Raw genomic sequence first — 97476 nt, forward strand, 5'->3', positions numbered from 1 at the left:
GACTTGCTAGGTTGGCAGCCGGCGTATAACGGTTTGGAAGGATTTAGGCGCGGACTGGAAGAGACCATTGAATGGTTTAAAAAACCCGAGAATTTAAAAGGGTATAAGGCAGAGGTGTACAATGTCTAAAAGGGCGATTATTTTAGCGGGAGGCAAGGGAACTCGATTGCGTCCCTATACTACCGTACTTCCTAAACCGCTTATGCCCATCGGGGAATATCCAATTCTCGAAGTTATCGTGAAACAGTTAGTAAATTCCGGCTTTACGCATATTACGATGGCGGTGAATCACCAAGCTCAGTTGATCCAAGCTTTTTTTCAGGATGGAAGTAAATGGAATACGAAGATTGATTATTCATTGGAAGATAAACCTCTCGGTACGATGGGTCCTTTAAAACTGATTTCGGATTTGCCGAATGATTTTTTGGTGATGAACGGCGATGTGCTTACGGATATAAATTTTTCCTTATTTCATAAGACACATGTTGAATCGAAATCTATCTTTACGATCTCTTCCAAAAAAAGAAAACAGTTAATCGATTATGGAGTTTTGCAAACCGATTATCAAGGTTTTTTAACGGGATTTCACGAGAAGCCTGCTCAAGATTACGAAGTGAGCATGGGTGTATATATGGTAAATCACGCGGCCTTGGATTATATTCCCAAAGACAGCGTCTTCGGTTTTGACAATCTGATGCTTAAACTAATCGAAATCAATAAACCGATTTCGGTATTACCCCACGGTGGTTATTGGTTGGATATTGGGCGCCCGGATGATTACGAAAGAGCGATCGATGAATTTGAAATCATGAAAGATACCTTATTTCATGATTGACGTATTGATTTCCGGGAGTTCCGGATTTATCGGCAAACCTTTGGTCGAAAAATTTCGTAATCAAGGATTATCTGTTTTCGGTTTGGATAGAAAGGAAGGGGACGTTGCCGATCCGTTGACTTGGTCGAAGTTGCCCGAAGCGAAATCAGTTATACATTTGGCAGGTCAAACATACGTTCCCGATAGTTGGAAAGACAGCCGCTCTTTTCTTAACTCCAATGTAATGGGGACCCAAAATGCTCTTGATTACGCATCAAAGTGTAATGCGCAGTTCGTATTTATTAGCGCTTATCTGTATGGTAGGCCTGAAACACTTCCCATTTCTGAGACGCATCCGGTCACACCGAATAATCCGTATGCTTTGTCCAAACATTTAGCAGAACAGCTTTGCGAATTCTACTCTAAGTTTAAGAAAACGGACATTAAAGTTTTAAGATTATTTAATGTTTATGGCCCAGGTCAGAGAGAGGATTTTTTGATTCCTACGATTCTGAAACAAATCAAAATAAAGAAAGAGATTCATGTGTTGGATTTGTTTCCCAAAAGGGATTTCGTCTATTTAGAAGACGTATTAAATTCGATCTCTTCAGCCCTTTCTCCTATGGGAGGATTTCATACATTTAATATCGGTTCCGGAATTTCTTATTCAGTAGAAGAGGTTATATCGATTGCTCAAGAAATCGCCTGCACAAATTTACCCGTCGTATCTGCCGCGAAGGAAAGGAAGGAAGAAATTTCGAACGTAGTTGCTGATATTTCCAAAGCAAAAGCGATGTTAGGTTGGGAACCTGTTTGGTCGTTTCGAAACGGTTTGGCTGAAATATTAAAGGCCTTATGATTTTTTAGCGACGTAGCTGAGATTAAATTAGCTGAATAAGGAAATTTGAATCATATCATGTTGTCACAGAAAAAAATATTGGTTTTAGGCGCCTCAGGTATGTTAGGAAACGCCGCATTTCGCATTTTATCGGAAAATTCGGAGTTTCAGGTTCGGGGAACTATTCGAAGTGGTGAATATCTTCGATTCTTTACAAAGACTGAATCAGAAAGAATCATATCCAACGTAGACGTTTTGAATGACGATGAATTGATTCGTCTATTTTCGAACGTAAGGCCGGACGTGGTAGTTAATTGTGTGGGGATTATTAAGCAACAAAAGTTAGCAAAAGATCCGCTTGCGGTTCTACCCATCAATTCTCTTCTACCTCATAGGCTTTCCAATCTGTGCAAATTGATCGGTGCCAGGTTGATCTTAACCAGTACTGATTGTGTGTTTGACGGCAAAAAGGGAAATTATACGGAAACAGATATTCCTGATGCGGATGATTTATACGGAAGATCCAAGTTGATTGGAGAGATCGGAGACCAGTCCCATGTATTTACGATACGGACATCAATCATTGGTCACGAGCTGAATTCAAATTACTCCTTGGTCGACTGGTTTTTATCACAGGAAGGAGAGGTAAAAGGATACAAGAAAGCTATTTTTTCCGGATTTCCTTCGATTGAAATTGCGGAAATCATAAAAAATGTGATTATCCCCAATTCGAAACTCCATGGACTTTATCATATATCTTCCAATCCTATTTCTAAATTCGATCTTTTAGCTTTAGTTGGAGAAATTTACGGAAGAAACAATAAAATCTCGGAGAGTGAAGAAGTAATAGTGAACCGTTCGCTCGACTCGACGAAATTTAAGAAAGAGACTTCCTATGAACCTCTGCCTTGGCGAGAATTAATACTTTTGATGAAAAAATACAAAGAACAATATTTGGACAGCGCACATGTTTGATGATAAAATATTAATGATTACCGGTGGTACGGGGTCCTTCGGAAATACCGTTTTAAAACGTTTTTTAGGTACGAACGTAAAAGAGATACGTATCTTTAGTAGAGACGAAAAGAAACAAGAAGATATGCGGATATCCTTATCCAACGAAAAAGTGAAGTTCTACATTGGTGATGTTAGGGATTACGATAGTATATTTCAGGCGACCATTGGAGTAGATTATATCTTTCATGCTGCTGCTTTAAAACAAGTTCCGTCCTGCGAATTTTATCCAATGGAAGCGATTAAAACGAACGTGATTGGTACGGAGAATGTCCTTAATGCGGCGATCGCGAATCGAGTCCAAAAAGTCGTCTTGTTGAGCACTGATAAAGCGGTTTATCCTATCAATGCAATGGGAATATCCAAAGCGATGGCGGAAAAATTATTAGTCGCGAAATCTCGGACTGTACCGGAAGGGGGAACCGTGCTTTGCGCTACTCGCTACGGGAACGTTATGGCCTCCCGTGGTTCTGTGATTCCTCTTTTTATAGAGCAGCTTAAAAAGAATCTTTCTTTGACCGTAACGGATCCAAATATGACGCGATTTTTAATGTCCTTGGAGGATTCAGTAGATTTAGTGCTACACGCTTTCAATCATGGACAACAAGGCGATATATTTATACAGAAATCTCCTGCTTCTACCGTACAGGATTTGGCGGAAGCATTAATAGAAATATTCAAAAAAGATAATAAAATATCTGTTATCGGCACAAGGCACGGTGAAAAACTTTACGAGTCTTTGGTTTCCAGAGAAGAGATGGCTAAGGCGGACGATATGGGGCGTTATTATCGAATTCCTGCGGATAATCGGGATTTAAACTATAATAAGTATTTTGTAGAAGGGGAACAAAAGGTCTCCCAATTGGACGATTATACTTCGCACAATACGAAACGATTGAATGTTTCGGAAATTAAGGAGCTATTGCTAAAATTAGACTACATTCAGGAGAATTTGAGTGCTTAAGGTAATGACAATCGTAGGCACTCGACCCGAACTTATCAAAATGAGCAGGGTAATCGCCGAGCTGGATCGAAATTTTGATCATGTTTTGGTTCATTCGGGTCAAAACTACGATTACGAACTTAACCAAGTTTTCTTTGAGGATCTTGAAATCCGTAAGCCGGATTATTTTTTAAACGCAGCCGTTGGATCGGCGGCAGCTACTATTGCACAGATACTATTGAAAGCGGACGAGGTATTTGAAATTGAAAAACCTGATGCCCTGCTTTTATACGGAGATACGAACACTTGTCTTGCGGTTATTCCTGCCAAAAGGAGGAAGATTCCGATTTTTCACATGGAGGCGGGGAATCGTTGTTTCGATCAGCGAGTACCTGAGGAATTAAATCGTAAGGTTGTGGACCACTTGAGCGATATTAATATGGTGCTAACCGAACATGCGAGGCGTTATCTTTTAGCGGAAGGAATTAAAGCGGAGACGATCATAAAAACCGGTTCGCACATGGATGAGGTGCTCGAATATTATAAAGAAAATATAGAGAAATCGCAAATACTCAATGAACTCTCTTTAGAAAAAAATAAATTCTTCATAGTGAGTTCTCATAGAGAAGAGAATGTTGATACTAACGAGAATCTATTAAATTTATTGGAATCTTTGAATGCAATCTGCGAACAATATGGATTTCCCGTAATCGTTTCCACACATCCGAGAACCCGAAAGAAACTTGAGGACTTAAAGGAAGTTAAGATGAATCCGCTCATTACGTTTTTGAAACCATTCGGTTTTTTGGATTATGTAAAGTTGCAGATGTCAGCATTCTGCATTCTTTCTGATAGCGGCACTATCACGGAAGAGGCATCTCTATTGAATCTTACGGCAATTACGATTCGCAACACACACGAGCGACCGGAAGGGATGGATGTCGGTACTTTGATTATGAGCGGTCTTTCCAAAGAAAGGGTTCTTGAATCTATTCGAATCGTAGTTAATCAACGTCAAAACGGAATTCGGAATACTAGAGTTGTCGACGATTATTCCGTAGGGCAGGTTTCAAAAAAAATCGTTTCAATTGTTCAAAGTTATACAGATTATATCAATCGAACCGTTTGGCATAAAAGTTAGAACCCAAAAATGAGAATTTGTATTGTAGTAGATGATTATCTTCCGGAAAGTATGAAAGTCGCTGCAAAAATGATGCATGAGCTCGCAGTAGGTTTAAAATCTGTGGGGCATGAAGTGACAGTGATAACGCCAGGAATCGGGGTATCCTTTTCTTTCAAAGTAGACGAATTCGATGGGTTGAAAGTGCTTCGGTTTTATTCTGGCCCTATTAAAAATATTTCCAAAGTCAGAAGATTGATTAACGAGATTCTTCTGTCCTGGCGTTCTTGGAAAACTTTGAAAGGTTATCTTGTTTCCAATCCGCATGATTTCATAATTTACTATTCACCTTCGATTTTTTGGTTTGGATTAATCAGAAAGTTAAAGCAAATTTGGAATGCTCCAGCTTACTTAATTCTCAGAGACTTATTTCCTCAATGGGTTGTCGATGCCGGATTGATTAAGGAAAATGGTATTATCACCGCCTTTTTAAGATATTGCGAGAAGAAGAATTATAAAGTTGCGGATAGAATCGGTGTTCAATCTCCGGCCAACGAAAGATGGTTTTTAGAAAAGCACGGAGAGTTTAAGAATGTGCAAGTCCTGTACAATTGGGCCTCCTCTTTACGTTTTCAAAATTCTCAAATCCAATTTAGAGAGAAATTGAAATTGCAGAATAAGATTGTATTCTTTTACGGCGGAAACCTCGGACAAGCTCAGGACATGATGGCCATTTTGCGTTTGGCAAAACGAATGAGTTCGCATAATGAAGCGCATTTTCTATTGGTCGGGGCCGGCGATGAATTCGAGTTAGTTGAAAGGAAAATTGCAACCGAAAATATTTCCAATGTAACATTGATGAGTGCTGTTCCGCAGGAAGAATATAAAAAGATGCTTTCGGAGTTTGACATTGGCCTATTTACTCTGAATGGAAAACATAGAACGCATAATTTTCCGGGAAAAATTTTAGAATATATGGCACAGGGAAAACCGATTCTCGGTTCCATCAATCCTGGTAATGATTTACAAGAAGTCATACAAAGCGGGAAAGCAGGTTTCGTTTCCGTTTCTGGCGAAGATGATCTTTTCTACCGGAATGCATTGCAGCTTTTGGACAAGAATATTCGTGAGAAATGCGGTAAGAATTCTGAAATCTTACTAAGATCAAAGTTTTCTGTTGATTCCGCGATTTCAGCTATTTTAAGAACTTCCGAAAATCAGCTTAACTAAAAACCAAATTTTATATGTACGTAAGACGGCATTCTCGGATACACGAACAAATCTTATTGAGTAATACTTTCCAGCTGATAGTTGGAGGTATGCTCATCGTCGTAATCACCGTGATTCCAAAGTGGGGTATTTCATTTTGGAAAACGATCGATTCGAATAGTATAAATACATTGATCGGTGTCTTGATAGCATTTGCCATTTTGACAAGTTCTCTAAGAAAATTATTCAAATATCCGGGTGCGCAATCATCGGCGTATATTCTGCCATATACGGCAATCATCTACAGTATGATGTTGGTGATTTATCTTTTGATTCGTATTGAGTATTCTGTTCAAGGTCTGCTTTTAGGGGTTATAGTCAATCTTGCCTGGTGTTACGTAGGTTATTTCCTCGGTCATCGATATAGAAAACAGAGATTTGCACTGATTCCTGTAGGAGAAGCCCTTGAGTTTCAAGATGTACATGGAACCGAATTCGTTTTTTTGAAAAAACCGGATCTTGAAAAGCAGCGGTTCGATGGCGTTGTTGCTGACTTAAGATCAAGGGATCTTTCTCCAGATTGGGAAAAATTTTTGGCAAGGTGTACTCTTTCGCGAATTCCAGTTTATCACACGAAACAAATTATTGAATCTTTGACTGGACGAGTTAAAATTGATCATTTATCGGAAAACGAATTTGGCACGTTGCTTCCATCAAGATTTTATGAAAGATTGAAGCGTTTAATCGATTTCGTAGCTGCGATCATTTTAATTCCAATATTGACCCCTGTCTTCATTGCTACTTCAATTTTGATCCGTTTAGAAAGTCGAGGTTCAGCTTTCTTTTTGCAGCGAAGAATGGGATTCAGGGGAAGACCTTTTACCGTGATAAAATTCAGAACTATGTCTTTGGATATTAAAGGAAAAGGTTTTACCGAAGGGGAAGACGATCCTCGTATTACTAAGTTAGGTAAATTGTTGCGAAAATATCGGATCGACGAGCTTCCCCAGGTATTCAACGTTCTCAAAGGTGAAATGAGTTTTATCGGTCCTAGGCCCGAATCGATGGAACTTTCAGATTGGTATGAAAAGGATGTTCCTTTTTTCGCATATAGACACGTTGTGCGACCGGGGATTTCCGGATGGGCGCAGGTGGAACAAGGTTATGCAGCGGAAGTGGACGGAATGAAATTGAAACTCGAATACGATTTTTATTATATTCAAAGATTTTCACTTTGGCTTGATATTTTGATTTTTTTTAAGACTTTAAAAACAATTTTTACCGGTTTTGGATCTCGTTGAAGATCGTTGTTAGATAAAAATGAAGAATTAAATGGCTGTAAGGTAGAAGAATGTCGATTATAATCGCAATAACAGGACTATTGAATATAATGTTTTTGTATTTATTTGCGAGAAAAACAAGTCCTGTCTTGATTTTAATGCAGATTTACTGGTTTTTTTGGATGTTCTTATCTTCGTTTTCACTTACCGGATTACAGATTCCAACAGGTAAAACTTATTTTCTATACATATTGATGCTAACATCCGTTACGCTCGGCTCCGGATTGTTTTCTCTGCATACATTTATATCGAAAAGGAAAATTAAGCCGAAGTTTATTTCGATCCTTAAGATCGCAAATAAAAGGAAAGAAAAATATTATTTTATTTTTTTATGTCTTTTTATTTCTCCGATTGTGACGTTTTTCTTTTTGAAGTCATTGTATATTCAATTTTTAACCAATGAATCGATGCCTTCCGATTATCGAAGTATGGCTTTTGGTCTTTTTGGGGAATCGATTTTATTCGGGAAAAATATATATTTATATTATTACGCTTCTATAATTCAGCCATTGTTGTACGCTTCGCTTTTTTTAGGCGTAGCCTTCTTGCTTAGATATAAGAAAAAACGAATTCTTCTTTTTGCTTTCTTTTTAGTCGCTATGGATACGTTGATGTTGTTGGGTAGATTCGGGTTTTATTATATTTTAATAATTCTTGTGTTGATTCTGGTTATAGTAATTTTTAGAAACCCGAAAGCAATTTTCGGGTCTGTAGCGGTAAAAGCAACTTTAGTTTCCATTCTTTTGATTGTGCTTTTTGTGTTTACTCTGGGATATATGAGAAGCGCAAAGAGGACATTTAATTTTTCGGAATTTGTGAATGTTTACATAATTGACTATCATACAGAATCATTTTCGATGTTTGACCATGAGTTAAAGGAAGAAAGTTCTACTTTGCATCAAAGAACGTATGGAAGAACCTCTTTGGGGGGTATTGAAAGAATGGTAACTTTTGCCCTAAATAGAGTATTTAAAACGAGCATTCCGGCCGAAAGTAATTTGTTAGGCGAGAATTTGCATAAATCGAGGTTGCTTGGATACACATTCGATGGAAAAGAGAAATACTACAATGCCTTTGGATCGGTGCTTTTCAATCTGTATAAGGACGGTGGAATCGTATTTATAATTTTTATGGGAATTCTTTTTGGGTATTTGGTATCGAAATACTCGGCTTCATTTATTTCTTTAAACGCGTATTCTTTGTCTATGCTTGCGGCATTGTTCTTTATAGGTATTTTCGGGATATTTAAGCCGATTTTGAGTGAATCACTGCAAATGACTATTTTGTTTCTGATTGTCTTTTGGCGCTTATAGGACTCCTTCAAGATTCAATAATGTGAATCGAAGTATTTGCGATCTTCCTTTCATTTTCGTTTTTGAAAGTTGAGTAGATGTATAAAAATATGGATTTACATTTTGAAGGAAACGAGACTGCTTAATAGCCCTTGAAGTTGGAACAAATTAAGGGTTATTGATTTGTGCTGGCAGTTTAGCTGCATCTTACCTTTAAGCATATTGTAATATGTTGAGTTTATAATAAATTATTCTATTTTTAATCGTTTGGAAATTATACAGAAAATATATAAACGTTATCCAAATCTTCCGAAAATTCTGCACAACAGCGGTTGGCTTTTCTTTGATAAGATATTTCGTATGGGAATGGGGATGTTCCTTGGTGTTTGGATCGCTAAATATTTGGGTCCGGATAATTACGGTAAGCTGAATTATGTGGTGGCATTCGTTGCGTTGGTCGGTAGTTTTACCAACCTGGGCTTAGATGGAATTGCAGTTCGAGAACTGATCAGGGACAAAACGGTTAAGGACGAAATCATATCGACTTCGTTTGTTTTACAATCAGGTGCGGGGCTTCTGGCGTATATAATAGCGATTTTGCTCGTTACGGTTCTAAGGCCCGCAGAATCCGATATCTTTTGGATGACTTTGATTGTCGGCTTTACATTAAGCTTTCGGGCGATTGGGGTAGTGAAATATTGGTATGAATCGCAAGTTTTATCAAAGTATCTTGTTTGGCTCGATAACGGTCTGTTTCTTCTATTTTCCGTGATTAGAATTTTTTTGATATTGAAAGGTTTTACTGTTATCGCTTTCGTATGGGCAGGATTCGTGGAATCCACGATTAGTTTGTTCGGCTACTATTTAATGTACAAATATCACAAGGGCGCGTTATCGATTCGACATGCCAATTGGCAACGAGCTCGTTCATTGATACATGATAGCTGGATGCTTTTATTATCGGGCCTTGCAATTATTGTCTACATGCGTATTGATCAAGTAATGATCGGTCAAATATTGGGAGACGAAGCTGTCGGTGTTTATACTGCGGCTGTAAAGATCAGTGAAGTTTGGTATTTCATTCCGACTGTAATCGCTTCTTCCGTTTTACCGTCACTGTTGAAAGCGAAAGAATTTAATCAAAAGGTTTATCTTGAACGTATCGCTCTGCTTCATTCTCTTATGTTTATAATATCGTTGCTTATCGCTATTCCGATGACCTTCCTGTCTGGCCCGATTATTGATTTTCTTTTTGGCGATGACTTTTCCGAGGCGGGACTCATACTGGCGATTCATATTTGGGCCGGAATTTTTGTTTTTTTAGGGATTGCAAGTAGTCGATATTTTCTTACTGAAAATTTACAAAGGGTAGATTTATATAAAAGTATTGTAGGTTGTTCGTCGAATATAGTTTTGAATTTTATTTTGATTCCTATGTATGGAGTGAAAGGAGCCGCAATCGCTACCGTAATTTCGCAATTTGCTGCAAGTGTACTTTTCAACGTTTTCTTGAAAAGAACCCGTGAAATATTTTTCATTCAGATGAAATCGATTCTTTTTTGGAACCTATTTCGAAAATGGAAACATTTACGAAAATCACTTGGATGACATTAAGTTAGTTTCAATCAGACTTTTTTGGATTATAAAAACGGAACGATCGAAAACGCAGTCTAAAAGATTGATCTTGACGATTCTTTTGAGAATTTTTTCTTTTCAATGTTACCATACAAAAAGAAATTCAAGGTTGGTGGTATTTCCTCAGTGGACTTAACAAAGGAAAAGGTTTGAGTATTCATGAAATTAGCACCGATTGCACTTTTCGTTTATAACCGGCCACAGCATACAAAGATTACCATTGAAGCTCTATTAAAGAACGGTTATGCAGATAAATCGGAGCTTTTCGTTTTCTGCGACGGACCAAAAAACGATAGCCAATTGAATAAAATCAATGAAGTCAGAGCTGTTGCCAAAAATGTTGTTGGCTTTAAAAGCGTTACGATCATTGAAAAAGAACAAAACAACGGTTTGGCCAATTCGATTATTTCCGGAGTTTCTGAATTAATCGAAAAATACGGGAAGGTAATCGTTTTAGAAGATGATATGACTACGTCTCCTTTTTTCTTGACATACATGAATCAGGCTTTGGAAAAATATGAAAGTGAAGATCGAGTGATTTCTATTCATGGATATCGTCTCCCTATCCATGGAAATACTCCTGAAACTTTCTTTCTTAGAGGCGCTGATTGCTGGGGGTGGGGGACTTGGAAAAGAGGTTGGGATTTATTCGAAAGGGATGGGCAGAGACTTTTGAATGAACTATATTCGAAAAAGATAACGTATGATTTCGATATGAAAGGGGCATACCCTTATACTCAGATGCTTACTGACCAAGTTTCAGGTAAAAATGATTCCTGGGCGATTCGTTGGCATGCTTCCGCCTTTTTAAGGGATAAATTAACGTTATATCCCGCGAGATCCTTAATACTAAATATCGGATTGGATACTTCCGGAACTCATTGCGAGGCAACGGATGAATTTGATGTGGAATTGAGTCGGGTTCCGATTCGATTGGAAACGATAAAAATCGAAGAGAATTTGTTTGCTAAAAACTTATTCCGAGATTATTACAGAAATCGTAAAAGACGATTAATTTCAGAAAAAATTACGAAATTGTTTCATCGTTATTTACATTATCTCACCAAACCTTTCGATCTATTAAAGGTTAAGTAAATTTTTGGAATTAACTGCTTCAAGAAGCGCTTGTCGAAATTAGTATGATGAAGAAACGAAGATTTCCCTGAAGCCGATGAATTTTGGGATAGCACGCCATTTGTTTTGATCGCTGGGTGATATTATGTTTATTCAATATTTAAAAAAAATAATTATATACCTTTTTCCTCCTGTCGTATTGGATTTCATCAAATTCTTTCTAAGAACTTTCAAACAACTGACGGCGAAATTTGGAATTATCGATAAAGTAAATATTCTCCAATATGGATTTAATGGAATATTTCATACTTGGGAAGAGGCAGCGAATCTATGCGGTTCCTATGATTCTAAGGTAATTCTTGAAAAATGTAAAAATTCCCTTTTGAAAGTCAAGCGTGGCGCTGCAGTGTATGAAAGGGATTCTGTTATCTTCGATGAGATTCAATATTCCTGGCCTTTACTGGCAAGCTTGATGTATGTTGCCGCTAAATCCGACGGTGAGCTGAAGATATTAGACTTTGGGGGATCTTTAGGAAGTAGCTACTATCAGAATCGACTTTTTCTGAAGGGGATCAAGAATGTATCTTGGAATATTGTCGAACAAGAAGAATTCGTTAAAGAGGGAAAATTAAATTTTCAAGATGAGAATTTGTTTTTTTATGAAAGTATAGATTCTTGCATTCAAGAACGCAATATTAACGTTTTTCTTGCGTCAAGTTCGCTGCCTTATATTAAGGATCCTTTTAGTCTTATAAAAACTATCATTAAATATGATTTTCCTTATATTCTTATAGATCGAACCTATTTTATAGATTTGCCCAAATCGATTGTGTCCGCTCAGAGAGTTCCTTCTGAAATTTATGAAGCGTCTTACCCTGCTTGGTTTTTTAATTTTAGTGAATTCGTAAACGCTTTTTCGGGTAAATATAAAATGATCACCACTTTCGACAGCTATTTGCAAGCCTCAAGTCGTTTGAATTCAGTCACGACGAGAGAAATGGGAATGTTTTTCGAAATTAAGAAGTAAGAAGCGAATGAAATACCTTTGTACATTATTTGATTCTAATTATTTGCCGCTCGGATTATCTTTATACGATTCGATTAAACGTCATTTCGGTAATTTTCATCTTTGGATTCTTGCTATGGATGATAAGTCATATTCCTTTTTAAAGGAGCTTTCTTTGACGAACGTTACAGTCCTTGCTTTAAGCGATGTCGAAGCAGAAGATGTGTTAACCGCAAAAAACAATCGGACTTGGCAAGAATACTGTTGGACTTTGAGTCCGGTTTTGCCTTCCTTTATTTTAAATCGTAACTCGGACATTGACCATATAACATATCTTGATTCCGATATTTATTTTTACTCGGATCCCAAGCCGATATATGATGAAATCGGTGAAAATTCAGTTATGATTATTCCGCATCGTTTCCCGGATCGTTTGAAGCACCTGGAAACAAACGGAATTTATAATGTCCAAATGGTATATTTCAAGCGCGATGAGATCGGAATGAAATGTTTGAATCGATGGCGGGAGCAATGTATTGAATGGTGTTATTCAAGACTGGAGACAAATCGTTTCGGAGATCAAAAATATTTAGATGTATGGCCTCAAACTTATGAAAGAGTTTGTGTTTTAAAAAACGAGCAATCGGGGGTTGCGCTCTGGAACATTGAGAGATACGATGTCAAGCTAAGAAACGAGGCGATTTTAATTGATGGGCTTCCTTTAATATTTTATCATTTTCACATGTTTAAGTTCTATTCAGGCAGTATATATAGCACAGGTGTTACCGCTTACAATTTGAATTTTATCAATATGGAATCCATCTATATGACTTATGTGGATCAAGTCGTGGACGTCGTAATTAGATACAAGCTAAAATTGAAAAAGTTAAATGTATTCGAGATTTTTGCGCTGATTGATCGCAGAAATTTTTATGCGACTTCTTATTTTACTAAATTGTTTTGGGAAACTTTTCTTTTTGGTTTCGTAAGAGTAAAAAGGTTTGTTGCATGTATTTATACTCTTTTGAGAAAAGTTTATTTGAATGCTTAGCTCGAACACGTAGTTAGAGTATTTTAGATATATGATATCATGAGTTTGTAAAAAGTGTTTTATTGAAATGCACGATTGAGGTGCTCTTATGAATAAAGTTTCGGGAATGGATGAGATTATAGTAAAACATTCTGGATATATCAGCTTAAAGAAGGTCCATGATGATAGGGACGGTAACTTAATTATTATGGAGGCTCTTCGTGACGTTCCATTTGAAATTAGACGAGCATATTACATTAATAATTTGGAAAATTCGGTGAGTGTAAGAGGATTGCATGCACACAAAAACACTGAACAAGTAATATTTTGCATTAGCGGCAGCTTCACGCTCGGGCTTGATGACGGAAAAGCGAAACAAAAAATTCTTATGAATAAAGACAATATAGGAGTTCTTCTCGGCAGAATGCTTTGGCATTCGATGGAAGACTTTTCATCTGGATGCGTTCTTTTGGTGGTAGCATCCGATTATTATAAAGAAGAGGATTATATAAGAAATTACTCGGAATTTATCCGGTTAGTGAATGAAGATGTTCTATGATTGAATATGAAAATTTACATTTGTCCAATGCACCGTACGTCGCCGAGTATAAAAGGAAAATTTCGGAAGTTCTTGATAGCGGATGGTTTATTTTAGGAAAAGAGGTTTCTAATTTTGAAGATCAATTCGCCCAATACAATGGCAACCGACACTGTGTTGGGGTCGGAAATGGATTGGATGCATTGATTCTCTCATTAAAAGCTCTAAATTTAGAAAAAGATTCGGAAATCATTGTTCCTTCAAATACGTATATAGCTTCGATTTTAGCGATTTTGCATGCAGGTTTTAAGCCAGTTTTAGTAGAGCCGGATTTGGAAACTTACAATATCGACCCTAAAAAGATAGAAGAGAAAATTAGCCATAGAACAAAAGGAGTATTGGTTGTTCATTTATATGGTAAACCTTGCGAAATGGATTCGATACTGCACATTAAGGAAAAGTATAACCTTTTTTTAATAGAAGACTGTGCTCAAGCGCATGGATCTTTATATAAAGGAAAAAAAACGGGTACCTTTGGCGAAATAAGTGGATTTAGTTTTTACCCGACTAAAAATTTGGGTGCGATCGGAGACGGTGGTGCAGTCGTAACAGACAATTTGGAATATTTTGAAATTATTCGGAAATTAAGAAATTACGGTTCTTCAGTTAAATATAGAAACGAATTATTAGGATTTAATTCTCGTCTGGATGAAATCCAGGCTGCTATATTAAGTATAAAACTCAAATACCTGGATATAAATAATCGATATAAACGAAGCTTAGCCAAGATTTATTTGGAAAATTTGAAAAGTGATTTTGTAAAACCTTCGGTTTCTTCGGAAACCTACGATGTTTATCATATCTTTAATATACGTCATGAAAAAAGGGATGAACTCCGTGAATTCCTTCTAAAAAATGAAATCAGAACTGAAATTCACTATCCTATTCCTCCGCATAAACAATTGGCAATGCGTGAAGTTTTTGAATCTACGGATGGCGATTTCCCGATATCGGAGGAAATTCACAACACAACGTTAAGTCTCCCTATTTCTACGTTTCACACTGCGGACGATATCTATAACATCGTAAATGTTATGAATACATTTTAAAACGTTTGAGAAATTAAGGATGTTCGTTCTTGAATTCAATTAAACTTACTGTCGTCACGATTAATTTAAACAATGTTTCCGGATTAAAGGCGACCGTAGGAAGTGTTCTATCCCAGACCCTCAAAAATTTTGAATATTTTGTGGCGGATGGAATGTCAACGGACGGCGGAAAAGAATATTTAGAATCGTTAACGGACCCAAGGCTTAACTTCGTTTGCGAGAAAGATCAAGGTATTTATTTCGCTCAGAATAAAGGTATAAAAATGACGAACGGAGAATATATCCTTTTCCTAAACTCTGGAGATGTTTTAGCAAAGGATACTACTCTTGAAGAGATACTTTCATCTCAACTTTCATCGGATTTAATTTACGGAGATATGTTTATAGAATCTGTCACAGGCTTTAGAAAATTAGGAAAACAACCTTCCAAAATATCTTTGACTCACTTGTTGTTGGATACAATTTGGCACCCAGCATGCCTAATCAAGAGAGATCTTTTTGATAAATTTGGTCTGTATAATACTGAATTTAAAATTGTTGCAGATTACGAATTTTGGCTGAGAATATTTTCCTCTAAAAGCGTTTCGATTAAATATATTCCTGTAGTTTTTTCCAAATTTAATTTAGAAGGACTTAGTTCCGCCCCTGAAAATCGCACTCGGTTGATTCGCGAAAGAGAGATTGCTCAATCTTTATACTACGATAGATCAACTCTATTTTTATTTCGGGATATACCCAGCCTTGTAAGATCGTTTTTCTTTGTTTGTCGATCGTTTTTGAAAAAGTTCCTTATAACAATTAATTTGATAAGGAGATAGAATTCGATTTTTTATACAAAGAGTGTAATAAATCTGGATAATTCAGTCATATCATAATGGTTCATAATAAAGCGGAAATTTTAGTCTCTGTAATCATTCCTTGCTACAATTACGGCGAATATATAGATCAAGCTGTTCAGAGTGTATTGGATCAGACTTATAAAAATTGCGAAATTGTGATTGTCAACGATGGTTCAGATGATGAACGGACGCTAGCAAGTTTTGAAAAATACAAAGAAAGAGAAGGATTCATAGTAAAGTCGATTTCTAGATCTGGCCCTTCAGTAGCGAGGAATATCGGTATTGGTTTAGCAAACGGAGAATTCATTCTTCCATTAGATTCTGATGATAAGATACATAAGGATTATATTTCGGATGCGTTGGCAGTATTTGCGAAAAAGCCTTCTCTCGGAATAGTATATTGTGAAGCAGAGTTTTTTGGAGCGATGCATGGAAAATGGAATCTTCCCAATTATAGATTTCCCGATATTCTTTTAGATAATTGTATTTTCGTATCGGCCCTCTTTAGGAAATCCGATTGGGAGGAAGTGGGAGGGTTTAATGAGAATATGAAGAATGAATGGGAAGATTACGACTTTTGGCTCAAGCTTATCGAGCGAGGTCGAGACGTTTATAGGATTCCGAAAGTGTTGTTCTATTATAGAAGGGGGCACGTTTCCCGATCAAGTCGATCCATTGAAATGTTTTTGCCTTTGTATCTTCAAATATTCGAGAATCATAAACAATTATATCTAGATAATATTCAAACTTTATTTATGAGACATTTACAGGTAAAGGAACTGGAAGAAGAATTCTTAATCTTAAGTAAAATCCCGATTGTTTACAGATTTCTTAAGGTTTTTGCACGTTTCATAAAATTTCTCGTTTTCGTTAAAAAGGATCTTTTTCATATTTGATCCTTTATTTAGATTTTTCCTTTTATTTAATTCGCCTTCCTGCTTAGCGTCAAAATTTTGTATTTAAAGCAGACTCCGTTTTTATATATAGAAGTCCCATGCAATTTAAACGATTTCCGATCGACGGTCCCGTTCTGATCGAACCGAAAGTGTTCGGCGACGAGCGGGGATTCTTTTTTGAATCCTTCAAAGATTCCGCTTTCAAGCAAGAAAACATTCCCACCGATTTTTTTCAGGACAATCATTCCCGATCCGCACGCGGCGTCTTAAGAGGGATGCACATGCAGATTCCTCCTTACGAACAAGGAAAACTGGTTCGAGTGGTGCGTGGAAGGGTGATCGATGTCGTCGTCGATATTCGAGTCGGTTCGCCCACCTTTGCACAGTGGGTTTCGGTCGAGTTATCGGAAGAGAACAAAAATATCTTCTGGGTTCCTCCCGGTTTCGCGCACGGCTTTATTACTTTAGAAGACAAAACGGATTTCTTATATAAGGTGACGCAGGAATACAATCCCAAGAACGAGGTCGGAATCCGATGGAACGATCCCGCGCTTGGTATTCCTTGGAAAACCTGGTTGCCTGATTCCGATTTTATCGTCTCTCAGAGAGATCAAGAAACCCCGCTCCTGGCGGATTTTAAAAGTCCATTCGTATATTAGAATATGATTTATTATACCGGCAAAAACGGTCAGCTCGGCTGGGAATTGTCCAATCGCTTGAATGCAATCGGATTGGAATCGATCGGTTTCGGAAGAGAGGATTGGGATCTGACAAATCCGGAAGCTGCCGAAACCATCCTTGCAAAAAATCCGAAGGTATTGATTCACTGCGGCGCTTATACCGCCGTTGATAAGGCCGAATCCGATCGCGAGACCGCTTATAAGGTTAATTCCGAGTCCGTAAAAGGAATCGCGGAAGAATGTTACAAAAGAAACATTCGATTGATCTACGTTTCCACCGATTTCGTTTTTGATGCGGGTTCCGATACGATCGAAGACGTGATTCGATTTTGGAAACCGAATTCTCCTTTATCTCCTAAGGGTGTTTACGGCCTTTCGAAAGCGGAAGGGGAGAATTGGATACGAAAGACATTCGGAAACTCCGGAGGCGCGAACATCGTTCGCACTAGCTGGGTTTATTCTTCTAATGGAAATAACTTTCCTAAAACGGTTCTTCGTCTTTTGGCCGACGAGAATCGACCGGAATTGAAAGTGATCGAAGATCAACTCGGTCGTCCCACTTGGGCCGGAAGACTTGCCGATTTTATAATATTCTTAGTTCAAGGAATTCTAAAGGGAGAATCCTATCCGCAGACGTTGCATTTTTCGAATTCTGGAACCGCAAGCTGGTTCGATTTTGCAGTTGCCGTTCGCGACGAAGCGTATTCTGCCTCGTTAATCCGAAGTTCAAAACCGATTCTGCCGATTCCGACGGAGAGTTACCCGACGCCGGCGCCTAGACCTCGCTATTCTATTTTAGATTTGGAAGAAACCAGAAAGATATTCGGACCGATTCCTCATTGGAGAGAAGACTTAAAACTTTGTCTTGAAGAGATCGCTTCGATATCCGGAAAAAAAGTATGAAGAAAATTTTAGTAACCGGAGGGGCCGGTTTTATCGGTTCCAATTTCGTTCATCTTCTTTTGGAAGATACTCGCGAATATCAAGTAATCGTTTTAGATAAACTTACGTATGCGGGAAATTTGAAAAGTCTGGATCGTTGGAAAAACGATTCCCGTTTTATTTTCGTCAAAGCGGATATCGCCGATAAGGATCAAGTCGGCGACGTTTTTCAAAAACACGAATTCGATTTTGTTGCTCATTTTGCTGCTGAAAGTCACGTCGACCGATCGATTACGGGACCGGAAGAATTCGTTCGGACGAACGTCCTCGGAACGTTTTATCTTTTGGATGCTGCGCGTTTGCAATGGAAGAATTCTTTTGATGGAAAAAAATTCCTTCACGTCTCGACGGACGAGGTGTTTGGAACGTTAGGCGACACCGGATTCTTTACCGAAGAAACTCCGTATGCTCCGAATTCTCCGTATTCGGCGTCCAAGGCAGGTTCGGATCATCTGGTGCGTTCTTACTTTCATACCTATCACATGCCTGTCGTTACGACGAATTGTTCCAATAACTACGGGCCGTATCATTTTCCGGAAAAGCTGATTCCGTTGATGATCCTGAATTGTCTTCACGGAAAACCGCTTCCCGTTTACGGAGACGGAAAGAATATTCGAGATTGGTTATATGTTAAGGATCATTGCGAGGCGATTCGTGTCGCTCTATTTCAAGGAAAGCCGGGCGAAACATACAACATCGGCACCCGAAACGAAAAAAGAAACATCGATATCGTAAATTCGATTTGTTCGATTATGGACGAACTTCATCCGGCCGGGGCGCCGCATTCGAAGTTGATCCAATACGTAAAGGACAGACCGGGACACGACTTCCGTTATGCGATCGATCCTTCTAAGATTGAAAAAGAACTCGGATGGAAGCCTAAATTCAGTTTCGAGACCGCTCTTCGGGAAACGATTCAGTGGTATTTGGAAAACGAATCCTGGTGGAAGGAAATTCTTTCCGGTCAATACAAAGAATATTATGAAAGTCAGTATGAGAAACGTTAGATGAAATCAAGAAAGGGAATTATTCTCGCGGGCGGTTCGGGCACCAGACTTTATCCGGTGACCCATGTGATCTCCAAACAACTTCTTCCGGTTTACGATAAGCCGATGATCTATTATCCGCTAACGACGCTTATGTTAGCGGGGATTCAAGATATTCTCATCATCTCCACGCCGCAAGCGACTCCGATGTATAAGGAGCTTTTAGGGGACGGAAAACAATGGGGAATCAACATTGAATATGCGATTCAACCGGATCCGGGCGGACTCGCACAAGCATACTTGATCGGAGAGAAGTTCGTAAACGGACATCCTTCCGTTTTGATCTTGGGCGATAATATTTATTTCGGACATGATCTTTCCGCGCTTTTATCGGGCGCTTACGAGAGGACTTCCGGTTCGACCGTTTTTGCGTATCCGGTTCATGATCCGGAGCGATACGGAGTGGTGGAATTCGATTCGAATCGGCGAGCGATTTCGATCGAAGAAAAACCCGTTCAACCGAAATCGAATTACGCAGTTACAGGGCTTTATTTTTATGACGAGGACGTAGTGAACATCGCGAAATCCATCAAACCTTCTCCAAGGGGAGAATTGGAAATCACCGATGTGAATAAGGTCTATCTCGAACGGGGCACTTTGAACGTGCAGGTGATGGGACGCGGCTACGCTTGGCTTGATACGGGAACGCACGAATCGCTTTTGGAAGCTTCGGTCTTTATCGAAACGATCGAAAAAAGACAGGGTCTGAAGGTGGCTTGTCCCGAAGAGATCGCGTTTCGAAAAGGTTTTATCAACGCGGCCGACCTTGAAAAATTGATCGAGCCTTTGAAAAAGAACGGATACGGACAATATCTCTCCAAGGTTCTTCACGAGAAAATCTTTTAATTGTGTAACTGGCTATGATATTTTTTAAATTTCTTGGGACGATGTTCTTGTTTAAAATAAATATTCGCCAACTCGAGCTGCTTTCCCCGTTTCGTAAAAAATAAAATCGATGCCAAAAAAATTTTCTCCGTTAGCCGTAATCGTTACGTACAATCCGGAATTTTCGAAAACGTTCCGGAACATCCTGAATTTAAACGAGAACAAGGTTCCCGTTCTGGTCGTAGACAATCATTCCAAGAATACGGAAGCGATCCGCTCTCAAATCAAAAAACCGAATCTTCTTTTGGAGAATTCGAAAAACCTCGGATTGGGATTCGCTCTTAACAGAGGAATCGCATACGCAAAGAAGAACGGATATTCTCACGTTTGGCTGTTTGATCAGGATAGTTTATTGGAGTCAACGGCTGCTCGAGTCTTTTTGGAGAAGGTGAAGACGTTCGAGCAAGAAGCATCGCTCGGACAAAGCAAAGTTGCTTCGTTCGGCCCGAATATTTTCGATTCCGTTAAGAATCGAAACATATACGGCTTGAACGAAACTTCGGATGCTATCTTGGACGCTTCCTTTTTGATTACGTCCGGCAGTTATTATCCATTGCATGTCTTCGACGAAGTCGGACCGATCCAAGAGGATTTTTTTATCGATTATCTCGATTACGAATGGTGTTTTCGCGCGAATCACAAGGGTTATGTTCATAAGATCATCGCCACTGCGAAGATGAATCATTCGATCGGAAATCGTTCCAAAAACATATTCGGAATCTTTAAAATAGCGATTCATTCTCCCTTTCGTTGGTATTTCTTGTTTCGAAACGGGATTTGGATGTGTAAACTTCCGCATGTGCCCTTTCGATTTAAATTGGAACTATTCATAAAGTCTTCTCTTCGATTGGTTCTCCTTCCGTTGTTCGGCGATTCGATTGTTCAAACCTTTCGTCATATTCTTCACGGAATTCGAGACGGGTTTGCAGGCGGACAGTCTTCGTTTTATAAAAATCTGATCGGTGCTGACTCGGATTCTATCTCTCATTGAACCGTTTCCCTTTTTGTGCGGAAGAATTTCTTGAAACAAGATTTTTTCTACGTGCAGACTTTCATCGCCGCTGATCGGCTTTTTCGAAAATAAATACAAATCAGGTGACAGTTTGAATTTCGGCGTTACAGTTTCGATCGTATTATATAAACCGAATCTTTTGATTTTAAAGGAATCTTTGGAATCGCTTTTAGCCTCCGTCGCTTATCAAATTTCTAAGAATGATTCGAAAACGCGGTTTCAAATCGATGTCGTTGATAATTCGCCTTTGTTCTCGCAAGAGGTTCAAAGTTTTCTGAACGATTGCGCCAAAAAGCGGGAGTTTAAGAAACAAGTCGCATTTCGCTACATACACATGCCGGAAAATCCGGGTTACGGAGCCGCAAACAATCGTTCCATTTTAGAGTCGAAAACGAAATACCATCTCGTTCTCAATCCGGATATTAAAATGATTCCGCAGACGTTGGATGCATGCGCGCGTTATTTGGAACAACATTCTTCGTGCGACGCTGTGGTTCCTTCCGTTTGGGATTGGGACAGCGACGGTAAAAACGTTTCTACGATGCAGTTTTTGGTGAAGTCGTATCCGACCGTTTTCGTTTTGTTTTTGCGGTCCTTTGCTCCGAAATTTTTGAAATCGTTTTTTCAAAAGAACATAGACGAATACGATTTAAGAGAAAAGGACTGGAGCCAAACCCAGGAATCGGTTCCTCTCGTAAGCGGCTGTTTTATCTTCGCGAAAACGGAATCGTTGCAGAAGATCGGAGGCTTTGATGAAAATTTCTTTTTGTATTTCGAGGATTTCGATTTATCGATGCGCTTAAAACGAAAAGACTACTTGCCTAAGGTGAAAATCTTTCACAAGGGCGGTAATTCTTCCAAAAAAGGTTTTTTGCATATTCGACTTTTTGTAACTTCCGCATTTCGTTTTTTTATGAAATTCGGTTGGAAGCTGATTTAAACCATTCAACATATACCGGTCTTTACGACCGTACTAAAACACGATGCGTAATCTGATTTCGATTCTAAGTATCTTATCCGTAATATTCGTTTTATTTTTTATACAGATTCAGTTTGCGATTCCTCTCGGAGTCGCGATTATGATCTGCATATTTTGTTTGGCCGCCACGTTTTGGGTTTTAGAACCGATTCCGGGTTATGCGACTTCGATTCTGATTCTTTTTCTGGAGATTTTGTTTTTTGCGAATCCTGCCGGAATCGAAGCTTTGAAATTTCAGCAGGGCAAAAATCCGGCGGTTTCGGTATTTTTGTCATCGATCGCGGATTCTTCCATTATTCTTTTTTTAGGCGGTTTCGTTTTAGCAAAGGCTTGTGTGAAAACGGGACTGGACCGTTTTCTTGCAAACCGGATCATCCGCAAATTCGGGACCAAGAGTCATCAAGTTCTACTCGGTTTTATGTTCACCACGGGTTTTATCTCGATGTGGATGAGCAATACCGCGACGACTTCGATGATGATCGCTCTTTCGTTTCCCTTGTTTCAGATTCTTCCGGAAAAAGAACCGTTTCGAAAAGCGCTTCTTTTGGGGATTCCGTTCGCAGCGAATATCGGAGGAGTGGGGACTCCGATCGGTTCTCCGCCGAATATCATCGCAATGGGTATTTTAAAACAACAAGGCGTTGTAGTTTCGTTCGGAACTTGGATGCTCTTTGCGGTTCCTCTTGTGGTCGTTTTGATTTTGTTCGCGTGGTTTCTTCTTTTGAAATTGTTTCCGGAAAACGGTTCTTTGGATTTGATCGTTGAATTTCCCGAACCGGAAGGCGGAACGAAATCTTTCTCGTTTCGAACGACATCCGTGATTTTTTTAGGAACGGTCGCGCTTTGGTTTACGGAGAATCTGCACGGAATTCCCGCGGGAGTGATCGCGTTATTGCCTTTGATCCTTTTTCCTACGTTCGGAATTTTGAATGAAAAAGACATCAACTCTTTGGAATGGTCCGTTCTGCTTTTGATCGCCGGTGGGATCGCGATCGGCGTGGGACTTCAACAGAGCGGAATGAGCCTTTGGTTTTCGGAAATCCTCAAACCTATTACAAAACCGGAATATGCGGTAAGTGTGTTGTTCCTTCTCTGCATTTTGAGCCTTTTGCTCAGTACGTTCATGTCGAATACGGCCGCTACGAATCTTTTGGTTCCGTTTGCGTTTCCTTTGTCCGCGATTATTTTACCCGGATCGGAAGCGTATCTTTTGGAGATTTGTCTCGGCATCGCTCTTTCCGCTTCCTTAGCGATGTCGCTTCCCGTAAGCACTCCGCCGAATGCGATCGCGTATGCGGTGGGCGGTTTTGAAATCAAGGATATGATCAAGGCCGGTTTACCGGTCGGAATTTTCGGTTTGATTTTGACGCTGGCGGCCTATTTTACATTTTTATAATGTTGTTTCGAAGGTATTCGGTTCCATTTCTCTTGATTCTTCTCTAATCTTTTCCCGCCTACGATTCAGATTTCCCTTTCCATTTAGTTTCCTCCCTTCCCAATCTGCCTTAACTTCCAATTTCAATTCTTTTCGTCCTTCCGCGTTTTCTGTTTCCTTTTGATCCGTATTGTTTCTCCTTCCTTTGTCCGCGTTTTGTTTGAATCGTGAATTAAAAAAATAGAGGAATCGGAAAAAAAAATGGGAAAAATACTTGAAGAGAACCATATTTATGGAACCGTAAAAGGGTGAAAACGACTTTAGAAATACCGGATACATTGTTTAAAAAAGCGAAAATAAAAGCGGCAGAGAGAGGAATTTCTATGAAAGCCTTGGTCATAGAGTCGTTGGCACATACTTTAGAAATGGAGGAAGCCGTAAGAAAAAAGGACGCCGAGAAGGGTTTCGCCGCCAATCATCACGGATGGCCCGTTCTTTCCAAAAAGAAAGGCGTAAAAGTTACGGAAACGATCATCAATAATATCAAGGAGGAAATCGGCTAAAATGGGTTATCTTTTAGACGCAAATGTTTTGATCGCGCTCAGCGATTCCAATCATACGTTCCACCAAGCGGCTTGGCGGTGGTTTGATCGGAAGACGAAGGCCGGTTGGTCCACTTGTCCGATTACGCAAAACGCTCTTGTCCGGATTCTAAGCCATCCATCGTATCCCGGAAGTCCGGGCGGTGTGGAGGTCGCCTCGGAAATTTTACATTCTCTTCTGAAAGTGAAAGGACATCGGTTTATACCCGACAATATTTCCCTCGATTCTTCTTCATTATCTTTTGATTCTACTTCGATTCATTCCAAACAACTGACGGATATTTATCTTCTTGCCTTAAGCGTTCATCACAAAGTCAAGTTTGCGACGTTCGATTCTAAGATTCCATACAAGGCGGTGGATTACGGAAAAGAACATCTCGAAGTGATCGCCGCTTGAGTTTATCTTAGAAACATCTCAAAAGGAACGTTTCGTCCTTTCCCGCTTATGAAAGAAATTTTTAACGATTGTCCGGTTTTATTTTTTAAGAATCGGAAAGAATGGGCGGCTTGGTTGAAAGCGAATCACCGATCCGATTCCGCGATTTGGATCAAACTCGCCAAAAAGGAATCCTCGATTCCTTCGATCACGTATGCCGAAGCGCTGGAAGTGGCCCTTTGTTACGGTTGGATCGACAGTCAAAAACAGAAATACGATGCTTCGCATTGGCTTCAAAGATTTTCGATTCGAGGTTCTAAAAGTATTTGGTCCAAGATCAATCGAGAGAAGGCGGAACAGTTGATCGCTTCCAAAGGAATGAAAGCTCCGGGACTTGCGGCCGTCGAAGCGGCTAAGAAAGACGGAAGATGGGATAAGGCTTACGCATCGCAAAGTAAGATGGAAGTTCCGGAGGAATTTCAAAAACTTTTGGATAAGAATTCCTCCGCCAAAAAGTTCTTTGAAACTCTGAATTCCGCGAATCGTTACGCGATTCTTTTTCGGATTCACAATGCAAAGAAGGAGGAAACCAAAATCAAACGGATGAAAGAGTTCGTGGAGATGTTAAAAAGAAAGGAAACTCTTCATTAAACCGCTTTTTCAACGGGAAGGGCGTATTTACCCGCATGGTTCTCTCCGAAAATTCCCGAAAAAAATCTTTCCAATCTCGGATGAAATGGAGAACTTACCCACAGTGCTTTTTTCTTCCCTTCAGATGTCTTATTCACTTTTATCTAAAATTTATTTCCAATTGAAATCTCGATTCGTTCTTCGTTTTGCAACGGCCGCTTTTTTTATTCCCCTTTTCTTTCTTTCCTGTATTCCCGGTTTTTTAAAAGATTCTTCTTCGGAAGCGAACGAATCGAATTCTCCCTCCGCTCTGGAGATCATCCAAGACAAGATCGACGCGGTTCTGCATCCCGAACACAACCGCGATCCCGAACTGCTCAAGGTTTTGGCGGGCGGGGACGTTATGTTCAATTGGGGAATCCGCGACACGATTCAGAAACACGGAGAAATCGCGCCCGTGGAAGGTTTGAAATCCTTGTTCGGAGAAGCGGACTTCCGCATGGTCAATCTGGAAACTCCGGTCGTCGCTTCCAAAACGGAAGAATCCAAAAAGGCTTATATCTTTACCGCACACGAAAAGGATCTTGATTCCCTGAAATTTTTGGGGATCGACATGGTCTTTCTCGGAAACAATCATTCCTTCGATCACGGTCCGAACGGAATGGTCGAGACGTTAAACATATTAAATAAGAATAATATTCTAAATATCGGCGCGGGTAAGAAGCTTCCGGACGTATTCGATCCGTTGCATCTCAGCCTGAAAGGTTCGGACCTGAGAATTCATTCCGTTACGGCGATCGCCGAACAATCGCATTACGCGACTCCTACGAAATCGGGCGTTGCTCCGTTTGTTCTCCCTTCCTTGCAGGCGGCTTTTTTCGAACGCCGTCCCGTTCGCCGGGGAAACCCTCCACCGGTGCGGATCGTTTCCCTGCACTGGGGAGTCGAATATTCTCCCTTTCCGACTCCCGATCAAAGAAAGGTCGCGCGCGCATTGATCGATTCCGGCGTTAAAATCGTGATCGGTCATCATCCGCATATTCCGCAAGGAGTGGAATTGTATCGGGGTGGGGTGATTTTGTATTCGCTCGGGAATCTGATTTTCGGAAGTAGGAACTCCTACCTCAATCACAATCTAATCGCCATTCTTCATATCCGCAAGAATGTCTTGGAAACCGTGGAACTCGTTCCGATCTTCGGTAAGTTCCAAAAAGAGGACCACAAAATCCGTCCGGTTCAAGGCAAAGAAGCGCAGGAGTTCCTACAAGAGATCGCGGTTCTTTCGAGCGAACTCGGAACCAAGCTTCGAGTCGAGGAAGAAAGGGCATTTCTGGACCTAAAGGTCAATTCTCCCTTGACCCCGGGCTCTAAACGCAAAAAATAGGTTAAATTATCGGTTCTTCTGCTCGCCGCGAACCGCAGGCGGGCTATAACCATAGGGGAAACTTTTGAGAAACTACGAACTCACCACCATCACACGTGTGAGCGCGCGGGAAGCTGCAAAGTCCGAAATTCAGGATACTTTGAAGAAATTCTCCGTGAGCATCACCTCCGACGAAGATTGGGGCCAAAGAAAACTCTGGCATCCGATCAAACACGAAGAGCAGGGCATTTTCCATCACTACAAATGCAGCGCGGATCCAGGCGCCATTGAAAAAGTGGAAAAGGAATTCTTAATCAACCAGAACATCCTTCGTTCTATGGTTGTGCGCCTCAATGGCTAATGATATCAACAGAGTGACTCTGGTCGGCCGCTTAACGCGGGACCCCGAGTTCAAATCGATCAACGGGACTTCTCTCGTTAACTTCTCCTTGGCCAACGGCCGGACCTACGTGTCTAACGGAGAAAAAAGAGAAGAGTCTCACTTCTTCGATTGTGAAGTCTGGGGAAAACCGGCTGATATCATTCAACAATACTGCAAAAAAGGAAAGCAGATTGCCATTGAAGGAAGACTGAAGCAGGACACTTGGGAAACCCCCGAAGGAAAGAAGGCTTCGCGGATCCGAATCGTAGTTGAGAACTTTCAACTCCTCGGTTCCAGAGACGATTCTTCTTCCTCTTCATCGGGCGGCTCCTCTTCCTCCGGAGGAAATTCTTATCCATCCTCTCCGGAATACTACAGCCCTGCACCGGATGGTGACGACGACATACCGTTTTAATGAGGTACACTTATGAGTGAAAACGAAATCAAAGAAGAACGTTCCGAAAGACCGGAACAAGGCGACGCTTCCGCTGAAATGGAAGGCAAGCCGCAGAGAAAACAGAACAAATACAAGAAGAAGGTTTGCCGTTTTACAGCAGATCCCGAACTTGCAAAACAAATCAATTATAAGAACATCGAGCTTCTGGAAAGATTCATCACCAACCGCGGTAAAATCATTCCAAGAAGAATTACGGGAACCAGCGCTCGTTATCAAAGAGTTCTCGCTCGTGAAATCCGCAAAGCAAGAAGCATCGGTCTTCTTCCTTACAAGGTGAACTGAGGTACGAACATGAGAGTGATCTTACAAAAAGACGTTATCAATCTCGGAGACGCCGGAGATACGAAAGAAGTTGCCGACGGTTACGCAAGAAACTTCTTATTTCCAAAACGACTCGCAGTTCGTGCAAACGAAGGAAACACCAAAGCGGCTCTTCACCAGAAGAAGTTGGGCGAACTCAAACGTGAAAAACGTAAAAAAGCGATGGAAGGAGTTTCCGCAAGTCTGAACGGGAAAGAATACGATATTCTCGTGAAAACGGGCGGCGGAGATAAACTTTTCGGAGCCGTTACTCCGATCGACGTCGCTGCCATTCTGAAAAAGAATGGGGTCGAACTCGATAAGAGAAAAATCGAAATCGCTGAGCCAATCCGCAACCTGGGATCTTACAAGATCAAAATCCGTCTCGCCGACGGAGTCCAGCCCGTGATTACGCTCAACGTAAAAAAAGAAGAAGAATAATCCTTCTTTAGGGGACCATGCAGTCCGACTCCTTATACGAACCGGAATCCGAAAGGGCCTTTTTAGGATTCCTGCTTCTCAAAGGGGCGGACAACCTCATCGATGTTCCCGTCGTTCCCGAAGACTTTTATGTGGATCTCCACAGAAGGGTCTATCGGGCGATCGCCGACTTAGTGGACAAACGGATCACGATCGATCCGGTTTCCGTTCTCAACTTCCTCAAAGAAAATTCTCTTCTCAAAGACGAAGAAAAAGAATTCAATTATATCTATTCTCTTTACAGAGATACGGTCGTTACGCAGCCGCTTGCATACTACGCGACGCGGATCAAACGTTTCTCCGAACGGAGAATGTATGCGAAAATTCTCCAGGATTCTCTCGAACTCATCCGCAAGGAACCGGGAGACAACGAATCCGTATTCAACACGGTCGAAAAGAATCTCACCGAAATTTCCAGAAGCATAGACGCAAAAGGTCTGCTTCCCGTCTCGACGGACAAGGTCGCTCTCTCCGATTACATCATGGAGATCATGAAGAATCGGGGACAGATCACCGGTCTTCGAACCAACTTCACCAAACTCGACGAAGCGACTTCCGGTTTGAAGGAACACGAGCTGATGATTCTCGCGGCCCGTCCCGGTAACGGTAAAACCACGTTCGCACTCAACATAGCGTCTAACGTGGCGCTCATCTACAATCAACCGGTCGTCATCTTCTCTTTGGAGATGAGCCGGATCGAACTTCTTCTCAAGATGGTCTGTTCCGATTCCCAAGTGGAATCGATGAAACTCAAAAAATCCGAACTTACCCGTTCGGACGCTCCGAAACTTTTGGAATCGATCGTGCGAGTAACCTCGGCTCCGATTTACATCGACGATTCCGGCGGTTTGACGATAGACGACTTCAAAGGTCGCGTGCGTAAACTTCTTACCACGGAAAAGATCGGCCTGATCGTCGTGGATTATCTCCAGCTGATGAGCGATCCGAAGAACAAGGACGGAGGGCGTCAACAAGAGGTCGCGTCCATCTCCCGTTCCCTCAAACAGATGGCAAAGGAAGCGAAATGTCCGATCATCGCGCTTTCTCAGATGTCCCGGGCCGTGGAACAAAGATCCAAGGATCAGAAACCGCAGCTTTCCGACCTTCGGGAATCGGGCGCGATCGAGCAGGATGCGGATATCGTGTCCTTTATCTATCGGGAAGAGAAGGTAAAGGGAGAAGAGGAGATCAGCCCGGAGATGCGCGGTAAGGCGGAGATCATCATCGCGAAAAACCGTTCGGGCCCTATCGGTTCTTTTCATCTTGCCTTTAGGCCCGAGCTTAGCAGATTTGATAATATAGATTAATTTATAGACCGATTTACGGTCTCACATAGGAAACAGAAATCATTGGAACAGTGGATTCAGGAAAGTTATAAAAAGCGCTCTTGGGCGGGAGAATTGAGCGAGTCCCAAGAAGGTCAAAAAGTCGTTCTCTACGGTTGGTCGTTTCGTTTTCGCGATCAAGGCGGAGTGATCTTCATCGATCTCCGCGACAGAACCGGAATCATCCAAGTAGTCGCGCGCAAGGAACTTTTGGGAGACGCTTTCGTTCTCGCCGAAAAAGTCCGTTCCGAATACGTTCTCGCGGTTGCGGGAACTCTCAAAAAAAGAGACGCTGAATCCATCAATCCGAGAATGCAAACCGGAACGATCGAAGTCGTTCTGGATCAATTAGAAATCTTGAATGCTGCAAAAACTCCTCCGTTCTCCTTGGACGAGTTCGACGAAGTTTCCGAAGAACTCAGACTGAAATACCGTTATCTGGATTTCAGAAGAGAAGAATTAAAAAACAGAATGCTCAAACGGCACGAGTTTATATTCGCAATCCGTAATTATCTCAACAAACGCAAGTTCGTCGAAATCGAAACTCCGATTTTGAACAAATCCACTCCCGAAGGCGCGAGAGATTTTCTCGTTCCTTCCCGTCTGAATCCGAACGAGTTTTACGCTCTTCCCCAATCTCCGCAGATCTTCAAACAGATTCTGATGGTCGGCGGAATGGAACGTTACTTCCAAATCGTAAAGTGTTTCCGCGACGAGGATCTGCGCGCGGACAGACAACCCGAGTTCACGCAGCTCGATATGGAATTCTCCTTTGTCAGTCAGGAGGAAATTCTCGCGGAGATCGAGGGCCTCGTTGCTGAAATCTATAAGGAAGTTTTCAATATTCAGCTTACCGTTCCTTTCCCGAGAATGACCTACAAAACCGCGATGGAAGAATACGGTTCCGACAAACCGGATCTTCGTTTCGGTATGAAACTCGTGGACGTTTCCGAAATCGTAAAGGATTGCGATTTCAACGTGTTCTCCGGAGCCGTAAAAGGCGGAGGAACCGTTAAGGTCGTTTGCGTTCCGGGCGGTTCGATCATTTCTAGAAAGGAAATCGAAGATTATACCGCGTGGCTGAACCGAGACTACAAAGCGAAAGGTCTCGCATATATGAAACACGGAAGCGAAGGTCTCGAATCCACGATCACGAAACGTTTTAAAAAAGAGGAATTGGACGCTATCTCCAAAGCCTGCGGTTCGAAAGAAGGGGATATGCTCTTTTTCGGAGCGGACGAAAAAGAAATCGTCAATCACTCGTTAGGCGCTCTTCGTCTCAAACTTTCTGAACGTTTTGAAACTCCGAAAGAAGGGGAGAACAACATCACTTGGATCGTCGACTTTCCGATGTTCGAGTGGAATAAGGACCACAAACGTTGGGACGCTCTGCATCACCCGTTCACTTCTCCATCGGATGAAAGTATTCCGTATTTTGAATCTATGGAAACGCTCCAGAAGAACGCGGGCAACGCGACCGCAAAAGCGTACGACCTCGTGATGAACGGAGTCGAGATCGGAGGCGGTTCGATTAGAATTCATTCCCGCGACGTTCAGAACCAAGTGTTCAAGGTTCTCGGAATCGAAGAGGAAGAAGCAAAGGAAAAATTCGGATTCTTACTCGAAGCGCTCGAATACGGAGCGCCGCCTCACGGCGGTTTGGCGTTCGGAATCGATAGAATGCTGATGCTTCTCACAGGGGGAAAATCGATCCGCGACGTGATCGCTTTCCCGAAAACACAAAAGGGTCTTTGTCTGATGAGCGAATGTCCTTCTCCGGTGGAGGAAAAACAGCTTCAAGAACTCAAGATCAAACTCGTAAAGGTATAAACCCATTTCCACGCGCAAAGAACAGTTCAATTTCGAGAATCAGGATCTTTATCGCAAGATCTGCGGGATCAACGACGAAGGCGTAAAAATTCTCGAAAAACAACTCGAGATGGACATCATCCCGCGGGGGAACGGATTCCAACTCGAAGGCGAGTCGGCGAAGGTCGATTTCGCTTTGGATTTTTTTAAAAAACTCGAAGCGAACTATCAGGAAAGACCGGACCGGGATTTTACAGATTCATTCGATTTTGCTTATATTCTAAAAGACGCAGGTAAGGAACTCCGCAAAAAGAAGGTATGGGAAACCGAAACCGATCGGGCCATGCCTTGGAAGCCGAGCGAGAAAATTCTCACCACATACCGCGGAAAACATATCTTCCCGCGAACTCGAAATCAGGAAAATTATTTCCGATCCTTTCAGGACAATCTCATCACCTTTGCGCTCGGTCCGGCGGGAACGGGAAAGACGTTCTTATCCGTCGCGACCGCTTGTAGATTTCTGCAGGCCGGAACCGTCGATAAGATCATACTTACAAGACCCGCGGTCGAAGCGGGGGAAAATCTCGGATTTTTACCGGGCGACTTGAACCAAAAAGTGGATCCGTATCTTCGTCCGGTCTACGACGCTCTCAACGAATGTATCGGCGCGGAAAAAACGCAGGAATACATCGCTCTTACAAAAATCGAAATCGCGCCCGTCGCGTTTATGCGGGGAAGAACTCTTTCGAATGCGTTTATCATTTTGGACGAGGCCCAGAACTGTACTCTGGCGCAGCTCAAGATGATTATGACTCGTTTGGGAAGGTCTTCGCGCATGTGTATTTCCGGGGATTCGACTCAGATCGACCTGGAGCACGGCCGCTCGGGACTCGAAAAAGTGGTGACTTTATTCAAAAACACGGATCAAATCGGAATGGTGTTTTTTGGGAAAGAAGATATTACCAGACACCCTCTCGTGGAAGTAATCGTTCGCAAGTTCGAGGAGTTGTAATCGTATGCCCAATCCGGGAGAACAAGTAGAATCCGCAATGGCGTGGATTACGGACACTTTGACCCGTGTCCGTCCGATTCTATTCGTTCGAAGATTTCAAGTCGGCTTAGTGGTCATCACTTTGCTCATGGTGACTTGGATGCTTGCGATCCCGTTCTTCGGTCAGGATAAGATGGATCTTTCCCCGGACGGATTGTATTCGGAAGGAAAGACCGCTCCCGAAAAGATCGTATCCGCAAAAGAAATCGTCTACGAAGACGAGGACAAGACCAAGGCCAAAAAACTCGCCGCCTATCAATCCGCGCCTTTCGTTTTCGACCGAGACTACGCGGCTCTTCAAGATCAGATCAACAACGCCATCCAAGAGGATATGGAGAATTTTCGCTCCTTCAAGCCCAGCGCGGAAGGACGGGCGTATCCCGAACTTTTGGGCGTGGTTCCCCGTTGGAAAAACCGTTCCAAGGAAGAGATCGAACTCTTATACAAAACTCCGGGCAAGGGAAAACTCAAAGATCTCGTTCAACAATACTCTAATTTAGTATTTTCTTCTTTTTGCATATTGCGGGATCTGCCTCCGGATTATGCGAACTTGAAGGCTTCGGGCGCCCGCGTTCGGAATCAAGGAATCAAAGAACAGATCTCGAACTTGGAAGGCGCTTATATCGTTCCGAGATCCTATCTCTATCGCGATCCCGATACGGTGAACATCCTCAATCGGATGGCGCAGGAAAAACTTTCGAGGATCGATCCCGCGGTTCTTCCGATCGTCCAAAAAATTTCGCTGAGTTACATCTATTCCAATCCTTCTTGTTCGTTTAACAACGAAGAGACTTTGTCCGCAAAACAATTCGCCTCCGACCGCGCCGAACCGGTCAACTCCAGAATTCTCGCGGGAGAAGTGATCGTAAAATCCGGGGAAGTGATTACGCCGGAAATATTCAAAAAACTGCAGATTGTTAACACGTATGCGACCCGAGCCAACATCGCTTCGATCGCGTCGATTCTTTTGATCCAGACGGTTTTCGTCGTGATCATCTATTTCTTTTTGAAGAAATACAATCCGAAACGGATGAACGACGTTTCGAGTAACGTGATCGTGTTTTCTTTGATCTGGTTTTTGGTTTTAAGCTGCACGATCGCATCGAGAATTTTCTTTAACTTCGAGACGAAATACGATACGATCTTTTACTTTGCGCTCTTCGTTCCCGTGGGAATGGTCTGTCTCATCATCAGCTTTATCTACGACGAACAACTTTCGATCGCGATCGGATTTTATCTTTCCTTCTTCGTGTTTATGGCTTCGCATTACAATCCGACCTCGTTTATGCTCGGGTTCGTTTCCTGCATCGTTTCGGCGAGCTACGGAAGAAATCTAAAGAAACGGATCGATTTCATCAAGGCGGGTTTGTATATCGCCGGAGTCCAGATCATCATCGCTTCCAGCGGATATCTATTCGATTCCAGAAACTATTGGGTGGCGATTCCGAGCGGTTCTTGGCTCAAGGATTTGATCGAATCCAATATCTTCAAGTTATACGTTCTTTGTCTGATCAACGGGTTTGCCTGCTCGACGGCGGCTCAATTCCTGCTTCCGATCTACGAATATCTTTTCAACGTTCCCACTCGTTTTAAACTGATGGAACTCGCGGATACGGGACATCCTTTGCTGCAGGATCTTTTGACTAAGGCTCCGTCCACATACACGCATACGTTTTTGGTCGCGGCTCTTTCCGAACGCGCGTGTCAGAATCTCGGACTCGATTGGCTTTTGACCCGGGTGGGAGTTTACTTTCACGATATCGGAAAAATTCCGAACGCAGGATTTTTTGTGGAGAATCAGCACTTGATTCCCAAAAAGGAAAACATCGATAAGAACAATCCGGCGCTTGCGGCAAAGATCGTCATCGATCACGTGTTAGACGGAATCGAAATGGCGAAGAAGGCCAGACTTCCGAGAGAGGTGATCGACTTTATTCCCGAACACCACGGAACTTCGACGATGGCCTTCTTTTATCACAAGGCTTTGTCCGAACTTTCTCCCACGCAAAAGAAGAAGTTAAAAAAACAGGACTTTCAATATCCGGGTCCGAAACCGCAGAGAAAAGAAACCGCGATCGTGATGATCGCCGATTCTCTGGAGGCGGCGTCGCGTTCATTGGAGGAAATCACTCCCGAGTCTTTGGACAATCTGATCACGAAGATCATCGGAATCAAACTCGCCGAAAATCAATTGGACGAATGCGGACTGACCCTAGGAGATCTCGAAATCATCAAGGCTTCGTTTAAGGAAGTGTTGTTGTCCAGTCTTCATTCCAGACCGAAATATCCGAGCATGGAAGCCACGAAAGCATTAGAAAAAAAGAATGCTCTCAACGCCGCGAACGGCCATAAGAACTCGAAAACCGCGACGGGGAAAGGCAACTGACCGCGGATTCGATTTCCATTTCGAACGACTACGGAGTCATTTCCTGGTGGAACGAAGAGGAAGTCCTTTCCAACTGCGGAATTCTTTTTCGAAAGGAACTGGCCGATTCTCCCTGCGACTTAAGTCTGCTTTTGATAAGCGACATCGATATGCGAGAAATCAATCTTCTTCGTCGAGGCAAGGATAAGACGACCGACGTCCTTTCGTTTCCTCTCGAATTCGACGCGGCGCCTTTAAGCGCGGTTCTAACCGAAAGAAAAAACTCCGATCCGTCTTCGTTTCCCCCGATCGCGTTAGGCGAAATTGTGATCTCCGTCGATACTCTCCGCAGACAAGCCGCGGAAATCGGTCATTCCGAAAAGGATGAATTCTATCGTCTGCTCGTTCACGGTTTTTTACATCTTCTCGGATACGATCACGAACGGGGAGAGGAAGAGGAACGAATCATGAAAGAGAAGGAAGACGAATGTCTGGAAGCGCTTCTGGATCTTTAAAAAAGACGCGTGGGATCGTTTTGGAATCGAGGACGATCCTAGAAGGGGACGCGATCATCCGGCTTCTTCCCGAAGAAGGACAAGTGGAGAATTTCCGCATCCGCGGAATCCGAAAAAGCAAAACGAGACCGATCGCTTCGGTGGAACCCGGCTCGTTTTCGAGCGTGGATTATTACAACGCAAAGAATCGAGAAGTTCACAACGTGAAGGAGATTTCCCTCTTGAATCGTTTCGATCGAGCCAAGTCGGGTTATATCGGAATGGTCCTCGTTTCTTATCTTGTCGAACTTGCCTCCGCGTTTACACCGGACGGCGCCGAACATCCGGGGGAGTTTCGTCTTCTTTCCGGGGCTCTGGAAGAGTTGGAGGAGAACGGTCCCTCCGCGCTCATTCTCCCTTTTTTCAAACTGCGTCTGCTCGTTTCGGGAGGCTTTCTTTCCAAGGAACTTCTTTGTCATTCTTGCGGGACGGAGTTGAAGGAAATGACTTCGGTCACTCTTCAGACTTCTCCCTTGGAACTCGTCTGCGGGAATTGTCTGCATTCGGATCAGAACGATCTCGGTTTCGTGCAATGGATTCAGACTTTTCTGATGCTTCGTTTTAGGGATCTGAAGGAGAGAAAAATATCCGTTGAAACTCTTCTGGACCTCGACAGAATTTGCAATCGAATGCTCGAACCGATCCTGCATAAAAAACTGAAATCATCGACGACGCTTTACGAGGCGTTAGGGGAGAATCTTGGAAAACTTTCTTAAATCCATCCTCTTTTTGTTCTACTTTTTGATCCTTTTGTTTCTCGTGATTTTGGATATCCGCTGGGACCAAAAAACTCCGGTGCAAATTCCGGTCCGCGCGGAAAGAGAGGAAAGGGGAAAACGATCAATACTTGTTTCCATGATGGACTTCAAAAAAATGGTCTTTGAGGAATTGGAAATCAGTTGGGAAGTCTCCCGGAAGAAGAACGTATTCTACAGCTCCGAAAAAAAATAAGTTTTCCTTGAAAGGGAAATTGGGGGCTGCAAGGTTCCGGTGATTTTGCTGAATGTCCGGAAGGAAAGGATACGGCGATTTGCTTTTTACGGAATACTCGTCAGGTTCTTATGAAAGAAAATGAATGTAGCGGGTCGTTTCTAGTATGATCCAATGAATTGGTAAAATGTTTAGACAGGAATTAAAGTTTAAGAGAAGAGTCGTGTTGGAGTTCTTACATTTTGCCAAAAAATTTTCGGCTTTCAAAAATTCAATTTCTCTGATAGGGAGATTGAGCCGAGGTTTTCCCGCCACCTCTCCTCCACCACCCAAACCCGGGTGGGGCCGAACTTTTACAAAAAAATTGTCGTATCTCCTACAAATTCTATTCTTGAGATCAGAAAGGACTCGTTCCACTCGTATCGTTCTCGATGAATCTTCGGTAAATTTTAATGAAAGAAAATGAAACTCTAAAACAGATCGTATTAAAAGCCCTCGAGGACGGGGTTCGTGAATTGTCCAATTCGTTTCCGGACGTGGATTGGAATTCCCTTAAAATCAAGATCGAATATTCGCGAGAGGAAAAATTCGGGGATTACTCGACTTCGTTCGCATTAGAAAATTCTAAAATTCTAAAAAAGAATCCGGTGCAGGTTTCGGGAGATCTCGTCTCGATCCTTCAAAAAAGAACCGATCTTTTTGAGACGGTGGATTTTACTCCCCCCGGCTTCGTGAATTTCAGAATCGCTCCGTCGTTTTTGCTTCATTTTATCGAAACGTCCGTATTGTCCGGAAACTTTTTTCCGAAGGTCTTCGATCCTCTGAAAATCAATCTTGAATTCGTTTCGGCAAATCCTACCGGTCCGCTCAATATCGTTTCGGCAAGAGCGGCGGCCAACGGAGATGCGATGGCTTCCTTGTTGAAAGCGATCGGTCACAAGGTCGACAAGGAATTCTACATCAACGATTACGGGAATCAGGTTTTTCTTCTCGGAGTTTCGACTCTGGTTAGGATTCGCGAAATCAAGGGTGAAACCTCTTCGATTCAGGAACCCGAGGATCAGACTTCGATCGAAACGATTCTGGAAAAGAACATTCTTCCGTCCGAAGGATACAGGGGAGAATATATTAAGGATATTGCAAGTTCTCTTCTACAGGATTCGGAAAAGTCTCCTAAGATAGAAACCCTCCTCAAGGAAAAGAAATACCGCGAACTCGCGGAGCTTTGTTCCGCTTGGACCGTCGAAAGCAATCTGATCTGGCAAAGAAAGGATCTGGATGCGTTCGGAGTGGAATTCGACAATTACTTCAGCGAGAAAACGCTTCACGACGCAAACAAGGTTTTGTCCGTGATGAAGGATCTCGAAACATCCGGAAAAATCTTCGAAGAGGATGGTAAGAAGATTTTTCGATCCACCGAATACGGAGACGACAAGGATCGGGTCGTAGTAAGAGACGACGGAAGACCCACGTATCTTCTCGCTGACATCGCCTATCATAAAAATAAGATCGAAAGGGGATACGATCGTATCTTCGATATCTGGGGACCGGACCACCACGGTTATATTGCGAGACTCGCAGGTGCGGTTCAATCCCTCGGATACAAAAAGGAAAACTTCAAGGTCATCATCGCGCAACAGGTCAATCTTCTCGAATCGGGACAAAAAGTGAAGATGAGCAAACGCGCGGGTTCGTTCCAGACGATGAGCGATCTCATCGGATTTCTCGGTAAGAACGGAAGGGACGTCGGACGTTACTTTTTCGTAATGCGTTCCCTCGACGCTCCTCTCGATTTCGATCTCGATCTTGCAAAGGACGAATCGGATAAGAATCCCGTTTTTTATCTGCAATACGCGCACGCGAGAATCTGTTCGATCTTTCGCGAAGTCGGAAACGAAACTTCGAAAGAAGACGCTGCTTTATTAGAAATGTCTGATGAACGGAAGAGGCTTCTATTCTGGATCGCGCGGTTTCCGGAGGAAATTTTCGACGCAGCCAACGCGATGGAACCGCATCGGGTAACGAACTATCTACAGAGTTTCGCGAAAACCTTCACGAGTTTTTATTTAGGAAAGAACAATCGACTCAAAGAGGCTTCTCCGTCCGTTCGTCTGGGGCTTGCAAGAATCTGTCTCGCGGCTAAGAACGTTCTTTCCGAAGGACTGGCCTTGATCGGAGTTTCTGCTCCGGAACGGATGGACAAGGAAAGCTGATGAAGGCGCCGAAAATCGTCGTATTGTCCACCGGCTCAGAACTGACTTCGGGAAGAAGTCAGGATACGAATTCTTCCTGGATCGCGAACGAACTTTTCGGTTTGGGATTTACGGTTTCTAAGTTCCTCGTTTTGCCGGACGATCCGATTGCGTTGCAAGAGGAGATTTCCAAGCTCGCAAATGAATCCGCAAAGGATCAGCCCGTTTTGTTGGTGATGACCGGCGGTCTCGGCCCGACCGAAGACGATTACACGTTGGAAGTCGCCTGCAAACTCAATGGTGTAACTCCCGTTGAAAGCACGGTCGCCAAACAACGATTAGAGGCATTTTACAGACTGCGCGGAAGAAACTTTCAAGAAGCGATGCAAACCGCGCTCCGTCAGGTTTCGGTTCCCGAAGGCTCCGTCATTCTAAACAATACCGTGGGAATCGCCCCCGGCTTCATCATCGCGTTAGGAGAAAACGCAAAACTTTGTTGTATGCCCGGAGTTCCCGGAGAAATGACGGAAATGTTCCGCGACGAACTTGCTCCTTGGATCGCGAAAACTTTTTCCGCACAGGAACTTCATTCCGGATTTCGTTTTATTTGGTGGATGAGCGAATCCCTTTTTCAGAAAGAATTCATTTCCAAAGAAGAGACCGTGACGAGCGGAAAAGTCGTCTGGGGAGTCGCCGCAAAACGGGGATATATCCGAGTGAGTTTCCAATCCTCGGACCGCAATCTTGTCGAATCCTTACTTCAAAAGATCGATCAAGTATACGGAGCCAAATCGACTCCGGACGTTTTTGAAGAGCTGCCGAAAATTCTACTCGAGAAAAAGCTCACGGTCGGAACGGCGGAAAGCTGCACGGGCGGACTTATGGCGAAAACTCTCACGGACCGCGCCGGTTCTTCCGCATATTTTTACGGAAGCGTAGTCTCGTATGACAACAGCGTAAAGGCGGGCGTGCTCGGAGTCAAACAGGAGACGTTAGACGCCTTTGGGGCAGTGAGCCGAGAAACCGCGTTGGAAATGGCGGAAGGAGCTTTGAAACGTCTGAACACAGATCTTACCGTAAGTATTACGGGCATCGCCGGACCGGGCGGCGGAACCCCTCAGAAAAAAGTGGGTTTGGTGTATTTCGGAGTCGCCCGTAAAAACGGAACGACCCAGGTTCACGAACACTACTTTCCGTTTCCACGGGCCTCGTTTCGCGAATACGCGGCGTTTACCGGAATTTATCTTTTATACAATCTTCTCAAGGAGAAACCATGAGACTTCTCACCGTAGCGGGATTCAGCGTAGTATTTACGATATTATTCTTTTATGTATTAGGAAATCCTTATCCATCAGCTTCGGGAATCCAGAAGGTCTGGGCGTTTTCCAAATCCGCGCACGCCGGAATGGTCCCCGACGGACGTTTCGCTTGGAACCCGGACGAGGCTTTAAACGGTTATAAGTTCGAAAATTCCTATTTTACGATGCAGGCTTCCAACGGAATCGCGACCGACGATTCGAAACGAATCGAATATCCGTTCAATGCGAAAGGTTATCTCGAATACAAAAAGATCGGCGCCGAAGTGAATTTCTATTCTCCTTCGAGCGAGATTTTATGGACGAAGGAATTTCGGAGTTATCCGAGAATTTCCCCGTCCGGCAACATCGTTCTACTGATCGCGGGAGATCACAATCAGGTGATTCTTTCGGATATCAACGGGAACGGAACCGGAGCGGGCAAACTGGACGGAAGATTTTTGACGGACTATTCCTTTGCCAGCGATTCCCAGATCACGGGCGTACTCTTTTCCGGCGGAGAGTTGTTCGTCTTGGATGCGAAAGGCGGGATTAAAATCAAAAAGGATCTCGGTTCGGAAAAGAATCCGGTGTTCGCAAAAAGTCTTTCCGTTTCTCCGGACGGAACGAAAACGGCAATCCATCTGTTGAATGCGAACAAGGATAAAATTCTTTTGTTAAACGAAAAGGGAGAAGAGATCGAATCCTTCGAACTCGACGCGATCTATCCTCATAAACTTTATCTTGCCGTTTCCAACACGGGCGAGGTTTTGATTTCCGCGCCCGACAAACTCGCGTTTTACGACGGGGACGGTAAAAAGCTTCTGGATCAAAAACGAAATTCCGGAAACGGAGTCTATCAAACCGCGTTTCACAACGGGGATTGGTTTATCGCGGAAGTGAATCAGGAAATCGTATTCTTGGACGAAAAAGGAAAAATCCTGAAAAAGGAAAGAATCAAAGGTTCCGATCTTCCCGCGAGAGCGTTTCCATCCGGTAAGAAAGGATCGGTCGTTTTGGAAACGGGCAAGGAACTGTTTTTATATCGGAATCTTTAGACTTCGTAGATCGATAAAGACTTGTAGCTCTTATTGCCTTGTTTGTCGAGCAAGGCGATGATCTCGGTTCTTTTTTCCTTTTCGATGTTGAAGATCAACTGATCCGAAATCTCCCGGCAAATATACAAACCTCTCCCGTGGGAATCCGCAAGCCCCGGAGGAAAACCGGTCGCTTCGTCCACGGTGATATGGCGATCGAGTCTCTTTAAAATCTCCTTCTTATCCAAAGAACCGAAGTGATCCCGAATCACGATGATAAACGTGTTCTCGGCGATCCCGTATCCGATTTCAAAAAAGTCCGATTCCGCGAGTTGGATGTTTTCCAACGGAATGACGAGATCGCGGGAGGGAAGTTCGTACTGATACTTGTAATTTCCTTTCGAATCGCGGGGCGCCCGTATCATCGCGTTGGAAGTGAGTTCTTCCAGAATCTGATTGATCGCGTTAGGCGCTCCTTTCTCCACGAGAAACTTCGCGATCCGATTGCAGAGAAAGTTTCTTTGTTCGTCAGAATAAATCCTTTTGTAGACGATGCTGTCCGGCGCGGGAACGGAAAAGTCCCTGTCTTCGGCTCCCGATTCCTGGATCGTAAACTCGGGTCCGAAATATTTTTCAACGCCGAAGATTTCTTTGGTGAGAAGTTTATGAACCATCACCGAGATCAGTTTGATGTCGAGAAAGGAATACTTGGGAATGATGTTCCAGATCCCGTGTTTATAAGCGAAGTTGATGTAGTCGTTGATGTTATACGCAGTCATCAGCGCGTAAAGAACGTGCGGAAATTCGTGTTGGATCGTTTTGATCAAATCGAGACCGGTTTTACCGGGCATACGAATATCCGTGATTACGAGATGAACTTCTTCGCTTCTTAAAATTTTGATGGCTTCGTCGTAATTTTCGGCGTCGAAAATCCGGTATTTGCCGGAGAGTAAGTCTTTGATCGCTTCTCGAATAGAATGAATGTCTTCAACGATTAGAATATTGTACATCAGGAAGAATACCCATGGTTTTGTGTGAAGGGTAGGGAAACTCGAAACCTAGTTTTTCTTTCGAAGGATTTTACGGACAATTCTCCGCTGTGTTCGCGTACGATGGAATGGCAGATGGAAAGACCGAGCCCGGTTCCGATTCCGGTTTTATTCTTCGTAAAGAAAGGGGAGAATATCTTGTCGATCAGATTGTCCGGAATTCCTCCTGCGTTGTCTTCGACGATGATATGCACCATATTTCTGGTCTTACGAACTTCCACGCGGATCTTTCCTTCTCCGTAATCGAAGGCCTGCAGAGAATTCTTAAATAGATTGATAAAAAGACGTTCCATCTTGACCGGATTGAATTGAAAGGTCGTTCCCGGTTCGCAGAGAATTTCCCACGTGATGTTTTTGGAAAGAACGGGATAAACCCAGACCACGTTCTCTTTCGCTTTTTGAATCGTTTCGTAGATGTCGGCCGCGGTGGTTACGAGGCGGTCCGGTTTTGCGAAACTGATGATGTCGGAAACGATCATCGCCGCGCGGGTCAGGTCTTCCTTCATCATATCCAGACGTTTACGGAAGAACTCGGGGTCCATCGAAGTCAGGTTGTTCAGAAGGCTTTGCAACGTTAGACTCATCCCGGTCAGAGGGTTGTTGAGTTCGTGCGCCACTCCGGAAATAAAGATCCCGAGAGAAGCGAGGTTGCGGATGCGTAGATTCTCCTCTTCCTTTTCCTTGATGCGAGTGATGTTGCTTACCTTTTCCAGAACGGAGCCGATGACCCCGTCCTTTTCGATCGGATAAAAATCCAAGTAGAGAGTTTCTTTTTGTCCTTTGACGGAGTGGAAGATTTCGCGGTTCACGTCGGAGCGGGGAACTTCGAAGTATTGATTGAAGTTCTCTTCGCCGGGCTGCATTTCCTTCATAGGACAATACGGACAAACGTCCCCCCGGTTGTAGAGAACCTCGTAGCATTTCTTCCCTATAATGGAGGAAAAGGACGGTTGACCGGAAAATTCTAGCGTGGATCGATTTACTCTCCGGATACGAAACCCCGGATCGATCAATACCAATGGCTCGGTAATCCCATCCAAGATGGATTGTAATTCACCGGCCCTTTCTAAGAGATTTTCCTGCAACGAGGACATGAAGATTCAATATTGTAGAGAATCTTTAAAAGTTTGCAGTAACTTTTTTTTATTTTTTGCGGATTCTTGACTTTGCATTTCCTGAAGTCTCAAGATCTGAACGAGAAAATCCTCGAGAAGCTTTAGATAAAATTCCTGTTTGAAGTTGGATCGTTCGCGGTTGATTCCTTCGTCCGGAAGAAGTTGAATCGGATAACGGACTTCCTTTCCGTTGCGGTTCGCATGAACCAGAATGTCATCCACGTCTTGATCGAGAGGAGTGTCGTCCGTTAGACGAATGAGCGTCGTATCCGATCCGTCCGCGTTCTCCGATTTCACTTCGGTGATCACCTTGGAAAGTGTGGTTCCGGTGAATTCTAAAAGTATGGATTTGCTTTCGGCTTTTTCGATTCCGTTCTTTCCTTCTTGGATGGAATGTTTTACGACCTTGATGCCTTTGCGGTTCGGATAATTTCCAAGAAATGTAACGTACGTTCCATTCGGTACCGATTCCATTCTTTCCAATTTGAGAAGTTCCCTTGCAGCTCCTAGATCCTCATAGACTCTGAGAATTCTTCGGTTTAACAGGGAAGCCGTGTCCGAAGGTTTATTTTTGTGAGCTTCGTCTTCTTTGTTTTGAGAATACGAAGAGGAAGTAAAAAGAAATGCGAATGCTAAGGAAAGAATCCAAAGGGAGAATCGAGTCTGCCTTGCATTCGAAGAAGAACCTCCTTGTTTCGGTAATTCTTCTTCGAGGGAGATAGACTTATTGAGGATTGCTTGGTTGAGCGGGAGTTGCCGGAGCAGCGGGAGTCGTAGTAGGTGTGTTGGTTTCACTTTTGGTCTCCTCGGGTGGCGCTGTCAAAGCGGGAGCCGTTTCGGGCATCAGCTTATCTTCTTTTTTTGCGAAGAGAAAGGAAAGAAGAAGCGAAAGAATGATAAATAGAATCGCTGTGACTCGGGTCGCCTTTGTAAGAACGTCCGCTGTGGAAGAACCGAAAACGGATTGGCTGGAGCCTCCTCCTAAAAGTCCTCCTCCCTTGCCGGTCTGAATCATCACGAGCAGCACCAGAAAAAGAGAAACAAAAACAAAAAGGGTTAGAATGACTCCGTTTAACATGATCAGTTCCTGAAAAATATTGAATCCTTTGCCAGATTATGAAGCCGTCGAGAGGTGGCAATGAAAATACGGATCTGCAACCCCTCGAAACCGCGTTTCAGGTCGTTTTAAAACAATCCCGCGTAGGAATCGATCTTCTGGCTTGCGCCGCCCACGAGGCCGCCGTCGATGTCCTTTTCCTTTAACAAATCCTTGATATTGTCCGGCTTTACCGATCCCCCGTAGAGGATGGAAAGGGATTCCGCGACGTCGGCGGCTCCCACGAAAAGACCCGCGACTTCCTTGCGGATAAACGCGTGCACTTCTTGAGCTTGCGCGGGTGTTGCCACCTTTCCGGTTCCGATCGCCCAAACGGGTTCGTAAGCGAGGATCAAATTGGAGAACGCGTTACTCTCGATTCCTTTGAGTCCATCGCGGATCTGCGCGCCGATGACTTCGAAGGTTTTACCGGCTTCTCTTTCGGCCAGGGTTTCTCCCACGCAATACAGTGCAGTGAATCCGTTCTTTAAAAGAAAGCGGATCTTTTCGTTACAGAAGGAACTGGATTCTCCCAAGAATTGTCTTCTTTCGGAATGTCCGATCATCACGACCTTGACGCCGATTTCGCGGAGTTGATCGGGAGAAGTTTCTCCCGTAAAAGCGGCAAGTCCCGAATGATAGGCGTTTTGCGCTCCTACGATCACGCCGCTTCCTTCGAGAATTCTCGCGACGCCGGCGAGATGCAGCGTGGAAGGGAAGACCATCGAGATTCTATCTTTAGCGACGGATGGAATTTTTTCTTTGATGGATTGTGCGAGGGAAATCGCCTCCTTTTCGGAGAGATTCATTTTCCAGTTTCCGGCGATCACAGTCTTGCGCATGCGTTCCTCTTGATGAATAATTTCGTTAAAACTGGGAAGAGTTTGTAGGAAAGGGGAAAGGCTTCAAGGACTTTTTCATCGAATGGAAAGAATGGATGGAAGCGGCTTTCGAAAGCATGACGGAAACGAATTAAGACAAAGCTTGCGATCCTTCTTCCAGAATCATGGAAACTCCGTCGCGGCCTAAAAAGAAAAAACCGAATCCATCCTTTACGGAGTGAATTCGGTTTTATTCCGAAGGTATAACAGTTTTTTCGAATGTTATTCTTCGGCTTTTTTCAGAAGCGCTTCGACGCCCGGAAGTTTTCTTCCTTCCATGAATTCGAGAGAAGCTCCTCCGCCGGTGGAGATGTGCGTGATCTTGTCCGCTACGCCGGCCTTGTTGATCGCCGCGATGGAATCTCCTCCGCCTACGACCGTTTTAGCCTTGGACTTAGCGATCGCTTTCGCGATTGCCATCGTTCCGTTTGCGAACTTGTCCATTTCGAAAACGCCCATCGGTCCGTTCCAAAAAATCGTTCCCGCGTTTTTGATGATCTTTTCGTAGTTGGAAACGGTCTTGGAACCGATGTCCATTCCCATCCAACCTTCTAAGATTCCCATCTTATCCACGGACTTGGTCTTTGCTTTTTCGCTGAACTGATCCGCGATGACGTGATCCACGGGAAGTTGAAGATCGACTCCGGCAACTCCGGCTTTTTCGATCAACTGGAAGGCCTGTACTTCGAAATCTTTTTCCACGAGAGAATTTCCGACGGGGATCGCTCTGGATTTCAAAAAGGTATAAGCCATTCCTCCTCCGATCAAAATGTGATTCACTTTGTCGAAGAGATTGTTGAGAACCTTGATCTTCGTGGAAACCTTGGAGCCTCCGATGATCGCAACGAACGGACGAGCCGGTTTTGAGAGAAGGGCGGAAAGTTCCACGATCTCTTTGTGCATCAAAAGACCCGCGTAGGAAGGGAGAAGATGCGCGATTCCTTCGGTGGAAGCGTGCGCTCTGTGAGCCGCTCCGAACGCGTCGTTGACGTAAACGTCGGCGAGAGCCGCGAGTTTTTTGGAAAAGCCCGCTTCGTTCTCTTCTTCTTCCTTATGGAAACGGACGTTTTCAATCACGAGGATTTCTCCGTCCTTGAGTTCCTTGGAAAGTTTTACCGCGTCGTCTCCGATCACGGTTTTGGAGAAGTGAACGTTCGCCTTTACGAGACCCTTGAAGACTTCGACGACCGGAGCCATGGAGAACTCCGGATTCACTTGGCCTTTCGGTCTTCCGAGGTGACTCGCGATGATGACTCTCGCTCCTTTTTTAAGGAGAAGTTCGATTGTCGGAAGAGTTTTTTCGATTCTGGTTTTGTCGGTGACTTTTCCGTTCTCGATCGGAACGTTAAAGTCCACTCTCAGGAAAACGCGTTTTCCCGAGAGGTCGACGTTTTCGAGTCTAGGCAATTCCATGAATTAACCTTTCTTCGCCATATAGCGGATGAGATCGAGAACCCGGTTGGAGTATCCCATCTCGTTGTCATACCAGGAAACGAGTTTGAAGAATCTGGAGTTCAGTTCGATACAAGCGTCCATGTCGAAGATGGAAGAAAGAGTGGAGCTTACGAAGTCGTTGGAAACGACCATATCTTCCGTGTAACCGAGGATTCCTTTCATGGAACCTTCGGAAGCTTCCTTCATCTTTGCGGAAATTTCTTTCAGAGAAGTTTCTTTCGTGGTTCTAACGGTTAAGTCCACAACGGAAACGTCCGGAGTAGGAACGCGGAAAGACATACCTGTCAGTTTTCCGTTTACTTCGGGAATACAAAGTCCCACCGCTTTCGCCGCACCGGTTGCCGCAGGAATGATGTTTTGCATCGCTCCTCTTCCACCGCGGAAATCCTTTTTAGAAGGTCCGTCTACGGTAGGTTGGGTTGCGGTTGCAGCGTGGATCGTGGTCATCAGACCTTCTTCGATACCGAAGTTGTCAAGAACGACCTTTGTGATCGGAGCCAAGCAGTTTGTAGTGCAAGATGCATTGGAAACGATGTGATCGGTTGCAGCGTTGTATTTCTCGTTGTTGACTCCCATTACGAAAGTAGGGATGTCCTTGTCTTTTGCAGGAGCGGAGATTACGACTTTTTTCGCACCGGCTTTCAGGTGTTTTTCGGCTCCCGCTCTGTCGGTGAAAAGTCCTGTGGATTCGATTACGTAATCCACTTTCAGATCTTTCCAGGGAAGTTTTTCAGGATCTCTTTCGGAAACGCAGAGAACTTTTTTTCCGTCAACGATGAGTTCTTTATCGGTGTGTTCTACGGTTCCTTGAAATCTTCCGTGTGTGGAATCGTATTTGAGTAAGTAGGCCAGGTTGTCAGGAGTAACTAAATCATTGATTGCGACAAATTCCAGATTGGGGTCTTTGATTCCTGCACGGAAAACGAGTCTTCCGATTCTTCCAAATCCGTTGATGGCTATTCTGGTCATTTTCTTCCCTTTGTTGTTAAGATTTATCCAAGATCTCCCCGTTTAGAACGAACGTTCCAGAGGAGAATTTTTTAAGATTTGATTACAGTATTTTCACGGAACATTCTCTTGAAAATCCGTTTTTTCCGGAGAATTCGAGGCGAATTTTAAAAAAGCGGGCGTTCCTCCGCGCGAAGTGAATCCGGGAATCGAAAATTCATTTCGAAGGATCGCGCGGAGTCGCGTGTCTTCGGGCTCGCGGAGTCCCGCTCGTTCTCTGCGAGAACGCTTCGCGCCCTTCGACCCGCTAACGCGGAAGAAAAATCGTCTTTGATTCGATCGGATTTTCCGTTCCAACGAGAAAATTGTGGGAACTCCTTCTAATTTGCGTTGGAACAAAAAGATTTCGTAGAACAGCAAGGTGTGGGAACTCCCACAAGATTTCATTTGGTAGTCGATGATTTTTGTGAAAGGTGTGGGAACTCCCACAATGGATTTCACTTGCCAATCGATGATTTTCGTGATACGGATTTTTTTGTAAGTTTTCCCGCCACCTCTCCCCTCCACCCAAACTGGGCGGGGCCGCAAAGGTTTTTACGGATGATTTGTGGGAACTCCCACAAAAATCCGCAACTCACGAACATCTCTTCCTTCTTCCGAATTAAAAATGATCCTTCAAAATTTCCTGAAGCATGGATTCGGTGAGAGGTTTTGTCTTAAAACCGGAAAGGATTCCGAATCGTTTCGCTTTTTCCCTGTCGTCCGCGTTATCCGACGTCGTAAGCATCACGACGATCATTTTGCCTTGGGATTCGGGCGGAAGCGCATTGTATTCCTCCAAAAATTCCCAGCCGTTCATACCGGGCATATTGATATCCAAAAAAATCAGATCCGGTTGTTGTTCGGAGGAATCGTTTCGATTTTTCAGAAACGCAAGGGCGTCTTCCCCCGATTGTTTTGTGACAATGCGGTCCGCGTAATTTCCTTTGCGGATCACTCTCTCGTGAAAGTAGTTATCGTCCTTGTTGTCGTCGATGAGAAGAATGCAGTTCAGTTTTTGTATCATAGATTTAAGTTAGGAATCGTAAACGAAAACGTACTTCCCACCCCCGGCGTAGAATCGATCCAGATTTTTCCTCCGTGCAATTCTACGATTTTTTTGCAATTTGCCAATCCGATTCCGTAACCTTCGTATTCGTTTTCGAGATGCAGTTTTTGAAAGATGAAAAAAATTCTTTCGAAATGTTTGGAATCGATTCCGATTCCGTTATCCCGAACCGAAAATAACCAAAACTCTCCTTGACGGACGCAGCGGATGTCGACGTGAGCCGGAACGTTCTTCTTGCGAAATTTGATCGCGTTGGAAATCAGATTCTGAAAGAGCTGACGAAATTCCACTTCATACACGTTCAACGTGGGAAGATCGTCCAGGACGGAAATGATCGCTCCCGCTTGTTTGATTAAATTTTCCAAATCGGCGGAAACCTCGGAAAGAAGGGATTGGCAATTCGTCTCGACCAGCTTTCGGTCCCTTCCGATCCGCGAATACAAAAGAAGCGCCTTCACGAGAGCGCTCATTCGTTTGGTCGCCGAGTCGATCGTTTTCAGATGTTTGGTACCTTGATCGTCGAGTTGTTTTCCGTAATCTTCTTCCAAAATTTGAATGTAGTTCGAGACGGTGCGCAGAGGTTCCTGCAAATCGTGAGAAGCGAGATAGGCGAATTGTTCCAGTTCCTTATTCTTCGCTTCGAGTTCGTTCTTGCGGATCAGAGTGATCTCCTGAATCTTCCGTTCGGTGATGTCGATGATCGAAGCGAGAACCATCGGTCCTTCGTCCGTGTCGATCGGATTCAAACCGATTTCCACTTGGATTTCGTTTCCGTCTTTTTTTAAAGCGAAAAGATCTCTTCCCGCGCCCATGGAACGCACGGAAGGAGAAGCGAAGAAGTGATTTCTATGCGTCGGGTGATTGGAGCGGAAACGCTCGGGTAGAAGAAGCTCCAATTTATTACCGACCAATTCTTCTCGTGCGTATCCGAACAATTTTTCCGTTTGGTTGTTTACGAGAGAAATGATTCCTTCGTGATTCACCAAAACCATCGCGTTCGGAGCGGATTCGACGACCAATCGAAACCGTTCGAGGGCTTTTTTCCGTTCGGTGATATCGATGATGGAAGCGAGAACCAGCGTTCCGTCCGCGGTCACGACCGGATTCAAACCGATTTCGATCGGAAATTCGGTTCCGTTTTTTGTAAGGCCGAATAAATCTCTTCCCGCGCCCATCGGACGGACCTGCGGAGATTGAAAAAAAGAATTTCGAAAGTGCGGATGATTCTCCCGATACCGATCGGGGATCAGCTGTTCGACCATTTGGCCGATGAGTTCGCTACGATTGTATCCGAATAATTTTTCGGTTTGGCCGTTGATATATACGATCTTTCCGTCCTTATTGACGAGAAGAATCGCGTTCGGAACGGATTCTACCATGAGTTGAAATGTAAGTTCCGAAAGTTTCATGATCGATCAAGTGAGTGAAAATACGACGGAGGAAAAAAATAACATAATTTTTTTCCAAAGTCAAATACTAAAATCGATCGGCGATAAATTAAGAATTTCTATATTAGAATATTGATTTTCCCTAATAATTAAAGGGCTTTCCCGAGAATGTTCTCGATCGGAACGGGGCCGAAGTCCCTGGAATCGGAGCAGGAATCGCGGTTATCGCAAAGAAGAAAATAATCCCTGTCCTTCAGGATGATCGGTTCTCCGTTGTCTCGTCCCGAAAAACTTGCGGGAAACGGTCCGCGTTTGTCTTCGAACTGAAGAATAAAACCGTTTCCGGAACCGGAAACGTCTTCCGGGTTGTTATTCCGAAATAAAACCTTGTTCTTCATCTGAACCGTATCGCCCGGTTTACCGGAGATTCTCGAGAAAACGACCTTTCCTTCCTGAGTCGGATGTTTGACCAAAACCAAATCCCCGAGATACAAATTGGAACGATCCACGAAACGGGAGAAATAAATTCTTTTACCCGGAGCGTAGGAGGGGAGCATTTCGTTCGTATCCAACGTAAACGGAAAAAAAAGAAAGACTCTTAAAATCACCGCAATCGTTAAACCGATCAAAAGACCGATTCCCGCTTGTTTGAGGAGAGATTTGATCTTTTCCTTTTTTTCTTTTTCCTGGTTGGAGGAACTTCTACTCATGCGTGCATTCTTTTCCCGGGAAGAATGCGGTCAAAAGAAAATCTTTTTTTTAGACTTGTTTTGAAGACTCCGAGGGGACGATTTGGAAGAAGAAACGAAAGAGGAAGAATCGATGAAGTCAAATTATCAAATTCTGGAATACATGGGAAAAAAACCGCAGATCCACGAATCCGTTTTTTTAGCGCCCGGTTCGCAGGTGGTCGGGGACGTCGTGATCGGAAAAAATTCTTCCATTTGGTTTCAGACTTTGGTTCGGGGCGACGTGAATTACATTCGGATCGGTGAAAACGTAAACATCCAGGATCTGACGGTCATTCACGTTGCGAGAGACGTCTATCCCGTTGAGATCGGAAATAACGTGTCGATCGGTCATCGCGCTACGATACACGGATGCAAACTCAAAGACAATGCGTTCGTGGGAATGTGCGCGACCTTGATGGACGACGTGGAAGTGGGAGAATTCGCATTTATCGGAGCGGGCGCGCTCGTAACGCCCGGAAAAAAAATTCCGCCCGGAGTTTTGGTGATGGGATCACCCGGAAAGATCGTTCGGGACATCACAGATAAAGAGCGTGAGATCATCACGCGAACCACGGGCAACTATGTGAAATACAAAGAGAATTATCTAAACGATCCGTTTTACGCGCGAGGTTAGGATTTGAAAATTGTCATTCAAGATGATTTCGTAGTTCCGACGATCTTCCGTGAAACCGTCCGGCCCCGCCCCGTATTTGGGTGGGGTGTGAGGCGGTGGGACGAAAACTGCAAATCTCCCTATATCAGAAAATCATTGTATTTGCAATCACGAATTCGCGCCGAAATATTTGTTGTACCTACGACAAGGTTTCCGTTTCAACGGCAACGCTCTGCTGCTCGTCGCTGTCTCGCTCTCTATGAATCGCTCGACAGGAATTCCCTATGACGACACAAGCACTTCCCGGGGTTTACGTTCGAGGAACCGGCGTGATCGGCTGGCCCTTGGCTTCTCTTCTGCTGATCCTACAGGGAAAGCTCGGAAAATTTCAGGTTTACGTCGAACCGTATCGACTCAAAAAATCCGAAATTCCCGCGATTCTTTCCTTGGTGGAAAAAGGGGCGATCGTAGTCGATACGGGCGACAACGGAGTTAAAGATTTTTTCCCGGAGTTTGTCTCAAAGCGACAAGCGCTGGAGAATTCCTCCGTTCTCTGCGATTGTTCCCCGCCCGGGATCGCCGATTCGCGCATCAACGAATACAATACATCCGAATATTCTAAAATACGAATGTTTATCGCGCAAGGAAGCGAGCACAAATTCGGATCTCAGTTCTTATATCCCGATGCGAGAACGTTTTTGGAAAAGGAACTTCCGAAATTTCTGCACGTCGCTACTTGCAACACGCATACGCTTGCCGGTTCTCTTCGATTGCTGATCGACGAATCTCCCCTCGAGTTGGAATCCGTATTGGAAGAAGCGGACTTTCTCGTCATCCGCAGGGATGCGGATATGGCAAAGGACGATCCGCATGTGACCGGACCGCTTCTCGTAAAACCGGAAGCAGAATGGGGGACGCATCACAGCCGATTGTTAAACGAACTCTATTCTCAGATCGGACTCAAGCTGCCTTTGACTTCTTCTTCGGTGACGATCAACTCGCCTTACATGCATTTGGTGCGCTTCCGGTTTCGGCTGAAAAAGTCCCTTCCGAAAGAAATCGTCCTCAGAAGACTGCAAAACGATCCTTATCTTTCCACGACCGATTTGATTTCAACGAACTCGATCTTTTCCTCGGGAAGGGATCGCGGTCTTTACGGGAGAATTTTTTCGCACGCCGTAATTCCTCTCGGGTCTTTGGAAATTTTAGAAAAAGAAATTCGAGGTTACGCAGCCACTCCGGGAGATTCTAACGTGCATATCTCCACGATTTACGCGGTTTTTCGGGCTCTCGGTCTTGAATTCGGACCCGAAGCGGAATCCTTTCTCCAGAGCATCGTTTTGCAGGAAATTTAAGAGCTTTCGAAAAGCCGTTCACTTGTAAAAAGAATCCCCTGAAAAGGATTTTTTTTCTTGAGTTTATTTGTTATATTGAAATAAAAGTCTAATATAACAACATCTAAACTCAAAGAATCCTTGGATTAGGCAGGAAAACAGAAATGAAAGCTAAGAGTATTTTAGAAACAATCGGTAATACACCGCATGTTAAAATCAATCGCTTGTTCAACACTAAGAGCGAGATCTATGCAAAATTAGAAAGATCCAATCCCGGCGGATCCATTAAGGATCGTATCGCGCTTTCGATGATCGAAGACGCGGAAAAGTCCGGCAAACTTACCAAAGACAGCATCATCGTAGAACCGACTTCCGGAAACACTGGAATCGGATTGGCGCTCGTTGCAGCCGTTAAGGGATACAAACTTCTTTTAGTAATGCCTGAATCAATGAGCATTGAAAGAAGAAGAATTATGGCAGCTTACGGAGCGGAATTCGAACTGACTCCGAGAGAAAAAGGAATGCCCGGTGCGATCGAAAAAGCGAAACAAATCGTAGCAGAAAATCCGAAAGCATGGATGCCGCAACAGTTTGAAAACGAAGCGAACATCAAAGTTCACGTGGAAACCACCGCACAAGAAATCGCGAACGACTTTCCGGAAGGATTGGACTACGTGATTACCGGTGTCGGAACGGGCGGACACATCACCGGTGTCGCTCAAGTTCTGAAGAAGAAGTTTCCAAAACTGAAAGTATTCGCTGTTGAACCGGAAGCTTCTCCCGTAATCTCCGGAGGAAAACCGGGACCACACCCGATTCAAGGGATCGGAGCGGGATTCATTCCTAAAAACCTTCACACGGATCTGCTGGACGGAGTAATCCAAGTCAGCAAAGACGAAGCTTTCTTATACGCTCAAAGAGCCGCTAAAGAAGAAGGTCTTTTTATCGGGGTTTCTTCCGGCGCAGCGCTTGCGGCGGTCGCGAAAAAATTACCTGAGATTCCGGAAGGATCCAAAGTATTAACTTTCTCTTATGATACCGGAGAAAGATATCTTTCCATCGAAGGTCTGTTCCCAGTTCCTGCGAACGCATAAAAATCGTTGATTCGTCTTCTTTTTCGGCGGAATTGCGGAGAAGAAGGCGAATCAAAAAAAACATTCGAATTTTTTGATCTATATTTTCTCGACTTAAAACCCCGGGTGATTCCGGGGTTTTTTCTTTTCAGGGATATTGAATGTTCCCGTCGTTGTTTTTGCGCTTTGTTTATAGTGTTTTTGTTAATCGGGAAACCATTCCGTATAATTTAAGGCGTAGAATTCACCGTTCGGAATACAGTGGAGCCTCCGTGTGATTCGATTGTTCGGTAGATCTAGGTGGAGGATGTAACTGTAATACCCATGGAAGGTGGGAACTCCCTCGTTCATCGTTCTCACGATAGAATCCCCGACCTTCAATTCCTCCAACAACAGAAGATAATGGAAAAGATAACAGCGCGACACACCGTGGGCCTGTGCTAAGGCACCGAATAACGTCCAACTTCCCGGATCGATTCGAACGTTGATCCGTCTCATTCTTGACTTCCCCGAACTCGGCTGATACAAAGTCCGATCCGCTTTCTTTCCTAATCGACGTACCGCCGTTAAATATTTTCCATAAGTAGACAAAAGAATCGGAATTCGTTTTGAAAGAATTCTCAAATTCTTTTCTCCCAAACGAAGAATCGTTTCTTCAGGAATTAACAAAGTCACCGTTTCCGCTTGGCCTTTTTGCAAAGTAGAGCGGATCACTCGATCCGTATTCAACGATAGAATGCCCATGTCCGAAGCGGTTCCGGTAGGATCAGAGCGGAGCGCATTTTTCCTCAAAAAAACGAAAAGAAGATTCCTAAACGGAACCATCAGCACAAGCAAAGAGGCACATAAAGGCATAAAATCGAATTCCTACAACGCAAGGAATCATCCATAAACAAATGTTCACTTCAATGACTCGAGCGTAAATTAATCCGTAAAGGTTAGATATCAAACCAAAGCCAACACGAAAAATTCTTGCAGCGAAATTTTGATTCTTCAAATTGCGGAGTATGTGGAACAGATATGCTATATTAAACCGAATTCAAACCTTGGACCCGACCAAGGACTATCACCGGATCTCCTTTCTATCCGGGAGTTACGACTTTCCCCGCGACATTGAAATCTCACTTGCATTAGCATTCTTTAAAACGTTTGCGATCCCTTCGATTGCCCAGATTCTCGATCGAACGAAACAGTTCGAAAACTTCGGGCAAAAACGATACGACGACACCGCGATTTTACTCGCGGAATTTTTGGAAAACGGAACGGATTCTCCGAACGGAAGGGAAGCAATCCGCCGCATCAATCAGATCCACAAGGAATATTCGATCTCCAATCAGGATTTCTTATATACTCTCAGCACATTCGTATTCGAGCCGGTACGATGGAATCTTCGTTTCGGATGGAGAAGGGGAAGCCAAAAGGAAAAACTCGCAAACTACCACATGTGGAGAAACGTGGGAAAGCTCATGAACATCCAAGAACTTCCGAACGACTACGATTCCTTTGAAAGATGGAATCGAGAATTCGAAGAGAAACATTTCCAACGAACTCCGGAAAGCGAACGGCTCGGCCAGGCGACGCTTCACATTCTTGCGGGAAGAATTCCGAACCTCCCTGGAATTCGTCCTTTGATCTTTCACGCTCTCTTCAGTTTGATGGAAGCGCCTCTGCGGGACGCGATGGGTTTTCCGAAACCGAATCGAATCGTCGAAATTCTTACTCTGCTCGTTTTTAAGACGAGGGCGTTTTTAATCCGAACCGTAATGCCTCCGAGAACGAAACCCTATCTCGTAACAAAACGGAAAAACCCGACCTATCGAAACGGATATTTGATTGAAAACCTGGGACCGCACTAAACCCTAAGGTTCGGTGTCCTTTCTCGTTATCGTCGAATCTCCTTCCAAAGCAAAAACCATCGGCGGTTATTTAGGCAAAGAATTTAGAATTCTTGCGACCCTCGGACATGTCGCCGATCTTCCCAAGTCGACTCTCGGTTTGGATCTGAAGAATCATTTCGAACCGGAATATACGATTCTTCCCGGAAAGAAAAAAGTCCTTTCCGAAATCATAAAAGCAGCCAAAGAATCCGAGAAGGTTTTTCTCGCGACCGACCCGGATCGAGAGGGAGAATTCATCAGCGCTTATATCCGGGATCGGTTGAAAAAGAAATCCAACGTGTTTCGGATTCGGTTTACGGAGATTACTCGGAACGCGATTTTGGATTCTTTGCAAAACCCGGATTCGATTCTCGAACCTCTCGTAGACGCGCAAAAGACGAGGCGAATCGGCGACCGTTTGATCGGTTACTTCGTAAGTCCGGTTCTCTGGAAAGAAATCGGTCCCGGTTTGTCCGCGGGCAGGGTTCAATCGGTCGCATTAAAATGGATCTGCGATCGCGAAGAGGAGATCCGCAATTTTAAACCGGAAGTATATTATAATATTCTACTGTATGTCTTGGATCGAAACGGAATCGAAGGCGTTTTTCAAAGGATCGGAGATCGAATTTTTTCGGAAGAGGAGGCGAATCGGATTCTCGAATCGCTTCAAAAAGAAAAGAATCTGCGCATCCAAGAGAAGAAGGAAATCAAAGGGAAGAATTCTCCCCCGCCTCCCTTTCAAACCGCAAGCTTGCAACAAGAAGCCTTTCGAAGATTTCAATTCTCCTCCAAAAAGACGATGAGCATCGCGCAAAAGTTGTATGAAGGGATGGATCTGGGGAACGGAAAACGGGAAGGTTTGATCACGTATATGAGAACGGATTCCACTCGTTTGAATCCGGATTTCGTTAGGCAAGCGCGTGCTTGGATTACATCTGCGTTCGGCGACGTATTTGCCGGAGGCGCCGGTACCGTTACTTCTACCGCCTCCCGCAAACCAAAAAAGACCGTATCCGCGAAACGAATTCAAGACGCGCACGAAGCGATCCGCGTCACGGACCCGTTCTTAACTCCCGAAAAAGCCAAAACCTTTTTGAACAAGGAAGAAGCTTCGCTCTACGAACTCATCTGGAAACGAACCGTCGCTTCCTTGATGCCGCCGGAAGAATTCTTAAAGACCGAGTATACGATTGCGGCCGCGGGCGAAACGTTCTCTCTGGAAACGAAGAAAACTTTGTTTCCAGGTTTCAAAAGATTAAGCGACATGGAAACGAAGCCGATTCCGGTTTGGGATCGGGGAGAATCGGTTTCTCTTTCCAAGGCGGAAAGTGAGCGGAAACAAACGGAGCCTCCTTACCGTTATTCCGAAGGTTCTTTGGTAGCAAAGCTGGAAAAGGAAGGAATCGGACGCCCGTCCACGTACGCGACCGTTTCGGAAACTCTTCAGAAACGGAAATACATCGATCAGGAAAAGAAATTCTTTTATCCGCTTCCTTTGGGGGAGAAGGTAAATTTCTTTCTGCAAGCCGGGTTCGGCGATCTGTTCCGCGAAAAGTTTACCGCGGAACTCGAATCGGAACTGGATAAGATCGAACGGTCCGAGTCGGATTCCCTCTCCGTATTAAACCGACTTTGGGCCGATCTGCAGACATCCATTCAAAGCAGCAAATCGGCGGCTCCCGGTTTTCGAAAAGAATGGGCGCAAACCCGTCAAAAGAAGATCGAAACCGGTTGGGGCGTATGTCCTCTTTGCAAGGAAGGTTCTCTTCAAAAAAAGAAAACATCTAAAAAGAAGGAATTCTATCAATGCAGCCGTTTTCCTGACTGTGAGTATGTCAGCTACGAGCTTCCGAAACGGTAGAAGGAACCTTTCAACAATCCCCACTCGATCCATTAGAAGTCCTTTGCTTCCTTACATCGTTCTTCTCTACCATCGGATTGAACAAGATCCGCAGATTCTAATCCATCTGGTTTATATCCTCTTTCCTTTCTTGAAAAGCCCTTTACAACGGATGGGAAAATCCTTTGTTTTCGAAGCAGATTTCGATGCGACTGCTTAGTTCTTAGGCGGATGGGGTTGTTGCCACTTGCTTCGTCTTTCAACAAAAGAACGGCCGCTTTCGAATCTCGTATTCGTTTCTAAACGATTCCTTTCTTGGAGGAGCAGCTTTTACGAAGCGTCTCTTTTCATTTGATTTTTTATACGAGCGGCTGTATAATTTTTCAATAGATCGAGTGAAAACGTTTCGAAGCGACTTCGCTTTTTAAGCAAGAAGGCGCGTTCCAAAGAAAACGATTCTTAAGTTTAAACCGGTTTGCCGGTTTTTTAAGACGGTTGTGCGGATGCGTTGAATTCTCGAGTAAAATGATAAATTCAAAAAATAGAATATTCTAAAAATAATGTATTGAATCCGGTTTAAAATTATTTTTATCCTTTTTTAAAAAATGTATTTATTTTTTATTTAGAAGACGTCGTATTGGTAATAGAGAAACGAAAGTGATTTGTTTTCTCGGACCGGTTCGGACGATGATTGTTCTCCGATCGGACAAGCAAAAACAGACAAAAATAAATCGAGGTTTCAATCATGAACACTAACAAAATGATTTCTGTAGTTTCCCTTTTGGGCTTTCTGGCTGCAAGTTCCGTTTTCGCTGTATCGGAAGATGTTGAAGATCAGCTCCTGGAAAAGGCAATCGTAGAAAGTGCAGTTACAAAGGAACAAAAAACCGCTGTGGGTAATTATCTGAGAGCCGTAGCTCAACAGAAGGCTCATAGAGCGGAAGAATTGAGAGAACTTGCAAAAAGATCTACCGGCGGTAAATTTCTTGCGAGCAACGCTCAATCTCAAAAATACATCAAACAAGCACAAAGCTTAGAAAGAGAAAACGCAAGATACCAAGCGATTCTCCAAAACTTTTAATTTCAAGTTCGACTTTTCATGACTTGCGAGAAGGCGTCTAAGGACGCCTTTTTTGTTTTTAAGCCGACCTTCGCTTTAAATAAGTACGACACGAAACGTAATTTTTCCGTATCGAACTGAAAACGACGCAGGGTTTAGCTTGTTGCCGGTTGCGTTTTAATACTTACTTTCTAAAAGAGTCTTCAATTTGTTCAGATCTTTTTTAACCCAAGCCGCATCTTCCTCGAATTTCTCCTGCGTCAAGTCCGGTGTTTTAAACAATGTGAATAGGATTTCGGACCCTTCTCCGTTGGGAAGAATTCTAAGAGGGTTGGCGATCCGATCGGTTTCGTTCAGGATTACGGTGTGATCCAAGATTCCATAGGGATTCTTGGGTGTGAAGATCGCTTTTAACGTTCCCTGCGGTGCTTCGATGATCCATTCTTCGTTCTGGCCGGGGGAAATGGATTTGCAAAGTCCGGACGCCCATTCCGGAAAGTTTTTCGGTTCGGATAAGAATTCATACGCGGTTTTCCAAGGAACTCCGACGGAAACGCTGACATGCTTTGTTGCAAAGGTGGTTTTCATAGATTCTCCTGAAATGACGTTTTATCATAAACGATCGGTCCCCGATTTGTAAGTCTAAATTCAAGTTCGTTTTGCGATGACGGTCCAAGTTCCGTTGATACGATTTACCTGTAGGGAAAGATCGTAGAGTTCGTTCAGATTCTTTTCCGTAAAACAGTCTTCGATTAGACCGCTGTGAATGACCTTTCCTTCTTTTAGCAAAACCGCCTTCGTATAAAATTCGGGAATCTCTTCGGGGCGATGCGTGATATAAAGAGAAGTGAATTTTTTTTTGGAATGATATTCCTTCAAAAATCCGATAAAATCCTCACGAGCCGTAAGGTCGAGGGAAGAACAGGGTTCGTCCAAAATCAAAAGATCCGGTTCGCTGACGAGGCTGCGCAGAAACAGAACCTTTTTCTTTTCTCCGGAGGAAAGCGTCGCATACAACTGGTCTTTCTTGGAAATTAAATTCGATTCTTCTAATATACGGAGGGCTTTGGATCCTTCCTCGGGGCTGGGGTCGCGATAGTATCCGATCGTATGAAAGAGTCCCGTTAATACGACATCCAATACGGTGAGTTTTCGTTGGAGGGAATTCTCCTGTTGGGAAGCGTCCAAGATTCCGATCCGTTTTCGAAGGTCTTGGATCGCGGTTTCTCCGTAGGTTTCGTGAAACAATCGGATCGTCCCGGAAGTCGCCCAAATCATCCCGTAGATCAGATTGACCAGAGTGCTTTTTCCGGCTCCGTTCCTTCCGAGAAGAACGCAGTGTTCGTTTTCTTCGATCGAAAAACTGACCCGATCCAGGATCGTTTTTCCGGTGGGTTTGTAACTGACTTCCTCGACGGACAATAAGGAATTGATTTTCAAACGGCTTTAGTTCTCCATTCGCGCGATGTCATACAACTTTCTGAGTTTCTCGCAGGTTTCTTCGAACGTCTTTTTGTCCGCGAGGTCGTATTTTTGGAGTATGGTTTCGTCTATCGTGAAAAACGAGGCCTTCTTGTCGATACAATCCATCATCATATTGGCGAGATAAACCAGTTCGACTAAGTCGTGATAGACGCTTCCCACGGTCATAAACGGCCTGTGATGGAATTCGATCATCTGAACGAGATCGGGAGGGAAGTCCCATTTTTTTGCAAGAAGAGCGCCTAACGTGGGATGGGAGATTCCGATGGAGATTTCCTCGAGGATCGTGGAACTTCCGAAATCGCGGTCCTTTTGGTAGTTCGTGAGTTTTACGAAAAGTTTTTGATCCAGTGAAAGAAGGATGAATTTCCCGAGATCGTGGAGTAAGGCGCCGGCCGCGGCGATATCCGCAACGCGCGTCATTCCGCCGCGGCCGGCGATATGGCGGATGAAAAAACTGCACATATTCGAATGATTCCAAACCTCTTGCAGTTTCGCATAACGTCCATCCATGATCTTGCGGACGCCCGAGACGTAGAGAAGGTTGCGCACGTTTTTTAAACCGACTACCTTTACGGCCTGCACGATCGTATTTACCTTGTTTCTACTCGCAAAACCCGCCGAGTTGGAAAGTTTCAACAAGTCGACGCTGAGAGCCGGATTCTTTTCGATTTCATGCGCGATAATTCCCAGGTCGGAATCGGGATTGTTGCACAAAGAGATGATCCGCGTAAGAGTATTGGGAAGAGGGGGAAGTCCTTCGATTTCGGCGAGGATCCGCTCTTTCAGTTTGGTGGTGATGTCGATCGGAACGATCTGCTGCGGAACTACCAGCGTGGCCCGAGTCAGTTTTCCGTCCGTATCCACCTTGAACTTGTCCGAACCGATCCCTGAGTTTTTCAAAAGAAGTTGAATCAATACGAGTCCGAGCCCCGCGCTTTCCTGAGAATCGGAAATGTCCATGAATGCGTCGGAAAGGTCGTTGTATTTCTTGGCGGACTCGATTCTTTTTTTGATCCGATCCAATTCCTGCGGTAAAAGCGCCGCATCGTTTTCCACGAGAATCGCGAGACTATTGTTCACCATCTTCGCGCGAAGATGGATCTGAAAACTGCTGTTCAAAAGAATCTCTCGCTGATCGTCCCAGTGATGCGTGATCTCCTCTTGAAAGGTCCGCATTCCTTTCGTGTAGTGATCCGCGTTGTGAATGTCTAGATTCTTCTTTAAAAAGAAAATCCGCTTCGCGTTCGCCTTGTTGGCGTTCATCAGGATTTCCTTCAGAATCGTGGAAATGACTTCCGTCAAAAAAAGTCTGTCGATCTTTCCGAGTATGTTAAGTAATAAATTATAGAGTTGTTGGTGGTCTTCTTCGGATACGAATTTGTATTCGATATCGATGTCTTTTCCGTTTAGGAGCGTGTCTGTAAGTTCCGGTATGTTCAGCATCTGGTGGCCTTTTCGGGTACAATTTTTTTCAAGTTTCGCAAATAAATCCAGTCTTTCCGAAAAACCTTGTCCGGGGTCTTTGGTATTCTTTCTTTCAGATCCGGAAGGATGTTGGAGGGAGAAATGGTTGTGGCTAAAGAAACCGAAAATGAAATCGAGCGGCAACTGCGGTATTTTCTAGAAGAGAAATTGGAAGGAATTTTGGATGAGGCCCGGAAGGTAAAAAAAAGGCGTCAGGAGGTCTTACACGGCAAATTGACTCCTAAACCCGATTCGGAAATCCCTCAATCCGGGGATGTTGCAGAAGAGAGACAGTTGAAGCTTTGGGAATAGGTTGGGTCTCAAAGAATGCGAACATAATAAAAAAGATGGACAGTCCTGGAAGCGATTCTTAGGATTGAACCAATGGACAATAGCTTCTTTTCAGAAAGCGAAAACGGCCAGGGTTTCCCAGTAAAACGGGACATTCTCGATATCATGGATTCATATCGATATATGAATTCTTCCTATTTCTTTGATTTTCTTTCCGACGGACGCTGGGACCACGGTACCGGCTGGATTGAAAAGAATATGAGCGGGGCCGATTGGTCCACGCGTTATGTTCCGGAGAGCATCGAGCGTTATAAAAAGCAGACAAAACGTTCTCGAAAATCTCTGTAAGAAATTTCACACCTATCTTTCCTCTTAACGTTCTTAGTTTTAAGGACGCAGGCACGACTTTTTAGCAAACCCACTGATCTTTTTTTTAACAATCAACGTTTCCGTTCCCTCCGAAGGACCGATTCATTCGGAAGAATTCAATCTTACGTTACGCCTCCTTTCGAACTATTTCCGAATAGAATCCTGGCTTTTTTCAGAATCGCAAATTGACGCGGGTTTTGTAGAATTTTTGGTCCTGCCAAATGGAAGGAGGGGTTTGATGTTGAGTCGGCGTTTTTATTGAATTGGGTGAAGTTTGGGGAGAAGTGATGAACGGCGGTGATCGGTTACAAACAAGGCTGGCAGAATGTTGTGAAAGGCGCCCAGCGGATCGACATCGACATCCAGGCGGGAGTGATCGGCGGCGTTTTCAAGGCCGCCTTTGGAAGAAATCTTAATTTAAGAGTCGGATGTTTCCGACGTCGATGAATCTTCTGTAAACGAGTTTGTTCTTTTCTTTCAGAGGATTGAAGATTAGAACCACAACCTTATTGTAAGTCACGTAACCGGGTCTGTACTCTGTGTAGTGGTGGGACATCAAAGTCGTTTTGTATTTCGCGCTGTAGATCGTATACGTGTGTTTGTTCAAAGAATCGTGGGATTGTTTCTTTTTCTCTTCCTCGGTTTGATCCACGAAGTTGCTCAAAAGAACCTGATCTTTTTTCGGACCTTGTTCTCCAAAGATCGTAAACTCAAGAGCGTTTTCGGGATGATTGGTAAGATACGTGATCGTTTCGGTCAACGCAGGAAGAGACATCTTCACCATCTCGCCTCGAGCGATGCGATCGTCGTAATCCTTCTTCACTTTGTTGTATCTTTCTTCTCCCCAAACCGCTTTGGATTCGAGTTTTTGAGGCATCAGGTTTTGGAAGTTGATGATAAGAGTGCTGTTCTCTACGTCGTATCCTCTCCATTTAGGAAACGGAACCAGATCCCGTTTTTCCGGATTGACCGCGGTCGATTCGTTTACCGCTAAAATATAAATGGAGAATTTTGCGGGATCGAAATCGCGGTTTTCCATTTCCACCATCACGTCCAGAAATTCTCCCTTACCGTTGTCCGAATGTCTGCGGAAGAAAGAAATGTTCTTCACTGCGAGACGTTCATCGTAATAGGATAGGGGATAATATTCTGTTCCTCCGTCCTTTTTGTTCGGATCGGGTTTTTCTGCGTTCTGGCTAAAGGTCGTATGACCCACGAAAAGAAGTAGCAGGCAAACAGAGATTCTTAAAAAAGATTTCATAGTTATTCTGGTCCGATGGAATTCTTACTAATTTATATCGGCCTTTGAAAGCCGGAAATTAGGTTAGGAAAGTCGTTTTTTGTAAAAATTACCGTTTTCGGTTATTTTCGTCAACGTGAACTACTTTCGGAGAGTAGTTGGCGGGAAGTTCTTTTTCTTCCACTTGAGCGTAGGTGATGATGATGACTTTGTCGCCTTTCATCCCGAGTCTTGCGGCCGCTCCGTTCAAACAGATTTCTCCGGAACCGCGTTTTCCCTCGATGATGTAGGTTTCGAAACGGGCGCCGTTGTTTACGTTCACTACGGAAACTTTCTCATATACGCGCATTCCCGCCGCGTCTACGAGATCCATATCCACGGTCAGACTACCTTCGTAGTTTAGATCCGCGTCCGTGACCGTAGCCCGGTGGATTTTACCTTTCATTACGGTTATCTGCATTTTAGGGTCCCGCTATTCGCTAAATAGTACCTTAAAAATTTTACCGGAGATATTTAAAAGCGTTTTCCTCTTGAAAAAGTGAATTTTGGTATTGATGGTATCCTTGTTGAAGGGAATTTCCGCAAAAAGCGGCGAAATGATGTAGTTTTCATAGAGATTTGGATATACTCGATTCTCATCATAAACCGCATTTTTGAAGTTTTCCAATACCTTACGGATGATTCTCTTTTCCTGTCGATTGAGGTCGACCGCTTCCTCTCCAGGCTCACCCGTCCAGACGATTTGAAATCCGGAGATTCCTTTTTCCGTCAGTCGGGGTTTGATATCTATTAGACCGTTTTTTCTCAAATGAAGCAACGCTCCCTGAAAATCCAAAGCGCAGGGAGAATCCTCCAAGTGGATATAGGTCTGGTTCGTGATGAGCTTTGCGTTCTTCTGAAAGTAAACCCCGTCCGCAAAGTAGATCAGTTTGGAAAGGGAGAGGCGGTCTCTTCCGTTCGGAGATTTCTGCAGGATAAAAGAGATGACTTCTAAGAGTTTTTCCATATAAAGAATCTTGTGAGAATGATCGAACCGAAAGGGGAATTTCCGTACCTCCGTTATTTGGAACTGCAGGAAAAACTGCGGAAGTCCAGAAAGGAGTGCATTCTATTTTTGGAACACGCTCCCACGATCACCGGCGGAATCAATTATAATCTAGAGAATCTTCTCTTGGGGAAGGAATTTCTGGAATCTCAGGGAATTCAGATCCATTTTATCCAAAGGGGAGGCGATTTTACGGCGCACGAACCCGGTCAGCTGGTCGTTTATGCGCACGTGGATTTGAAACGCAGGGAACTTTCGATCCGTTCTTATCTGGAGAATCTGCTGGCGGCCGTGATCGACGCCGCTCGTGTCACCTGGGATCTGCGTCTGGTCACCGATCCGGATTCTCCCGGATTGTATCTGGAATTGAACCCGGGCAAAAAGATCTGTTCGATCGGAGTGAACTTCAAATCCTTTTTTACGAGTCACGGAATCGCCTTTAACGTCGACAACGACTTCCGTGCGTTTCGCTGCATCAACCCCTGCGGGAGAAATTGGATGGATATGACGAGCGTAGGGATGCTCGGTTTGGACGCAGGACAAGCTAAGAAGAACGAATTTATTTCCCGCCTTCGGGAAAATCTGAATTCGTTTCTAAATCCTCGAAAAACTCTCGTTTCCGGCGAAAAGTAAGTCCGGAACCGTTTTTATTCTCAAGAGAAAACCTCATTTCTTCCGATTGGTTGGATAGAGGTCTCAGAGTGAAGATTTTCAAAAGTATATTCTATTTTCTTTTACTGCTGATCGTTTGCGAATCGATCGCACTCGGAGCCGTGGCCTGGTCCTTTTTAGAATCCTCTTTGGCCTCATTCGAACTTTTGAAAATCGGTTCGGACAACCGCGCGCGTGATACGTTAGGCACTCTTGCCAAGGCGGCGGAGAATTCCGGCAGCGACGCGTCCTACGACGACATGAACTTCGTTTTTTCGAGAATGACCAAGGTTTCGGACAAGGACAACGACGGTTATACGATCAAGGAAATCTTTTTGACGAACGAAGCGGGAATCGTTCTCGCTCATTCCAATCCGCAATATCTTCAGGAGACTTTGAAAAAAAGAAAGCCGGAAGCGTTGTATCAGGACGCGTTGTACACGAGGGCGTTTCGTCTTCGCAAATGGCAGATCAGCATTCCGGTTTTATTGGGACAAAAGAAAGAAGCTCTTTCCAAGAGCGTATTCTTTTCCAAGTTCGAAAGTTTTTTTCCGGAAATCAGCGAACCTGAAATTCTACTTTCCGCGGCCGTTTATCATCCCGTAAAACTCGAACGAGTCGCCGCGATTCACATGATCTACGATCGAGGAAACTTCCGCACGTTCGTATTCAAACAAACGGAATTGTTGGAATGGCTTTTGAGAAACTACTCTTTGATTGCTTTGGGAGCCGCGCTGTTTTTGGAATTCATCTATCTATTGCTTACGCTCGGAAATTCCACAAAGGAAACGGTTCCCGATTACGGTTCCAGACCTCTCGTGGAAAAGGTTTCGCATCCAAGCGCGACTAACGTTCCCGTTCTTGCGAAACAATCCAGTCCGTTGGATTCGGTCGCGTTTCCGGGATCGCTCGGAAATTCCTCTTCCGGCACGAGCGGCAACTTGTCGAATGCGCCTTCTCCCGTGTTGACCGCTTCGGTTGTGACCGAGCCTGTGGGAACTGCACCTTCTCCCGTCGTACATACCGCCGCTTCCGCGGGACCGATCGAAGCCGGACATTCTTCTGCAAGCGTCGCTCCGCACGGAGTTCCCGCTTCTTCTTCCCTGCAAACGGGCAACGTTTCCCAGAGCGCGGCGCATGGAAACCCGACGGTCGTCGCGTCGAAAGAAGAAATTCTAGACGCGATCTATTTAGGATAAGATACGAACGTGGAAATCCGATCCAGACTTTCCGGAAATATTCTCAAGCTCAAGCTGCGGGGACGATTGGACTCCGCAAGCGCGGAGGATTTTTATTCCTATCTTAAATCCAAATGGGAAGAAGGAATCCGCAAGTTCCTATTCTCCTGCGAGGAATTGGAATACATCGAATCCGAAGGGATCAGCGTTCTTGCAAGATTCGAAAATTTTCTGAAAAACAGGGGAGCTTCCTCCGCCTATTGCGCGTTCAACGAAGAATGCAAAACCCTTCTCAGCTTTTTGGGTTTCGGCAAGTCGATCGCGTTCTTTGAGGATCCGGCTCGAGCGGAAGAATATCTTTCTCTCATCAAGATTCAGGATCAGAGAAGTTCTCAGGTAGCACCGAGCGCCGTTTCCAAAATCAAAAAGAATTCTCCCGTTCAATTTTATTCTTCCGGATCGCGGAAAGCTTCCGGTTCCGGCGGTTCGCATTTGATTTATATTCCGGAGATTCAAACCGTTCCCGAAACGGAAGGAACTTCGGATTCCGGTTCTTCGGTGGAATCCGCTAAACCGACATTGGCGGGAACATCGGGACTTGCGAGTCAATCCGAACGATTGCAGGCATTCTTAAACGAAGAGAAAGAAGAAACGACTTCTTCCAATCAATCGAGAACCGCACTGAATGAGGGAGCTCCTTCTGAGTCGAGCGCGGGCGCTGAACGAAAAGAAGGTGCCGATGTTTACTCGGCAAAATCCGCGTTGGAGAAGGCGATTCGCACCGAAAAGAATTTTCCGAAGCGGATCATCTATTGTGGCGCTTGTTCTTCCCGAATCCGAGTTTCCAAACCGGGAAGATATCAATGTCCGGCGTGTCAGATTCAGTTTGACCTAAACACCATGGGCGGAGTTCGATACCTAGAAAAACTTCTAGGACCCTGATCGTTGTCTAACGCCGCATCGCGAAGCATCGCACTTTCGTTTTATACCTTTTTATCCAGAATCCTCGGATTGATCCGGGATCATTTTATGGCGGTTTCGTTCGGAACGGGAATGGTCGCCTCCGCGTTTTCGGTCGCGTATCGTTTGCCGAACATGTTCCGCAATCTCCTCGCGGAAGGAACTCTTTCCCAGTCCTTTATGCCCTTGTATTCCGAGTCGGGCAAGATCGGAGAAGAAGAAGCGAAGGTGATGAGCGGCGCCGTTCTTTCGTTTTTGTTCTTTATCCTCTCGCTTCTCGTGGGAGTTATGTTTCTTTTTTCCCCTGTCTTCCTCCCGATCCTAGTCGGAGGCACGAAGGAATATTCCGATCTCGTAATCGAACTTACGTATATTCTGTTTTTCTTAATCGTCACCGCGAGTTTGTCCGCGATCTTCATGGCGATCTCCAATTCCAAGAACCGTTTCTTTGTTCCGTCCCTTTCTCCGATCATTTTGAATCTCAGTTATCTGTTCGTGTTTTTCTTTTTGTTTCCGTTCGTGGACGATCTGCACGAACGTGTGATCGTTCTTTGTTCCGCGATCGTTACGGGAGGCTTTCTGCAGTTCGCGGTTCAAGCTTGGTATGTTTGGAAAAAGAAGGACATGCCGAAGATCAACTTCAACTGGAAACATCCCGCGATCAAAAAGATCTTTCGGTTGATGCTTCCCGCAGCGCTCGGAGGAGGGTTTTATCAACTCAGTCTTCTCGTGGATATTTTTTTGGCGAATTGGGTGCAGAATCAAAACCCCGGACTCGGAGCCGTCGTAAGTTTGGATTACTCGCAAAGACTGGTGCAATTGCCGACCGGAATCATAGGAGTCGCGCTCGCGACGACGATTCTTCCCGCGCTTTTGCAATCCTTAAAAAAAGAAGAATGGTCCGCGATCGGTCACGAACTTTCGGGCGCGCTCGAGTTCGCATTATTTTTAACGGTGCCCGCCGCGATCGGAATGGTGTTTCTGGCGGGGCCGATTTTGGATTCGATTTATTTCGGAGGGAAATGGGATCATATCGCGACGCACACCGCGACGCTGCCTCTCGTGTTTTACTCTTTGGCGATTCCGTTTTTCAGCATCAATAAAATATTGATTTCTTCGTATTACGCGTTTCAGGACACGAAAACCCCGCTGCGTATCCAGTCGATTTCGTTTACGATCAATATCGTTTTGAATCTTTCCCTGGTTTGGTTTTTAAAACATTCCGCGATCGCGCTTTCTTCGGCGATTTCCGCGATGATTACGTTTCTGCTTTTGGGAACCCTTTTGAAACGGCACAAGGTCCAATTCCCCTGGCCGGAACTCTTGAAAAAAATTTCCAAAATGGCGGTGCCGTTTTTGTTATTGGGGAGCGTTCTATTCTTTCACCAAATATTCTTATATTCTCCGATTCTAAATTACTTGGACTCTCAGGGAATCGGCTACGCGCAGGCTTCGAGAATCAATCTGTGCGTCGTGATCCTTCCGGCGATTCTGATTTTTTTCGCCTCGAGTCTCGTTTTTCGAGTGGATGGGATATATCTGTTAGTGGGAAGATTCCGAAGAAAGAACCGCGCCGCTTAGAAGGATGAAACTTACGATTCACGTTAAACCGAACTCGAAGAAAGTTTTTTTGAGAAGGGAAGAAGACGGATCGATTACGGTGGCGGTTCGAGAACCGGCTCTCGAGGGAAAGGCGAATGCCGCCGTGATCGCGGCCTTATCCGAAGAACTGGGAGTTCCGAAAAAGAAAATTCGGATTCTTTCCGGAGAGAAAGGAAAAAAGAAAACGATTGAAATCGATCCCTAAGAATTGTTTTTCTATAAGAATGCGAAATCGAATCCTTCTGACGATATTTCTTTTACTGCCCGGGATTTTGACGGCGCAGACAAAATCGCAAACGGAAGATCCTTTCGACGAGCTCGTCCGCGAAAAGCAGGAGTTATTCGGAAGCGAAAAAGAGGAGAAGTATCCGGTCCGCGCCCTTTTTTTGGACGTGGAAAAATGGGAGGGGCATTCCTCTTGGCATCTGTTCTGGTTTATCCGAAAAACCGATTATCCGAAATTTAAGCAATTTAGAATATTCCCTTTTTATAATTCAATCGAGGCTAAGTCCGGAAAGGCGAGTCTTGAATATCTATTCCCGCTTGCCGGTTATCGGCGCGTGGAAGCCGAAGGCGTCGAGGAAAAGACATTTCTATCTCCTCTCTACTATCGGAATTCGATTCAACCCGCCAACGGAGGAGTAGGGTATAAGGAGAACACGAACTTCTTTTGGCTCGGTTACAATTCGAATTCTTCCGGTCCGGGGTTTGAAAAGAATTTCTGGATGGTTCCGGGATTTTTTCCGCTGATGACCCGTAACGTCGAGTTGATCAACGGTCTGCGAGAAACGCATACTATGTTTCTTCCGGCTTTGTATTTCAATACCGAGAGCGCTCAGGAATCCAAAACGATTCTTGCGTTGTTTCGTTGGGGACACGATACGGAAAAAAGATTCTTCAACTTCTTTCCTTTGCTGCATTATACGAATTACAAAACCAGAGAGGATTATTCCTTTACGTTCTTTCCCCTCTTTCATCAATCCAAGTCGAATATTAACTCGAAGAAGTTCGCTTTGTATTCTCCGCTTTGGTTTCAAGAAGAGGAAAAGACGAACGATTCGTACGATAATTTCGTATTTTCGCCGATTCTACTTTTCTACAGATCGAAAGCGATTTCCCTCAAATACGAATCTTCAACGTATTTTTGGGCTCCGCTCGCTCTGTATCTCCGAGATGAAGGAGAAAATTATAAAATTCGAAACTTCCTTTTGTTCCAATGGGGAAAAGAAAAGGATTGGAGTTACTTTCGGGTTCTGCCTTTGTTTTATTGGTCGGGAACGAAGAATCAAAACGACGGCGCTCTTACGTTTTTTCCGTTCGTTTTTTACAAAGAGAATTCTTACTTAACCGTCTTTCCGATCGCGTTTTACAAAAAGGATTCCTATCTTACCCTGTTTCCGTTTTATCATCACTCCTATGAAGGGGATGATTTCAGACAATATTATCTTCCGTTCGTGTATCGCCGGATCGGGAAAGAGGATACGGAAACGTTAATCCTGAACACCTATTGGAGTAAAACCAAAGACGAACTGACTTCGTTGAACGTTTTTCCGTTTTGGTTTTATAAAAAGGACGAGTACAAACACTTTGTTCCCTTTTATTTTTCCTGGAAGGAATCCAAGGAGGAATCCGCCTTTGCCGGACCTCTTTATTTTCATTCTTCCAAAAAGGATTCTTCTTCGAGTTATTTGATCAATACGTTTTGGAAGTTCGATAAGGGTGAGCTGACCTCGTTTACCTTTTTTCCGATTTGGTTTTATCAAAAGGACGCATACAAACATATTGTTCCCTTTTATTTTTCCTGGAAGGACGATGACGGAGGGGACAATCGCGGAGGTCCTCTTTATTATCAATATCGTTCCAAAGACGTGTATCAGGATTATTACCTGAACACGTATTACAAACGGGAACGAGGGAAGGGGCTCACCGAACTCGTCAGTTTTCCGTTCGTTTTTTACAAAGAGAATTCTCATCTAACCTTATTTCCGATCTATCATCATGCGAAGGACGGAGACGATTTTACGCAGTATTTTTTATTGCCTCTTCCGATGTTTCGACATGTCCGAAAACTCGAATCGGAAACGTTGGTGCTGAACGCGTATTGGACTCGGGATGAAAAGGGAGAATATCGTTCTTCTCTTTTCTTTCCGTTCTACTTTCATAAGAAGAATTCCTATTTGCATATTCCTATTGTTTTGTTTTTCCAGACCGAAGACGCGACATATAAGGAAACCTTCGCTCCCTTGTTTTACAAATACGCAAGCGCCGCTGAAGACGAATTTTTTCTTTTAGGATATCATACGTACAGTTCGAACCGTTCTTCGTTCACGAGATTCTATCCGTTTTACTATTCTTCGCGTGAAAAAGACGAATCCTCCTTTTTGGGATTGGCGGGATTGTTTTATCGTTGGAAGGATCCATCGGGCGAGACGACGACTCGGACGATTTTACCGCTGCACTACTATCAAAAAAACGAATATAATCTTTGGCTTCCGTTTTATTATCGAATCGGAGGCGACGATAAAAACTACGTTTCCTTCAGCCCTCTTCATTACAGATTGCGCTCTCCGAACGTGGACCGGGATTGGCTGTTGTTGTATTATTCTTCCGAAAACAGGGAGGAGAAAACGAGTTCCCGATTTGTCGCTCCTTTGTATTTCGAATGGAAGAGCAAGGAATCGAGAGGGGACATTCTGCTTCCCGCTTATCTCAAGTATTACGAAAAGAACAAAAATCTGGAATTGTATTTCGGCGGGATTTCGATTTCGCAAACCGGAGGAAAGTTCGACGCGTCTTTGAAGTCGAGCGCGAGCGGAAAAGAATTCTACGTCGACTTGGATTATTCTTTCATCTACAACATCTTCAGCGTTTCGCTCAGAAAGGAAGTTTCCAATCCTCTGACGTTCTTTTCGGATGAAACGAAGGACGCTCCTTCTCCCGTAACCCCTCAGGCTCAAAAGGGAAAGAAGGTCGAAACGACGAAAGAAGTTCGTCTTGCGGTCGTGGGGGAAGAGGAAAAACCTTCCACTTCTCCGGAAGGATCCAGCTTCGCTTCGTATAAGAAGTTGGCGAGGGAAAATTCAAGAAATTATTTCGGATGGGAAGCGTTGTTCGGAATCGCGAGTTATCAATCCGGAGACGATAAAAAGCACTTCCGCATTCTTCCTTTGGGCTGGTTTACTTGGGGAAAAAACAACAGCGATCGGATCTTTGCGTTTCCTCTTCCGTTGCCTACGTTTTGGGGAACGGTCGGCGACGAATCCTACCGCGTAATCTTTCCTTTGTATGCGGAGCAGAAGAAGGGGGAAGATTTTATCCGATCCTTAGGAATCATTCTGTTCGTTATGGAGCAGGAAAAGGATAGAAGAGAATATTCGGTTTTATGGCCCTTGATCCGTTATGCGAAATCGAAAGACGAAACTTCGTATCGATTCTTTCCTTTTTTCGCACATAGGGAAGCGGCGGATCGTCTCGAAACGAAGAGTATTTTCTATTATCGATCCAAAGAAAAGACCGGATCGTACGAAGCTTCCTCGTTTCACGGGATTTTGTTTCCGTTGTATCAGGCTTCCGAGGAAATCTTTACGAAGAACGATACCGTATCCGGTTCCGGTTACAGCGCGTTTTTACCGTTTTATTATCGGAATTACGAGGATCGAGTAACGGGAGGAGTTTCCGTATTTAAGGAGAGAAATCTGTATTCTCCGTTGTTTTTGTATTCGTCCAAGGAGGATTCTTTCACGAATTCCAAATCGTCCTCGGTTTTGAGCCCTTTTTTCTACGCATCGTATGAAGAAAAACGAATATTAGAGAAACAATACGTTTCCGATTTGAATCTTGTGCTGCCTTTGCCTTTGGTTTTTTGGGGACAGGAAGGGGACGAAAAATACAGATTCGTTTTCGGATATTACGGTTCCACCGCTCCGGAGAGAACGTCTTGGAATTTTCTGCTCTTATTCGGTTCTTCCAATACCAAGCGGGAACAAAAAGAGGAAACGTTTTCGTACGCATTCCCTTTCTTCTTTCAAACCACTACGCTGGATAAGGGGGAATGGAGTTCCACTTCAACCACGATTCCGATTTTTTATTCTTCGGAAACGACTCCCGTTTCATCCGAAACTCGATGGGCGCTTTTATTCAGCCGTAAATCGATTCCGAATCAAGGTTATTCCAAAGTGGCTCTTGCTCCTTTCTTTTACTGGGAAGAACGAAAGAATCCGTTCGGACAAACCGAAACTTCTTTGTATCATCCTCTGCACTTTCAAAAAAAGGTGGTGCAGGGGGATTCAAAGGTTAAGTCCACTTACGAAAAGAATTTCTATCCGCTTCCGCTCCTGTCTACGTACGAAAGCGTAACGGAAACCGATCCGGTCAAAGGAACCGTGGAAGAAAGAAGCGGTTGGGATTGGTTGTTCTTTGCGAATTACGAAAAAAGAAATTTTCCAAGTATTCAAAAGAAGGAATCGGATTTTAAAATTTTGCTCGGCGGAATTTGGGGTTATTCTTCCGCAAACGATCCGCAGAGAGAATCCCTGTCCTGGAATCTTTCCCTATTTCTGTTTCGAAAAACGGTTCAGGAGAAAGGCGTTCAAACGTATTCGTCCACTCTCATTCCGATTGTTTATTCGAAGGAAACTACGCTCGATTCTTCCGATACTTCCTATTTCCTGATCGCCGGTTCGAAAGAAGATCGAAAGACCGGATTTGTGCGGAACATGCTGCTTCCGCTTTGGTACGATCGTCGCGAGGTCGTTCGTCCGGGTTATGTGGATTCTTTTTCCTATTATACTTTTATTATACAGTCCAAGTCGGTTCAGGACGGGAATGGAGGAAACCTCACCGTGGATTGGTTTTTTCCGATTCTTCCTCTGCCTTTGCTGTATACGTTCGAGAACCGTGTTCGAGACGACAAGGTTCGCAAGGATGTTTGGGGATTCGATTGGCTCTTTCTCGCTAATTACAAAAACACGAACTATCTTCATTCCGGTCACGAGTCGACCTCTCTCAAACTTTTATTGGCGATTTTCGGATATGAAACGAACGGAAACCGGGACGAACACGAAACGAGTTCGTATTTCTTTCCTCTCTTCTTTTACAAAAGCGCGGATCACAAGGAATACGAATCCTATCGCTGGTTCGTTCCGATTCTTTCCTATCGAAGTTATAACGAAAGCAAAGGTTTGATCCGTTCTCATACCAATCTTCTCGGAATCTTGATGAACTACAAACGGGACGACGAAGCGGGAACGGAAAGTTTCTACTTGTTTCCGTCCTTGTATTTTTCAAGAGATTCCAAGTTGAAAGAAAGCACGTTCTTCGTTCTTCCGTTCATATACAATTCTTCGAATGCGGAAGAATCAAAATTCTTTCTCATGGGTTATTATCAAAGAAAGAATCCTCTATCGAACCGATATAACTTTTTGTATCTGGTCGATTACGAAACGTATCTCAAAGAACAGAAAAAAGAACTTACTCTCTTTTTAGGCGGTTTCCATGCGGAGTTTGAAAAGGATCGAACCCGCTGGGGAGTGTTCGGAGGGATTTTACTCGGATACGAATCGAGTCCGCAAGTTATGGATTGGAATTTCCTCTGGATCCGTTATTTGAATTCTCCTCGGGAAAGGGTTCAGAACTTTTTACCGATCTATCGGTACGGGGAAACTCAGGAAGGTTACTCCTTTTTGTCCCCTCCGATTCTTACGTATCACGGAAAGGATGCGGACGGTACGATTACGTTAGGCGGTCTTGGTATTCTTTATTATCGAAATCGTTCCGAATATTATAAGGAAGAAACGACCGCAGTCTTGGGAGGTTTGGCTTATTTCTCCGAAAAGAAAGCGGCTCGCGGTTATCAAAATCACGGAGTTTTCGGTTTTCCTTTGATCGGCGGGTTGCTCTGGAACTACGAATACGAGGAAGAGACCGGCTTTGAAAAAACTTCCATCCTGAAGTTCGCTTACAGTAGAACCGCTTACAAAGGAAAAGTAACGAATCGTGTTCTTGGAGTAAACTGGGGACAAGTTTATGACAGTTTATTTGGGAACGGCGGGGATTCGAAAGATTAATCTTTGATTCGGAAGATTTTGTTAAGCGAAGTGGATCGAAATAAATCGTCCGCTTTATCGAAAAAACCGAGCACGCGTATTTAAGCCCGTTTCCAATTGATTCCGATTACGGAAATATCGTCTTGTTTGGAAACTCCTGATAAGAACTTTTCCTGCTCGCTGAGAATCGAATCGATGCCTTCCCGAATCGACTGCGTGTTTAAGGAATGAATCAGACTTTCCACTCGTTCCTCGCCGAACTCTTCTTTATGCGCGTTCCATTGCTCGACAAGGCCGTCCGTAAACAGCACGAGCTTTGAATCCGGAGAAATTTTTACGTCTTTGGAAGTGTATTGTGTTTTCGAAACGGCTCCGATGATTCTTCCCGTCTTTTCGAGTTTTTGAATTCCTTCCGGTCCGATCAGATATTGAGGGATGTGACCGGCGGACGCATAACGCACGTTACCCGAATTCGTATCTATGTCCAGAACGATGCACGTGAAGAATTGATTCAGATTTTTGAATGTATGCAGAAACTCGTTGTTGAGGTGATATAGGATTTCCGTGACGCTGTAGATTCCGCGTTTGAGCGATTCGTAGATCGCCTTGATCGCCATCGTGATCAAGGCGGCTTGCACCCCGTGTCCGGTCGCGTCCGCGAGAAAAACCCGGGTCAAACCGGGACGCAGTTCCATGATGTCGAAGAAGTCGCCTCCGACTTCGCTTAACGGAAGATAGCGGACGATGACTTCGAGCTCGCCTAAGGTTCTATCCTTATGAGAGATGATTCCGGATTGGATTTTTTTAGCCGTGGAAAGATCGTTTTGGATGAGGTTTAAGTTTTCCTCGAGTTCTTTTGCAAGAACTTCCTTTTCCTTGATATTCAATCGAATCTTTCCGAGAACGGAATTGTATCGTTCCGCGATCTGTCCGACTTCGGTGAACGGCTCGATGGAAAGATCCTTACTCAAATCTCCCGTTCGTTTTTGATATTCCATTTCCAAGAACAGATCGATGAGTTCCGTCGTCGCTCTGTGTTCCGTATAATTGAGTCCTTTGTGTTCGTTTTGTTCGGAAACGCGAAAGCGAAAAAAACGGTTGATCGCGCTCAATACAACATAGCTCAATCCGAAAGCCAAGGCTCCGCAGGAAAGAATTCCGATCGACTGAACGAAAATCTGATGGGAGCGGGACAAGCCCGTTCCTAAAATTTCCGGATTTCCGAAAATTCCCACTGCAAGCGTTCCCCATATACCCGCTGTTAGGTGAACCGGAATCGCACCCACCGCGTCGTCGATTTTCAACCTGTCCAAAAGGGATCTGGATTCGAACATAAGAATTCCCGCAACAAATCCGATGATTACGGAATCGATCGAATTGACGGCGTGACAAGAAGCGGTGATCGCAACCAATCCGGCAAGGGCGCCGTTTAAGGGAAGAGTGGCTTCGGCGTATTGAAGACGAATCCATCCATAAATCAAAGAGGACGCCATTCCGCTGACTGCCGCGAACATCGTGTTGACGATGATTTTAGGAACCGCTCCGGTGAACGCCAACGTGCTTCCGCCGTTAAAGCCGATCCAACCGAGCCATAAGATCAACGTGCCGAGCATCGCCAACGGAAGATTGTGTCCCGTGATGTTTCGGATCGAGCCGTCTTCCGCATATCTTCCCGAACGATTGCCGAGAATTTTCATCGCCGCGAGACCGACCCAGCCGCCCACGCTGTGAACCACGGTCGAACCCGCAAAGTCGACAAAGCCCATCTTGCCCAACCAACCGGTCGTCGTTTCCCAATGAGAGAGATCCTTTCCCCAAACCCAATGACCGAATACGGGATAGATGATCGCCGATATGACCGCGGTGACTACGATGTATGCGCCGAACTTCATCCGCTCCGCGACCGCGCCGGAAACGATTGTTGCCGCCGTTCCGCAAAACATAAGTTGGAATAGGAAGAAGACCGCCACGTTCGGATTTTCCGCGGAGAACTCGGGGAAGAATGTGTCGATGCCTAAGAATCCGTTCGCGCTTTTGCCGAACATAAAACCGAAACCGATCGCATAAAAGATCAAGGTTGCGATGCCGAAGTCGGTAATGTTTTTGATCGCGACATTGATCGAATTCTTCGTTCTTGTCAGACCGGACTCGAGACAAAGAAATCCAGCTTGCATAAAGAACACAAGTCCGGAAGAAAGAATGATCCAAAGAATGTCGAAATTCGTTTTAGGCATCTGCGTCTTGTATGATTCAGACGAGAAAAGTTTGCAAGAATCATTTTGCGAATTCGATTTTTGGTTTAAAGAAAGGGACGAATCGAAAGCGAAAAGAACGTTATGCTATGCTTATAAACCGGGCATTCTGATTTGAACCGCGTCAGAAAAGCCAGTTTTAAGGCTTGGTCTTCGTGCGCGGACTTTATTCGTTCCCGAGCCCCGATCCTGCTATCGGTAAAAGTCCGAAATCGCTGGCTTTTTTAACCAATTCGGCCCTGTTGTGAACATTCAATTTTTTGTATATATTCTTAACGTGATGTTGGATCGTGTATTTGCTTACTCCTAAGAATTCCGCCACACGGTTTATCGTTTTTCCTGTAACCATATGATCCAGGATCTGTTTCTCCTTGTTCGTAAGTTTGACCCCGTCTCCGACTTTTTTCAGTTTAAAGTTGTTTAATACTCGAAACGCGATCGTGGGAGTGATTATCGCTCCTCCGCGCAAGACGGTGTCTATTACCTCGATAATGTCCTTGAGTTCAGATTTGAGGATATACCCGATCGCTCCGTAGCGAAGCGAGTTGTAGATCAGCTCGTCCGAATTCATATTGCTGAGCATGATCTTGCTCGTCGCGGGGTCCCTTTCCGAAAGTTTTGCGGCGAGTTCCACGCCGTTCATACCGGGAAGCATGATGTCCAAAAAAACGATGTCCAAGGACTTTCCTTTTTCATCCTTCCAAAAGGATTCCGCCGAGTCCCAGTGAAGAATTTCCTCCACGTCGGGAACGGATTCCAAAACTTTGAGAATTTGATTTTTGTAATTCTCGTCGTTTTCCACGATTCCGATCTTAATATCTTTCGTTTTCATCGTTTCCTCTATTGCATTAAACCGCTAAAAAGCGGTGCGCTTGAATTCTTAATTTTATGGAATATACGTTTTCTAAAAGGGCCATTTCCAGTTTTCCTTCGAGTTTCGCGATCCTTTGGATCAGGTTTTCGGTTCCTCTTCCCGATCGTTCGTTGGAGAGTTTATAATCCGATTCCGACCTCATGTCCATTCGAATTTCATGATTTTCTAAAGAGAACGTCCACGTAGAAATCCCTTTGCCGTATTTGAGGTCGTTGTTCGTAACCTCGTTGATGATTCCGAAAAATTCCATCAGACCGGACTCGTCGCGATGCGATTCGAAAAGACGGAGTAGGTCTTCGTCGGATCGAAAATCGATTTCCCTTCCCGCGTCCGAGTACCGTCTGAGGAGAACGAGGTTGACTCCCGTGATGAAATTTTCGGAGACTAGGTTCAAGTCCTCGATACGGAGCATCTGTTCTCTTAACATTCCGATCGATTGATTGATCGAGCCGTGGATCTTTTCGATGAGCTTTCGATCGGGTTGAATCTTTCCACTGAGAAGCTCTTCGGAAAGAAATTTCAGATCGATCAGCTTCGCGCCTAAGTGATCGTGCAGATCGATGTTGATCTTTTGTCGGACCTGATGAATCGCTTCCCGCTTTTCGTTTTCGTGTTCGAGACGTTTTTTACGGCCCTGAGCGAGTTCGAGAAGATTGTTGATGCGGCTCATCAGTTGTTCGAAGTCGAAGGGTTTTACGAGATAGTCGTTTGCGCCGGCGTTCAATGCGGAGATCAAATCGGAATCCCTGTTTTTTGCGGATAACATCAGAATCGGAAGCTCAAAAGAATCGAACGTCTTTCTGATTTCTTTCGCGACTTCCAAACCGGAGAGACGGGGCATCATCACGTCCAAAATCACCGCACCGAAATCGGAATCGTGTTTCAGAATTTCCAGCGCCTTTGAACCGCTTTTTACGACGAGACATTCCATGTTTGCGAGGGAAAGATAATTCTGGATCACTTCCAGATTTACGGGTTCGTCGTCCACGGCGAGGATTCGAATCTTAGAATTGGCCCCGTTTCTTGTCGAGGTGAGGTATTGGACCGGATCTTCCGCACTCGTAGATGAAACGGATTTTGTTAAACGACTTTGTTTTTTGGATTCTTTCGAGTGTTCGTTTTCGATCGCGAGCGGGATCGTAAAGTAAAAACGGGAACCCGCGCCCGGAAGCGATTCGACTTTTATTTCTCCGTCGTGAAGGGAAACAAGGGCTCGACTGATCGTAAGGCCGAGTCCGGTTCCTCCGGCGTTTCCGGAATCGCCTGCGTTGATTCTTTCGAAAAATTCGAAGATTCTTTCCTGCTGATCGAGAGGGATTCCGATTCCCGTGTCCGTGACGCTGATCTCCGCATAGCGGTCGTTTACGATCTTCGCGCTTACGGAGATTCTGCCGGATTCGGTAAACTTGATCGCATTTCCGATTAAATTCTGGAGAATCTGCTGAAGCCGATCCTCGTCCGCCAATAAAGGTGGGAAGTCCTTTTCGATTTCGTTTAACAATTGGATCTTGGAAAGATCTACGTTGACTCGATTGAGTTCCAGAGTGAAGTCGGCCGCCTGTTTGATGTCGACCGGAATTCTTCGGAGATTGAGATCGCTGTGTTTGAGTTTGGAAAAATCCTGTATATCGTTGACCAGATTGGCGAGACGTTGTCCGCTTGCGACGATCATCTTCAACTGACGTTCCACAAAAGGCGTCAATTCTCCCGCGGCTCCACGTTTGAGGGAATCGGCGATTCCTATAATTCCCTGCAAAGGCGTTCTGAGTTCGTGAGAGGTGGTTGCAAGAAACTCATCCTTGAGTTTATCCAAAGAGATCAATCGATCGTTCGACGTTTGGAGATCCGCCGAAAGTTTCTGGGAAAGATAAAAGGAGATGGCAAACTGCTTTGAAATGATGAACGCCTGCGCGACAAAGAAGATTGAAATTCCGTACGAGATGAAATACGAGGTGTTGATCACCATATTCGCATATAATAAATCGTTTATGATGATCAGAAATAAAAGAATACAGATCATCAGTCCGATCCAGGCTCCCACGCGTCGATTGGCGATGGCACGAATCAAAACGTAGACGATGTAGATACATTCCAGAAACACGAACAAGCTGAAGATCGGAAGCGTTTTGGAATAAACCGCCAAGTCCGTTGCCAATACGCTCAGCGAAAGAACGGAGAATGCGAATCCGAATGTGTACAGAATCCTCCGGTTGAATTCGTTCGGAAACAGGGAGCGTATAAATAACGCCAGAATGAATCCGCCGATATAAACCGAAAGAAGCTCCAAACGATATCCGAGATTGAAATCGAACTTCGGAAATAAGGTATAAAGCAAACGTTCTCCGGTTAAAACGATCCGAACGATCGCGACGATTCCTATCAGCGCAAAGAACAAATGCGAGAGTTCTCTCCGCAAAAGGGAAAATAAACTGAGATGGTAAAAAACTCCGATCAACAATCCGCCCGTGATAAAAAGATCCAGCCAAATCGTTCTTTCTCGAAGCGTAACGAGTTCGGAATGTTTCCCTAAAATAACCTTGGCCCAAACTCCTCCTTTGGAATGAGCGAAATTGGAAACTTCGATCACGATCTCGTTCTTTTTTTCCAAACGGAACGGACGGCTGACTGCGGGACGATACAAAGGGCGGCTCGATTCCGAAGAGGTTCCCACTTCTCCGCTGGATAAAACCCTTTCGCCGTTTACGTAAAGATTGTAAGCGGTTGCGGCTTCGAGCATTTTCACGGCCATCGTTTCTTCGGGTTCTTCGAGAAGAAGCGTCATGCGATACGTTGCATAGCCGAAGCTCGGATATTTCTTTCCTTCCTTTACGTAATTGTTCCAAGCATCCGGAACGTTCGCGTAAAAGGGAATCGAGTGATTCGTAATGGAAAGGGAAGAATTCTTTTTTTCTTCCTGCAATAAGTCGGAATAAAGTCGGCCCCAATCGAACAACCAATCTCCGTCGAGGCTTAGATGTCCCTTGGAAGAAAAATCCCATCCGGATCGAAGATCCAAAACTCCCGCTTGAACGAGAGGAGGTTTTTCGGTAAAGAGAAGCGGGCCGCAGGTTTGCAGAAACAGAAAGAAGGGAAGAATCCAAACGGATCGATAAATACGGATCTTCCCGGCTTTGAACATAAGGAATGTCTTAAATTAGGAATCGAAATAAGGAAACCATTTTTATCTTCTTTGATAATTGCGGAAGTTTGCCGCGATGGAAACCTACTCGTTCGAGTGGGACGTTCGAATCATAGAAAACGAATTCAGCTTCGATTCTTTGCGTTTGGAAGTCGCTTAACGTTTTTGTTAAGACGCACTCCGATTCAATTTTCGGAATATTCGAAGCAATTCTGCGGTTTCTTTGGACGTAAGCTTGGATGCGAAAAGTTCACGGATTCCTTCTTCGTAGATCGGCCAGGAGTCTTTGAGAGCTTGGATTCCGGAGGACGTGATTTCGACGATGAATTCCCGAGCGTCTTCTTCGCTTTTCTCCCGTTTTAAAAAACCCTCTGCTACCAGTTTGTCCACCGATCGGGTCAAAGCGCTCTTGCTGAGGATGATTTCCTGCGCGATATCGGACATTCTGGATTTTCTTTTCGGTTTCGTATAAACCGAGTAGAGAACGTCGTACCAAGTGAGCGAGATCGCCTTCGTTTTTGCGAGTTCCGATTCGATTTTGGAGGATGCGGCGGAGTAAAATTTCAATCCGGCGGCCCAGGAATCTATGGTCGGTTTGGAGATTTTTTCCTTCATTTTCGGTGACGGTTTAAATTTTTTAGTTGTAATTACAACTAAATTTTCGTAAATTGTAATAGTTGCAGTTGCAACTAAAATTCTTTCCGAATTTTAACCGGCAAGAATTTAAAAGGAGTAAACAATGAGTACAGAAACCCAAACCATCCAAAAGAACGTAACCAAGCTGAACGAAATGATTCTTGCCGGAGACGTAATCAAAGCCTTCGAAGAATTCTATCATCCGAACGTCGTGATGCAGGAAAACACACAAAACCCGACCGTAGGTTTTGAGGCCAATCTCGCGAGAGAAAAAGACTTCGTTTCCAAAGTGAAATGGAATCACGCGGACGTGTTAAGTTTGATCGTCGACGGCGAGAAAAACAGAAGCGTCGTAGAATGGGAAATCGATTACGTTCATAAGGAATGGGGTCATATCAAAACCACGCAAGCAAGCGTGCAAACTTGGAAGGATGGAAAGATCATTCACGAACGTTTTTACTACTCGGTCAACTGAGTCATCAACGGGATGGGAAAATATTTCCCGTCCCGTACTGAGGTTTAAATCCGTGCGGTATAATAGATTCATACCCGCTCTCCGGGATTTTTCACGGATTTTTTTTATACGATTGCGCTTTTTTTCCGTACTGCTTCTTTGGAAACGGAATGTCTCCTAGAAAAAACAAACCGCCGATGCTCGCTCTTTCCGACGTTGTCGAAGACAGGGATCGTTTTTTCTACGTAGGGCGTTTGGAGGATCTTCCGCCTAACTTTCAAGAATACGATAGCGCGCATCGTCATTCATACTTTGCGCTTTTTTTCTTTGAGAAAGGAGAAGGGATTCATACGATCGATTTTCATGAATTTACGATCGAGCCAAACTCATTGTTCTTTTTAAAACCGGGTCAGGTTCACTCTTGGAAATTTTCAAAACCGGTGAAGGGCTACGCGCTGAAAATCTCTCCCGAGTTTTATTCGGAACGGGGTGAGAATCTTTCTTCCATACGCGAATTTCCTTTTTTCTCCTTTGCGCCCGGTTTGTCCAAAATCAAAATCGAGGACGTTTCAAGATTGAACTCCGACTTTCGAAGACTTTTGGAAGAGGCCGTATCGGACAAAGATCAAAAAATGCTCTTCGCATTAACACAAGTTGCGCTTTGTCAGGCGAAAAAAGAATACGTCCGTGAATTCGACGCCGGTACGGATTCGGGAAAATCCGCAGCAGTGGTTTCGTTTCAAAGTCTATTGGAAGAGAATTTTCTGAAGGAACGCAATACTACCTTCTATTCGAGAAAGATCGGAATCGCTCCGAACACTCTCAACCGCATCTGTCACGAAACGCTCGGGAAGTCGGTCAAAGCCGTGATCCACGATAGAATTCTTCTCGAAATCAAACGGCTTCTGTTACATTCGAATTTGAATATTACGCAAATATCATACGAACTCGGGTTCGAGGATAACGCGTATTTCAGCCGGTATTTTAAAGCGAAGTCCGGGATTTCACCGGAAAAGTTTCGGGAATCACGGACGAAAAACACAACAAAATAGAAGATCCGTCCATTTACATTTCGTTTTAAATTTTCTATAGTTCTCCTATCTTAAAGGAGATTTGAATGGTCGATAAATTCTTTCAGACGGAAGCGAGTTGGATTCTTACCTGTTTAAGAATCACGTTAGGCGTCGTTATGCTTCCGCACGGATTGCAGAAACTTTTCGGATGGTTCGGAGGTTTCGGTTTCGGAGCAACGATGAACTTCTTCTCTTCTCAAGGAATCCCTTCCTTGGTCGCGTTTCTTGTGATCGTCGCCGAATCCTTCGGTGCGCTCGGTTTGATTCTCGGATTTTGCACGAAACTTTCCGCGTTCGGAATCGCGCTGACGATGATCGGAGCCGCGTTCTTTGTCAGGGAACACGGATTCTTTATGAACTGGTTCGGCAGTCAAGGCGGAGAAGGTTTTGAATATCACATTCTTGCGATCGGAATCGCGGTAGCGTTGTTGTTCGAAGGAGGTGGAGCGTTTTCGATAGACGCTTTGATCGCGGAGAAGTTCGAATAGAGTTTCCTTTTCCACACTGGATCCCGGGGAAACTCGGGATCTTTTTATACCGCCGCTTTTCTTCTGGTTTGACTCGGAGTTTTTCCGGTGATCTTTCGAAAGGAATCGTTGAACGAGGACTTGGAGTTGAATCCCACAAAGTAACAGATGGAAAGAATATCCTGTTCCGGATTTTCGTTTAAGAGGGCGACCGCCTCCGCAATTCGATAACGGTTGATATAAGCGTAAAAGCCCGTCTGCAAACGATCGTTTAGAAATTCGGTGAGTTGATAGGGCTTGATTCCGAGATCGTCCGAAAGGGCGGTTAACGTGAGTTCCGGATCTCGATAGAGTTTTTTATCCCGCATCAATTCTTCGATCCTCAGTTCCAAAAGGGATAGATCCACACCGATAAGAAGGGATTTTTCGTATTTTCTTTTCCGAACTTCCCGCGTCAAAGGGGCGAAAAAGTCGGGATAACGGGCGGGAGCGAGAAAGAGCAGAATCACGATAAGAGCTACGAGTAAGGCCCCGATCGAAAACAAAACGTCCATTCCTCCCATAAATCCGAATACGAGACAATACATCGCGACGACCGTGATCGTCGCTAAAACGAAGATGAATCGGATCTGCGTACGTATATCAGGAATTTCGAATACGGTTATCAGCATTCTGTATCTCGCGAGAAAATATCCCGTGGTCGTGGCGGCCGTTATGAGAAACGAAACCGCAAGGAAATGTTTGTATCGGATTTCCCGAAATTCTTTGAGATCCGCTATGATTTCGAAGGAAGGGCGCGCAAAGAACAGAACTTCCAATACGAAAAAAATCGAAGGGAGAACGAAGTGAATTCGTATGTCTTTGTCGAGATCCTGGTTCGGATACAACAACGCGTGCGTATAGAGAAGGGTAAGAGGGCCGATCGTAGAAAACGAAGTCAATAACAGAAAGATCGAATGCGGGAACGTTTGATCTACGAGTCCGATCACGTTGGAAGCCGTGAACAAAATGATTCCCAGAGAGGTAAATAAGAGCGCGAGAAGACGGTTTTCCCTGCGTTTTTGTTCGGGCAGTAATTTTTGAAGGGCGACCAAACAGGCAAGTGCGCTGGCGAAATAAAGAATTCCACGGATGACTTCTTCTTTCGGCATGCGTAAAAACTTACGTCGAAGGAAAGCGTTGTCAAGTTTTACTGGATGTTCGTTCCGTAAAGAAACGTAAAAAAGAACGGATTGTAGATAAAAATCTAAGTAGGCATGAATTATATTCCGATTATATTCCACTTACTGAATTTTCCTCCGAGTTCGGTTTATGAAACTCGGACGTCCGAATTCCGTCCCGCAGACGACCGCTTCTACCGCTCCGAGTATTCTTTCTTTGTCTCAAAAAAGAACGAGGTGAAGAGGTGTTTCTCCCATGAAAATGCGAATGTTCGATGCTGGTAAAAAAACTCTGAAAATCTTTTTGATCACGGCCACCGCGCTGGTTGCCGGTTGTCCCGCGGGAATTTTCACGAAGTTTCCGAATCAAGAGGACGTATGTAAGTTCGATCCTGCGCGCGAGGTTTTGCGCGCTTCTTCCGCGGCTTCCTTTCCGGAACCCGTGTTGGATTCCCTTTCGATCAACGGAAGTTTGGCTTGGCAAAATCTTCCAAGCAGTCCGATTCCCTTGCCTCCTCCGGCGCTCAGTCCGGGGCAGATCGTGACTTTACGCGGAAGCGGTTTCGGTTCCGGAACCGATATCGATTTTTCCAAAATCATGATCGGGAATACTAGAATTCTCGAAACCGATTTGAGAATGTTCGAACAAAAACTGGATCTGATCAAACAAGTGAACTTCGAAGTGAAGGATATGCACGATCAGTGGAATAAGTATATTCTCAGTTGGACCGATACGGAAATCAACTTTAAGGTCCCCGAGCACGTAAGCGAAGGACCGCTCGTCGTTCAGATTCAAAAACGATCCGGGTACAATCTTTCCTTGCTTGATCCTACCAAGCCGCATAACGTCATCGACGCACAAACGAGAAGAATCACGGACGAATCCTTCAAACATAAATGCGACGTCGTGTCGTTGTTAAGCGAAGCGAAAGCGACCAAGCCGCTCGCGGTTACGATCCACAATCCGGGTTTCAACAACTTATTCTCTCTCGGAGAAAAGATCTTTTGGTCTTACGATTTCAACATCGGTTTGGCTCATTCGATCCGGAATCTGGATTGGAATAAGATCTTCGGTTATCAAGCGAAGGATCCGATCACGGGTTACGTGGCCGATCCGGAACTTTTATTCGGAGCCTATCGAGCGATCACGGGAGAAGTTCCCTCCGCCGCGATTGACAACGTGTATTTCGATCCGTATCCGCAGCCGACTCCGATTCCCGGTTATTTAGGAGGAGATCAATTGACGAAAGGAAATACGAGAAGCAGCGGTTGGGCAGGTTATCGGTATAAGGAAGCTTCCCATCCATACACGGGAAAAGGAGAATGGATCGGTTTCAACTGCGCATCCTGTCACGGTTATAGAATCAGCTTCGAAGCTTCTCCCGGAAACGTGGTGACGAAAGTGATTCCCGGTCTTCCGAATCCGACTTGGTCGATGCGCTGGTCGATCCTAGGAGATATGAAAGGGATCAAGGAATCGGAGCCAGGTCCGAGTTTTGATTCTTCCTCCAAGGATATCGATAAAACGGCTCTCATCTATCACATGCCGCAAGGCGCGGGCGAACATACTCTTGTGAGAATCAAGGGAGAAGGAAGCGAGACGGACAACGACTATCAGTTTTCTCCGATCGCGATTCCGAACGTGACCAACTATATGGGTGTTAGGCGATCGCTTTCTCACACCGAGTCGTATGTCGGATTCGAAGGTTCTTATATCCATTCGGAAGAACCGGACGGCGCTACGGGTTCTATGAAGGCGCGCGAACTTCAGGCTTTGACGGCGTATATGACCAAGCTGGATCAATACGACAAACCACTGCGCCAAGTGGGGATTTACCGCTGGCTCAAGTCCAAAGGAAAACTGATTTCGCAAGTCGGTTTTGCTCCGAGTGAAGGAAGTTTTGTGCAAGCTGGTTGGGAATCTTTCCCGGGCGTAACCGAAGCGATTAACCGCGGTAAGGCGACGTATCAAAGGGATTGCGGTTCCTGTCACAGCGATAAGATCGGACTCAATTCCAACGAAAAGATGTTCAAGCTGAACGAAGTGGGAAGATTTTTCGCTCCTACCGTTTATCAAAAGGAACAACAATCGATTCGTGCGAACTTCCTGAGGGATATGTATTGGGTGCAGCACAGAGGATTGTTAAGCGACGGACACGTCCGCAATCTGGAGGACCTGGTTCATCCCGATCGTTGTACGGAAGGTTCTTCGCTTTACAACGCCTATTATACGCTGCACGCATCGGCTCAGCCTCCGCTCGGAGGTCCCGACTTTCCGCAGCCGTATCCTCCTCATAACCGGAAAGGGGACGTGTTTCGAGTATTCAAATCTCCGAATACGGACGCGGGTCAAAAACGGAACCGTTTTATCGAAAGACACAAGTATTTCGTGACTCTTCCGAACGATCCGGATTGGTATTACTGGGATTATCAAAAGATGAGAAGGGAATACGGCCCCGAAGAAATGGGAACCAAACAACCGATCGGTATGCCCGCGGCCCCTCATCCTTGGTGTTCGAGAAGCGCTTCCGAAGTGGAGGACTTAGTCGAGTATATTCTAACACTCTAATGTTCGAATGATTTAGAGGTCCGCCTGATCGCGGACCTCTTTCTTTCCGTCGTTTTGATCCGAATTGGGCGACCCTTGTCCGAAATCGAAACGTTTTTTTGCATCGCCGGGTGATATTTAGAATTTTAGAAAATTCTAAAGTTTTGCCGATGCCGCGATGTCGGGAACTTCGATCCTTTGAATACTCTCTTGGACCGTTCTTATCGAAAACGGTTTTGTCGAGACGGTAAAAAAGGACTATTTGGATTTTTTTCTTTTAGTCGCCGTTTTCTTTTTTGGATTTGTTAAGCGAACTTGTTTTTTGGCGGTTTTGCCTGCGCCGGAAACCGTTACTACATTCCTTTTTTTTACGGAACCGGCTCCGTTCGATTCGCTCGTTTTTTTGCCGTTCTTACTTTGGGTGAAAAGTTTCAACAGAAGTCTGCCGATCTCTTCTCCCTTATCGATTCCCAGATCCACAGTCTTTTTGAGTTTCGAGCCGTTCGTCGTCACGAGGGTTACGGGCAAAGGATCGTCCGGCGAAATCGTATGAATGCGCACTCCTTTGGGAGGTTTCTGCGCGACTTCCCGTGCGAGATTAAAATGATGATGATGCCAGCGATTCATCAACTTCGCCATTCTCCAGTCCTTAGGAAAGGAAAGAAGACTCGTGAGCATACTGAACGGCGGGGAAACCCTTTCCACGGGAGAATTTAAGACAACCGTAATATCTTTGTATCCCGCTTCGATCAGATCCTCCAAAGGAAGAGGGTTGAGAACCGCCGCATCGGAATACAAACGTCCGTCGACTCTGTGTTTTCCGCGAGTCGCGATCGGAAGAGAGGTGGCCGCTTTCAAAAGATCGAATATATTCGAAGAGGTCGCTCGCACGTATTCTATGGTTCTTGTTTGAAGATTGCTGACCGCGACTCGAAATTCGGGAAGACCGAACTTTTCGAAATTCTCCGCTGGAAGAGGATACTTCGATCCGAACAGATCGTCGACGAGATATTCCTGATCGAGAAACGTCTTTCCGCGGAACGGATGAAACGGTGAAATCAACTTTCTTCCGGCAAGTTCGAAATACCAGATCGCGAGAGTCTTTAGACTTTTTTCCGGTTCCGGTTTGGGCATGGTCACGTAATACGCCGCGGAACAAGCCCCGGAGGAAACCGCGACCACGAGATCGAAATGTTTGGGAGAAACCAGAGTATGCAAAGAATGTAATGCTCCTCCGGCAAAAGCTCCCTTCATGCCGCCGCCCTCCACGAGAAGGGCGCGTTTGCTTCCTTTAGCTTCTGGGATTTTCATACGGTGGATTCGACCGCCTGTGTGTCCGGTTCTTCAAAACTTTCTAATTTAGCTTTTTTGAATTCGAATGGATAAGTCATGTTCGTGAGAGTGGCGATTTCGTGCATACGTTCGTGTAGAAATTCTTCCGGATCCTGATTCGGATTCAGATACTTCAATTCTCCGATTCGAATCGTTAGTTTTGTTCTACGAAAAAATCCCGTAGGTCTGTAGTCCAGTCCTAAACACAAAACCGGGAGAGGCGCTTCCGGTTTTCCCACGATAAAACGGAACGCTCCGGGTCTTCCCTTTCCCATCTTATAAGGAACGGTTGTTTGTTCCGGAAAAATCACGAGCATGTTTCCGTTGTACAAAACCTTCTTCGCAAAAAGAAGATCGCGTTTGCTTTTGCGCGGTTCTAGTCTGTTGAGAGGAATTCCCCCGCATTTTAAAAAGAAGTCGAAAAATTTAGGATCGGCCATCGAGTCTTTCATGATCGCCCAGATGTCCCAGCGCGCTTTGTAAAGTCCTTTGGCGAGTCCCACGGGAATGTCGTCGTTGCGCTGGTGTTTTACGAGTACGAGAACGGTTCCTTCTTTGGGAACGTTTTCGATCCCGATCAGCTCGGTCTTATACTTAAGACTTCCGTAGATGTTTCCGAACCAACGGAGAAGTTTCCGAACTCTGTGAGAGCTTCCCGGATGAACTCCCGGTTCCGCGTCGGGTGCGTCGTATTTTCGTTTGGGTTGTTTCGTTTCTTTTTGAGTGCGTTTTCTTTTCGAATTCATACGTTTTATCTGAGTCGAAAGTGGACTCTCGGTTGCAAAAAAGGGCGAGCTTTTTTTGGGATTTCAGGGCTTTCCGTTACGCTTTTGTTACGGAAGAAATTAACATTTGTTAATACCGATTCGTTTGCTTCTCCGCGTCTGAACTGCAAGGAGCGCGCCGCTTTATGGGAAAGAATAGTCTGAAGTTCACTTTGATCGTTTGGAGTTTGGGAATCCTTGTCGCATTAACGTTTTTGACTTCCGGAACCGCGTATTTTTTCGGGAGCCAAAAAGTGACCGAACATTATCAGGATCAGATGAAAACGGTCGTAAAGATCGTTGCTTACGATTTCGACAATTCCTTGCGATCCCATGCGAACCTCGCCGAGACGATCGCCCACGATCCGAGAACGATCGAATCGATCCGCACTCGTGGACCGGCTGCGAGTCGTTTTTACGCGGAGATTTTAAAACGATACGGATCGTATGAAAACGTGTTCGTATATCCCTCGAACGAGACGGAAAGTTCTCCCGTCGTAGCGGAAGCTCTGGAAGGGAAAACGATCGGTTACGGAAGCACCCCCGAACAAAAACAGGATCTTCAGAATTTTTTACAAGCGTCCTCGAAAGAAACCGTAGCGATGAGCAAGGCGAAGAAGTCGCCGATCACGGGAAGTACGGTCGCCGTTTTGTCCACTGCGGTCAGGGATCAAGGTAGAATCATAGGCGTAGTTTGTATCGCGTTGTCTCTCGATACGATTTCGGATCAACTCGTATCCAACGCGAAGCTCGGTAAGGAAGGTTACGTCGCCGTAGTGGAGCAGGAAGGGAACGTCATCGCTCACAAAAACAAATCCCTGATTTTGAATCTGGACATCGCGAAACAAAGTTTCGGAAAAGAATTGATGGCGCTCCGGAACGGACAGATCTTTCGTTTTTTCTTTGCGGGTCAGAATCGTTTTGCCACCGTTCAACGATTGGATCATTGGAAGTTGAACGTCGCCGCCATTCAACCGATCAACGAAATCTCGGATTCCTTAAACGAACTCATCTTGGGAATTCTTGTCGTTTCCGTTTTGATCGCGTTCGTTTCCGGTAGTTTTCTCTATCGCTTGGTGAGCAAACGTCTGAGACCTCTCGAATCCGCCAGCCGCGTTCTCAAGGAAATGTCGGACGGAAATCTTACGAATCAATTGAACGCCGCCTATCACGATGAGATCGGCGGAATGAGCAAGGATATGAATTCTTTTATAGAAACTCTTTCCGGTTCCATTCGAAACGTGCAGAAGATCGCCACGGATCTTTCGGATTCCTCCAATCAACTCAGCTCTTCTTCGCAATCCTTTGCGGGAGTCGCGCAGGCTACGGCCGCTTCTTCCGAACAAATGTCCGCGACCACCGAGGAAATGGCCGCCGGTATGGAACAGATTACGGATCGGATCACAAGACAATTTCAGAATATTAAATTATTCCATTCTAAGATTAAGGAACTTTCGAGCGGTGCGAGGAGAATCGGCTCGGAGATTCAGAACACGGTTCAAAGAAACGCTACGATCAACGACGACGCGAAACAAGGGGAAGAATCCCTCGCTTCCATGCGGCTTCGATTGAACGAGGTTCTGAAATCCTCCGAACAAATGACGGGAATCATTACGCTCGTTAACGAGATCTCCGATCAAACCCGTCTTCTCGCTTTGAACGCCGCAATCGAAGCGGCTCGCGCCGGTCAGGCCGGAAAAGGTTTTGCAGTCGTCGCGGACGAGATTTCGAAACTTTCGGATAAGACGACTTCTTCCATTCAATCGATCTCCCAAATCTTAGGTAAGAATAAGGAAGAATTGGATCAAGGCGCTCAGGCTCTTCAGGTTTCGGCGGATACGATTCAGAAAATCATCCGGAACGTCGAGGCAGCTTCGGAAGGAATGCGGGAGCTTTTGGCGATCACAGAAGCGCAGGAATTGTTAAACGAAGACGTGGATCGTCAATCCGATACGATCGGAGCGGAAGCGGAATCCGTTAAAATCGCGATCGAAGAACAAAAACGGGCGGTGCGAGAAATCGCGGAAGCCGTTTCCCAATGGAACGAACAGGCGATGGGAACGGCGACGAGTTCGGAGGACGTTTCTTCGACTTCCGTTCAATTGTCCGCAAACGCGGAAAGACTAAAACGGATCGCGGAACAATTTAAGATCCGTTAATAAGGATTGCTTTTTCCGGAAATAATTTATGATACGCGGAATACGAAGAGCGTTTTCCGCATGTCGACCGAACTTCCCTTGATCGAAAACCTGAAAAAAAGAATTCCGGGCCTGGAAAAGAATTGGTCCAGATACAAAAACATGCTTCGGGAAAGAAAGGTTCCCGCAAGAACGATTCTCATCCACAAAGGGGAGAATACGAAGTCGATCTTTTTGGTTCGCAAGGGTTGTCTGAGAATCTGGTTCGACGATAAGGGAAAGGACATCACCATTGCCTTCTTTTTCGAGAACCGAGCCATCGGTTCCCTTCACAGTTATCGCGGCACGACCGCTACAAGCCAATTCCTCTTGGAAAGTATAGAACCCACGGATCTCTACGAGATCAGCGGAGAGGACGCGGCGACTCTTTACCATGAGAACGAAGAACTCAGGGATTATCTTCTGGAATATACGCTGGAACGTTTCGATACGTATATGGGATTGTTTTTATCCAGGATCCGGGAAAGTCCGGAAGAAAGATATTTGAATCTGATCCGGGAACAGCCCGACATCATCAGCCGCATCCCGCAGCATTATATCGCGTCCTATCTGGGTGTGACTCCCGTTTCCTTGAGCAGAATCCGCAATCGGGTTTGGAAGGAACAAAAAGGGAAGTAGAAGCAGAAGCATCTCTATCATCGATTTCGGTTTAGCAAATGTCGCTTATTCTTTTCGATCCACGTTCAGCTCGCCTAGAATGCGGCTCATCGTTTTGAAATCGTAGGGTTTTTGAATGGCCCGATCCAAACCCAACGTTTCGATCGCTTCCTTGCACTGCGGGTCCATATAACCGCTCGCTAATATAAGAGGAATCGAAGGATCTTCCGATCGGATCCGTTTCAATACGTCCAATCCGTTTCGTTTGGGAAGGTTTAGATCGCAGATCACCGTTTGGATTCGATTCTTATGTTTTGCGAATAGATCCAAGGCGACTTCTCCGTCTTCGGCGGCGAGTACTTCGTAGCCGATCTTGGTAAGATAATTCGTAAGCGGTTCCCGAATCATCTGTTCGTCCTCCACGAGCAGGATCGTTTTACGCGAACGAACGTTCTGCTTTTCGAACTCTTTCGGAGGAGCGGGAGCGAACGACGTAACGTCTTCGATCGGAAGATATACGCCGAATGTGGAGCCTTTTCCCGGAATGCTGTCGACCCGGATTTCGCCCGAGTGGTTTTCCACGATTCCATAGACGAGAGAAAGTCCGAGTCCCGTTCCTTTTCCCAATCCTTTGGTCGTAAAGAACGGATCGAAAATTTTCTGTTTCGTCGTTTCATCCATTCCGATTCCCGTATCCGAAACTTCTAAGATTGCGTATTTGCGATTTTTTGAATGTTTGGTCCGGATCGGACCGGGAGGCGAATCCGTCTCCCGAAGGCGAATGGAAAGATCTCCACCGGTCGGCATCGCGTCCTTTGCGTTGAGAATCAGGTTTACGAAAATCTGATGGATCTGCGTATAGTCCGCTCGGATTTTGATGGGTTCGTTCTGCAGATCGGTATGAATCCGAATCGATTTCGGGAACGTGGAGCGGGCGATGTTGACCGCTTCCAAAATCAAATTATTGAATATTATGGATTTAAAATGTGATTCCGTCTTTCTTGCGAGGGTGAGAAGCTGTTTTACAAGACTCGCTCCCCGTTCCGCCGTGTTCTGGATGATCTGAACCGATTGGCGCAGCTTTTGTATGTCGTTCGGATTTTGTTCGATGAGGGAGGCAAAGCCCATAATCACCGTGAGAATGTTATTGAAGTCGTGTGCGACACCGCCCGCAAGGGAACCGATGGATTCCATTCTTTGCGAATGGGCGAGCTGTCTTTCCAATTCGTGTTGCTGCGTCACGTCGCGGGCGACTCCCACGATCCGATCCAGTTTTCCGTTTGCGTCGAAAACCCGGAAGGATTGGATTCGAATCCACTTGATCGAACCGTCCGTATGAAGAATGCGAAACCGTTCGTTAAAATCCGTTTGATCACGTTTCCGATCTAAGATCTTCGTTAAAATCTGCAAATCCTCCGGGTGAACCGCTTCCAACCACGAATCCGGATTTTCGTACAGACTTTTCAACGAACGCTTCCAGATTCTTTCATAGGCGGAGCTGACGTAGATAAGGCGATTGCTTGCCGCTTCCTTCATCCAAAAAACCTCGTCGATCGTTTCGGCAAGAATGCGAAATCGCTCCAAGGCTTCTTTGAGTTCGGCGGTCGAGGATTCGTTCCGGACCGATTCGTTTGCCGTCTCGTCGCAATTTTTTTCCAAACAATCCTGCATCTTGTTTCCTCGATGGTCGCTTGTTTGCGGCTATCTGCAAACTAGGACGGATGAACGGTTCGGCGCGTTATTAACAATTGTTAATTCGTTTCAAAAAATTCGCGTAAACGATTCTCAAAATAAGTGAGAACTAAGTCTTTCGTGGTATCAAGACCGCTTACCGATAAAACTCTAAAAAAACGAAACAGGGGATTTCAAGATGAAGAGAACGATCCTCCGGCGATCGATTGCGCCGGTCTTAGTTTGTGTTTTCGTTGCGGCATCGATCACGTGCAACGGAAAAAGTCAGAACGCAAATACGGAGGAATCCGCTTCGCTTACGGCGATTCTTTCTCCGCAAACGGTATCCAACGTATTCAACCCGGCGACCGGACCGAGTTCGTCTAACGCGAGAACCGCGTTCGGCCCGGAACATTTTCCTCCCCATTGGTTGAATTGGACGACGGACGGATCGCCCGCGATTCAGAGCGGCCCCGCATTCTTAACGCAAGGTTTGAAATGCGACGGACGTTATTGCGACAACGTGAATTTATTAAGCGTAGAATCCGGTTTTACGCAGACGAACAGTTGGTGGACCGATTCCTTTTCCGAGGAAAGTCCGAACGAAAGAATCTGCGCGAATAACGGATTCGTTACAGGGATTCAATGTTCGGGAAGTTATTGCGATACGATTTCGCTTCGTTGTTCCCAATTGAACAACAACGGAGTGAGGACGAATTGTTATTGGACCGCTCCTATCTCCGAAGAAAGCGGAGGAAAATTCGTCGCGCCCGAGTCGATGTACATCGCGGGTGCGAGATGTAGCGGACGTTATTGCGACAATAAGGAATTGTATCTTTGTCAGGCGAACTCGGGTGGACCGAGTTACGATTTGGATTCGCTTGCGCATCAATTCGCTCCTCGTCTTCGTTTCGATCAGGAATTCGGAACGGGCTCGGGGGAACAAAGCAAATGTTTTCCGAGCGATCCGCAAACGTATTTTCAACAAAGGGCGCAAGGAACGGAACCGGTTGCACTCTGTAACAAGAGTTATGCGACGATTCAAAACAATCAGGTCCCCGTCTATTACATGGCGAATCAAGTAGGAACGAACACGGTTCTCATCCGGTATTGGTTCTTTTATGCTTGGCAAAGCACTTGTTTCGTAAGCGCGGGTTCTCACGCAGCGGATTGGGAATCGGTCGCGGTTCTTGTCGTGAACAACCAACTCAAACGCGTCGCGTTTTTTCAACACGGAGGCTGGTATGCGAAGGAAGTCGGAAATTTCGAAACGGTCGGCAATCATCCGATCGCGTATGTGGGTAAGAACGCTCATGGAAGTTTCCACGATTCCGGAGGTTCGGGAGGATGTCTTTACTACGAGGATTTTCGAAACACCGGAAGCAACGACTATCACATGGATACTTGGAACAATCTTTCTTTGCTGCAAAGAGGAAGCGGTTTTCCCGATTGGATGAACTGCAACGGCTCGAGTTGTTTCGACGGCATCGGCCATCCGATCGAACAAACCGGAAGTCTTCCTTCCATGGGAGGATGCGGTAAGGACGGATGTTCCAAGTCGTCTCTCGGAACCAACATGCCGTTTATCAACGATCCGATCGGAAGCGATTTTTCCGCGATCGTTGCAAAACACAGCGGGAGAGTTTTGGAAGTTCCCGGAGGCAGCACGGCGGATAACGTGAACATCGATCAATTCTCCGATTGGGGTGTGGATCATGAAAAGTGGGGTTTCGAATCCACGGGAGACGGTTATTTCAAAATCTCCGCGAAACACAGCGGAAAGTGTATGGATGTGAAAGGGGCTTCCGCTTCTTCCGGAACGAATGTCGTTCAGTATTCCTGCGGAAGCGGAGCCAATCAAAGATTTCAACTTCTCCCGTATGGAGACGGGCATTTTTCGATCCAGGCGAAACACAGCGGCCAGTGCCTGGACATCGCCGGTGCCGCGTTAGGCGACGGAGGTCTTCTGATTCAATGGCCTTGCGCTTTGACGGACAACGAAAAATTCCGTTTTACGCGTTAAGCGAAGAATGAAGTAAGAATTCTTTCTTGTTTCCACTTTGATTTCCGGGGGACGATCGATCGTTCTTCGGAAATTTATCCTTTTGAAAACGAATCCCTTTCGTTTTTTGCGATTCGATCCTTTGTTTGGAATTTCGATGTTGAGCGTTTGCTCGCATTGCGATCCTTTCTTACTTTACGATTTTTTTGTATACGTATTCGATCTGTTCCGGGAACGCCGCTTCCTTTTTTTTCGTTTTCTCCTATTAACGGGAGAAAGATTCAGTAAACGAAAGAAACCTCGTTGAATTCTTCCGTTCTACGAATTCGTTTAACAAAAAGTATACATGTTTTTTTCGTTTAACAAACGTTTGATATCTTTTTAATCCGTTTGTTCTAGACTCGATGGGCGTTCCGATTTAAAAATACGCACTTTTGCAGTGCAATGAAATAAATTTCATCAAACTCTATGGATGCGATCGATTTTAATTCGTTTATGGTTGCTTAATATTCAATTTTGTTTCATAATCAAGATTTGTGAAAAAATTTCACGGTGATCCGACGTTTATATCCGAGGTGTCGATATGGCAAGTACAAGGGTGGCGGAATACGTAGAACGGGATGCATTGGATTTAAAGCAGATCTTAAAGGTCCTCTCTGCGCTCAAACGCGGCGATCTTTCGCAGAGAATGCCCTTGGATTCGCCGGGAATCTCGGGCAAGATCGCGGATTTGATAAACGACATCATAGATCAGAACGACCGAATGGTGAAGGAATTCGAGCGCATCAGCAACGAAGTCGGTCAAGAAGGTAAGATCTCCAAAAGGATCAGCGCGGTAACCGCGACCGGTTCTTGGGCCAAGTGCATGGATTCGGTCAACTCTCTCATCGGAAACTTAGTACAACCGAATACGGAAGTTATGCGCGTGATCGGTGCGGTCGCAGGCGGCGACCTTTCGCAAAACATGTCCCTCGAAATCGAAGGAAGACCTTTAAAGGGAGAATTCCTCCGCACGGCAAAGATCGTAAACACGATGGTGGATCAGTTGAACTCGTTCGCATCGGAAGTGACGCGGGTTGCAAAGGAAGTAGGTACGGAAGGGATCCTCGGCGGACAAGCGGATGTGCGCGGCGTTGCGGGAACTTGGAAGGACTTAACGGATTCCGTGAACTCGATGGCTTCGAACTTAACGGGTCAGGTGCGTAACATCGCGGACGTAACGACCGCGGTGGCAAAGGGCGACTTGTCCAAGAAGATCACCGTGGACGTTAAGGGAGAAATATTAGAACTTAAGAATACGATCAACACGATGGTGGATCAGTTGAACTCGTTCGCATCGGAAGTGACTCGGGTTGCAAAGGAAGTAGGAACGGAAGGAAAACTCGGCGGACAAGCGGACGTGCGCGGTGTTGCGGGAACTTGGAAGGACTTAACGGATTCGGTGAACTCGATGGCCTCGAACTTAACGGGTCAGGTGCGGGATATCGCCGAAGTGACGAAGGCGGTGGCAACGGGGGACTTGTCTAAGAAGATCACCGTAGACGTTAAGGGCGAGATCCTCGAGTTGAAAGACACGATCAACACGATGGTGGATCAGTTGAACTCGTTCGCATCGGAAGTGACTCGGGTTGCAAAGGAAGTAGGTACG

Annotated in this window: 88 protein-coding genes and 1 pseudogene (1 of these 89 cut by a window edge); 64 read left to right on the forward strand and 25 right to left on the reverse strand. The window is 44.7% G+C overall.

Translation table 11 applies throughout. The annotated features are described in order from the left end of the window. The 42 genes from DLM76_RS18800 to DLM76_RS19015 form a co-directional block, all read left to right on the forward strand. Positions 1 to 129, forward strand: partial view of an NAD-dependent 4,6-dehydratase LegB gene (locus tag DLM76_RS18800; protein WP_118966181.1) — the end only. It extends 870 nt beyond the left edge of the window; only the last 129 of its 999 coding nucleotides appear in the window; the start codon falls outside the window, past its left edge; it ends in the stop codon at positions 127 to 129. Continuing rightward, positions 122 to 835 carry a sugar phosphate nucleotidyltransferase gene (locus DLM76_RS18805; protein WP_118966182.1) on the forward strand — a complete coding sequence of 238 codons (714 nt, stop codon included), beginning with the start codon at positions 122 to 124 and terminating at the stop codon, positions 833 to 835. Before DLM76_RS18800 ends, DLM76_RS18805 begins: the two co-directional genes overlap by 8 nt. After that, entirely contained in the window at positions 828 to 1673 is an 846-nt protein-coding gene (locus DLM76_RS18810; RefSeq protein ID WP_118966183.1) for an NAD-dependent epimerase/dehydratase family protein, read from the forward strand. Before DLM76_RS18805 ends, DLM76_RS18810 begins: the two co-directional genes overlap by 8 nt. Positions 1674 to 1730: 57 nt before the next feature. Beyond that, positions 1731 to 2627 (forward strand): dTDP-4-dehydrorhamnose reductase family protein, encoded by an 897-nt coding sequence (locus tag DLM76_RS18815; protein ID WP_118966184.1) that lies wholly within the window; start codon positions 1731 to 1733, stop codon positions 2625 to 2627. Then, a complete protein-coding gene (locus tag DLM76_RS18820; RefSeq protein ID WP_118966185.1) occupies positions 2620 to 3630 on the forward strand; it encodes a polysaccharide biosynthesis protein in 1011 nt (336 codons plus the stop codon). Before DLM76_RS18815 ends, DLM76_RS18820 begins: the two co-directional genes overlap by 8 nt. 40 nt (positions 3631 to 3670) lie before the next feature. After that, positions 3671 to 4750, forward strand: a complete 1080-nt coding sequence (wecB, locus tag DLM76_RS18825; RefSeq protein ID WP_346725445.1) for a non-hydrolyzing UDP-N-acetylglucosamine 2-epimerase — start codon at positions 3671 to 3673, stop codon at positions 4748 to 4750. A 9-nt stretch (positions 4751 to 4759) separates the two neighbouring features. Next, positions 4760 to 5959, forward strand: coding sequence for a glycosyltransferase family 4 protein (locus DLM76_RS18830; protein ID WP_118966187.1), 1200 nt, complete (start codon positions 4760 to 4762; stop codon positions 5957 to 5959). 14 nt (positions 5960 to 5973) lie between these two features. Beyond that, positions 5974 to 7239, forward strand: coding sequence for a sugar transferase (locus tag DLM76_RS18835; RefSeq protein WP_118966188.1), 1266 nt, complete (start codon positions 5974 to 5976; stop codon positions 7237 to 7239). A 50-nt stretch (positions 7240 to 7289) separates the two neighbouring features. Continuing rightward, positions 7290 to 8591, forward strand: a complete 1302-nt coding sequence (locus tag DLM76_RS18840) for an O-antigen polymerase (protein ID WP_118966189.1) — start codon at positions 7290 to 7292, stop codon at positions 8589 to 8591. 252 nt (positions 8592 to 8843) lie between these two features. Continuing rightward, a complete protein-coding gene (locus DLM76_RS18845; protein ID WP_118966251.1) occupies positions 8844 to 10178 on the forward strand; it encodes a flippase in 1335 nt (444 codons plus the stop codon). Positions 10179 to 10364: 186 nt separating this feature from the next. Beyond that, positions 10365 to 11300 carry a glycosyltransferase family A protein gene (locus DLM76_RS18850; RefSeq protein WP_118966190.1) on the forward strand — a complete coding sequence of 312 codons (936 nt, stop codon included), beginning with the start codon at positions 10365 to 10367 and terminating at the stop codon, positions 11298 to 11300. Positions 11301 to 11424: 124 nt separating this feature from the next. Then, positions 11425 to 12306, forward strand: coding sequence for a methyltransferase, TIGR04325 family (locus DLM76_RS18855; RefSeq protein ID WP_118966191.1), 882 nt, complete (start codon positions 11425 to 11427; stop codon positions 12304 to 12306). 7 nt (positions 12307 to 12313) lie between these two features. Then, on the forward strand, positions 12314 to 13336 hold the full coding sequence (locus tag DLM76_RS18860; protein WP_118966192.1) for a glycosyl transferase: 1023 nt from the start codon (positions 12314 to 12316) through the stop codon (positions 13334 to 13336). A gap of 106 nt (positions 13337 to 13442) precedes the next feature. Next, positions 13443 to 13874, forward strand: coding sequence for a sugar 3,4-ketoisomerase (locus tag DLM76_RS18865; RefSeq protein WP_118966252.1), 432 nt, complete (start codon positions 13443 to 13445; stop codon positions 13872 to 13874). Then, positions 13871 to 14962: a DegT/DnrJ/EryC1/StrS family aminotransferase gene (locus DLM76_RS18870; RefSeq protein ID WP_118966193.1), complete on the forward strand. Its 1092-nt coding sequence runs from the start codon at positions 13871 to 13873 to the stop codon at positions 14960 to 14962. The genes DLM76_RS18865 and DLM76_RS18870 overlap by 4 nt, the downstream gene beginning before the upstream one ends. Before the next feature lie 29 nt (positions 14963 to 14991). Continuing rightward, positions 14992 to 15780, forward strand: a complete 789-nt coding sequence (locus tag DLM76_RS18875; RefSeq protein WP_118966194.1) for a glycosyltransferase family 2 protein — start codon at positions 14992 to 14994, stop codon at positions 15778 to 15780. A gap of 56 nt (positions 15781 to 15836) precedes the next feature. After that, positions 15837 to 16697 carry a glycosyltransferase gene (locus DLM76_RS18880; protein ID WP_118966195.1) on the forward strand — a complete coding sequence of 287 codons (861 nt, stop codon included), beginning with the start codon at positions 15837 to 15839 and terminating at the stop codon, positions 16695 to 16697. 98 nt (positions 16698 to 16795) lie between these two features. Continuing rightward, entirely contained in the window at positions 16796 to 17356 is a 561-nt protein-coding gene (gene rfbC, locus DLM76_RS18885; RefSeq protein ID WP_118966196.1) for a dTDP-4-dehydrorhamnose 3,5-epimerase, read from the forward strand. A gap of 3 nt (positions 17357 to 17359) precedes the next feature. Further along, a complete protein-coding gene (rfbD, locus tag DLM76_RS18890; protein WP_118966197.1) occupies positions 17360 to 18280 on the forward strand; it encodes a dTDP-4-dehydrorhamnose reductase in 921 nt (306 codons plus the stop codon). Further along, complete coding sequence (gene rfbB, locus DLM76_RS18895) at positions 18277 to 19326, forward strand: dTDP-glucose 4,6-dehydratase (protein ID WP_118966198.1); 1050 nt, start codon at positions 18277 to 18279, stop codon at positions 19324 to 19326. Before rfbD ends, rfbB begins: the two co-directional genes overlap by 4 nt. After that, entirely contained in the window at positions 19327 to 20211 is an 885-nt protein-coding gene (gene rfbA / locus DLM76_RS18900; RefSeq protein WP_118966199.1) for a glucose-1-phosphate thymidylyltransferase RfbA, read from the forward strand. Positions 20212 to 20320: 109 nt separating this feature from the next. Next, positions 20321 to 21241, forward strand: coding sequence for a glycosyltransferase family 2 protein (locus tag DLM76_RS18905; protein WP_118966200.1), 921 nt, complete (start codon positions 20321 to 20323; stop codon positions 21239 to 21241). Between the two features lie 112 nt (positions 21242 to 21353). Beyond that, positions 21354 to 22202, forward strand: a complete 849-nt coding sequence (locus DLM76_RS18910) for a glycosyltransferase (protein ID WP_118966201.1) — start codon at positions 21354 to 21356, stop codon at positions 22200 to 22202. Between the two features lie 43 nt (positions 22203 to 22245). Continuing rightward, complete coding sequence (locus DLM76_RS18915; RefSeq protein WP_118966202.1) at positions 22246 to 23637, forward strand: DASS family sodium-coupled anion symporter; 1392 nt, start codon at positions 22246 to 22248, stop codon at positions 23635 to 23637. Between the two features lie 305 nt (positions 23638 to 23942). Further along, positions 23943 to 24179 (forward strand): antitoxin, encoded by a 237-nt coding sequence (locus DLM76_RS18925; protein WP_241548308.1) that lies wholly within the window; start codon positions 23943 to 23945, stop codon positions 24177 to 24179. A 1-nt stretch (position 24180) separates the two neighbouring features. After that, the gene (locus DLM76_RS18930) at positions 24181 to 24615 is read left to right on the forward strand and encodes a TA system VapC family ribonuclease toxin (protein ID WP_118957321.1); all 435 of its coding nucleotides are present in this window, start codon (positions 24181 to 24183) and stop codon (positions 24613 to 24615) included. Positions 24616 to 24663: 48 nt separating this feature from the next. Beyond that, positions 24664 to 25245, forward strand: a complete 582-nt coding sequence (locus tag DLM76_RS18935; RefSeq protein WP_118966204.1) for a YdeI/OmpD-associated family protein — start codon at positions 24664 to 24666, stop codon at positions 25243 to 25245. A 160-nt stretch (positions 25246 to 25405) separates the two neighbouring features. After that, positions 25406 to 26608, forward strand: coding sequence for a CapA family protein (locus DLM76_RS18940; RefSeq protein ID WP_425528958.1), 1203 nt, complete (start codon positions 25406 to 25408; stop codon positions 26606 to 26608). Between the two features lie 64 nt (positions 26609 to 26672). Next, positions 26673 to 26948 (forward strand): 30S ribosomal protein S6, encoded by a 276-nt coding sequence (rpsF, locus tag DLM76_RS18945; protein ID WP_118957318.1) that lies wholly within the window; start codon positions 26673 to 26675, stop codon positions 26946 to 26948. Continuing rightward, entirely contained in the window at positions 26941 to 27384 is a 444-nt protein-coding gene (locus DLM76_RS18950; protein WP_118957317.1) for a single-stranded DNA-binding protein, read from the forward strand. The genes rpsF and DLM76_RS18950 overlap by 8 nt, the downstream gene beginning before the upstream one ends. Positions 27385 to 27396: 12 nt before the next feature. After that, the gene (gene rpsR / locus DLM76_RS18955; protein WP_118957316.1) at positions 27397 to 27708 is read left to right on the forward strand and encodes a 30S ribosomal protein S18; all 312 of its coding nucleotides are present in this window, start codon (positions 27397 to 27399) and stop codon (positions 27706 to 27708) included. A 9-nt stretch (positions 27709 to 27717) separates the two neighbouring features. Continuing rightward, positions 27718 to 28167 carry a 50S ribosomal protein L9 gene (gene rplI, locus DLM76_RS18960; protein ID WP_118957315.1) on the forward strand — a complete coding sequence of 150 codons (450 nt, stop codon included), beginning with the start codon at positions 27718 to 27720 and terminating at the stop codon, positions 28165 to 28167. Positions 28168 to 28184: 17 nt separating this feature from the next. Beyond that, complete coding sequence (gene dnaB / locus DLM76_RS18965) at positions 28185 to 29513, forward strand: replicative DNA helicase (RefSeq protein WP_118957314.1); 1329 nt, start codon at positions 28185 to 28187, stop codon at positions 29511 to 29513. Between the two features lie 42 nt (positions 29514 to 29555). Then, the gene (gene aspS, locus DLM76_RS18970) at positions 29556 to 31361 is read left to right on the forward strand and encodes an aspartate--tRNA ligase (protein WP_118957313.1); all 1806 of its coding nucleotides are present in this window, start codon (positions 29556 to 29558) and stop codon (positions 31359 to 31361) included. A 109-nt stretch (positions 31362 to 31470) separates the two neighbouring features. Beyond that, positions 31471 to 32352 carry a PhoH family protein gene (locus DLM76_RS18975; RefSeq protein WP_118966206.1) on the forward strand — a complete coding sequence of 294 codons (882 nt, stop codon included), beginning with the start codon at positions 31471 to 31473 and terminating at the stop codon, positions 32350 to 32352. Positions 32353 to 32356: 4 nt separating this feature from the next. Next, a complete protein-coding gene (locus DLM76_RS18980; RefSeq protein ID WP_118966207.1) occupies positions 32357 to 34777 on the forward strand; it encodes an HD family phosphohydrolase in 2421 nt (806 codons plus the stop codon). A gap of 98 nt (positions 34778 to 34875) precedes the next feature. Further along, positions 34876 to 35271 carry an rRNA maturation RNase YbeY gene (gene ybeY / locus DLM76_RS18985; protein ID WP_225913549.1) on the forward strand — a complete coding sequence of 132 codons (396 nt, stop codon included), beginning with the start codon at positions 34876 to 34878 and terminating at the stop codon, positions 35269 to 35271. Continuing rightward, entirely contained in the window at positions 35244 to 36026 is a 783-nt protein-coding gene (gene recO / locus DLM76_RS18990) for a DNA repair protein RecO (RefSeq protein WP_118957309.1), read from the forward strand. Before ybeY ends, recO begins: the two co-directional genes overlap by 28 nt. Beyond that, positions 36010 to 36261 carry a hypothetical protein gene (locus DLM76_RS18995; RefSeq protein ID WP_118957308.1) on the forward strand — a complete coding sequence of 84 codons (252 nt, stop codon included), beginning with the start codon at positions 36010 to 36012 and terminating at the stop codon, positions 36259 to 36261. The genes recO and DLM76_RS18995 overlap by 17 nt, the downstream gene beginning before the upstream one ends. A 431-nt stretch (positions 36262 to 36692) precedes the next feature. Then, complete coding sequence (argS, locus tag DLM76_RS19005) at positions 36693 to 38453, forward strand: arginine--tRNA ligase (protein WP_118966208.1); 1761 nt, start codon at positions 36693 to 36695, stop codon at positions 38451 to 38453. Continuing rightward, positions 38453 to 39709 (forward strand): nicotinamide-nucleotide amidohydrolase family protein, encoded by a 1257-nt coding sequence (locus DLM76_RS19010; RefSeq protein ID WP_118966209.1) that lies wholly within the window; start codon positions 38453 to 38455, stop codon positions 39707 to 39709. Before argS ends, DLM76_RS19010 begins: the two co-directional genes overlap by 1 nt. After that, complete coding sequence (locus DLM76_RS19015) at positions 39706 to 40785, forward strand: hypothetical protein (protein ID WP_118966210.1); 1080 nt, start codon at positions 39706 to 39708, stop codon at positions 40783 to 40785. The genes DLM76_RS19010 and DLM76_RS19015 overlap by 4 nt, the downstream gene beginning before the upstream one ends. Here DLM76_RS19015 and DLM76_RS19020 read toward each other — a convergent pair. The 10 genes from DLM76_RS19020 to lepB form a co-directional block, all read right to left on the reverse strand. Further along, positions 40782 to 41774 carry a response regulator transcription factor gene (locus DLM76_RS19020; RefSeq protein WP_118957303.1) on the reverse strand — a complete coding sequence of 331 codons (993 nt, stop codon included), beginning with the start codon at positions 41772 to 41774 and terminating at the stop codon, positions 40782 to 40784. The two genes, DLM76_RS19015 and DLM76_RS19020, sit on opposite strands and share 4 nt — an antisense overlap. Further along, positions 41774 to 42907 (reverse strand): LIC_12097 family sensor histidine kinase, encoded by a 1134-nt coding sequence (locus DLM76_RS19025; RefSeq protein ID WP_118966211.1) that lies wholly within the window; start codon positions 42905 to 42907, stop codon positions 41774 to 41776. The genes DLM76_RS19020 and DLM76_RS19025 overlap by 1 nt, the downstream gene beginning before the upstream one ends. A gap of 6 nt (positions 42908 to 42913) precedes the next feature. Further along, positions 42914 to 43573 carry an endostatin-like outer membrane lipoprotein LenA gene (gene lenA / locus DLM76_RS19030; protein WP_118966253.1) on the reverse strand — a complete coding sequence of 220 codons (660 nt, stop codon included), beginning with the start codon at positions 43571 to 43573 and terminating at the stop codon, positions 42914 to 42916. 79 nt (positions 43574 to 43652) lie between these two features. Next, a complete protein-coding gene (secG, locus tag DLM76_RS19035) occupies positions 43653 to 44006 on the reverse strand; it encodes a preprotein translocase subunit SecG (RefSeq protein WP_118966212.1) in 354 nt (117 codons plus the stop codon). A gap of 107 nt (positions 44007 to 44113) precedes the next feature. After that, on the reverse strand, positions 44114 to 44866 hold the full coding sequence (gene tpiA, locus DLM76_RS19040) for a triose-phosphate isomerase (RefSeq protein WP_118966213.1): 753 nt from the start codon (positions 44864 to 44866) through the stop codon (positions 44114 to 44116). 261 nt (positions 44867 to 45127) lie between these two features. Then, entirely contained in the window at positions 45128 to 46318 is a 1191-nt protein-coding gene (locus DLM76_RS19045) for a phosphoglycerate kinase (protein ID WP_118957299.1), read from the reverse strand. Positions 46319 to 46321: 3 nt separating this feature from the next. After that, positions 46322 to 47329 (reverse strand): type I glyceraldehyde-3-phosphate dehydrogenase, encoded by a 1008-nt coding sequence (gene gap, locus DLM76_RS19050; protein WP_118957298.1) that lies wholly within the window; start codon positions 47327 to 47329, stop codon positions 46322 to 46324. Positions 47330 to 47969: 640 nt separating this feature from the next. Further along, positions 47970 to 48374 (reverse strand): response regulator, encoded by a 405-nt coding sequence (locus DLM76_RS19060; protein WP_118966215.1) that lies wholly within the window; start codon positions 48372 to 48374, stop codon positions 47970 to 47972. Beyond that, complete coding sequence (locus tag DLM76_RS21765; protein ID WP_241548310.1) at positions 48371 to 49795, reverse strand: PAS domain-containing sensor histidine kinase; 1425 nt, start codon at positions 49793 to 49795, stop codon at positions 48371 to 48373. Before DLM76_RS21765 ends, DLM76_RS19060 begins: the two co-directional genes overlap by 4 nt. A 158-nt stretch (positions 49796 to 49953) precedes the next feature. Then, positions 49954 to 50514 carry a signal peptidase I gene (lepB, locus tag DLM76_RS19075; protein ID WP_118957295.1) on the reverse strand — a complete coding sequence of 187 codons (561 nt, stop codon included), beginning with the start codon at positions 50512 to 50514 and terminating at the stop codon, positions 49954 to 49956. 112 nt (positions 50515 to 50626) lie between these two features. Between lepB and DLM76_RS19080 the strand changes: the two genes are divergently transcribed. The 3 genes from DLM76_RS19080 (at position 50627) to cysK (ending at position 53576) form a co-directional block, all read left to right on the forward strand. Beyond that, on the forward strand, positions 50627 to 51169 hold the full coding sequence (locus tag DLM76_RS19080) for a gamma carbonic anhydrase family protein (RefSeq protein WP_118957294.1): 543 nt from the start codon (positions 50627 to 50629) through the stop codon (positions 51167 to 51169). Between the two features lie 263 nt (positions 51170 to 51432). Beyond that, a complete protein-coding gene (locus tag DLM76_RS19085) occupies positions 51433 to 52503 on the forward strand; it encodes a hypothetical protein (protein WP_118966217.1) in 1071 nt (356 codons plus the stop codon). A gap of 143 nt (positions 52504 to 52646) precedes the next feature. Then, positions 52647 to 53576, forward strand: a complete 930-nt coding sequence (gene cysK, locus DLM76_RS19090; protein ID WP_118957292.1) for a cysteine synthase A — start codon at positions 52647 to 52649, stop codon at positions 53574 to 53576. A gap of 183 nt (positions 53577 to 53759) precedes the next feature. Here cysK and DLM76_RS19095 read toward each other — a convergent pair whose 3' ends face one another. After that, positions 53760 to 54299 carry a DUF1564 domain-containing protein gene (locus tag DLM76_RS19095; protein WP_118966254.1) on the reverse strand — a complete coding sequence of 180 codons (540 nt, stop codon included), beginning with the start codon at positions 54297 to 54299 and terminating at the stop codon, positions 53760 to 53762. Between the two features lie 263 nt (positions 54300 to 54562). On the opposite strand from DLM76_RS19095, the gene DLM76_RS19100 reads away from it, so the two are divergent. The 3 genes from DLM76_RS19100 (at position 54563) to DLM76_RS19110 (ending at position 58353) form a co-directional block, all read left to right on the forward strand. Next, entirely contained in the window at positions 54563 to 55411 is an 849-nt protein-coding gene (locus DLM76_RS19100) for an oxygenase MpaB family protein (protein WP_118966218.1), read from the forward strand. A 13-nt stretch (positions 55412 to 55424) separates the two neighbouring features. Then, on the forward strand, positions 55425 to 57293 hold the full coding sequence (topA, locus tag DLM76_RS19105; RefSeq protein WP_118966219.1) for a type I DNA topoisomerase: 1869 nt from the start codon (positions 55425 to 55427) through the stop codon (positions 57291 to 57293). A gap of 724 nt (positions 57294 to 58017) precedes the next feature. Next, entirely contained in the window at positions 58018 to 58353 is a 336-nt protein-coding gene (locus tag DLM76_RS19110) for an LIC10421/LIC12816 family protein (RefSeq protein ID WP_118966220.1), read from the forward strand. Between the two features lie 156 nt (positions 58354 to 58509). Here the strand turns inward: DLM76_RS19110 and DLM76_RS19115 are convergent, their stop codons facing one another. The 3 genes from DLM76_RS19115 to DLM76_RS19125 are packed head-to-tail and all read right to left on the reverse strand — an operon-like array spanning position 58510 to position 61260. Beyond that, entirely contained in the window at positions 58510 to 58920 is a 411-nt protein-coding gene (locus DLM76_RS19115) for an SRPBCC family protein (RefSeq protein WP_118966221.1), read from the reverse strand. 60 nt (positions 58921 to 58980) lie between these two features. Beyond that, positions 58981 to 59772 (reverse strand): ABC transporter ATP-binding protein, encoded by a 792-nt coding sequence (locus DLM76_RS19120; RefSeq protein ID WP_118966222.1) that lies wholly within the window; start codon positions 59770 to 59772, stop codon positions 58981 to 58983. 6 nt (positions 59773 to 59778) lie between these two features. Beyond that, positions 59779 to 61260, reverse strand: coding sequence for an HDOD domain-containing protein (locus DLM76_RS19125; protein ID WP_118957286.1), 1482 nt, complete (start codon positions 61258 to 61260; stop codon positions 59779 to 59781). Positions 61261 to 61383: 123 nt separating this feature from the next. On the opposite strand from DLM76_RS19125, the pseudogene DLM76_RS19135 reads away from it, so the two are divergent. Together DLM76_RS19135 and DLM76_RS19140 are read left to right on the forward strand one after the other, a co-directional pair. After that, positions 61384 to 61655 (forward strand): annotated as a pseudogene (locus DLM76_RS19135) (LIC12077 family protein). Further along, positions 61639 to 61920: a hypothetical protein gene (locus tag DLM76_RS19140; RefSeq protein ID WP_174714601.1), complete on the forward strand. Its 282-nt coding sequence runs from the start codon at positions 61639 to 61641 to the stop codon at positions 61918 to 61920. The pseudogene DLM76_RS19135 and the gene DLM76_RS19140 overlap by 17 nt, the downstream one beginning before the upstream one ends. A gap of 433 nt (positions 61921 to 62353) precedes the next feature. Here the strand turns inward: DLM76_RS19140 and DLM76_RS19145 are convergent, their stop codons facing one another. The 3 genes from DLM76_RS19145 to DLM76_RS19155 all read right to left on the reverse strand — a co-directional run bounded on the left by DLM76_RS19145 (position 62354) and on the right by DLM76_RS19155 (position 64187). Continuing rightward, on the reverse strand, positions 62354 to 63202 hold the full coding sequence (locus tag DLM76_RS19145) for a hypothetical protein (protein ID WP_118957282.1): 849 nt from the start codon (positions 63200 to 63202) through the stop codon (positions 62354 to 62356). A gap of 88 nt (positions 63203 to 63290) precedes the next feature. Further along, positions 63291 to 63626 carry an aspartate 1-decarboxylase gene (gene panD, locus DLM76_RS19150; protein WP_118957444.1) on the reverse strand — a complete coding sequence of 112 codons (336 nt, stop codon included), beginning with the start codon at positions 63624 to 63626 and terminating at the stop codon, positions 63291 to 63293. A 27-nt stretch (positions 63627 to 63653) separates the two neighbouring features. After that, positions 63654 to 64187, reverse strand: coding sequence for a type II toxin-antitoxin system antitoxin SocA domain-containing protein (locus tag DLM76_RS19155; RefSeq protein WP_118957281.1), 534 nt, complete (start codon positions 64185 to 64187; stop codon positions 63654 to 63656). Positions 64188 to 64205: 18 nt separating this feature from the next. Here DLM76_RS19155 and lipB point away from each other — a divergent pair, with 18 nt between their 5' ends. Genes lipB through DLM76_RS21985 form a run of 6 tightly spaced genes read left to right on the forward strand, consistent with a single transcriptional unit; the run spans position 64206 to position 74682 of the window. Then, the gene (gene lipB, locus DLM76_RS19160; RefSeq protein WP_118966223.1) at positions 64206 to 64859 is read left to right on the forward strand and encodes a lipoyl(octanoyl) transferase LipB; all 654 of its coding nucleotides are present in this window, start codon (positions 64206 to 64208) and stop codon (positions 64857 to 64859) included. A 50-nt stretch (positions 64860 to 64909) separates the two neighbouring features. Next, the gene (locus DLM76_RS19165) at positions 64910 to 66076 is read left to right on the forward strand and encodes an LIC_12071 family protein (protein ID WP_118966224.1); all 1167 of its coding nucleotides are present in this window, start codon (positions 64910 to 64912) and stop codon (positions 66074 to 66076) included. 9 nt (positions 66077 to 66085) lie between these two features. Continuing rightward, on the forward strand, positions 66086 to 66997 hold the full coding sequence (locus DLM76_RS19170; protein WP_118966225.1) for an STAS domain-containing protein: 912 nt from the start codon (positions 66086 to 66088) through the stop codon (positions 66995 to 66997). A gap of 3 nt (positions 66998 to 67000) precedes the next feature. Then, positions 67001 to 68596, forward strand: coding sequence for a murein biosynthesis integral membrane protein MurJ (gene murJ, locus DLM76_RS19175; protein ID WP_118966226.1), 1596 nt, complete (start codon positions 67001 to 67003; stop codon positions 68594 to 68596). Between the two features lie 4 nt (positions 68597 to 68600). Then, the gene (locus tag DLM76_RS19180; RefSeq protein ID WP_118966227.1) at positions 68601 to 68822 is read left to right on the forward strand and encodes a DUF167 domain-containing protein; all 222 of its coding nucleotides are present in this window, start codon (positions 68601 to 68603) and stop codon (positions 68820 to 68822) included. Positions 68823 to 68841: 19 nt separating this feature from the next. Further along, complete coding sequence (locus DLM76_RS21985; protein WP_241548305.1) at positions 68842 to 74682, forward strand: LA_1737 family protein; 5841 nt, start codon at positions 68842 to 68844, stop codon at positions 74680 to 74682. An 80-nt stretch (positions 74683 to 74762) separates the two neighbouring features. On the opposite strand, the gene amt is transcribed toward DLM76_RS21985, so the two are convergent. The 4 genes from amt to DLM76_RS19210 form a co-directional block, all read right to left on the reverse strand. Next, positions 74763 to 76895, reverse strand: coding sequence for an ammonium transporter (gene amt / locus DLM76_RS19195; RefSeq protein WP_118966228.1), 2133 nt, complete (start codon positions 76893 to 76895; stop codon positions 74763 to 74765). A gap of 184 nt (positions 76896 to 77079) precedes the next feature. Continuing rightward, a complete protein-coding gene (locus DLM76_RS19200; protein ID WP_118966229.1) occupies positions 77080 to 77745 on the reverse strand; it encodes a LuxR C-terminal-related transcriptional regulator in 666 nt (221 codons plus the stop codon). A gap of 16 nt (positions 77746 to 77761) precedes the next feature. Then, a complete protein-coding gene (locus DLM76_RS19205) occupies positions 77762 to 80926 on the reverse strand; it encodes an ATP-binding protein (RefSeq protein ID WP_118966230.1) in 3165 nt (1054 codons plus the stop codon). Between the two features lie 168 nt (positions 80927 to 81094). Further along, positions 81095 to 81541, reverse strand: coding sequence for a MarR family winged helix-turn-helix transcriptional regulator (locus DLM76_RS19210; RefSeq protein ID WP_118966231.1), 447 nt, complete (start codon positions 81539 to 81541; stop codon positions 81095 to 81097). 124 nt (positions 81542 to 81665) lie between these two features. On the opposite strand from DLM76_RS19210, the gene DLM76_RS19215 reads away from it, so the two are divergent. From DLM76_RS19215 to DLM76_RS19225, 3 genes are all read left to right on the forward strand, one after another. Beyond that, the gene (locus tag DLM76_RS19215; RefSeq protein ID WP_118966232.1) at positions 81666 to 82037 is read left to right on the forward strand and encodes a nuclear transport factor 2 family protein; all 372 of its coding nucleotides are present in this window, start codon (positions 81666 to 81668) and stop codon (positions 82035 to 82037) included. 149 nt (positions 82038 to 82186) lie between these two features. After that, positions 82187 to 83068, forward strand: a complete 882-nt coding sequence (locus tag DLM76_RS19220; RefSeq protein WP_118966233.1) for an AraC family transcriptional regulator — start codon at positions 82187 to 82189, stop codon at positions 83066 to 83068. Positions 83069 to 83133: 65 nt separating this feature from the next. Beyond that, positions 83134 to 83577 (forward strand): DoxX family protein, encoded by a 444-nt coding sequence (locus DLM76_RS19225; protein WP_118966234.1) that lies wholly within the window; start codon positions 83134 to 83136, stop codon positions 83575 to 83577. Between the two features lie 44 nt (positions 83578 to 83621). Here the strand turns inward: DLM76_RS19225 and DLM76_RS19230 are convergent, their stop codons facing one another. Next, positions 83622 to 84707 carry an AraC family transcriptional regulator gene (locus tag DLM76_RS19230; RefSeq protein ID WP_118957443.1) on the reverse strand — a complete coding sequence of 362 codons (1086 nt, stop codon included), beginning with the start codon at positions 84705 to 84707 and terminating at the stop codon, positions 83622 to 83624. A 271-nt stretch (positions 84708 to 84978) separates the two neighbouring features. Here DLM76_RS19230 and DLM76_RS19235 point away from each other — a divergent pair, with 271 nt between their 5' ends. Continuing rightward, the gene (locus DLM76_RS19235) at positions 84979 to 87285 is read left to right on the forward strand and encodes a hypothetical protein (RefSeq protein ID WP_118957442.1); all 2307 of its coding nucleotides are present in this window, start codon (positions 84979 to 84981) and stop codon (positions 87283 to 87285) included. A gap of 237 nt (positions 87286 to 87522) precedes the next feature. Here DLM76_RS19235 and DLM76_RS19240 read toward each other — a convergent pair whose 3' ends face one another. After that, on the reverse strand, positions 87523 to 88575 hold the full coding sequence (locus DLM76_RS19240) for a patatin-like phospholipase family protein (protein WP_118966235.1): 1053 nt from the start codon (positions 88573 to 88575) through the stop codon (positions 87523 to 87525). Then, positions 88572 to 89342 carry a lysophospholipid acyltransferase family protein gene (locus DLM76_RS19245; protein WP_118957267.1) on the reverse strand — a complete coding sequence of 257 codons (771 nt, stop codon included), beginning with the start codon at positions 89340 to 89342 and terminating at the stop codon, positions 88572 to 88574. The genes DLM76_RS19240 and DLM76_RS19245 overlap by 4 nt, the downstream gene beginning before the upstream one ends. A 164-nt stretch (positions 89343 to 89506) precedes the next feature. On the opposite strand from DLM76_RS19245, the gene DLM76_RS19250 reads away from it, so the two are divergent. Next, entirely contained in the window at positions 89507 to 91519 is a 2013-nt protein-coding gene (locus DLM76_RS19250; protein WP_118957266.1) for a methyl-accepting chemotaxis protein, read from the forward strand. Between the two features lie 60 nt (positions 91520 to 91579). Beyond that, positions 91580 to 92176 (forward strand): Crp/Fnr family transcriptional regulator, encoded by a 597-nt coding sequence (locus DLM76_RS19255; protein ID WP_118966255.1) that lies wholly within the window; start codon positions 91580 to 91582, stop codon positions 92174 to 92176. A 45-nt stretch (positions 92177 to 92221) separates the two neighbouring features. On the opposite strand, the gene DLM76_RS19260 is transcribed toward DLM76_RS19255, so the two are convergent. Next, positions 92222 to 93826: a hybrid sensor histidine kinase/response regulator gene (locus DLM76_RS19260; RefSeq protein WP_118966236.1), complete on the reverse strand. Its 1605-nt coding sequence runs from the start codon at positions 93824 to 93826 to the stop codon at positions 92222 to 92224. Between the two features lie 199 nt (positions 93827 to 94025). On the opposite strand from DLM76_RS19260, the gene DLM76_RS19265 reads away from it, so the two are divergent. Beyond that, positions 94026 to 95849, forward strand: a complete 1824-nt coding sequence (locus DLM76_RS19265) for an RICIN domain-containing protein (RefSeq protein ID WP_118966237.1) — start codon at positions 94026 to 94028, stop codon at positions 95847 to 95849. A 562-nt stretch (positions 95850 to 96411) separates the two neighbouring features. Continuing rightward, on the forward strand, positions 96412 to 97476 hold a 1065-nt coding region (locus DLM76_RS19270), incomplete at its 3' end, for a HAMP domain-containing protein (protein ID WP_158586405.1).

It is taken from the genome of Leptospira yasudae (assembly GCF_003545925.1).
GTDB lineage: Bacteria > Spirochaetota > Leptospiria > Leptospirales > Leptospiraceae > Leptospira > Leptospira yasudae.

Bases quoted from the DNA above. Each gene is read 5' to 3' on its own strand.
- DLM76_RS18805 (WP_118966182.1), top strand. From the start codon at position 122: ATGTCTAAAAGGGCGATTATTTTAGCGGGAGGCAAGGGAACTCGATTG.
- DLM76_RS18810 (WP_118966183.1), top strand. From the start codon at position 828: ATGATTGACGTATTGATTTCCGGGAGTTCCGGATTTATCGGCAAACCT.
- DLM76_RS18815 (WP_118966184.1), top strand. From the start codon at position 1,731: ATGTTGTCACAGAAAAAAATATTGGTTTTAGGCGCCTCAGGTATGTTA.
- DLM76_RS18820 (WP_118966185.1), top strand. From the start codon at position 2,620: ATGTTTGATGATAAAATATTAATGATTACCGGTGGTACGGGGTCCTTC.
- wecB (WP_346725445.1), top strand. From the start codon at position 3,671: ATGAGCAGGGTAATCGCCGAGCTGGATCGAAATTTTGATCATGTTTTG.
- DLM76_RS18830 (WP_118966187.1), top strand. From the start codon at position 4,760: ATGAGAATTTGTATTGTAGTAGATGATTATCTTCCGGAAAGTATGAAA.
- DLM76_RS18835 (WP_118966188.1), top strand. From the start codon at position 5,974: ATGTACGTAAGACGGCATTCTCGGATACACGAACAAATCTTATTGAGT.
- DLM76_RS18840 (WP_118966189.1), top strand. From the start codon at position 7,290: ATGTCGATTATAATCGCAATAACAGGACTATTGAATATAATGTTTTTG.
- DLM76_RS18850 (WP_118966190.1), top strand. From the start codon at position 10,365: ATGAAATTAGCACCGATTGCACTTTTCGTTTATAACCGGCCACAGCAT.
- DLM76_RS18855 (WP_118966191.1), top strand. From the start codon at position 11,425: ATGTTTATTCAATATTTAAAAAAAATAATTATATACCTTTTTCCTCCT.
- DLM76_RS18860 (WP_118966192.1), top strand. From the start codon at position 12,314: ATGAAATACCTTTGTACATTATTTGATTCTAATTATTTGCCGCTCGGA.
- DLM76_RS18865 (WP_118966252.1), top strand. From the start codon at position 13,443: ATGGATGAGATTATAGTAAAACATTCTGGATATATCAGCTTAAAGAAG.
- DLM76_RS18870 (WP_118966193.1), top strand. From the start codon at position 13,871: ATGATTGAATATGAAAATTTACATTTGTCCAATGCACCGTACGTCGCC.
- DLM76_RS18880 (WP_118966195.1), top strand. From the start codon at position 15,837: ATGGTTCATAATAAAGCGGAAATTTTAGTCTCTGTAATCATTCCTTGC.
- rfbC (WP_118966196.1), top strand. From the start codon at position 16,796: ATGCAATTTAAACGATTTCCGATCGACGGTCCCGTTCTGATCGAACCG.
- rfbD (WP_118966197.1), top strand. From the start codon at position 17,360: ATGATTTATTATACCGGCAAAAACGGTCAGCTCGGCTGGGAATTGTCC.
- rfbB (WP_118966198.1), top strand. From the start codon at position 18,277: ATGAAGAAAATTTTAGTAACCGGAGGGGCCGGTTTTATCGGTTCCAAT.
- rfbA (WP_118966199.1), top strand. From the start codon at position 19,327: ATGAAATCAAGAAAGGGAATTATTCTCGCGGGCGGTTCGGGCACCAGA.
- DLM76_RS18905 (WP_118966200.1), top strand. From the start codon at position 20,321: ATGCCAAAAAAATTTTCTCCGTTAGCCGTAATCGTTACGTACAATCCG.
- DLM76_RS18915 (WP_118966202.1), top strand. From the start codon at position 22,246: ATGCGTAATCTGATTTCGATTCTAAGTATCTTATCCGTAATATTCGTT.
- DLM76_RS18930 (WP_118957321.1), top strand. From the start codon at position 24,181: ATGGGTTATCTTTTAGACGCAAATGTTTTGATCGCGCTCAGCGATTCC.
- DLM76_RS18935 (WP_118966204.1), top strand. From the start codon at position 24,664: ATGAAAGAAATTTTTAACGATTGTCCGGTTTTATTTTTTAAGAATCGG.
- DLM76_RS18950 (WP_118957317.1), top strand. From the start codon at position 26,941: ATGGCTAATGATATCAACAGAGTGACTCTGGTCGGCCGCTTAACGCGG.
- rpsR (WP_118957316.1), top strand. From the start codon at position 27,397: ATGAGTGAAAACGAAATCAAAGAAGAACGTTCCGAAAGACCGGAACAA.
- rplI (WP_118957315.1), top strand. From the start codon at position 27,718: ATGAGAGTGATCTTACAAAAAGACGTTATCAATCTCGGAGACGCCGGA.
- dnaB (WP_118957314.1), top strand. From the start codon at position 28,185: ATGCAGTCCGACTCCTTATACGAACCGGAATCCGAAAGGGCCTTTTTA.
- DLM76_RS18975 (WP_118966206.1), top strand. From the start codon at position 31,471: ATGGACATCATCCCGCGGGGGAACGGATTCCAACTCGAAGGCGAGTCG.
- DLM76_RS18980 (WP_118966207.1), top strand. From the start codon at position 32,357: ATGCCCAATCCGGGAGAACAAGTAGAATCCGCAATGGCGTGGATTACG.
- recO (WP_118957309.1), top strand. From the start codon at position 35,244: ATGTCTGGAAGCGCTTCTGGATCTTTAAAAAAGACGCGTGGGATCGTT.
- argS (WP_118966208.1), top strand. From the start codon at position 36,693: ATGAAAGAAAATGAAACTCTAAAACAGATCGTATTAAAAGCCCTCGAG.
- DLM76_RS19010 (WP_118966209.1), top strand. From the start codon at position 38,453: ATGAAGGCGCCGAAAATCGTCGTATTGTCCACCGGCTCAGAACTGACT.
- DLM76_RS19015 (WP_118966210.1), top strand. From the start codon at position 39,706: ATGAGACTTCTCACCGTAGCGGGATTCAGCGTAGTATTTACGATATTA.
- DLM76_RS19020 (WP_118957303.1), bottom strand. From the start codon at position 41,774: ATGTACAATATTCTAATCGTTGAAGACATTCATTCTATTCGAGAAGCG.
- DLM76_RS19025 (WP_118966211.1), bottom strand. From the start codon at position 42,907: ATGTCCTCGTTGCAGGAAAATCTCTTAGAAAGGGCCGGTGAATTACAA.
- secG (WP_118966212.1), bottom strand. From the start codon at position 44,006: ATGTTAAACGGAGTCATTCTAACCCTTTTTGTTTTTGTTTCTCTTTTT.
- tpiA (WP_118966213.1), bottom strand. From the start codon at position 44,866: ATGCGCAAGACTGTGATCGCCGGAAACTGGAAAATGAATCTCTCCGAA.
- DLM76_RS19045 (WP_118957299.1), bottom strand. From the start codon at position 46,318: ATGGAATTGCCTAGACTCGAAAACGTCGACCTCTCGGGAAAACGCGTT.
- gap (WP_118957298.1), bottom strand. From the start codon at position 47,329: ATGACCAGAATAGCCATCAACGGATTTGGAAGAATCGGAAGACTCGTT.
- DLM76_RS19060 (WP_118966215.1), bottom strand. From the start codon at position 48,374: ATGATACAAAAACTGAACTGCATTCTTCTCATCGACGACAACAAGGAC.
- DLM76_RS21765 (WP_241548310.1), bottom strand. From the start codon at position 49,795: ATGGTAGAATCCGTTCCGAACGCGATTCTTCTCGTCAATAAGGACGGA.
- lepB (WP_118957295.1), bottom strand. From the start codon at position 50,514: ATGAGTAGAAGTTCCTCCAACCAGGAAAAAGAAAAAAAGGAAAAGATC.
- DLM76_RS19080 (WP_118957294.1), top strand. From the start codon at position 50,627: ATGAAGTCAAATTATCAAATTCTGGAATACATGGGAAAAAAACCGCAG.
- DLM76_RS19085 (WP_118966217.1), top strand. From the start codon at position 51,433: ATGACGACACAAGCACTTCCCGGGGTTTACGTTCGAGGAACCGGCGTG.
- cysK (WP_118957292.1), top strand. From the start codon at position 52,647: ATGAAAGCTAAGAGTATTTTAGAAACAATCGGTAATACACCGCATGTT.
- DLM76_RS19095 (WP_118966254.1), bottom strand. From the start codon at position 54,299: ATGGGCATTCTATCGTTGAATACGGATCGAGTGATCCGCTCTACTTTG.
- DLM76_RS19100 (WP_118966218.1), top strand. From the start codon at position 54,563: ATGTGGAACAGATATGCTATATTAAACCGAATTCAAACCTTGGACCCG.
- DLM76_RS19110 (WP_118966220.1), top strand. From the start codon at position 58,018: ATGAACACTAACAAAATGATTTCTGTAGTTTCCCTTTTGGGCTTTCTG.
- DLM76_RS19115 (WP_118966221.1), bottom strand. From the start codon at position 58,920: ATGAAAACCACCTTTGCAACAAAGCATGTCAGCGTTTCCGTCGGAGTT.
- DLM76_RS19125 (WP_118957286.1), bottom strand. From the start codon at position 61,260: ATGCTGAACATACCGGAACTTACAGACACGCTCCTAAACGGAAAAGAC.
- DLM76_RS19145 (WP_118957282.1), bottom strand. From the start codon at position 63,202: ATGAAATCTTTTTTAAGAATCTCTGTTTGCCTGCTACTTCTTTTCGTG.
- panD (WP_118957444.1), bottom strand. From the start codon at position 63,626: ATGAAAGGTAAAATCCACCGGGCTACGGTCACGGACGCGGATCTAAAC.
- DLM76_RS19155 (WP_118957281.1), bottom strand. From the start codon at position 64,187: ATGGAAAAACTCTTAGAAGTCATCTCTTTTATCCTGCAGAAATCTCCG.
- lipB (WP_118966223.1), top strand. From the start codon at position 64,206: ATGATCGAACCGAAAGGGGAATTTCCGTACCTCCGTTATTTGGAACTG.
- DLM76_RS19180 (WP_118966227.1), top strand. From the start codon at position 68,601: ATGAAACTTACGATTCACGTTAAACCGAACTCGAAGAAAGTTTTTTTG.
- DLM76_RS21985 (WP_241548305.1), top strand. From the start codon at position 68,842: ATGCGAAATCGAATCCTTCTGACGATATTTCTTTTACTGCCCGGGATT.
- amt (WP_118966228.1), bottom strand. From the start codon at position 76,895: ATGCCTAAAACGAATTTCGACATTCTTTGGATCATTCTTTCTTCCGGA.
- DLM76_RS19200 (WP_118966229.1), bottom strand. From the start codon at position 77,745: ATGAAAACGAAAGATATTAAGATCGGAATCGTGGAAAACGACGAGAAT.
- DLM76_RS19205 (WP_118966230.1), bottom strand. From the start codon at position 80,926: ATGTTCAAAGCCGGGAAGATCCGTATTTATCGATCCGTTTGGATTCTT.
- DLM76_RS19210 (WP_118966231.1), bottom strand. From the start codon at position 81,541: ATGAAGGAAAAAATCTCCAAACCGACCATAGATTCCTGGGCCGCCGGA.
- DLM76_RS19215 (WP_118966232.1), top strand. From the start codon at position 81,666: ATGAGTACAGAAACCCAAACCATCCAAAAGAACGTAACCAAGCTGAAC.
- DLM76_RS19220 (WP_118966233.1), top strand. From the start codon at position 82,187: ATGTCTCCTAGAAAAAACAAACCGCCGATGCTCGCTCTTTCCGACGTT.
- DLM76_RS19225 (WP_118966234.1), top strand. From the start codon at position 83,134: ATGGTCGATAAATTCTTTCAGACGGAAGCGAGTTGGATTCTTACCTGT.
- DLM76_RS19230 (WP_118957443.1), bottom strand. From the start codon at position 84,707: ATGCCGAAAGAAGAAGTCATCCGTGGAATTCTTTATTTCGCCAGCGCA.
- DLM76_RS19235 (WP_118957442.1), top strand. From the start codon at position 84,979: ATGCGAATGTTCGATGCTGGTAAAAAAACTCTGAAAATCTTTTTGATC.
- DLM76_RS19240 (WP_118966235.1), bottom strand. From the start codon at position 88,575: ATGAAAATCCCAGAAGCTAAAGGAAGCAAACGCGCCCTTCTCGTGGAG.
- DLM76_RS19245 (WP_118957267.1), bottom strand. From the start codon at position 89,342: ATGAATTCGAAAAGAAAACGCACTCAAAAAGAAACGAAACAACCCAAA.
- DLM76_RS19250 (WP_118957266.1), top strand. From the start codon at position 89,507: ATGGGAAAGAATAGTCTGAAGTTCACTTTGATCGTTTGGAGTTTGGGA.
- DLM76_RS19255 (WP_118966255.1), top strand. From the start codon at position 91,580: ATGTCGACCGAACTTCCCTTGATCGAAAACCTGAAAAAAAGAATTCCG.
- DLM76_RS19260 (WP_118966236.1), bottom strand. From the start codon at position 93,826: ATGCAGGATTGTTTGGAAAAAAATTGCGACGAGACGGCAAACGAATCG.
- DLM76_RS19265 (WP_118966237.1), top strand. From the start codon at position 94,026: ATGAAGAGAACGATCCTCCGGCGATCGATTGCGCCGGTCTTAGTTTGT.